The organism is Mesorhizobium sp. WSM4836, assembly GCF_055811815.1.
On record NZ_JBVVQF010000017.1, the window covers coordinates 1 to 115343 of the forward strand.

Here is a 115343-nt window from a genome sequence, read left to right on the forward strand (position 1 = left end):
GATGCACAGATCGCAGCGCTTCCGTCAGGTTCGTCCAACCTTCCCGCGGGGGCGGTGCTCGGGGCCACCGAACTGCTGAGCGACGCCCATATCCAGAGGGATTACGAATTCCTCCAGCAGCAGTTGCAGCAGGCCGATCCAGCGCTCGCCGCCCGAACGCGGCTGGTGGATCCCTTGGTCTCCCAGCAACTGCGCCGTCACGACCGGGACGCGCAACATACGGTGCTGTCCATCTATTATCAAAACGACGTCGCAGCCGACTTCGTGTTCCTGCCGGTGAACAGTGGCAATCCTATGGCTACGGCGGAGAATGAGGGACGCAACGAGCATTGGTCGCTGCTGCTCGTAGATCGCCGCGACCCGGAAAGAGCGGTCGCCTATCACTACGACTCCATCCATCAGAGCTATCGACGGGGACACAATGACGCGCCTGCACGAGAGCTCGCAGCAAGACTGGACGCGACCACCGTGGTGACACCCGTCATGGCGCAGCAGAACAACGGTGTTGATTGCGGCGTCTTCGTGGTGGATGGCACGCGCGAGCTGGTTCAGAGATTGGCGAACCAAGAGTGGCCGGAACGGCAGCGGCCGCTGCACCTCGACAACCTCGTCGCCGATCGGCAGGCGCTGCAAAACCGACTGAGGCAGGGCCGCTTGCCGCACGAGCTTGCCGCAATCCCCGCGGAAGCTTTTGGAGCAGCCGGGTCGCAGGTGCAACACGCCGTGTTGCAAGAGCAGCAAGCCCGACAAGTCGCGCCAGCGCCGTTTGACCAGCACTTGAGCAAGTCGCGCGAGGCCCATGACGAGCTGACGCGTACACTTGACAGGAGCAACACCGGGGGCGTCATCATCAGCACTGAACATTACACAGCGCTGTTGCGGCCAGCGGAGAGGCAGAGGGCCCTGAATACGCCGCAAGCCACCGCCATTCAGCAGCCGCTGAGCGAAATCGGCAATTCAGGCGGCCGCGTGCCGATGCAGCCCCCCATGCAGCAGTTGGGTGAATTGCCATTGGAAGGGGTACCTGTTCAAGGGACATGGTCCGAACACATCGGAAGGCTGCATGCGGAGGCAGCGCCCTTCGCAAGGTCTGAGGCACCCCCCGCTGCCATCGAGAACTCCATAAACGTCCCATTCGCCGTCCCCAAAGACTTCTCCCATGGGACTCAACCCGTCCCAGACGCGATGCTCTCTTCCTTGGACCGCCATGACCTCTTGCCGGTTGCGGGCCAGGCCCGGCAAGCGAGCTTTGAGCAGCACGTGGCCGAGCCGCGCCGAGCCGAACCTGTCGCGAGTGGCGCCCGTGCTACCCGCTATCCCCATCTGTCCGACGAACACCGGGACCTTATTGATCGGGCGATCACTCACGCTGCGGTTCAGCAAAAATATAGCGAGAGCACGGTCCGAATATACACGTCTGCACTTCGCCAATTGGCGAATGATCTCGGCGCTCGCGGCCAAGCGACTGATCTAAAAAATCACCAATCCCTGGTCGATCACGTCGATGCTTTCTTTCCGAAAAACGGTGATATAAAGACGGCATTGAACGTCCTGCGTGCGTATCATGAGCCGGGCTATTCGGCGCCTGGCCGGCGGCGAGTGCCGGTGCCCTCAAAGGCAGACGCGCAGGTCTTGGAACAAGTGGCCAGTGACAGCAGCTTGGCCTCAACCTCCCGTGTTGTCTATGGTCGTAGTCTTCGCAGACTTTCTGAAGCGCTGGAGAGTAAGGGCCTGACGATCTCTGGGCTGGATCATGATTCGCGGATCAAATTCGCCGAGACGTTGTTTCCAGGCAGCCGCAATCTCCGCTGGGCGTTGGGACGGGTTCGCGATATGGAGTCTGCGTCAGACAGAAGCGTGACGGACGCTTTCGCGGCGGCCGGCTCTGGGCACGCCGGAGTTGAGGCCGCCGCCCCGCCAGCGTTAGCTGCCAGCCAACACCGGCCCTGGTCGGATGCGCTTGACCGGGGCAACCTCCTGCCACCCGAGCGGTTCATCATCAACAATGAACATTCGACGGCGCTGTTGCGGCCAGCGGAGAGGCAGAGGGCCCTGAATACGCCGCAAGCCGCCGCCATTCAGCCGCCGCTGAGCGAAATCGGCAATTCAGCCGGCCGCGTGCCGATGCAGCCTCCCAGGCAGCAGTTGCCATTGGAAGGGCTATCGGTTCAAGGGACAAGGTCCGAATACATCGGAAGGCTGCATGCGGAGGCCGCGCCCTTCGCAAGGTCTGAGGCACCCCCCGCTACGATCGAGAACTCCATAAACGTCTCATTCACCGTCCCCAAAGGCTTTCCCCATGGGACTCAACACGCCCCAGACGCGATGCTCTCTTTCTTGGACCGCCATGACCTCGTGCCGGATGCGGAAAAGCCGCAATGGAACTACGAGATTAAAGGTCAGGGCTACGCCGCCGAGAGGCCAGAAGGGCGCAACGACTTTTGGCTCGTCGATCGCGGTCCGATGAGTGCATCTGCAGCGGCAGCAGTACCGGCAAGGGCTCCAGGACCCGTCTCGCCAGCGACCGCGAGGCTGTCAGACACCTATCGCGGTGTTCCGTTAGTCGATCTGACCACCTCTTCCGATGCACGGATCGGAACGCTTCCGTCAGGCTCGTCTAACCTCCCCCGGGGGGCGGTTCTCGGGGCCACCGACCTGCTGGACGACGTCCATATCCACAGGGATTACCAGTTGCTGGAGCAGTACCTGCAGGCGGCCCACCCAGCGCTCGCCGCCCGAACAAGGCTGGTGGATCCCTTGGTCTCCCAGCAACTGCGCCGTCACGACGGGGACGTGCAAGGTAGGTTGCTGTCGATCTACCATCAAAACGACGCCCCAGCCGACTTCGTGTTCCTGCCGGTGAACAGTGGCAATCCTATGGCTACGGCGGAGAACGAGGGACGCACTGAGCATTGGTCGCTGCTGCTCGTTGATCGCCGCGACCCGGAAAGAACGGTCGCCTATCACTACGACTCCATCCATCAGAGCTATGGACGGGGATACAACAACGCGCCTGCAATAGAGCTCGCAACAAGACTGGACGCGACCACCCTGGTGACACCCGTCATGGCGCAGCAGAACAACGGTGTTGATTGCGGCGTCTTCGTGGTGGATGGCACGCGCGAGCTGGTTCTTCGATTGGCGAATGAAGAACGGCCAGTCCCGCAGCTGCCGCTGCACCTCGACTACCTCGTCCCCGATCGGCAGGCGCTGCAAAACCGACTGAGGCACGGCCGCTTGCCGCACGAGCTTGCCGCAATCCCCGCCGATGCTTTTGCAGCAGCCGGGTCGCGGGTGCAACACGCCGTCTTGCAAGAGCAGCAAGCCCGACAAGTCGCGCCAGCGCCGTTTGAACGGCACTTGAGCAAGTCGCGCGAGGCGCAGGACGAGCTGACGAGTACACTTGACAGGAGCAACACCGGGGGCGTCATCATCAACACTGAACATTACACAGCGCTGTTGAGACCGGCGAAGAGGCAGAGGACTGATAATCCGCAAAGCCTCGCCATGGGGCGGCAGCCGAGCGAAGCAACCACGACGTCCATCAGCCCCTCCGATCAAGCCCGAGCGGACCTAATGGCTTCCTTCAGAAGCAGAGAGCGCTCCGACGCGGGGCGTTGAGCTCCATGGCTGGGGTGAAGCAGAACAGCTCTTTTGACGACAGAGGCGTTGATGCGCTCTCCGGACCGGTAGCTCTCGCCGTAATTGATCAGGCTGGCTTGTTGGAAGGCGATGTAGGCCTGGAACTCGCCGATGGCGGTCAGGAACTTGCGCATGTTCGGCTAGCCTGTTTCGAGACCTTCCGGGTCGAACTGCAGGTCGGCGATTTCGTCACGGGCACGATAGACGTTAAGATGCCAGAGATGCCATTTGATCCTGCGCACGTTTTCAAGCAGGTCCTGTCCGGCCTGCTCGTCGTGGTTTTCGAGCCCTTGCACGAACTGGCGAAGGACCGTGGTGCGCATGGTGATATGGAACCAGTCGAGGACATGCTCGCTCGCCGGTGCAATCATTTCCGCGATCGAGCGGACCGTCGGTGATGAAGGTAATATCCTAATTGGCCTGGACACCCTGCTTCTTGAGATGGTCGAGAATGCGCCGTTGCAGCTCGCGATCATCGCCGTGGCCGAAACCGATGTAGCGCGGAGCGCCGTCTTCAGGCCGCGAGCGGCCTGCGATCAGCTCGATTTTTCTTCCGGTCGTCACGGTGGCGGATGTACTCGGGAAACTCCAGAATAGCTCCCGGTCAAGCGGCCAAGGTGCCTCCGTAGCTGACATCTACGTCAGCGTTGAAGAAGTACCCTGCACCACGGCATGTTTTGACCAGGCGAGGATTGGCCGCATCAGCCTCCAGCTTTCGGCGCAAGCGCAAGATTAGGACATCGATACTTCGATCATAGACCTCTTCTCCACGCACACGGCTCGCGAGCAAAAGCCGTTCTCTGGATAACACGTTGCGTGGGTTCTCCAGAAACGCGATCAAGAGATTGAACTCACATGCGGTAAGCTTGACCTCGCCACGCTCCTCACAGATCAGTCGCCGCTGCTTGACGCTGAGCTTCCAGGCCCCAAAGCGAAATGAGCGCTGATCTCTGGTTCGCGGAATGCGCTGGCGTAACGCTACTCGAATGCGGGCCAAGAATTCGCGCATCCCGAAAGGCTTGGGAATGAAATCGGTTGCGCCGAGCTCCAGTGCAACCACTTTTTCCGCCTCATCAAGCCGGTCGCCGCTGATCACTATGATGGGAACATCCGATTTTGTCGCCAGATTGCGGACGATCGCAAGTCCATCCTCCCGGCCTAGGTTAAGATCAACAACCACCAGATCGACTGGCTCATGTGAAAGAACATGGTCAAACTGCTTGCTATCGTGGACTGCAGTTACCTTCAAGGCATGCATGGTGAGATACTCGGCGATGAGGCGCCGCATTGCGGCATCATCATCGATGACAAGAACATGTTTCAACGGCTCACCTTCAATCTCGAATCGCCCTATCTAAGCTGTTGCCGAGCAACCCTAGGAACCGATGTAGAACAGCTCCACCTTGGTCCCACTCGCCGCTGCGGGCGGCCAGTAACGAGGGCCTTGCTCGTCCAGAATTGGTAGAAAGCTGGCGCCTTATCGATCGCGAATTTGGCCGCATGCATTTAGCCGTGTCACCAGACAGGTTCAAGCGCCGACATGACCTGCCGTGAGGTCTTTCGCTTTTTCGCATCGAGCTTCCCGTTTTGTCAGTTTGGTGCAGGCCTGCTCATACCACTCCTTCGACGGCATGGATGCCGAGTTGCCTGCCATGTCCTGAATCTTCGTCACGTTATCTGGCGCTTGCGGACCTGAATCATCTCGACATCCTCCTGCTCGCGGGTCGGGCTCGGACGTGGTTGAGCAGCGGCGTTTGATTGATCCCCTGAGAGGCGGTCGGCGGAAGAACGAATGTGATTCGCCATTGATGGTTTGTGCCAAATAGTACGTCTCCTGCAAAGTCGGGTTCTTCCGAGGTGGCCAAGCGTCAATCCTGTTTCGGGCGACGGCTGGTCCGGTGACGGTTACCGTCCGACCCTACATTCTCATCTTATTCAAGACCTCCGCTTGGAGCCTATCACGTCACCGGGAAGACCACAAAAGTCGACAGCGCCAAATCGAACCTCGTGATCATCCTTGGCGATAGCCCAGTCGGATTCCGTTAATGGCGTGCGGTTTTCTGCCGATGGGACTGTACAGGCTTCTTCACCTAGCGCGGCGAAAAGCTGGACCAGGCTTTCAACACAATGCGCTGCGTGCTGGTCGCTACGCCTTCCCAGTTGACCCTCGCGCCCACGGGTTTGCGCCTTGGAGCCAGCACTTCGCGGGTGAGCTCGCGGTGTTGAATCAGTGACTTGAGTGTGTATGGCCGCGCATGGCTGTCTGTTCAACCAATGGCAGCATGCCGCATATGCGGCGGCTTGGCGCCTCCGTCGGTTTCTCCCGTTCGATCGACCCACGATGATCCGCAGCCAGAACGAACCCCCCAACCGTCTCGTTGTGTGCTTTGGCTTTGGCCCTGAGAGAAGATGCTATCCCTATTTGTCATGACGCCGAAGTCGCGGCTTACGATCTAGGAGCAACGGACGGCCCGGGGCGAGCAATCCCGCTCAGGAGTGATCGTACCAAGATGCTCCGGATTTGTCGGTGACTGATCGGGCCGGCGCCACGCCACGGCATGAGCAAGGTGCTTTCACGCACGCCCATGCCAACAAATGTCCTTTGCTACAGTTGAAACCGAAAAGCTGAACTTGAACATCACGCAGTAACAAACCTCCCCGATAAGCGCGTGCCGGAAAGGCCAAAATCGTCCGGCGGCTTAGAGAGGTAGGTGATAGGGAATGTTTATTGCAGCTTGGCCCCTGGCCCTCGTCCTGTTGACCTCCATGTCAGTCCCGGGCGAGCCTGCGCCACTTTCCCCCGGTGAGTTCGACAGCCTATCGCGCAAATGCGCTCCCTGGGTTGCGCCGTCCACGCTCGCCGCGATTGCCAAAATTGAAAGTGGCTTTGATACGCTCGTGGCTCACGACAATACCACAGGTGAGCAGCTTCGCTGGATAGATCACCTGGAAGCCACGCGGGGCGTCAAGAACCGCCTCGAAGCACAACATTCTGTGGACGTTGGATTGATGCAGATAAACAGCAAGAACTTTCCTATGCTCAATCTCACGCCGGAAAAGGCCTTCGAGCCCTGCGCCTCGCTTTCGGCTGCCGCCCACTTACTTGAAAGCCGGTATGCCGGCGGCACGACTGCTGTGGCGCAGCAACTGGCGCTTCGCCGTGCCATCTCGGCCTATAACACCGGCGACGTCTCGCGCGGCTTCGCCAACGGTTATGTGCGCAAGGTCGAGTCGGCCGCGAAGGATATCTCAAGGCTCCTTGAGCGGAGGCTGGAGCCGACTGCTCGAGACGTGCGACATCTTGAGGCACCCGGTCGGAAAGCCGTGCCGCCTCTGCTCGAACAAAGCGAGCAGACCAATGAAAAGCAGCCCACACAAGATTCGTGGGACATCTGGGGCTCGTATCAGCCGAACCGCTCGGGGGCAGACCCCTCCGGTCCCCAGGCTGCGGAAGAGCGGGAACCCTCGAACGCGAACAAACTCGTATTCGATTGAATCATGGAGATAAAATGATAAAGCCACTCAAAATACTTCGTGCGCTTAAAACGCGTGTTCCTTCGCCTTTTTCCATGCTGCGCATCGCGGCTGAATATGTACCGGCCGCTGCTGCAGGCGCGGCGTGGACGGTCTTCTCCAGCGGGCCAGCCGCGGCTCAGGTGACCGGAGGGGCGGATCCTGCCAAGATGGTCCAGAATATCTGCACCTTCATACTTGGCCCCTTCGGACAATCACTGGCTGTGCTCGGACTCGTGGCCATCGGTATCTCTTGGATGTTCGGTCGTGCTTCACTTGGCTTGGTTGCGGGTGTCGTTGGAGGGATCGTCATCATGTTCGGCGCCAGCTTCCTGGGCAAGGCGCTCATAGGCGGTGGCTGATGAGCGACCGGCTGGAAGTGAGCACCCTCTATGTGGCGGCAACACGCCCCGCACTGTTTCTGGGGGTGCCGCTGACGCTGGCCGGATTGCTCATGATGTTGGCTGGGCTCGTCATCATTATCCTTCAGAATCCACTCTACGAAATCGTGCTCGCGCCACTCTGGTTCGGAGCACGGCTGGTTGTTGAGCGTGACTATAACGCCGCAAGCGTCGCGCTCCTCTATTTGCAGACGGCCGGCAGAAGCGTGGACGGGCCGGTCTGGGGTGGCGCGAGCGTCAGCGCCAATCCGATCAGAGTGCCCAAACGCGGAAGAGGAATGGTGTAATGTTTGGCGCCAGTGGCCGGACCGAGAGATCTGGTGAGATCTATCTTCCGTATGTCGGTCATCTAAGCGATCAGGTTGTCCTTCTGGAAGACGGATCGATCATGGCCATGGCACACGTGAACGGGCTGCCGTTTGATTTGGAAGACGCTGAGATGCGCAATTCGCGCTGCCGCGCGTTCAACACTCTCTTGCGCAACATCGCCGATGACAATGTCTCGATATACGCTCATCTCGTGCGAAACAGCGATGTGCCGGAGCCGGCACCGCGTCAGTTTCAAAGTGCATTCGCTGGCAGTCTGAGCGAGGTCTACGAGAGCCGTGTGCTGTCGGGCAAGCTCTTTCGCAACGATCACTTCCTCACTGTCGTCGTGTTCCCCCGCACCGCAATCGGCAAGATCGGCTGGCGCATTGCCAAATCCCCCAGGCGGAATGACAATGATCTGGCCACACAAATGCGAAGCCTGGAGGACCTCTGGCAGATCATTGCTGGGTCACTCGGCGGTTACGGTCTGCGCCGGTTGGGTATTCGTGAGAAAGGCGACGTGCTCTTCACGGAAATCGGTGAGGCGCTTCGGCTGATAATGACTTGCCGGTTTCTTCCGGTTCCGATGGTTACCGGCTCACTCGGCGCCTCGATCTACACTGACCAGGTCATCTGCGGGAAGCGGGCGCTTGAGATTCGAAGACCCGGAGGTAGCTCCGTGGGATCATTATTTTCGTTCCGTGAATATCCGGCGACGACGCGGCCGGGCATGCTAAATCCCTTGCTGTCCGCCAACTTCCCGCTTGTCCTCAGCCAGAGCTTTTCCTTCCTCACTCGGCCACAAGCTCATGCGAAGCTTAGCCTTAAGTCCAGCCAGATGACGAGCGCCGGCGACAAGGCTCTCACCCAGATCAGTGAACTTGCCGAAGCAGAGGACGCACTGGCAAGCAACGAGTTCGTCATGGGTTCGCATCATTTGAGCCTGTGCGTCTATGCCGACAGCCTCAATACCCTTGCAGATCGCGCAGCAAATGCGCGCGCAAGGCTGGCCGACGCGGGCGCCGTCATCGTCCAAGAGGGTATCGGCATGGAGGCCGCGTACTGGTCCCAACTTCCGGGGAACAACAGGTGGCGCACACGCCCCGGGGCGATCACCTCGTACAATTTTGCCGGGCTTGTCTCATTTGAGAACTTCCCAAGCGGTTCCACTTCCGGCCACTGGGGCAAAGCTGTTGCGCGCTTTCGCACAAACGGGGGAACTTCTTTCGACTACATCCCCCATGAGAATGACGTCGGCATGACGGCGATATTCGGGCCCGTCGGCAAAGGCAAGACGACGCTGATGACCTTTATCCTCGCGATGCTTGAGCAAAGCCTGGTCGATCGTAATGGTGCGATCGTCTTTTTCGATAAAGACCGGGGTGGTGAACTCCTAGTGCGAGCCACGGGAGGGACATATCTTGCGTTGCGCAGAGGCGCTCCGAGCGGCTTGGCCCCTCTGCGGGGATTGGACAACACCTCCGCCTCGCTGGACTTTCTGCGCGAATGGTTGATGGCCCTAATCGAGAGTGACGGCCGTGGTCCGATCTCGCCGGAGGAAAGCCGTCGATTGGAACGTGGCATTGTTCGTCAACTTTCGTTCGAACCGGTCATGCGCTCACTTGCGGGCCTACGCGAATTCCTGCTGCACAGCCCCTCCGAGGGCGCAGGAGCACGGCTGCAGCGGTGGTGTAGAGGGAATGCGCTTGGATGGGCCTTTGACGGCGATGTCGACGAAGTAAGGCTGGATGCCTCCATTACGGGCTTCGACATGACACAGCTCCTGGAATTTGAGGAGGTCTGTGCGCCGGCCGCCGCATATCTTCTGCATCGCGTGGGTGCTGTTGTCGATGGCCGTCGATTCGTCATGAGCTGCGACGAATTTCGTTTCTATCTGCTCAACCCCCAGTTCTCGGCTGTTATCGACAAGTTCTTGCTCACCGTCCGCAAAAACAACGGAATGTTGATACTCGCAACGCAGCAGCCTGAACACGTGCTTGAATCGCCCCTCGGAGCTAGTCTCGTTGCACAATGTATGACGAAGATCTTCTACCCTTCACCGACGGCGGACCGGGCTGCGTATATCGATGGCTTGAAGTGCACCACGCAGGAGTTCGAGGCAATCCGCCAGGGAATGGCAATTGGCAGCCGCAAGTTTTTGCTCAAGCGCGACAGCGGGAGTGTTGTTTGCGAATTCGATCTCGGGCAGATGCGCGAGTATGTAGCCGTACTCTCAGGGCGGGCCAACACCGTGCGCTTTGCCGACCAGCTTCGTGACCAGCACGGAGATGCCCCAGGTGGGTGGCTCGACAAGTTCATGGCCCGTTACCATGAAGTTCAAGACTGACGGAGAAATATTCATGAGATTTGCCAAACTTGCAGCGACGACGCTTGCTGCTTCCTTTCTGCTTAGCACACAGGCGCGGTCGCAATTTGTCGTCAGCGACCCGGTAACAGAATCACAAGTGACCATAACAGCGCTTTCCAATGCGGCGATCCTTGAGAGGTCAATCGCGACGCTCGCTACCACGATCGAAATGGTGGATATGCTAAAGTCGTCATTCGGTGTCACGACACTGCTGGGCGCACTGAACCAAGGAAATCACTACCCGTCCAGCAATAAGCTCGAGGGGCAGATGTTTGATGCTCGGGCGCCAGTTTCGACTATGGCGCGTCACATTACGGAGGACTCAAACCGGATAATCACCGGCACCGATTCAGAAGCGAAACTGTTACAGGGACAAAGCGCTGGTGCCGCCAATGCCGCAGCTCTTGCAGCCGACACTCTGGCCGTAATGGACAAGCGCCTCAAGGCCAACGACAACACGCTTGGCCAGCTTTCCAGCTCGAGAAATATTGTGCAGGCCACCGTGACCAACGGTCTGGTCCTCAAGCAGATTCACGATGCGATGATCCAAAATGTCCAGGCCACGAGTCTGCTGACGATGGCCACTGCACAAGGCAGCCTTCACGCCGTGGAGGAGGCCGCCACGCAGCGTCGCGAACGCCAGGAAACCGCCAAGATGTTCCTCCCGTAAACCACGCAGAGTCTCATCCGGCTCAGCTGAGCTGATCAGGGACAAATCAGGCTCACGCCATGCCTTTCAAAATTCACGCGCCATTCACGGCTATACACACGATCTTTCACGGGGCCTTTAAGTCCGGTCTGCACAAAGTGCTTGAAAACATCCAAGAGGCGGTCAGTGCGCCTCTGGTTGCCTGTGTCACGCTTTGGATAATAATCCAAGGCTGCCTGGTCATGCGTGGTCAAGTCGATGCGCGCGGTGGTATATCGCGCGTAATCATGGTCTCGATTGTCGTTGCCCTCATCTTAGGGCAGGCCAACTACCAGCAGTACATTGAAGTGCTCTTCGACGACACGATTCCGAGGTTTGCTCACCACGTCAGTGGCAGCGACTTGCCCTTCATCGAAATCCCCCAGAAGCTCGATATCATGTTTGCTTTAACTCAGTATGTCCTTCAGGTGATTGCTTCCGAAATTGGGCCTATGAATGGACAGGACATACTTGCTTTTGAGGGAGCGCAATGGATTTTCTACGGCGCGCTGTGGACAGCGTTCGAGATCTACGATGCCGTTGGAATTCTGACGAAGGTGCTCTTGACGATCGGCCCCCTGGTCCTTGTAGGCTACCTTTTTGATCACACTCGAGACATAGCCACCAGATGGATCGGCCAACTGCTCTCGTACGGGCTGCTTCTTCTCCTCCTCAACATCGTTGCAACGATAGTTATCACTGCCGAAGCAGCCTCGCTGGTAGTCATGCTTGGGGTGATCAAATTCTCGGGCACGACAGCAGCCAAGATCATCGGGCTTTACGAGCTCGACATGCTTTTCCTGGCTGGCGACGCTCTGATCGTCGCGCTTCCGATGATCGCCAGCAGCATCGCCGGCGGCTCTTTGGCAGGTGCGAACCGAGCGCCTAACAGCCTCAGTCGCCACTTTGCCAAAACGGCGGGTGGTTAATCAATTAGCGCGGTGCCAACATGAAATATTGCCTAATTTTATCAATCCTAGCTTTGGCCGCCTGCAAGACAACCCATGGGCTTGCGACCTGCGCGGGTGCGCCATTCCAACTGAACGTGGGACAATGGGAAACCACCCCTGAGGATCTTCAGGTCGATTGCGCGGACGAGCCCAAGTGAAGTTTCCTGAACATGCCCTTCTGGTGGAGAGGGAAACGCTCGCCGCCCACTACAAAGAGGTGGAAGCGTTTCAAACTTCACGAGCGAAGTCTGCGCGGCGCCTGTCAAAGGCCCTTATAGCCTTTGCGGCGGCGGCGGTCCTAGGAAATGTTGCCCAGGCATTTACCATCGCTGCCATGGTCCCGTTGGCCAAGCTCGTACCTGTGTTCCTCTGGGTACGGCCAGACGGGACCGTTGATAGCGAAGTGTCAATCTCTCAACTGCCCGCAACCCAAGACCGAGCCGTCATAAATGCTTCGCTGTGGGAATATGTACGCCTGCGCGAAGGCTACACGGCAGATACAGCCCAATACGCCTATGACCTCGTATCCAGCTTCAGCGCACCGGCTGTGCGACAGCAATATCAAGATTTCTTCAACTATCCGAATCCCACCTCGCCGCAAGTCACAGTCGGCAAGCGCGGCAAGTTCGAGGTTGGGCATATTTCCTCAAACGACATCAGTCCGGACGTTCAACAGATCCGATACAAACGTACGCTTGTTGTCGATGGGCAGATGCCGATGGTGACCACCTGGACAGCAACCATCCGCTACGAGCGCCTGACAGGTCTGCCTGGCCAATCGAGGCTCACCAATCCGGGAGGTCTACTCGTCACGTCCTATCAAGCCTCGGAAGATACCGTGTCAAACCTGGGCATTGTGCAGCCATGACAAAAAGAGCGTTTCTCGCGCTGGCCTGTTCACTTTTCTTAACGATGGAGGTGTGCGCGGAAGACACGCCACTTGCCGGCAAGCATGATGCGCGGATGCGCTACCTGGCTTACCGTCCCGACGAAGTGGTGCGCCTATCGACTGCAGTGGGGGCAACGCTGGTTGTCACATTCGCGGCCAACGAGACCGTCGCAGCCGTGGCCGTTTCCAACAGCAAAGACCTAGCTGCGCTCCCACGTGCCAACTATCTCTTTTTTAAGGCTAGCCGGATGCTCCCGCCGCAGCCGGTCATCGTGCTGGCCGAGAGTGAGTCGGGTACACGGAGATACGTCTTCAGTATTTCAACGAGAGCGATGCCAAAACTCGATGAGCAGCAACCTGACCTATACTACAGTGTTCAGTTCACCTACCCCGATGATGAGGCTGCTGCCCAGAGAAAGGAAGCAGAAAGGCGCTCGATTCTTGGTCAGGCCCGGGCGAAAGTGCTGCAACAAGAGAGAGTTCAGGATTTGTTGAATCGGCCCGCCGCAACTGCCAGTCCGGACGAAAGCAATTTTCACTACGTCGCAAAGGGCGATCGATCGCTGGCGCCGCTGGAAGTTTTCGATAATGGCTTTACGACCGTATTTGGCTTCGCAAGCAATTCGCGCATACCCTCCCTCTACGTTATCAATCCCGACGGCAAGGAAGCCGCTGCCAATTACACGGTCAAAGGGGACTATGTTGAAGTATCCGCAGTCGCCCGGGAATGGCGTCTGAGAGATGGCAATACGGTCTTGTCCATTTTCAACAGGGCTTATGATCCTGTGGGACGAGCGCCAGGGACCGGTACAGTGAGACCCGACGTGTGGCGCCTTCTGAAAGGCTCGGGCCGATGAATGGAACCGGCCCACAGTCGGGACATGATGTCGATGCATCCGGATCGATGGTCTCGGAGCCGGCCCGCCGGCATCTATCGGGATCGCAGAAATTGGCCGTCGCTGGTCTTGTTCTTATCTCATCTCTATCGCTGATCTGGCTCGGAGGTCGTCCCAGTACACAGGACGAACCATCTGAGCCAAAACCGGCAATTTTCCCCAACGCCGAGCCATACCGCCCCGTGCCAATCGAGATTGCTCCCGAACCTCCAGCACCCGTACAGGCGGCGCAGGCGGCAGATCCTGCGCCATCCACGCCGCCCCCGGCTTCAGCTGATCCGCCGCCCGAGGAAACACCAATTTTCGCCTACAGTAGCAGCAGTCAGATGCACGGCGACGGTCAACGGAGCGAAGATAACCATAAGGATGCTCCCGCGACCGCAGATGAGATTTCAATCGAGGGCGATCTGTCAGGCCGATTGAAGCCAGATATACAGGAGCCGAGCCGGGCCACACTTTTGCCGCACCCCGATCTCGTGATTACTCAAGGAACGATCATTCCCTGCATTTTGCAGACGGCAGTCGACACAAATTTACCCGGCTATGTGAAGTGCGTCTTACCTAAAGACGTCCGCGGCACGACCAACAATGTCGTGCTCTTGGACCGCGGGACGACCGTGATTGGCGAAATCCAGCGCGGTCTCCAGCAGGGGGATGCGCGTGTCTTCGTGCTGTGGACGCGCATCGAAACACCTGACCATGCCCTCGTTTCGATAGCATCGCCGGGCGCTGACGAGCTCGGCCGCTCCGGAATGCCTGGCACGGTGGACAATCACTTCCGGGAACGCTTTGGCGGCGCGATTCTCATGAGCGTCATCCAAGGCGCGTTTCAGGCGGCCGGTCAATACGCGGCCAGCTCTGGCGGAGGAAGCGGCATCAACAGCTTCCAGAGCAATGGTGGACAAGCCGTCGAGACGACACTGAGAGCGACGGTCAACATTCCGCCAACCCTGAAGAAAAACCAGGGAGATGCTGTATCCATCTTTGTAGCTCGGGACCTCGATTTCTCAGATGTATACGATCTTAGAGCGACTGCCGCGGCGCCAAACCCCCAACATCGCGAACGCAGGAGAGACAACAATGCGATCGGAGGCTGATCCTCAATTGCGTTTGCTTCTCGAGCCCGTTCTAAAATGGCTTGAGGAGCCAAGAACCGAAGAGGTCGCTATCAACCGGCCTGGGGAAGCCTTTGTCCGACAGGCCGGCGTTTTCACGAAACATCGGCTACCGCTATCTTATGACGATCTGGAGGACATCGCGATACTCGCTGGAGCGCTGCGCAAGCAAGATGTCGGACCGCAAAGCCCCCTGTGTGCGACTGAGTTGCCGGACGGAGAGCGGCTGCAGATCTGTTTGCCGCCCGCTGTCCCCTCAGGAACAATAAGCCTGACGATACGGCGTCCTTCAAGTCGTGTGACCGAACTCAAGGAAGTTTCAACTCGCTACGAATACTCGCGTTGGAATCAATGGCGGTCACGAAAAGAGCGCCAAGCGCAGCAGGACGAAACGATTCTTCAGCACTACGACCATGGTGACTTGGAGCAATTTTTGCAAGCGTGCGTTTGGGGACGGCTCACGATGCTGCTTTGCGGACAGACTGGAAGCGGTAAAACTACAATGAGCAAGACTTTGATCAGCGCCATACCCCTGCAAGAAAGGCTGATAACTATCGAGGACACGCTCGAACTTGTAATCCCGCACGAGAACCATGTCCGGTTACTCTATCCAAAAGACCGGGCAGGCATAGCTGCGGTGACGGCAGAGCAACTGTTGCAAGCCAGCTTGCGCATGCGCCCTGATCGAATATTGCTCGGTGAGATGCGCGACGATGCTGCATGGGCCTACCTTAGCGAAGTCGTCTCCGGCCATGCGGGATCAATATCAACGATTCACGGGGCTGATCCTGTCCAAGGCTTTAAAAAGCTCTTTTCACTCGTCAAGAGCAGCCCGCAAGGAGCTGCTGTGGAAGACCGCACGCTTCTTGACATGCTGTCGGCTGCCATTGACGTCATTGTGCCGTTCCGCACCCAAGGGGACGTCTATGAGGTGGGAGAGGTATGGCTCGCCGCCGATGCCCGGCGACGCGGAGAGACAGTAGCCGACCTTCTTAACAAGCACTGAGGCTAGAGCAACGTCTCGGGATCGATAAGTCGGCCGGCACGATTGGAGTGGGTGTGTCGAGCGCCATCCGCTGGATTGCGCGGGCGAAGCTCGGCGAGTTGGTGCCGCGCCCGCAGGGCCATTGCAGCGCTTCCAGCCTCGTCGCGCAGGAAGCCTTCATCGAGCATGGCGGCAGGTTTGCGTGTTGGGGAGCCATTTCCTTGGGCAGACGCAGACCACAGCGCCTGACGAACTTGTATTGGCGAATTCCATCCTCCTCCTCAGATTGCCTCGGTAGCCTGAGCGCGACGGCGGCTATCATGCCATCATCATCGTACGAATCGCATGCTCCATTATCCTGGACGAGACCGGCTTGGCTAGCCAAAGGACGAAGCTCTGATTATCAGATGTGACCGGCATGGGGTCGATTCCACCAATGACTATGATAGGCACCGTCATGAGGGTGGGACATACGGCTTCGGCCTGTCCTCGCTCGAGGAACGGGGTTTTACCGATAATTAGCAGGTCAGCTGCCTTCCCGCTCTCGATCCAGTCGCAAAGACTTTCGAAGTTCGCGAAGCCGACCGGCTTATAACCCAGCGCGGCGATCTTGTCCTTGTAGATCTCCAACGTTGCTGGATCGGACTCCACGACTGCAATGATTTCTTCGTTGCCGAGTGATCCATCGTATTGGCCGAAAGCGATATCAGCTCTGACTGGCTCCTCCTCGGAGGCGGGTAAGTAGAGGTCGAAGCGAGTACCTCGGCCAATAGACGAGGTGACGTCAAGGCATCCCGCGAGCGCGCTCACATGGCTGTCCACTGCAGCAAGACCCAGTCCGGTCCCGCCGACGCGAGCGCGCGTGGTAAAAAAGGGCTCAAAGATATGCGGAAGTACCGAGCTTGCGATCCCTGGGCCATCGTCGCTGATGGAGAGGAGAACGTAATCTCCCGGTCTCAAGGTGCCCTGAGCCAGCGGCTTCGTGTGATGGACGTGGGCGCGAGAAACGCTAACCTCGACACGGCCCCCATTCAAGAGAGCCTCCGACGCGTTCTTGCACAGATTCATAAGAATCTGCTGTAGCTCGGTTGGGCTGCCCTCGATTACCGTTTGCGACTCGTTGATCTTGAAGTTCAACTGAACATCCGCACGAACTGTAACCCGCAGCAATGGCGCAAGATCCATGACAATTTCGGAGACATCGAAAGGCATTACCGCGCGCTTCCGGTTCCGGCTTAGTGACAAAATCTGGTCAACGATCAGCTTGGCTCGGTTACCGGCCAAGATGATTTGGCCGATGTGGCTCCGAATTCTCGAGGGGCCGCGCACAACACGTATGGCTATCTCTGCGTAGCCGATTATTGCTCCTAAAATATTGTTGAATTCATGTGCAGCGCCGCTTGCGATTGTGCCGACCGTCCTCAGCCTTTCCGCATGTTCCCATCGACTCACGAGAAGGTTGCGTTCCGCGTGTACACGTTGCATTTCAAGATGGTTGCTTAAACGCACAGTGGCGCTGCCAAGAAGCCGGAGGTCGTCTGCTGAGGGAAGTGAGCGGTCTCCTTCAAAAACAAGGATGCAAACCGCAGCCTGCTGATCGGAGGCCCTGCAACCAACAATTTGACAAACACCCGAAGTGCCTACGGCGGCCCGAACCACTTGCGGTGCCGGAACGACGCGAAACACTGGCTGTCCTGGCTGGATAAGTGAGACGACTTCGTCGATAAGCGCGGCGTTCCAGACGCGCATGCGCGTGTTCGTCACAAAGCACTCGGTATCCTTGGTGAGACTCGGATCCACCAGAGCAAGCGCGCATTGATCCGCATCGAAGACGCGTTGAACGAGTCTAAGCGCTGCTTCGGTGGAGAAGCGCCGCGAGGCCTCCGTTGCTTGACTGTCGTTGAAGCGAGCTTCGATCTCACTCATTGCCGCTTCAAGCTTCAACCGCCTTTCCAACCGTTTCGTCCGCACATGCAGCCTGGAGGCCCGAACGATCCCAAACAAGCAGAGGCATATGGACAACGAGCCAAAGAAAAGTCGCGTATGCTGCGCTTGCGCGCTGGCCAAGCTGTAGCCTTTCAGATGTTCTCGCTCCAGTTCAGCGGCCTTGGCGAACGTGTCGAAGGATGCGATCCGCTTGGCAGCGCGGTCCAACCTAGACATAGCCGACAGGACAGCGCGGCCCTTGCGGACAACATCCGCGGCGGCTTGGTCCTGGCTCGGAGCAAGTCGGTCGAGAGACCGATCGATCTGTGATGCGAGGCTGAGTGCCGGTCTGGCCGAAAACTGAAGGATTGGATTGGAAAGTTCAAGCCGGCTTGACGGTGCCCCCTCAAGGCTATTAACGGAGCGAGCAAAATCTGCGAGAGAGCTTTGCATAAGCTCATTTTGCGCGGCCAAGGCTGAGATGGCAGCCTCGGTGTGTTCGATGGATTTTTTGAGCTGTGCAAGCAATCTGGAGTGCCCTCCGGAGCTCTCATCGGGCGAAATCTCGAGATGGCCTTGCAAGCTTGTAAGATTTCTTTGCAATGCCTGGCCGGTAGAGGCAACCGAACGGTAGTCCAATACGATATCGGTCCGAGCGCGGGCGACGTCGCGCTGGAGCAATGCGGAGTTGATTTGAATCGTTCGCAGCTCGCTTAGGACCGCCTCGTTGATCCGGGGGGCCTGCCTCTGTGTCCCGACCAAGAGCACAAGCGAGGCCGCTAGCGCGAATACAAATACTTTGTCGGTACTGAGCCATTTTTCCCAATGAAACGGCGTTTGATCCGCGGTGCACGCCTTGCGAAGGTCCGATCTGAATTCTAGCTCCCCACCCCTTCGGTGTGCTGCCGGATGCTGTTGGAACAGGAAAGCCAGGTGTACCTCTCCCTCATAAAGACGGTTTAAGATCGTCGCCAAGTTGGTCTTGATCCGCTTCCACGACGAGGATTAGCTCCCAAGGGCCTCTGCGACGCGGAGCGCATCCTCACGATATTGGGAATCAGACGTCGATATAGCGCGCCAGCCTGGCCTCGCCCGTGACCGGGACCTCAGCCGAGGCCTAGGATGAAGCGCCGATTGGGTGAACGGATAGGTCGCGCGTTCAGGGGGTAGAGTGAGGTAAATCGCTCCATGTCTGCCGGGTCGACCTCAACCGGTTCCGTCGCCAGCATCCACTCGACGTTTTCGGTGCATGGCGGAGTCGTCAAGGATCCCGCATACGTCCAGTAGCCAAGTGAGGCCGGTAGAAGCCCATTGGGGTCGACCTCGTCGACCGCCGTCTCCTCGCCTGAGATTGCCGGAAATGCTGCGGCAAGGCTGGCGAAGCTGGCATTTGTCGCGCCTGGCGCCAGAAACACGCCCAGCACACCCAGAGTGTCGCTGTCGGTGTCCTTATGGACAAAATGCGCTTCCATCGGAAAATTCTTGCCTGCCACGTAGTGTTCGCTCGGCGCATGGAAATGGAACTGTACCAGTTCGTAGACACGATGCCCGCGGGTGAGGGTGCTGCCTTGCGGCAGGTTGACTTGGATGGTGTGGCCGTTGTTCACCATCCTGCCGCCGCCCTTGTGCCAACCTATGGCGATGTGCGGAATATCCGCCTTGACCGCGCCCTTGATATCGATCGGCGATTGCTGCGTGCCCGCCGAGCAGACGAAATTTCTCTTATCCAGATCGCCCCAGTGTTCGGGCCCGGCTGGGCCGGCATATCCCCAATGGGTGCCCGCCGCCCCCGCGGCATCAGCGCAAATGGGGCACGCGCCGAGTGCAACGAATCCTTTGATCAGACTACGACGATGCATATTGCTTTCGCTCCTGGACGTGAACTGAGTTTATCATTTGCGGCCGGTATGGCGGGAACTGTGGTCGCAACTGTGATGTGGCAACATCATCGCAACTACGCCGAACAACTCGGCATACGACCAGCGCATCACGCAGGGCTTCACGTCGGCGCATAGACGACATCCTCGTCAGGACCGCCGCTGAGCTTCGTTGTCCTCACCGACGGTATGCGGTTTGTAGCGGCCATTTTCACCGGGTAGATGGTCCGAGCTATCTGCGCCGAATACGTGGTTGTTGCCTCCACGACCACCGATTGCCTGGGTATCCCAGATCGCATCCTCGGCCTCGTGACGCCTTCATATTCATCATCCGTCGACTAGAGAAATCGATTGCTTCAATTAAGAACATTCACGTTTTGGATGCATTCACGCGCATCCGCGGTACTGCTGAGGACGCCTCACTTCGGCGGGCTTGCTATTGAACCGTTCGCCCTCCTCAAGCAGCTCAGGGCCGCCCCGTGTAGAAGCTGTTGCCGGCGAGTCTCGGTGCGGCAACCGTGACCGCATCAAGCGAGCACCCTGCCATCCTCGCCTCGGAGCATCTGGTCGACGCGGCAGCGTTTTGGGTGAAATCGGCCGAGGTGCGCTGCTGCCACAGCTTCCCACTTCAGCTGGCGTATCGAGCGCCTGTCGCAAACACCTCGCCTATTGCCAGCCAGTAGGACGGCACGACTAACTCAGCCAGCATAGGTGCGACATTGATCATACCCAAGCGATCCATAGCCTGGATGTATGGCATTCAACTAATCGATTTTACGAATTAGCGGGCATGCTCCATTAGAAGAACAACAATTGACCGAAAGCAAGTACGCCGACACCTGCTGCCGGCAACTTTCTTAGTTATGTTACGGGCGAGTGCGGCAGATCGGCCGAAATCGATCCAGCGGATGATTCTAGAACGGCACCATTTTCACATCGTTGGTGCGAGGCCTCAGTCCATCCAATTAAACCGGGAATTTCATCAGGTCTTCTATGCCGCGAGACTTTCGAGCCGATGTCCAGGCCTTGCGGGGTCTATCTGTCCTGCTGGTTGTCCTTTATCATACCCAAATCGCGCCGTTTGGTTATCTTGGCGTTGATATTTTCTTCGTAATTTCGGGCTTTCTGATCACCGGCCTCATCGCGACCCAGCTTGAGCAGTCACGGTTCAGCTATTGGGAATTCTATTATCGTCGTGCGAAGCGCCTGTTGCCGGCGGCCTATGTGGTCATTGCGCTCACGACGATCGCTGCACCCTTTTTCCTGTCAGATGCGGGCCTGCGGGACTTCCGAAGCCAGGTCCTCGGGGCGCTCACATTCACCGGCAACATCGTTCTCTGGTCTCAGGCGGACTATTTCGGCGAATCCGCCGAAACCAAGCCTCTCCTGCATTTCTGGTCGCTCGCTGTCGAAGAACAGTGTTATCTGCTGCTTCCTGCTTTCTTGGCCTTGGCTCCCAAGAGATGGCGGCTCACAGCGGTTAGTTTGCTCCTGGTTGCCAGCCTGGCACTGTGTCTCTACGTGGCCATTCGTCACCCATACGCTGCATTTTATCTTTTGCCGACCCGCTTTTGGGAAATAGCAATTGGTTCGCTCGGGGCATTGCTTCCCGCCAGCGCTCGCGTGGCGGCCAGGTTTGCGGCGCTGCGCCTCCCGGCGCTCGTGCTTATCCTCCTTATTCCGATTGGACTTGGTTCGCAGAACCCGATCGTGGATGCCGCTTTGGTTTGCTTGGCAACCCTGATCCTCCTGCTGTCGCCCAGCAGGGATAATGTGGCGGTTCGAAGCATGGCAAGGATCGGGGATATCTCGTACTCGCTCTATCTGGTCCATTGGCCGGTGCTTGTATATGTGCGGGCTGCTTGGCTGGCAGACCCTCCCGCGCTTGCGATCTATGCGGCAGTTGCCTTCTCAGTTGTAGCAAGCTTAGTTCTTCACCGTTTCGTGGAAAAGCCGTTCCGGCAGGGATTCTTCGCATCTCGTGGACGGATGGCCTCAGGACTCGTTGCCGCAACGGTTCTTCTCGGCTTCGCACTGTCAGTCGACATTGGCGCAGCCGAAAGTAGGGTTGGCTTTTCCGAGAGCCGACGCATCAATTACGGCCTGGCAAGGGCATGTGATCTCACATCTGGATCGCCTCCCCAGGCCATTCCGAAGGCCTGCCAGACGACGGACAGGCCCGAATTGCTGGTCTGGGGCGATTCATTTGCCATGGCACTGGTTCCCGGCTTGGCCAAGACGATCGGAGAGGCCGGCCTGGCTCAGCTCACGATGAGCGGGTGCTTCCCCGCCATCGGCGTTGCTGCCTTCAAGCGCGCAGCGTCTCCCTCCTTCGCTGAGGACTGTATTCGCTTCAATGACAGTGTTTTGGGTATCCTGAAAAATCGGCCGGAGATAAAGACCGTTGTCATTTCGAGCCCATTTGACGCCCCTGACTCCAAAGACTTCATGCTGCTTAAGAGGCGTGATGGGACATTCACGGAAGTTGACACTTCGGTAGATGGAGCCGTTGAGGGTATCAAGTCTCTCATCGAGGCCGTTCGCGCTTTGGGCAGGCGAGTGGTCGTAGTTGCTCCCCCACCAGTCGCAGGCTTCGATATCGGCGATTGCCTTGAGCGAAAGGTGAGAGGAAATATTATGCTCGGGCGGCACAGTGATTGCGAAATCTATGTCACCGATTACCGCCGGATGAGATCCCGCACTCTTGAGCTCTTGAACCAAGTGGCTGTGAAAGCTGACGTAGAGGTTGTCTCTTACCACGACTTTCTCTGCGACGACACAAAATGCAGAACCGAGATCGATGGCAAATTTCTCTACCGAGACAGCGGCCACCTTTCCTATGAAGGATCAGAGATCATCGCTCAGAAGACAAGGCTTGCTGAGAGGCTGATCAGGGCTGCTCGTTAGAGCATTTTCGAAATGAATACTGTTTCAAGACTATTTTTTGGGCTTCAGACATTGGAATGCTCCCAATAAGCCCGCAACTTGGGGTCGAATTGTTACCATACCTAAGTGTCCGCTCCAAAAAGAAGTGGGTGATTTCATCGGGTTACCGTCACTGGGTGGATTCGGCGGCTCGGCGGGCCGAGACAGGTTTGCGCGATCTCATTCATCCGCCCGACTCGACAAAGCTCCCGGCCCGTGGTTGTGCAACCGAGTCGGGCGATGGGTAAACGGAAGCTTCTCAAGGCTCAAAGCACCTACTGCAAAGGCCGGTGGTCAGACGATCTCGCTTCCTTAAGAGCTGGTGGCGTCTAACTCTGCAGATGTACTCCACCGATCCGAGCAGGGGCGTCCCCGGCTCTTGGCCGACGATCTGACGATAGGTTGCCACGCTCACCAGGAGCTGCTCACGGGCAGCGGCCAATTGCGCCGCGGCAGAGCCGCGCGAAGCGTCGGCCTGAGCGAGGTCAGTACGTGTAGCCCTCGCCGACCTTAAAGCGCGAACGCGCAGCTCGCGCCTGCTCCGTCAGGAACCGCACGTTTTGGTGCGTCAGCACCGCTACCTCCGGTCGCGAACGACGTTCATAGACCTGGGCCAGTGAGCCGCTGTCGCGGTGGCCGCCTTCTTCTGCAGCTTCTCGAAAACAAACCGCTTGCCTTCGCGCACGCTGTCTTCGAGCGGCTTCGCCTTCGCCAAATGCGCCGCAATCGCGCTGGCCAGCATGCAACCTGTTCCGCGCATCGATGCGGCAAGGCGCGGTGTATCGACGTAGATGGGTTCATGATCGGAGCGCAATAGAATATCGGTCGATCGGGGTCCCGAGGCATGCCCACCCTTGATCAGCAGGGCCTGAGGGCCGGCGGCCAACAGTCTTTGTCCCTGTTGGAGTGCACCGTCCTCATCCACTGCCAGTTCGGAGCCAATAAGGCGTGCCAGTTCGGGAAGGTTTGGCATGACAAGGCAGCAAAGCGGCATCAGATCGCGCTTCATCACGGCGATAGCGCCTGCCTCTAGGAGCGCCCGGCCTGAGGTGGAGGCCAGCACTGGGTCGAGTATTACCGGCACTTGCGGGTATTTGCGCAGCACAGCGGCAACGGCAACAACGATATCGGCATTCGCCAGCATGCCGATTTTGGTGGTCGCCACATTGTTGGCCCGCAGCGCGGCGCGCATCTGATCGGCGACCAGGCTCGGTGGAGAATGATGAATTTCCATCACGGCGTCGTGCGTTTGCACCGTTAGCGCAGTGACGGCCAGACAGGTGCGCACGCCAATGGATGCGATCGTTTCGATATCGCGTGCTATTCCAGCACCCCCGCTGGAATCCGACCCCCCAACGACAAGCACATGCGGTTCTCGTCTCATCGCCATCGGTCCGTCTTTTCGATCCACTCCCTGGTGCGCGCTTCGGGATCGGAGCTCAAAGTGATGTCGGTGACCACTGCGGCGCTGTCGGCGCCGGCTTCAAAGACGCCGTCGAGGCGGCCAGGGTTGAGGCCGCCGATAGTGACTAATGGAATTGGCGCCACCCGCCGCTTCCACTCGCTGATCCGCTCTAGCCCTTGCGGTGCCCACTTCATTTTCTTCAAGATGGTGGGATAGATCGGACCCAGCGCAACATAGTCGGGATCGGCAAAAATGGCGGTTGCCAGCTCGACATGATCATGCGTGCTCAACCCGAGCCTGACACCGGCTGACCGTATCCTTGAGAGGTCGGCGGTTTGCAGATCTTCCTGGCCGAGATGCACGAAGTCGCAGCCTTCCTCGATTGCCAGGCGCCAATGATCGTTGACGATGAGCTGGCATTTGTGTTGGGCACACAAGGCCTTCGATTTTCGGATTTCGGCGCGCAACCCGGTCTCATTCATGCTTTTGATGCGAAGCTGAACCAGCTTGACGCCGAGCGGCGCCAGCCGTTCGATCCAGGCAGCGCTGTCGACGATCAGGTAGAAGGGATCGAGCTTCATGAAAAAACCGCCCTGCCGATCGTCGGTGTCGATGGCACGGCGACGTCGCGCGGTTCGAGCATTCCGGAAAGGAAGGCTTCGCGGCCGGCTTCGACTGCTTTGCCGAATGCGCGCGCCATGCCGACTGGATCGGCTGCCCTGGCGACCGCCGTGTTCAGGAGCACGGCGTCAAAGCCGAGTTCCATGACGGTCGCCGCATGCGACGGCCGCCCCAGGCCAGCGTCCACAATCAGCGGGACGCCAGGGAGATGTCCGCGCATCAAGCGCAGCGCCGTTATGTTGGTCGGTCCGAGAGCGGAACCGATCGGTGCGCACCACGGCATCAAGACCTTGCAGCCCGCCTCCAGCAGCCGCTCGGCGACAATAAGGTCGTCGGTGGTATAGGGGAACACCGAAAAGCCGTCCTCGCACAGGATGCGGGCGGCTTCGACCAGGCCGAACACATCAGGCTGCAGCGTGTCGTGGTTGCCGATCACCTCGAGCTTGATCCAGGTCGTCCCGAACACCTCGCGCGCCATTCTCGCCGTCGTGACCGCTTCCTTGACGGAGTGGCAGCCGGCCGTGTTGGGCAGGATTCTTGTGCCAAGCGAGCGGATCAGCGACCAGAACTTTTCGCCGTCCCTGCCGCCGGCCATCTCACGCCGTAGGGATACGGTCACCACCGAGGTGCCCGATGCCTGGACCGCATCGGCAAGGATGGCGGGCGATGGATATTGAGCCGTGCCGAGAAACAGCCGAGAGGAAAGCGTCGTCCCGAGAAGCTCGAACATGCTAGCCTCCCTGCATCGGTGAGAGGATTTCGATCCGGTCGCCGTCGCTCAACTGGAACTCCGCCCGGTTGGCTTTGTGCACGAGGTCGCTGTTGACGGCCGTCGCCAGCCAATCGCCTGCATAGTCGAGCGCGGCAAGCAGTTCGGCCAGCGTTGAGGCGTCAATCTCAAGCGCTTGGCCGTTGACGATCAGTTTCATTGGCGAGCTCCAAGGTCTTGTCGTGACTGAAGACGAGTTCGGCCGCCTGGCGCGCCATGGCGGGCGCGAGAAGAAAGCCATGGCGATAAAGCCCGTTGATCGCGACGGTGTTTCCGCGTGCTTCGACACGCGGCAGATTGTCGGGAAAGGCTGGACGGACGCCGACACCGGTTTCAACGATCTCGGCCTCACCAAAGGCCGGATGGAGGGTATAGGTCGCGCTCAAAAGCTCCATCATGGAACGCGCCGTGACCCGTCCAGCGGACTGGGTCTCGATCATCGTCGCGCCGGCCATAAAATGGTGGTCAGTGCGCGGCACCAGATAGAGGGGAAAGCGCGGGTGAAGAAGCCGGACCGGGCGCGACAGTGACATATCGGGCGTGCGCAGGATCAGCATTTCGCCACGAACGCCACGCAGTCGGTCGTCTTCCGCCGCCATGCCCGTGCAGTCGATCCGGCGATCGAAACCGGAGCCAAGCCGGGCGTCGGCGCCGAAGCGGAACTCGACGCCCATCGCTGCCAGTCTGTCATGCAGTGCCGCCATCGCCTGGCGCGGGTCGAGATGGGCTTCGTCGGGGAAGAGCAATCCACGACGGAAGCGGCCGGCGAGGTCGGGCTCCAGCAACGCGATTTCATCTTCATCGACGCACCGATGGCCCGACGTGCGGCGGGCGAACCGGTCGAGCTCGCCCGCATCGCGTGGCGCGGCCACGACCAGTGTTCCGGCTCGTGTCACTTGACCGGGTGTTGCCGCATCCCACCAGTCGGCGGCGTCGCGTCCGAGATCGAGCACGGACTGCTCGGCGCTTTCACGCTCGCACCAGGGCGCCAGCATGCCGCCGGCGAACCATGACGCATTGCCGCCAAGGCTGTGCCTTGTCTCGGCAACCGTCACAGCCGCGCCGCGCGTAGCGAGCTCGAAAGCTGCGGTGAGGCCAGCGACGCCGGCCCCTTTGACCAACACCCTCATGATCGCTCATGCGCCTCCGAAGGCATAAGCGCTGCGCCGGTCTCTTCCGCCGGCACGTAGAGGTCACCGCCCTTGCGGTACTTCGCCGCCATCGCCGCCATGCCCTCCTTCTGCGCCTCGGCGCGGATGTCGTGGGAAATGCGCATCGAACAGAATTTCGGCCCGCACATCGAGCAGAAATGCGCCAGCTTGTGCGCCTCCTTGGGCAAGGTCTGGTCATGGAAGGACCGCGCGGTTTCCGGATCGAGCGACAGGTTGAACTGATCCTCCCAGCGGAACTCGAATCTGGCCCGCGACAGCGCGTCGTCGCGGAGGTTCGCCGCCGGGTGACCCTTCGCCAGGTCGGCGGCATGGGCGGCGATCTTGTAGGTGATCACGCCGGTCTTGACGTCGTTGCGATCGGGAAGGCCGAGATGTTCCTTCGGCGTGACATAGCAGAGCATGGCGGTGCCGAACCAGCCGATCATGGCGGCGCCGATACCGGAGGTGATGTGGTCATAGCCCGGCGCGATGTCGGTCGTCAGCGGTCCCAGCGTATAGAACGGCGCCTCGCCGCAGACAGCGAGCTGCTTGTCCATGTTCTGCTTGATTTTGTGCATCGGCACGTGGCCGGGCCCCTCGATCATCACCTGACAATCCTTCGCCCAGGCGATCTGCGTCAGCTCGCCAAGTGTTTCCAGTTCGGCGAATTGCGCCGCGTCATTGGCGTCGGCAATCGACCCGGGACGAAGGCCGTCGCCGAGCGAAAAGGACACATCGTAGGCGCGGCAGATGTCACAGATTTCCGCGAAATGCTCGTAAAGGAAGCTTTCCCGGTGATGGTGCAGGCACCATTTGGCCATGATCGACCCGCCTCGCGAGACGATGCCCGTGACCCGGTCAATGGTCAGCGGAATATAGTGCAGCCGCACGCCGGCGTGGATGGTGAAATAGTCGACGCCCTGTTCGGCCTGCTCGATCAGCGTGTCGCGATACACCTCCCAGGTCAGGTCCTCGGCAATGCCGTTGACCTTCTCCAGCGCCTGGTAGAGCGGCACCGTGCCGATCGGCACCGGCGCATTGCGCACGATCCATTCGCGGATGTTGTGGATGTTGCGGCCGGTCGACAGGTCCATCACCGTATCGGCGCCCCAGCGGATCGCCCAGACCATCTTTTCGACCTCTTCGGCCATCGAGGAGGTGACCGCCGAGTTGCCGATATTGGCGTTGATCTTGACCAGGAAATTGCGGCCGATGATCATCGGCTCGCTCTCGGGATGATTGATGTTGGCGGGAATGATCGCCCGTCCGCGCGCCACTTCCTCGCGCACGAATTCCGGTGTGACGAAGTCGGGGATAGCGGCGCCGAAGGCCTCGCCGTCCCGCTCAAGCTTGCCACGCAGGATGTCGCGGCCGAGGTTCTCGCGGATAGCGACGAACTCCATTTCAGGCGTGATGATGCCGGCGCGCGCATAGGCAAGCTGGGTCACCGCCTTGCCCTGCTTGGCCCTGAGTGGCCGGCTGCGAATGGGAAACTCCGGCGTCAGGCGCTCGCCCGCCGCAAATCCGTTGTCCTCCGGCCGGACGTGGCGGCCCTCATAGGCTTCGACATCGCCACGCGCCGTAATCCATTCGTGCCGAAGCCGTGCAAGGCCGTTTTCAATGCTGGTTTCGACAGTCGGGTCGGTATAGGGGCCGGACGGATCGTAAACGGTGACGGGCGGCTCACCGGCTGTCGGATGGACGGAGATTTCGCGCATCGGCACCCTGATCTGCGGGTGGATGGCACCGGGCTTGTGGATTTTCCGGGAGGCGGGCAACGGTCCCGTCGAGACGGCGGGAGTGAGGGCATTCATCTGAGGCTCCTTTGCTCAAGCATTGGAGATCCAGTTCTGTGCCGGAAGGATGAAAAGACGCTTCTGTTGACCTGCCGAAACAGGACCTCGGGCGTAAACTCCCGCAAAGCGCTTGCACCGTCCCTACGCCAGTATGAACTGGATCAGGTTCAACGGGTCACTGCGCCGCGAAAGCCAGCAGTATCTCAGCCCCTTGCCGGGACTCCCCTGGTGAATGCTTCAGGTTGAACGGGCCGGCGCCGATTTGTCAAGCGCATTCGGGCCGAGGCGATGATCGGTAGCCGGTCAGACCATATGTCGGCGACAAACCAGGCGTTGGAGACGAAGACAGGGATAAGGGGTCGCAAACGGTTGAACTAAAGATCGGTCCTTATGATGATTACGCCTTCAATCGGCACCGAAGGTTTGCGCGTAAATCGCCTTCGGGCGATCCGCTGGGGCGCCGACACCAGATGGAGTTGTTTAAAATGAGCTTTGGAATCGGAGTATGCCGCCGAGGCTGTTCTTTTTGCCGACGTGAGTCCAGTTCACGCGGGAATGGTCGACCGCGCCGGCGCCGAAGTTGCTGTAGTGGTCGTAGTCGACTTCGGCTGTGACTGTGAAACCTGGAACGACCAAGTAGGCGACGTTTGCAGCCACACCAGAGTTCCAGAACTGATCACCCGAGACCTGAAGGTTGAACGAAGTTTTCTCGTTGAGTGTGTAAGTGGAGCCGGCCCAGAAAGCCCAGTTGCCGCTCCAAGTTTTGTAGAAGCCGCGACCGTGAGCGGCGACTGCATTGGTTGGGTCATCATTGAGATTGCCAATGGAGCCATAGCCGAACATTCCGAATAGCGACAGGTCATCTGTGACATTGAAATCGACGCGGACCTTGCCGGCCAAAGCATCGTAGTTGCTGTCACGGGCGATTACGCCGGTGATCGCGCCCCAGCCCTGCGTCTGTTTTACGCCGAAGACGACGTGCGGAACATGGCTGTCGATAGTACCGACTACACCCGACCCTTGTTCAAGTGAAACCAGAGCCGAAAAGCCATTGCCGGCATCGAAGTAATACTGGGCCACGTTGGTATCGAAGTCGCCGTACGGAACGAGTACGTTATTGAGGACGTTCCCGGCGTAGCCTGTAAACGTGTCGAAGGCCGACTCGTCCTTACCAACTCGGAGGCCACCAAGCTGAATCCAGGCGGAAGCCAACTTGACGCCGCTGTTGAAGCCATAGTTCTGAGGGCTGTCCGGACCCGGATGAGCGTTGCGGTTGCCGAAGTTCACGCGGTTTTCAGTATAGGTCTTCAGTGCGCCGAGTTCGGTCTCCTGGCGCGTCCAAGTTTTGAACGTGAAACGCGTGTTGTTTCGCCAGGTGCCCCGAGCCTCGCCAGGGCTCCCATCGGTGGTTCTTGCCCCGTCATAGGATCGGACATCGCCGAGGCCGACGTCGTAACGGATGTAGCCGCCGATGCGCAGGCAGGTCTCGGTGTCGGGGATATGGAAGTAGCCCGAACCGTAGACGTCGCAGATCTTGACGTATTCGGTCGGGTCCGGCGCAGAGACTTGGTCCGCCGCGCGAGCGACGGAAACGGAGATCAGGGCCGCAACTGAGCTGAGAAGAAGGCTGCTTACGTTCATTCCGGATATCCATTCAAAGGTTAAAAGATAATCATCAAGATGAGTTCTCGTGAATGCTAAAAGTGCGCAATTGAACGTTTGAAACTTTTGTTGCACAAAAACGAACTGCTCAAACGACTGGAGATTTACGGAAGAACAACTATGCTTGGTCATGCATTGCCCGAAAAAGGTGGGATTCGACCTGTGTCAGGCTCAAAGAAAGGCAGGACGCCTATTGCTTTGCCCCGCTGCGCTTCCACACTGCTGTTCAGCCACTCAGTTAGATTCAGCACTTCTGAACAAATCGCCATTATTCATCTCTGCTATTTGTGGGTTGGGCGTCGGCGTTCGATGCAGAGCAGCAAGCGACGTGCCATACTGAAGAGGTAGCTCGCGCTGACACTTAAATGCCCGGCGAAACTTCGTCGTGCTCTCTTCTTTTTTGCTTTTGGGGGTCACGCTGAGCACGAAAAACAGATGTTTCGGACATGGTTCGTATGTTCGATATGTGACACTTTCGTTCGATACCGTCAGCATTTGTTCGCTGTCAGCCGACGAAGCGACGCCTCTGGGCACGTTGCGCTATGACCAGCAGGGCGCGCCCGAGTGCGCTGCGTTTGAATACGATGCAGGCTGGCTGACAGCAGCGGAAGGCTTCTCGATCGAACCGGGTCTGCCATCGTCACAGGCCCTCAATTCCATCGGAAGACCGGCGACGGATCCCATAGCGCGATCGCCGACACGGAGCCGGACGGATGGGGCCGGCGTGTTATCCAGCGCGACCACGCCAAGCCTCGCCAAGAGGCGAGCCGGGGGAAATGGCGCCGAAACGCGACCTCTGAACGCGATGGATTACCTAGGCAGTGGATGACATGAGCCGCATTGGTGCGCTTCCGCTTGCAGGGCGAAGAGAGGGTTACGAAAGAACGATCGAGGAGGGTCGACGCACCACGCCGCCGCTCATTGAAATCAGCCGAACTCCTCGCTGCGACGCATGCCGTCGAGACGAACACCGAGACGGCAACGGATCTCGCCTATTTGCGTGGACGTAGCACGTCCCTTGGCGGCCTTCGTCCGAAATGTTCTGTTGACGACGACGCCTCGCTATCGGCAAATTTCCGAAGGTTGCCGATGATCGCTCTGTCACGAAGGGCGAAGTGCTCTCGTCAGGCTGCAATTCGAAATGCTTGATCATGTCCTCGAACGGGCCTGGTTCTGGCTGGCCCAGCGCCAGCTGATAGCGGGTCAGATCCTCCTGCAGGTCTCTGAGCCGCAAAGCGCTGGCTGAAGCGCACGTCGAAGGTGATGCTGATCGGCTTGTGCGCAGGCCGCGCACCAGCGTTCGAGACCCATGCCCTCCTTCTTGCCGTCGAGCGCCGCCTCGAAGATGGCCCAGAACCGACCGTTCCTGCCCCCGCCCTCAAGGGCCCGCGGCGGCAGGGTATTCGCAAGAGAGCGCCGGACGCATTGCCTCGCCTACTGGCGATGCGGTCTTCGCGCTGCTCGAAGTCGACCGGCGCAGCAGATCCCAATGCACGATGCGATCGCCTTCGTGATCACGTCACCTGGGAGGACGAGAAACGATTGTTGAGGCACGGGTACGAGCTGCCTCAGTGGTTCGTTCGATCGAAAGCACTGTTTGCGGAGGACGCTCTCCATCATGCAGTGCCAGGAGACGCTGGCCGACTTCCTTATCCGCTGCCGTGAGCCGATGATTCAGGCGAAGAAAGTCCATCCAGGTTGGCGTGCGGAATGTCTCTGTCCAAATCGAAGGCGTTTGAAGATTGCGCTGGAGTGTCCAGTTTCGCGCACCGGCACGGCTCTGAACATGGCGCCTTGTGCGCATGTAGCCCAGAAAGGTCTCGATATTCTCTTCGGATATAAGATACTCGACCTTGACCACTATGGGGCCACTCCTGGGCTTCAACTCGAGTGCCAGCTCCGGCGGGTGAAAATCCGAACTCTCCTGATCCGTTTCTTCCCATGGACGGACCGGCAACAATATTCCCGCAGCTGCAACGAGCAAAAGAGCGCCTGCGGCACCCTCCAAAGCCCAGCCTAGCGAGTAGTTCTGTGCGACAGTACCCCAGATCCAGCTGCCGGCCGCCATCCCGCCTGCGCTCAAGGCGTAGTAGATCGACAGTGTGCGGCCAACGACCCACCTTGGGCTGGCCAGCTGCACCGACACGTCAATGCCCGTCCAGGTGATAAGCCAACCCGCGCCACCAAGTGCCAGCGAAATGGCCGCCACAGCGACTGACGATGTGAGTGCAAGGGAAAGGCAACATGCTGCACAAGCAACGGAGGCAAACGACACCAGCCTGTCTTGAGACGTGATCCGCCTTAGAAAGCTATTGCTCATGCCGGCGATGAAAGCACCCATGCCGAAGCCGGCCAGCAAGATGCCGTAGATGATTGGCCCGCTCTTCAGCTGATCCCGGACGACTAGCGGGAGCAGCGCAAGGATGGAGATGCTAGCCAACCCGAAAAGGGTTGCACGGGCAATCGCTGCCCTGATTTCCAAGGACATGACGGTGAAGCGCAGTCCGTCATGAATTGCCATCGTCATTCGCTCACGAGGGAGAGGTGACGTGCGAACATTCCATCTAGTGCGCCATATTGCGGTTAGCGGTGCCAGATCGCTCAGCGCTGCCAACGCGAAAGCGGCCAGCGGTCCAAAAAATGCCAAGACCACGCCCCCCAAAGCCGGACCAACGCTGCGCACAATGTTGTATCCGACAGACATAAGCGTCACCGCAGCCGGGATGTCGCGCTTGTGAAGGATATCGCCAACAGAAGCGTGCCAGGCCGGATCATTCAAGGCAAAGCCGCAGCCGGCCAGGAACCCTAATCCTAGAATTAGCCAGGGACCGGCAAATCCCAGACCCACGGAAATCATCAGCGTCGTTGATGCCAATGCGATCAGGCAGTGCCCCGCAAACATCACCCATCGGCGGCTGAAGTTGTCAGCGATGGCTCCGGCCAAGATCGAGAGGAAGAACACCGGTAAGGTCGATGCGGCCTGCACGAGTGCAACCATCAGATCCGAAGCGGAAATCGTGGCCATCAGCCAACTGATAGCGACCGTTTGCACGAGCCACCCGAGGCTGGATATTTGTGTGGCCGTCCAGATCGAGCGAAACACCTGGTTTCGAAATGGAGCGAGCGTTGTTGAGACAGGCAGATGAGTATTTTTTTCGGACTGCATGACGGTTGACGCCTTCGAGGGACCGCTTATTCAATTCAAGGCTGCCCTACTACCGTTAGATGTTGATCAATGGATCAGAAGGGCCGACATATCGATTAGGATGACTTCATCGCAATGAGGAGGGCGCGCATGAGCTCGGATACCTCCGCTCTCCTGAACTGGCGCTAACCCCTCCTCGCCCAGCAAGGTAGCCTCACCGATCGTCCTGCTCGACAAGAAATCGTCTGCAGGGTGATCGCTCTCGTTCACCGAGCCAGCGCCCATGTAACTTGCCGGCGCAATTTTTTCGTATTGGGCCGTGTTGGTAGTGTCATTCGTGACCAATCCTGTTCATGGCCGTCGTACCGCTAGATTCCTAGGATGAGGGCGCCTCCGGTGAGGCCGGCACCGGCCGCCGCAAGGAGAATCTTTTCGCCCGCCCGAAACGGCTGCGTCCGATGGGCGAGCGACAGCGAGAGCGGGATCGTCGCGGCGGAAGAGTTGCCGTACTCGGCGACCGTCTTGACGATTGCCTGATCCGCTATTCCGAGGTTCCTCCCGACCACATCGAAAATCCGAGCATTGGCCTGATGCGGCACGAAACGAACAATGTCTCGCGGCAGCATTCGGGCAGAAGTGAGCGCGTCCTGCGAGCAGGCCGTCATCATGTCCACGGCCTTGCTGAACACTGCGCGGCCGTCACTCATTGTCATCCGGGTCTGCGCCAGGTCTAGGTCGCCATGGAACGGCGTGTTGCTTCCGCCGGCGGGAATCTGGATCAGCCCGTAGCGCGAGCCATCCGAATTCACAGAGGCGCCGAGAATGCCCCGATCGGGGTCGTCGCACGGACCGATCACCACGGCGCCTGCGGCATCGGCAAACAGCACGGCGCTGGCGCGCTCCGCCGGATTGATGCGGCGGCTGAGGATGTTGGCGGCGATGACCAGGGTCGTTTTGCCTTGAACGCGGGTGAAGCCGTCGGCGAACATCAGCGCATAGATGAAGCCGGCGCAGGCGCCGGTCAGATCGATCGCGCCGGCACGGCCTAGTCCCAGGCGATGTGCGACCAGCGGCGCGCTTGGCGGCAAGAGGTGATCGGGTGTCGAGGTGGCAAGCAGCAAAAGACCGATGTCGCGGCGGTCGATGCCGGCATTCGCCAGCGCCATCTCGCCGGCATGCGCGGCAAGACCCGACAACGTGTCTTGGTCCGTTGCCCAGAAGCGCGAGCGTATCCCGGTCCGCTGCTCGATCCAGCCGGGCTCAAGCCCGAGACGGATTTCGATTTCCGGATTCTCGACCTTGCGCGACGGCGCATGATGACCCAAGCCGAGAATCGTCGACGATCTCATCATGGCCGGAAACCGAAGCGTTCGCCGGCCTCCTCGATGGCGTCATAGAGCCCGTCCAGCTCGTTGCCGGTGATGCAGTAGGGCGGCAGAACATAGAGCACATTGCCCAGCGGGCGCACGAGCAGGCCGCGGTCGAGGAAGAAAGCGCGCAGCCTTGGTCCGATCTCGGCCAGATAACCGGCCGAGCCGGCGCACAGATCGAGAGCTGCGATCGTGCCGGTTGCCCGGCAGTCTGTGAAGTTGGTATTGTTGCGAAAGCGTCGAAGTCCGGCGGCCTGCCCGGCGCTCAAGGCCGCAATCCGCTCCGCCACCGGCTCCTCCCGCCATATCTCGACATTGGCAAGTGCTGCCGCGCAGGCGATCGGGTTGGCGGTGTAGGAGCTCGAGTGGAAGAACGTCTTCTGCCGGTCCTCGGAATAGTGGGCCTGGAAGATCGGATCGGTCGCGAGTGTGGCCGCCAGTGGGATCGCGCCGCCGCTCAAGCCCTTCGAGGTGCAGAGTATATCCGGAGAGATCGACGCCTGCTCGCAGGCGAACATGGTTCCGGTGCGCCCCCAGCCGGTCATCACCTCATCGGCGATCAGCAGCGTGCCGGAGGCTTCGGCGACCTTTTTCAATTCGGCCAGAACCCAGGCCGGATACATCAGCATGCCGCCGGCGCCAAGCACTAGCGGCTCGACGATCAGCGCGGCGGCGCGGCGGTCGCGACAGAAAGCCTCGAACCGATCTAGCGTTTCCTGCTCGCGCCCTGCGGCCGGAAACGGAATGGTGTCGACCTCGAACAGCAGGGGTTCGTAGGCGGCGTTGAACACGCCGCGGGCTCCGACGCTCATCGTGCCGATCGTGTCGCCATGATAGCTGTGTTCCATGACGACGATGCGCGAACGCGGCGCGCCGATGTTGCGGTAATAGCCGAGCGCCATCTTCAGCGCGACTTCTACGGACGTCGATCCACTGTCGGAATAAAAGACCCAGTCGAGGCCTGCCGGCACTATTTCGATCAGCGCCGAGGCCAATTGCTCTGCCGGCTGATGGGTGAGGCCGGCGAAGATCACCTGGTCGAGCATCTCCGTCGCAATCCGGATTGCTTCCATGATCCGTGAATGGCGGTGGCCGTGGGTGACCACCCACCAGGAGGAGATTGCATCGAGGATACGCCTTCCGTCACTCGTCTGTAGCCAAGCCCCTTCCGTGCGGACAACGGACGGGATGGCCGGCTCGATCGCGTGCTGGGTGAATGGATGCCAGACCCGCGACCGCGACATCATTCGCCTCCGGCTATCTGGGCGAGGTCGAAGCCGGCAAACATGGCCTTCCGCAGAGTTTCGCGCGTCAGCGGAACGAGGTGTGGCAGCCTTCCGAGCTGACGCACCGAGCCGAATTCGGTGATTGTCCTTTGCGTATCGGCCACCTCTTCGCCGATAAACGCGATGCCGATTAGCGGGATCGAGCGAACCCGCAGGGCTTCGATCGACAGCAGGGTGTGGTTGATCGTGCCGAGCTCGGTGCGAGCGCACAGAATAACCGGCAGCCGCCATTCAGCGAAGATGTCAATAAAGCTTGTCTGTCGGTTGATCGGCACCATCAGTCCTCCAGCGCCTTCGATGACGAGCGGTGTCGGCAGGACCGGAAATGAAAGATCGGCAGCTTCGATGGAGACGCCGTCGATTTCGGCAGAACGATGCGGCGACAGCGGGCTCTTCAAACGGTGAGCTTCCGGCAGCACGCGCCCTGACGGCAGGCCGGCGAGCCGTTCAACCACCTCGCTGTCGGTCTCCTCATCGAGACCCGATTGCACCGGCTTCCAGTAGAAGCCGTCGAGCAGGCCGGCGAGTCCCGCCGAAAAGACCGTTTTGCCAATTCCGGTATCTGTTCCGGTGACGACGATACGCTTGATCATGCCGTGGCCAACACCGCGGCGAGCGTCTCGACCATGGCCGAAATGTCAGCGTGGCCGACATTCAGGGTCAGCGAAATGCGCAGCCGCGACGTGCCCTCCGGCACCGTCGGCGGACGAATGCCGCGTATGTCGAAGCCGCGGGCCTGCAGAGCCGCCGCGACCTCCATGGTGCGCGTCACATCGCCGATCACAAATGGCTGGATCTGCGAGCCGTTGAGCTTTGCGCCGCAACGCTCGGCCAGTTGCCGGCTTGCCAAGGCAACGTGCTCATGCAGCTGAACGCGGCGCATCGGCTCGTCGACCAGTATTGCGAGCGCTTCGCGCGCCGCCACCGCCATGAGCGGCGAGGGCGCCGTGGCGTAGATGAAGGGCCGGCAGCGGTTGACAATATAATCGCACAGCGTTCCTGGCCCGGTGAGGAGCGCGCCGGACGCGCCGAGCGCCTTGCCGCATGTATGCAGCGCGACGATGTTGTCGCGGCCCTCGAACGCGGTGGCAAGGCCGCGGCCGTGCGGTCCCCAGACCCCGGTGGCATGTGCCTCGTCGACCACTATGAATGCCTCGTGCCGATCGGCAAGGGCGACTAGGCTCTCCATCGGCGCGAAGTCGCCATCCATGCTATACAGGCTTTCGACCGCGATCCAGATATGCCCCATGCCACCTTCGGCGCGCCAGCGCCTGATAGTATCCTCGAAAGCATCAACGTCATTGTGCGTAGCCGACCTGAACTCGGCGCGTCCGGCTCGCGCCCCTTCGTGCATGCTGGCATGAGCGAGTTCGTCGAGGATCAGGAGGTCGCCCGTCTGCGGCAGGGCGGTCAGCAGGGCAAAGTTGGCGATGTAGCCGCTGCTGAAGAACAGCGCCCGCTCGGCCCCGAAGAACGACGCCGCATCTGCCTCCAAGGCCTCATGCTCCGGCGCGTTGCCGCGCAGAAGGCGCGATCCGGTTGCGCCGACCGGGGTGCCCCGCGCGATTGCCGCCCCCACTGCATCGCCAAGTCTCTTCGAGGCGGCAAGCCCGAGATAGTCGTTGGACGAGAAGTCGAAGCCGACGCGCGGCGCCAGTCTCCGCAGCCGGTCCTTGCGTGCCAGTCCCTGCAACGTTGCTTCATAGCGGGCTAGCTGTGGCCCGTTCATTTCGCCTCGCATTGCATCGACTCGATGCCGAGACGTCTAAATAGACGAATATCCTTGTCCTCGCTGGGATTGTCCGCTGTCAGCAGCGTGTCGCCGACAAAAATGGAATTGGCGCCGGCAAAGAAGCATAGCGCCTGGGTTTCGTCGCTCATCGCCGTCCGTCCGGCGGACAGCCTTACATAGGACTTCGGCATCATGATGCGGGCGAGCGCAATGGTACGGACGAAATCGATCGGATCGATGGGTTCGGCCTCGGCTAGCGGCGTGCCTTCGATAGGGATCAGCATGTTGATCGGCACGCTTTCCGGCGGCTCGGGCAGGTTCGCGAGCGTGACCAGCATGTCGATGCGATCGGCCTTTTCCTCTCCCATCCCGACAATGCCGCCGCAGCAGACCTTCATGCCAACTTCGCGCACGTGCCTAAGTGTTTCAAGCCGGTCGGCAAAGGTCCTGGTTGAAACAACCTCCCCGTAATAGCGCTCGGACGTGTCGATGTTGTGGTTGTAGTAGTCGAGACCGGCCGACTTCAGGCGCTGCGCCTGACTGAGGTCGAGCATGCCAAGCGTCATGCAGGTCTCCATGCCGAGTGCTTTCACGCCCTCGATCATGGCGACCACGGTGTCCATGTCGCGCTCCTTCGGACTGCGCCAGGCAGCCCCCATGCAATACCGGGTTGCGCCCGCATCTCGTGCCTTGGTCGCTTCGTCGATGACACGATTGACCTCCATAAGCTTCGACGCCTTCAGGCCGGTTTCGTAATGCGCAGACTGGCTGCAATAGCCGCAATCCTCCTGGCAGCCGCCGGTCTTGATGCTGAGCAGCCGCGACAGCTGCACCCGGTTGCGATCGAAGTTCTGCCGATGGACGGTGTGAGCCAGGAAGAGCAGATCGTTGAACGGCATGGCTTGGATAGCCTCGGCCTCTTTGCGGCTCCATCGGGCTGGGGCTCCATCGATCGTTTGCATGCCCTGGTTCACGTCACACTCCGAGTTCATTCCAGTCGTCATCGTCAAAGCCTCTGTTGCTGATCAGCGAGTGCGCTCAGGAGGTCCGTCGAGTCGCGAGCCCGTCCGATATGGCTCGTCGCGAGCGCAATACCGCAGGTTTAAAGGGTGAGCCGAATGGGGGCGCAGGCTCCTTCGAGCCTCTTGCGCCGCGTGCAGTCCGAGCCTGTTGCTCCTCATTCCGTTTCCGCTAGTTCAAGTGAGTGCAGATGTTCGCGTGGCCCGGCATGTCTAGACCGACGTCGAGGATCGGAGCGCTGTGTGTGAGCCATCCGACCGAGATGAGGTCGACACCCGTCGCAGCAATCGACGGAGCCGTTTCCAGTGTCACCCGACCAGAAGCCTCTGTGATGGCGCGGCCAGCGACCAGTGCCACGGCGCGGGCAATATCCTCAACCGACATGTTGTCGAGCAGCACTGCGTGGACGCCCAGCGCGAGCGCTATATCGAGCTGCTCCAGCGTGTCGACCTCGACCTCGATCTTCACCATGTGGCCCGCGGCGGCGCGCGCTCGCTCTATTGCCGTGCGAATGTCGCCGGCGATGGCGATGTGGTTGTCCTTGATCAGCACGGCGTCATCGAGCCCGAAGCGGTGGTTGGCGCCGCCGCCGACGCGCACGGCATATTTCTCCAACGCGCGCAGGCCGGGCGTCGTCTTTCGCGTACACACGATCTTCGCCTTGTGGCCACGCACGGCCTTGACCATCGTCGCTGTGGCAGTGGCGATGCCACTCAGGCGGCACAGAAAATTGAGCGCCGTGCGCTCGGCGGTGAGCAGACCTCGCGCCGGTCCGCACAGCTTGGCGATAGTCTCGCCGGCCGCGACATCGCTGCCGTCAGCTCGCCAGATGTGCATGTCGATTGCTGGATCGACGAGAGTGAAGGCGAAGGCGGCCAGATCGAGCCCGGCAACGATTCCCGTCTGTCGCGACTTGAGCACCAAGGTGGCCGTGCAATCATGCGGGATCACCGCATCGCTGGTCAGGTCGCCGCATCTGCCCAGATCTTCCAGAAGAGCAGCGCGCACGATCGGTTCGATCAGGGCGGAGGGAAGGGGTGAGAATGAAACCATGTCAGGTGCTCCGTTTCGGCGCTCGCCAGCTGAGTGCGACCGCGGCCTGCATTGCGATGCGCAGTGTCAGCCGTGACGGGCGCGCGTCTGCATCGCGCCCTGGGAAATCGGACCGGCAGTGCGAACCGCGGCTCTCTTCGCGCCGCAGGGCCGCAATGGCGATCATCAGCGCCACCAAGGCCGGGTCGGATGCGGCCTCGTGGCCAGCCGCGATCGGCAGCAAGTTCGCCACCGCCTCGCGTAGCGTCTCGCCGTCCCGGATGATGCCCAGTGCGGTGGAGACGACCGGGCGGATGCAGGAAGGATCTGGCGGCGGAGGCACAAACGTCGAACATACGCGCCGCCGTTTCGTGTGAGATGTGCCGGCAACGCTTTCAGCAACCCAGCTCGCGGTGACCACCGCTTCGGTGAGCGAATTGCTGGCGAGGCGGTTAGCGCCGTGCAGACCGGTACATGCGACCTCGCCGCATGCCCATAACCCCTCGACGGAGCTGCGGCCGGCCGCGTCAACAGCAACGCCGCCCATGTGATAATGAGCCGCCGGGCGTACTGGGATCGGGTCGACGGAGGGATCGACGTCTGCCTCTCGGCACAAATGGGCTATGGCTGGAAAGCGATTGCCAAATCTCGGGCCGAGGCATTGCCGGGCGTCCAGGAACACTCGGTGCCCGCCAGTTATCTGTTGCCACACCGCACGCGCGACCACGTCGCGAGGTGCAAGCTCGCCGCCCGGCGTTTCAGCCAGGAAGCGTTCCCCTGCTTCGTCGATGAGCACCGCGCCTTCGCCGCGAACCGCCTCGCTCACCAATGGCATCGGCCGGCGCGGACCATCGAGCGCGGTCGGGTGGAACTGTACGAATTCCAAGTCGGCGAACTCCGCCCCGGCCCAGGCGGCGAGCGCTAGCCCGTGCCCACATGAGCCAGGCGGATTCGTGGTATCGCAAAACAGGCCGCCGATGCCGCCGGTTGCCAGCACCGCCCGGCGTGTAGGCAAGACGATCGTTCCGGTGCGCGAAACTGCGAGCACGGCGATGATTCCCCCGTCTTGCAGGACGAGCCGGCGAGCCTCCACATTTTCCAGGACGGTGATCGAAGCTGTGCACCGCACCGCGGCGATGAGCGCGCGGACCAGCTCGCGACCCGTCGCGTCGCCGTCAGCATGAACGATCCGCCGATGCGCGTGCGCCGCCTCGAGCCCGAGCCGCAACCGCCCGTCAGGGTAGCGGTCGAAGACGAGGCCGAAGTCTTCGAGGCCCTTGATCGCTTTGGGCGCAGCTCGGACAACTCGCCACGCGGTCGCCTCGTCGCAGAGCCCATCACCGGCTTCAAGTGTGTCGCAAAAATGAAATTCCGGGCCGTCCTCGCCGCCGAGACTTGCCGCAAGACCGCCTTGGGCGAGCGCACTGCAGGCTCCGGTTCCGAGCGGCGCATTGGACAGAAGCACGACCGGCTCCGGCGCCAAATGAAGCGCCGTCATCAGGCCTGCCACGCCAGCGCCTATGATGATTGGCGCCCCGCCGATGTCGTGAATGTCGCAGCTCATATCGAAAGCATGCGCTCGACTGCCAGGCGCGCGCGGCTGGCGATCCCGGGCTCGATCCGGACCTCGTGCCGGTTCTCCTCTAGAGCGGAGCGAATATTGGCGAGCGTAATGCGCTTCATATGCGGGCAAAGATTGCAAGGGCGCACGAACTCGACGTCGGGATGCGCGACCGCGATATTGTCGCTCATCGAACATTCCGTCATCAGGACTACGCGTGCCGGCGTCTCTCGTCCGACATATTCCGACATGGCGGCGGTCGAGCCCGAGAAATCCGCCTCTAGGACAACTTCTGGCGGACATTCGGGATGGGCGAGCACGATGATCCCTGGATATGCATTGCGCAGTTCCCGGATGTCGGCAGGGGTGAAGCGCTCATGCACCTCGCAACGACCCTTCCAGGCGATGATCCCGACCTTCGTCTCGGCGGCGACGTTCTTGGCCAGATATTCATCGGGCAGCATGATCACACGCGGCGCGCCGAGCGATTCCACCACCGCCTTTGCGTTGCCCGAGGTGCAGCAGATGTCGGACTCGGCCTTCACGGCGGCGGAGGTGTTGACATAGGTGACGATGGGCACGCCGGGATAACTCTGTCGCATCAGCCGCACGTCTTGTGCCGTGATCGAGTCGGCCAGCGAGCAACCGGCGCCCATGTCCGGGATGAGCACGGTCTTGTTCGGGTTTAGCAGCTTGGCGGTCTCGGCCATGAAATGCACGCCCGCAAGCACGATGACTTGCGCCTCGACCGTCACAGCCTTGCGGGCCAGCGCCAAGCTGTCGCCGACAATGTCTGCGACGCAATGGTAAATCTCGGGCGTCTGATAGTTGTGCGCCAGGATGACGGCATTGCGCTCGCGCTTGAGTGCAAGGATGGCTTCGATATCCTCGACGAAAACCGGCCATTCAATCGGCGGGATCACGCGTCGGACGCGCTCATAGAGGAACGCGGCCGTAGGCAGCACGGCGCTCATTGATGCCCCCGCTTATACTCTAGTTGAAGATAACCGGCATATACTTGCCGTGAGTATAAGGGATGTCAACCCCGCGCCAGCGGCAATTTTGTCCCGGCGATGGCCCTCTCGTCGAGAACGGCGTGGCGAAAGCGGTAGAGCTTCGCCGGCCGACCTCCGGTCTCGGCGGTGGTCTCGCCAGTCTCCTCCACCAGTTCCTGCTGCTCGATCAGGCGCCGAAAATTCGGCTTGTGGATGAGCCTACCGGCGAGCGCCTCCACGGTTCGCTGGAGTTGCAGTAGCGTAAAGGTCGGTCGCATAAGCTCGAAGACGACTGGGCGGTATTTGATCTTGGAGCGCAGCCGCGCAATGCCCGTTGCCACGATACGGCGATGATCTGCGACCATGGACTTGCTCGGCACCAGGGGAAGTGGGGGCGTTTCCCCTCCGCTTGCGGCCTCTTGGACCAGGCCTGCCTCATAAAGTAATTCATATCGCTGAAGCACGAGCTCCTCGTTCCAATAGCGGTCATCGAAGCCAAAGGCGATCGCCGCCCGCTGTCGACGCTCGCGTCGCGTGGCCGCGTCGCTGGCTCCGTCTGCCCAACCGATCAAGCGCGGTCGCACAACATCCAGCACCACCGGCGGGATGCCGGAGCGGTGGTCCTCCCACGGAAAATAGTCGTACCAGCTTTGCCATCCGCACTTGGATGAGCCCGTCGCCTGTTCTTTGCTGGTCAAAGCGAGATAGCTGATGGAGATGACGCGCTGCTGGCGTTCGGCGCCGATCCGGTCCCGATCGGCGAAGGTGTAGAGTTGCTCGATGTACCCCAAGGGCTGACCGGTCTGCTGCTCAACCCACCCCCTCAACCCGGATTGCGGCGACCGGTGCTCAAGCGCAAATGGTCCGGAGGGCAGGGTGTCAGCCTGACCGATAGTGAGGAGGCAGGGTTCACTTTCATTTACGGCCACGACAACGGCGATCAGGTCCACTTTGACTTCCGCCTTGCGGGCTTTGTCTTTCCTCGTTCCTGTTGCCTGATCGTCCATGTTCGTGACCTGAGCTCGGACGCATTAATCGATTTAATTGTAAGCGTGGCTGTTCGCACGTCAACACCGCACAGCCGCAGCCCCTTTTTTTGCTCTTCGCACTTGCACAAAAATGTGCCAGACGCGACACCTTCAGCGAGTAACGCTACGGAAGGAGGGGATGGATTGAGCGCAGCTGGTGACCCAAAGGGAATTGCACCACCGGATATTCGGATGCGGAAAGGCAAGACGCCACTCGTCTGCCTGACGGCATATACCACGCCGATCGCCAGTTTGGCCGATCGACACTGCGACATCGTTCTCGTGGGCGACAGCGTCGGCATGGTACTGCACGGCCTCTCGTCGACGCTGGGCGTCAGCCTCGACATGATGATCATGCACGGCCAGGCGGTGCGTCGGGGTCTGGCGCGAGCGTTGATGGTCGTAGACATGCCATTCGGCTCCTATGAAGAAAGCCCCGAGCAGGCCTTCCGCAACGCTACGCGCCTGATGGTGGAGACCGGTTGTGCAGCGGTGAAGCTCGAGGGCGGCCAGACCATGGCCGAGACGATCCGCTTCCTCGCCGCCCGCGGCGTGCCTGTCATGGCCCATACCGGCTTGACGCCGCAGGCCGTCAATACTTTCGGAGGCTACCGGGTCCAGGGGCGGGGAGATGATGCCGAGCGCATCAGCCGCGACGCCGGTGCAGTCACGGAAGCTGGCGCTTTCTCGGTGGTGCTGGAGAAAGTGCCAGAGCCGCTCGCACGGCGCATCACTGCGGAGATCGCCGTCCCCACAATCGGCATCGGCGCCTCGCCCGCCTGCGACGGCCAGATTTTGGTCAGCGATGATATGCTCGGGCTTTTCGGCTCTTTTCGGCCGAAATTCGTCAAACGCTACGCCGAACTAGGCAACCAGGCCGATGCGGCGATTGCGGCTTATGCCGCCGACGTGAGGGAACGGCGCTTTCCGGCGGCCGAACATCTCTACGCCGACGAGACGAAGGCCGGAGGCGTCACATGAGCGTGCCGATCGTTCGAACCGTTGCCGAACTCCGCGCTGTTGCCGCGGGATGGCGTCGCTCAGGCGCCCGTGTCGCCGTTGTGCCGACCATGGGGGCCTTGCATGAAGGCCATCTGAGCCTCGTGCGTGCCGCGCTTCAGAAGGCCGATCGGGTGATCGTGACGCTGTTCGTCAATCCCAAGCAGTTCAACAGTGCCGCCGACCTTGCCGCCTATCCCCGGACGGAAAACGAAGACGCTGCAAAACTCACTCCGTTGGGCGCACACCTGCTCTATGTTCCGAACGCGACTGAGATGTATCCTGACGGCTTCACCACGACCGTGTCCGTGTCCGGCGTCAGCGAAGGCCTGTGCGGTGCGTTCCGGCCTGGCCATTTCGATGGGGTGGCGACCGTCGTTGCCAAGCTCTTTCTGCAGACCGGCGCTGATTTTGCCTTTTTCGGAGAGAAGGACTTCCAGCAGCTTCTGCTTATCAGGCGCATGGTCCGGGACCTGGACATTCCGATCACCGTCGTCCCCTGTCCGACAGTCCGGGAAGCCGATGGTCTCGCTTTGTCATCGCGCAATCTCCGGCTCTCGCCGGCAGAGCGCGCCGTTGCCCCAAGGCTCGCATCGGTCCTGCTCGATACAGCGGAGGAGCTCTCGAACGGCTCTCCCGTCCTGCCAACGCTTACCCAGGCGCGTGCAGCAATTCTGGCGGCAGGCTATCGCGAGGTCGAATACCTGGAACTCCGTGGGGAAACGGACCTGCAGCCGTTAGCAAAGGTTGACCGACCGGCACGCTTGCTTGTCGCGGCTTGGCTCGGCGACACACGGCTCATCGATAACGTCTCAACATCCCCGGTCGGTAAGTGGTCAGGTTCGCGGCGTTCGCTTCAAGTGGAAGCTGCAAAGTAATGCCGGTGATGATGGCCAAATCGGCCGCGCCGCATCGATGCGGGGTCGTTTAGACCCAGGTTTCCGCCTCGCATCGAGCAACATTCGGGAGGTTGCGCAAAGGGCAGATGTATCGCGTATTCGAAAACTTCGTCGAGCAACTCTCTGCAAGCGTCGATGCTGTCGATCTCCATGAGGCAATGGCGTCCGCCGCAGCCGGATTCGATTTTCCGCTCTTCGCCTATTTCAGTTACCGGTCCGCCTCCGACCAGACGCCGCGGTTGATTTCGAATTATCCATCATCCTGGACATCAAACTATCTGCAACTGCGCTACCACAGCCATGATCCGGTGATCCTGCGCGGGCTGCAAGGCTGGGATACTTTCGATTGGGGCGTGGATCGATCCCGCCAGTGTCTTCCGGCCTCGCAGCAGGAAATCCTCGAAAAGGCAGCTCACTTTGGCATTCGCGGCGGATTGACCATGTCAATGCATGACTATCGCGGCCGGTTTGCGTCGCTGACCTTCGCTTCCGACCAGTCCCGTCCGCCTCTTTTGCGGTCCCTGACACGTTACGAAAAGGCATTGCAGCTGGTCGCAATCAGCTTTCATATACATGCCCGGCGCAGGCTAGCCGAAGATTGCGTAGTGGATGGCATAACGCTGACCCCGCGGGAGTTCGAATCGCTGAAATGGGCGGCGCGCGGTAAGTCGGCCTGGGATATTAGCCAGATCCTCGGCGTTTCTAAACGCACCGTGACCTTCCATCTGGAAAACGCCAAGGCAAAGCTTGGAGTGCGAACCATCAACCAGGGCGTGGCGCGGCTGACTGCTTCCCGTCAGTGGAGATCCTGAGTCCTTTTGTCGGATAGCTGTAAAGGTCTACAGGCTGCATCAATGTCGGCTTTGCTCTTCGATGGCGGGAACACATCCTGCACGGAGGCGACAAATGATGCAGCTGATAACACCTGAACTCTACGGCGAGTTTCCAAACGAGCTCAAAGAAATGCACGGGCTCAGGCATCGGGTCTTCAAGGAAAGGCTGGATTGGGAAGTTCAGACCGAAAGCGAGATGGAAACAGACGCATTTGACAGCCTGAACCCCATCTATTTGCTTCTCAAGGGAGCCGACTGGCGAATTTGCGGTTGCGTCCGTCTTCTGCCGACTACCGGACCGACAATGTTGCGCGACACCTTTCCGATGCTGCTGGGCGAGACTACGGCGCCCGCGAGTGCCCGCATTTGGGAGAGCAGTCGTTTCGCACTCGATCTTCCTCCATCAGCGCCTAAGGCTGGTGGACTGGCGCAAGCAACCTACGAGCTCTTCGCGGGCATGATCGAATTCGGCTTGGCGAACAATCTCACTCGGATTGTGACAGTTACCGATACGCGCATGGAACGGATCCTGCGTCTCGCAACGTGGCCGTTGTCGCGCATCGGACAGCCGAAGCCGGTCGGTAACACGGAGGCCGTCGCCGGCTTTCTCGAGATTTCCCACGCTAGCCTCTTGCGCATCCGCTGGAAGGGACGTCTGAACGGACCGGTGTTATGGCAACCGGTTCTCGGCCTGTCGGCATAGCGCCTAACGATGCTCAGCCCTGACCAATGCACCTGCCCGCGGGCGCTACGAACAGTCGATGACCGGACTGGCGTAGTTGCGAAGGTTACGACCTTCCGGTCAATTTCCCCCACACGGCCTGGGCCTGGGAGTTCATCGGCGCAATCCGCAACCCAGCGTGACCACGCCGAATGGCGCCGCCCGGCGCAGACACCCGGGTTTTGGACGCCGTAAAAGCCCGGATTTCTTGACGCCGTTAAAAAGCAGCGGAACCTTGCACAGAGCAGCCAACGGCTGCAACGCTGGACCTCTCAGCGGTGCCATCTGATAACCCAAAAAAGCCCCGGCGCGGGATCGATGCGCCGGGGCTTGGGCACGTACGAGCTACACCAACATGTCCACTTATGAACGTGCGCTAATAAAGTGAATGAATGGTAAATCGCGCAATGGCTCGCCAACGCGGCTCGTATGCATGCTCCCATGTGAGAAGCGTTGCTGGCATGGATCAACGCTGCCGCAGGCCTAAGGGCGCACGCTCAAAGCTGGGCTGAAGCCCGCAGGATCGCGGTATCGGCGACAGGCCTGGACACGACAAGACGCGTCGCGGAGATGTCCGTCATGCCGCCCCCTTTCGCAACTCGAGGCCGCACAGTGTTCAGACTCGCCCGTATTCCCGCCAAGTTCCTTTTGCAGTCCGGGATGGTTTTGTGCACGTGCGAAGTCGCGAGGACATTATGGGGTGACCACGTTTTGTAGCCGGTCCCACCGAACGCCCGCGATGCGCACAGCTGCCCGGTCGCCCTCGTGCTATATTGACGACCGGTGAATGGTGGCTCCGACATGGCCAGGGAGCTGTCACGACGGCCATGGATCCAGCGCTCAGCAAGCATCGAGTTCCTGCTCAAGAAGTTCGGCGATGGGCAGCCGCCGGGCAGCGACTGGTACGGTACACCCTATCAGGCCATTTTAGGCAGGCAGGTTCTTCGGACTTGATCAGAACCAGTTCAACCGCCATATACCGGCCCGGCCGCCAGTCAGGTTGCCCATGGACGAGACCGAACCGGTCGAATTGACGTCCATTTATTCGACTAGCTACGAGCGCCAACTCAGGAGGAACTCTCCCGAGCTGTCAGGCGCCTTTGCTCTCCTTCGAGGTGGTATATGAAAGATTCGCGCATTCCCGAGCCAGTCTTGACGGCTATGTTGGAGGGAACCCACATCATCCGTGCTTACCGTGAGCACCTCGGATATTCCGTCGAGGACTTGGCGGTGGCGTGCGGGCTAGCCGCTGAGGAAATCCTGAATATTGAGTCCGGTCTGAGATACCACAAGGGTTATCGAGATCGGATCGCGAAATCGCTGTCCCTACCCGTGGGAATATTTGAGGCGGACATATTGGACGCGGCCTGACAGAGGAAGACTCGTTGCCCGTTGGGTCTGTCGGGGAGCAGGTCGCGTACGAATCAACTGAATTGGTGTTCCGCTGGCGACAGGATGAATGAAAGAACGGAACCACCGACAAGCGCATGATTCTCCCAAGCTATCATCGCTGATCTGTCGAGTTTAGACGACAGGGCAGCGACAGCGATGGCGCCGAAGCGCCGGCCTTGCCCCGAGGAGTTCCGCGAGCGCTCGAGCTCCAGCTCGATAATCAACGCGCCGCTCTAAAGCGGCGGCACGCGCGTTGAGGCGTGTCTCTGTGCAGAGTTCGGGCGGACGCCGATTGCGCTTTCCGGCTGGCGCGCAACTAACCGCCAAGCAGTCGCACCGGCGGAACATTTTCGCGCCAACCCCTGTAACGTGAAGTAGGTCACCGGGAAGCGCGGCTCGTGCGCCGGAACGTGATCGTCGCGCTCTTCCTGGTCGTGACACATCCGCGCGCTACAGAGCCTCGATGCCAGCTGCTCGGACGCCCAGGCGGATGTAAAAATCCACAGATGCATCCAGGTCATATACTAGCTGCCAAGCATATGACCCGCCTTTCGCAAGGCGCCTAGGAAGAGACCGGCATGGATGATGACGTCGATCTTGGCCTGCATTGAGAGGGGCATGCTGGTCCAGTTCTCCAACGGCGAAAGGAAATGTGAGAAAGTGCCATTGACCATACAAGAGCGGGTGACAAGGCCTTGTCTGTCTAACGCGACCACGCCCGTCTGGTCGCCTCGATATCGGATGCCTGCGATCCGCTGGACCTCCGAGTCACCATCGACCCGCACGTCGAAAACCAGGACACCCTGGCTCCTCGTGGCTATCTCTGCGGCTTTTTGGTTGAAGCTTAGGGAGAGTGAGCGGACGCTTTCGACCGCCATCTGGAAAATCGCCAAATCCAGTTCATCCAACGCCATGTAGGCTATTGCGCGCAATGTCAGGGTGATTGCAACGACGCACGCGGCTTGTTCACAGGTGTCGGCTCACGACCAATCCTTAGCTGGTTTGATAGCTCGGCCACCGACCGATTCGTGTTTCACTTCGAACTAATGCTGAAGCGGGGCGCGCGCACTGTCCTTGGACTTGGGCTTTGCACTATCGCCGTTGACGAACTCCTTTCCTTCCTCGTTGCTTCGCCAATTCGCGGGTGGCTTATTCAAGTCCGCTCTCGAACCCAGAGTTCGAAGGTCGGCTTTCCTAGCCGTCCCGCGAGGTCGCTTCGCATCTGTCCTTCTGAGCATATGCTTGGGCTTGGACATCCACGAACGAGGCTCAGCCCCGCTGTCGGGATCCTGCTGCATCACGGCACGTCAGCGCATCAGACTCCCACCGGGTTCACAAAGTAGACTCGCTGGGGTAGGGGGAGCGCAGAGAAATCTCCGGTCGCAGCCTTACCCGGTCAAAACAAGGATACCACAATGAAGACTCTCGTCATCTGCTCTGGCGGATTGGACTCCGTTTCCCTTGCTCACAGCGTGGCAGCGGAGCACGAGCTCGCCGGCCTGCTGTCTTTCGATTACGGCCAACGGCACAGGAAAGAATTGGGCTTCGCCGCTCTCTGCGCGGAGCGACTGAACACTATGCACCAGATCATCAACATCCCCGAAATCGGCCGCGGCCTTTCCGGCTCAGCGCTGACCGATAATGTCGACGTGCCGGACGGACACTACGCCGAAGACACGATGAAGATCACGGTGGTGCCGAACCGGAACGCCATCATGTTGGCAATTGCCTTCGGTCTCGCCGCCGCGCACAAGGCCGAAGCGGTGGCGATGGCCGTACATGGTGGGGACCATTTCATCTATCCAGATTGCCGTCCGGCCTTCATCGAAGCTTTCCAGATGATGCAAGACTGCGCGCTCGACGGCTACGCGGAGATTCGCCTTTATACACCTTACGTCAACCTCACGAAGGGCGACATCGTCGGGGATGGAGCAAGACACGGAACCCCATTTGCGGAGACCTGGTCGTGTTACAAAGGCGGCGAGCGTCACTGCGGACGGTGCGGGACCTGCGTGGAGCGGCGCGAGGCGTTTAATCTCGCGGGGCACACTGATCCAACCGACTACGAAGACGCCGACTTCTGGCTTGAGGCGCTGCGGAGGAGGAGCACCTGATGTTCCGCATCACCAAGGAATTCCACTTCTCGGCCTCGCACCAACTCACCTCCTTGCCACCTGATCATCAGTGTGCGCGCCTGCACGGGCATAACTACATCGTCGAAGTGGAGCTTTCGGCGAACGACCTGGACGAGCACGGCTTCGTGCGCGACTATCACGATCTGGCGCCGCTCAAACGCTATATCGACGAGAGCCTCGACCATCGGCACCTCAACGAAGTGCTGGAACATGAGCAAGTCACCGCGGAATACTTGGCCAGGCATTTCTATGAATGGTGCAAGGCACGTCTGCCGGAAACCGCGGCCGTGCGGGTGAGCGAAACCCCGAAAACCTGGGCGGAATACCGGCCGTGACGGACACGCGTCCCGCAATCCGTGTGAGCGAGATATTTGGGCCCACCATCCAGGGCGAGGGAGTGCTCATTGGTTTGCCTACAGTCTTCATCAGGACCGGCGGGTGTGACTACCGGTGTTCCTGGTGCGACAGCCTCCATGCGGTGGACAACCAATTCCGCCACAAATGGGAGATGATGCCAACCGAAACGGTGTGGCAAAGCGTCGTTGGGCTTTCCGGTGGCCGGCCAGTGATGGTGTCGCTGTCGGGCGGCAATCCGGCCATTCAGCCGTTCGGTGCGCTGATCGAGCTTGGCCATGGTGAAGGCTACCGTTTTGCGCTGGAAACCCAAGGTTCGGTGGTCAGGGACTGGTTTGCGGATCTTGACGTGCTGGTTCTCAGCCCAAAGCCGCCGTCAAGCGAGATGAGGACGGATTGGGCTGCATTCGAGGCGTGCATAGAAGCGGCGCAGGAGAAGCCGCAAATCGTGCTCAAGCTCGTTGTTTTCGACGAGAGTGACTACGCCTACGCCAAAGACGCCGCCGCGCGATTTCCTCGCCTTCCGGTCTATCTGCAACCCGGCAATCACACGCCACCGCGCCCTGGCAATGAAGACGCAACTGTCGACCTGGACGGAACAAACAAACGCATGGAGTGGCTTGTGGAAAAGGTTACACACGACAGGTGGTTCGAAGCGCGCGTGTTGCCGCAGCTGCACGTTATGCTCTGGGGAAACAAGAGAGGCGTCTAGTCTCGCCTGTGCGGGAATGCCGCCTGCGGACCTTCGGTTCGACGGGTTGGCCCCATCTGGCGGCGCTGCGGGGTACTTGCGGAGGTGCTTGAGGCCGAGATGGTGTTGGACGCTTCGAAATTGAGCGCACACCGGAGCGGCTAGGCTGCCACTCCGGTGCATGGTGGACGCAACGTTGGCAGCCATCTATCCAAGGCGTGGATGCGGTTCATCGAAACAAACGATTTTATCAACTTTCCGGAATGTCGCATTGACCCTGCACCGGACACGCATCGATCATCCGCTGCCTCTGTCGCGTGAAAAGGGACCCGAAAGGGGAAAATCTTTGCATGAGCTCAGACGTGCGCTGCAAACTGGCCTGGGAATGAGTTGCAGCAGGCCGACGATGTCAAACTCTCCGACTCTCTTTTACGCAGGTGCAGTTAGCGGAGAGTGTCCCTCTCACAAGGGTTGAACGGCTCATTCAGACCAGTCCGCAATGGCACGGCACTTGCTCCCGAGATGGCAGCAGCGTTCGACCGGAGCGCCGCCAGGGACAAGTCTTGAAACGAGCAAGAGGCCGCCCCAGTCCGTTCAGGGAGAGAGACGGTGTTAGCTCCACAAGCCCACGGCGTGAACGCTGGACCTGGTAAGCCCCATTTTGCCCGGCTTTATGTGCAGGTGCTTGCCGCAGTCGCCGTTGGCGTCGCAGTTGGCTGTTTGTATCCGGAGGTCCGCGAGAGCCTGAGGCCGCTCGGTGATGCTTTCATCAAGCTCGTGAAGATAATCATCGCGCCTGTCAGTTTCCTGACAATTGCGACCCGCACCGCCGGCATGAACGATCTCAAGAAGGTCGGCCGGGTCGCCGGCAAGGCGATGAATTATTTCCTCACCTTCTCGAGCCTCGCATCGATTGTCGGTCTCATTGTCGCAAATGTCGTCAGCCAGGTGCCGGCCTCAACATTGATCCAGCCTCGCTCGATGTTCAGGGGGTGAAGGGCTGTGCCGCCGAGGTTCACGAGCAATTCGTGACCGGCTTCCTGATGACATCGTCCCTTCAACCATCGTTGGTGCGTTCGCCGAAGGCGACATTCTCCAGGTCCTGATAATCTTCGGAATGGCTATGGGATATTTGACAAAGCACGACGGCAATCAAGTTATATACCGCAGCTGGGAAGAGCAGAAACAGTCAAGCGCCAAGATGAGAATTTTGGCGCTTAAGCTTGATCATGTCGGAGACTTTTGGATGTCTCTAGCGCCCCTGAAGGACCTGCGTCAGCGCTTTGCGCATGCCCACATTACGCTGGTGGTTGGAAGCTGGAACATCGACACTGCAAAACAGTTCGACCTCGCCGACGATTACGTTGCTTTTGATTTCTTTCCGCGCAACCCGAAGGTCGATAGGCGCAAGAAAGCGGCCGACATACGGCCGCTGCTGACCGGCGAGTTTGATCTTGCCATTGATATGCGTGTTCCGGATGAGACAAGGCCCATCTTGCTCGAAGTCCCCGCGAGGCATCGTGCGGCGATAGTTGATCCTTACGCCACGCATCAGATCGATATTGCGATAGCGCCATTCGATCTGAAATTACGCAGAAGCATCTTCTACAAGCTGACCCAAAAAATAGGGGTCGCCGACAAAGTCCCTCGCAGATGGCTTGATTGGTTCGTTGACCGTAAGCAGGTACGTCTTCAGCATGTGTCGGAAATTCTCCTCTTTCTGGTCGCAAAGGCAGGGGCCTATTTCGACGCCGAAAGTGAAGCGGGCCGCCGACAGAGTTCGACAGAAGGCAAGTCCCCGATCGTCGTGGCTCCGTTTTCGAATTCCAGCCTGCGGGATTGGCCGATTGAAAATTTTGGCAAACTTGTCGCTGCTCTTTCTACCCGCGGTGAGGTGATCCTCGTCGGCCGTGACGAAAGCCGGGAAGCGCTTGAGGAGGTCGCGATGATAGCTCGCGACGGTGGAGCCGCGGACATTCGAACGGCTGTCGACTTGTCAGAATTGGAATTCAATCATCTCGTCAAATCGGCCGCACTCGTGGTGTCGAACAATTCGGGCACTGGGCATGTCGCTGCCCAGCTTGGCCGCCCTACTGTCGGCATTTTCACCGCGTCACATCTGCCGGAAATCTGGGGGTTTCGTGGTCCCCTGGTCAGCATGCTTATGAGCGTTATTGAATGTCGCGGATGTGGTCTGGACAAAGTGCGGCGCTGTCCGGTCAAAGTCCGCTGCAAGTTCGACATCACGCCCGATCTGGTGATTGCCGAGGTAGACGCCTTGATGAATTATTGTAAGGGGCAGGACAAACTTATTGTGGCTCTGGGCGGTGCGGCCAGCACGAACATCGCGCGCGGGGAGGCAGCTTAGGGCGTGTGGACTCTCCAGACTCCCTTTTGGGCCGTAGCATGATTCAAGACTGCTTTTGGGGCGAGTGACGCGGCGTGGGATAGGACGTCGCCGCTGATCATCGGGCGTCTTGATCAGAAGGGATCGACGGGCCGCGATAATGGGATGTTCGTCGAGGCGGTCCTATCGATTGTGCGAACGGGCTCCCCCTGGCGCGGTCTTCCCAATGTATTCGGCGATTGGAACAGCGTATTCCGCCGCTTCAGTCGATGGAGCAGCAAGGATATCTGGTGGCGCATCTTCGAGGCGATGTCCGATGATCCGGACTTTGAATATCTAATCATCGATTCCACCATCGTCCGAGCCCACCAACATGCGGCTGGGGCCAAAAAAGGGGGTCTGTAGATCAGGCCCTTGGTCGCTCCCGCGGCGGCCTGAGCACCAAAGATACACATGGCCGTTCGCCGGTTGGGGTGCCCTGTGCGGTTCACGCTTACTGCAGGCAAAAGAGCGATGGCGCCGCAAGCCGCAGCCTTGATCGAAAGACTGTCCGCCGACGTGGTCATGGCCGATACCGCCTATGACGCCGACTATACGCCAAGCCATCGCCGGTTACGCCAAGCCATCGCCGCCATGAATGCAGTTGCTGTCCTACCCAACAACCCATCACGCTCACTCAAATATCCGCTCGACAGGCACCTCTATGCCCAGCGTCACACTCGTCGAGTGCTGCTTCTCCAAGCTCAAGCAGTTCCGCCGAGTCGCAACCCGCTCCGACATTCTCCAGGTCCTGTCCTTCCCGGCATCGCTCTGGCGATGTTCGGAGAGAGGGGCACGCCTGCCCTTTCTTTGCTTCAGGCGCTCGTCGCGCCGGTGTTCAAGCTGGTCGGCATTCTGGTGAGGGCCGCGCCTGTCGAAGGCGCGCGCGCCGGGCGTTCGGTCGTGGGCCTGATCATCCCGGCCGGACATTCATTCAAATTTAGATGGCACCGATATTTGTATAACGCTCGCCGCCTCTTGATGCGATCTATCGGATCAACCCTAGCATCCATATGTCGACGGACGGCAATCCAGGTGAACGATCAGCGTATTGTCTTCGGCTTCTGCCCGCGCCATCTCCACCACGCGTTCATAGACCTCGTCGATATCGCTGCCCTGAACGGTCGTAGGCCCATCCGGCATATTCTCGGACGCCCAAAGGCGTTTCTTGGTGGCTGGAATAGAAGGGCGGAGGGAAATGGGTGGATGGCCGCTTTGCGTCCCCATGGTGGTCGTTGTGATAGACTCTTCTGCATCGCATTGAAATGTATCTCTATCCACAGCGTGGATGCCTCTCATCGAAACAAACGATTTTATCAATCCTTCGGAATCTCGCATGACGACAGCACCTCACACACACTGACCACCCGCTACCACTATCGTGTGAGGACTGCGAAAAAAGAGCCCGAAAGGAGAAAATCTTTCCATGAGCTCAGACGTGCGATGGAAGTTTTGCTGGGAAAAAGAGTTGTAGCTGGCGACCATTTCGAGCTCTCCGGCTTCTTCCGAAAAACCTATGGACCGACTGGGGTCTTCAGCGCAAAGCCATTCGAAGGCGGCCGACACGTTTGACGGCGGTCCACTTTGCACTTCCGAAATGCTCGGTGTGCCGGCGCAAAATGGGTGCCGGCAACGTCCTTCGTCATCGACGCCTACGCCGCAGACCATCTCTATAATCCAATTGGTGTTGGTGAGTGCACAAGCGTGGTCAGGGACAATTTTCGCGACGCGGTTGGCAGAGGCATGGCGCCCCGCCCACGTCAAAAGGCATTATTAGGAAAGGAACAGAATGGCTGATCAACTCGCAACGGAAATCATTGCCACGATCAAGAACCGCCTCCAATCGGAGAGCGGCGAGGGAATGAGTGCGTCCATCATCGGCGAAATAACGACTGCCACGGAACTGACCTCGCTCGGAGTCGATTCGCTGGGTCTGGCGGATCTCCTCTGGGATGTGGAGCAGGCCTACGGCATCAAGATCGACATGAACGCGGCCGACGCCTGGTCGAATCTCCAAAATGTCGGCGACATGGTGGAAGCCGTCCGCGGTTTGCTCGCGAAGGAGGTCTGATTGGACAGGCGAGTCGTCATTACTGGGATGGGCGGACTTTGCGGCCTAGGCAACAACGCCGCCTCTATCTGGAAAGAGATGCGTGAAGGCCGCTCCGCCATCCGCCCGATGGTCACTTCCGAGCTTCATGAGATGAAGGGCACTGTCGGTACCGAGATCAAGGAGCTGCCCACGCACGACATCGGCCGCAACCAGCTCGTCTCCATGGATCGCCTCAGCTTGCTCGCTGTGCTTGCAGCGCGCGAAGCCGTGCAACACGCCGGAATTTCCTGCGACGAGGGAAATCCGTATCGCTTCGGCGCGACAGTGGGCGTCTGCGGCTGGGGCTGGGGAACGGTCGAAGAAACCTACCGCGCCCTCTATTTGGACGGCGCGAAGCGTACTGGCCTCTACGCTGCACCAAAGGGATTGCCGAGCGCCGCTGCCAGCCAGGTCAGCATGAGCCTCGGCCTGCGCGGCCCGGTCTTTGCCATCGCGTCTGCATGCGCATCAGCCAACCATGCAATGGCTTTGGCGGCGGATCAGATCAGGCTCGGCCGGGCCGACGTAATGCTTGCCGGAGGCGCCGAAGCGCCACTCGTATGCGTTCAGCTGAAGGCATGGGAAGCAATGCGCGCCCTCGCTCCGGATACTTGCCGGCCCTTCTCCGCCGACAGGAAGGGAGTGGTGATAGGTGAGGGTGCGGGCATGGCCGTGCTGGAAAGCTATGAGCATGCCGCGGCGCGCGGTGCCACAATGCTTGCCGAGATTGCAGGCATCGGCCTTTCCGGCGATGCCTTCCACATCGTCGCGCCGTCCATCGAGGGGCCGGAGGCCGCGATGCGCGCTTGCCTTGCCGACGCCGGGCTGAATGCCGAGGACGTGGATTACCTCAACGCCCACGGCACCGGCACCAAGGCCAACGACCGAACCGAGACGGCCGCGATCAAGCGCGTCTTCGAAGACTATGCCTATTCGATGTCTGTCTCGTCCACCAAGTCCATGCACGCGCATTGCCTCGGCGCGGCGAGCGCACTTGAAATGATCGCCTGCGTAATGGCGATTCAGGAGGGCATCGTGCCGCCGACCGCCAATTATCGCGAGCCAGACCCCGATTGCGATCTCGACGTCACGCCCAATGTGGCGCGCGAGCGCAAGGTGCGCGTGGCACTGAGCAACGCCTTCGCCATGGGCGGCATGAACGCAGTTCTGGCGTTCAAGCAGGTGTAGAAGCCATGCCAGATGCCTCCAGTAACTCTGTCTCTCAAATGCTTGCAACGATTGTGAAGGACGTGGCCTTGGACCGCCTCGGTGAATGCGCCAAGTGGCAGCGGAAGCTGGTCGAGCCGGGGCCCCGTTTTTACAAAATTCTCAACTGTTGAAGCGGCGTGGACGTACCGCTACCCGGAAGGTTAAGCGAGGCCCTTCGGTTCGGCTCGAGGGTTTGTCCAAAGCTTTACCCGACAATGTCTGGAGGCACGCAGGGCCGCCAGTGGCCGCTTCCATGCGAAGCCGGTCCTTAGAAAGGGAAATCGATAACAATGTTCGATCTGACCGGCCGCAAGGCGCTCGTCACCGGAGCAAGCGGTGGAATCGGCGAGGCCGTGGCGCGGGCGCTGCACGCGCAGGGCGCAACCGTCGGCCTGCACGGCACGCGTGTCGAAAAGCTCGAGGCGTTGGCTGCCGAACTTGGCGGGCGCACAAGACTGTTTCCGGCGAACCTCTCGAACCGCGACGAGGTCAAGGCGCTGGGCGCAAAGGCGGAAGCCGATCTCGAAGGCGTCGACATACTGGTCAACAATGCCGGCATCACCAAGGACGGGCTTTTTATCCGCATGTCGGACGCGGACTGGGACGCGGTCCTCGAGGTCAACCTGACCGCCATGTTCCGGCTCACACGCGAACTGACCCATTCGATGATGCGCCGCCGCAACGGCCGCATCATCAACATCACCTCCGTGTCCGGCGTAACCGGCAATCCCGGCCAGGCGAACTATTGCGCCTCAAAGGCTGGCATGATCGGCGTGTCGAAATCGCTGGCGCAGGAGATCGCGACACGCGGCGTGACGGTTAACTGCGTGGCGCCGGGCTTTATCGAATCGGCCATGACCGACAAGCTGAACGACAAGCAAAAAGAAGCGATCATGGCCGCCATTCCGGCCAGGCGCATGGGCACCGGCGTGGAAGTCGCCTCGGCTGTGGTCTACCTGGCCTCGAACGAGGCCGCCTACATCACCGGCCAGACCGTTCATGTGAACGGTGGTATGGCAATGATTTAGCGTGAAAAGTTCAGTACGCCCCGATGACGCGTATCAACAGTGGAGGAAGGTTCCCACCCAGATATTAGTCGGTTGGTTTGGCAACTGACGAGCGGGTCGGTCGGGCAACTGGCGGGGGTCCAAGCCTCGTGATCAAGGCCGCCTTGGGCGGAGGTTTAGATCAAGCTCTTTGACACGCATGTCTTTTCCTATCCATAGCGTGGATGCAATTCATCGAAACAAACGATTTTGCCTTCTGCAGAACGTCGCATAGCAAGATTTCAAAGATGTAAGCCAAAGGGTAATTATCGATGTTTGCATTGGCTCCGAGTAGTATTTTTCTGGTGTACGCCTTCCGGTGTGCTCCGAACACAACGGAGTCCCATGTTCTTTGCGGCTAGTTTCTTCGGTGATCTGCGCAAGCTACATCGACCCGGCCCGATGCGACAAGCGTCCCTATGGTAGGCGCTTCCCCAACAAAACAGCAACAAAGAAGAGGTCTTTCCATGTGCTCTGACGTGCGGTGGAGGTTGTGCTGGGAAAATGAGTTGCAACAGTCCGACCATGTCGAACTCTCCGAGTTTTTCCGAAAGACCTACGGATCGACTGGGGCCTTCAACTCAGAGCCATTCGAAGGCGGCCGTAGCTGGGCCGGTGCGAGGCCGGAGCTCCGCGCAATCAGCTACGACGCGCACGGCGTAGCGGCTCATATCGGTATACTACGCCGCTTCATCAAGGTTGACGAGGTCGAGCTCCTAGTGGCCGATCTGGGGTTGTACGGGGTGCGTGCGGATCTTGAGGGACAAGGGATCGGTCATTCAATGCGCGTTTTATATCCAATATTGCGGCAGCTTGGAGTGCCATTCGCTTTCGGCACCTTTCGGCACGCGATGCGGAACCATATGGAGAGGTTTTGCAGAGACGGCCTGGCGGCGATTGTGTCGGGCGTTCGCGTGCAGTCCACTCTTGCAGATGTGTGTCTCGACCTGCCGCCCACGCGCGTCGAGGACGTGCTCGTCGTGGTTGTGCCGATTGGACGCTCGATGAGCGATTGGCCATCCGGCACGCTGATCGTTCGGAACGGTCCGGAGCTATGAAACATCTTGAAGTGCCGGGTGATCGCGCAGAGGGCACCAAAGTCGCGGGTTTTTGCAGAGCTACTCTCGGACTGAATACGCGTTCCCATTCAAGTTTGCTGTGGATGATTAAGGCTGAATTATCATGCAAAATCTGAGCACCTGAATCGATCCGAGCGCGAGTTCCGCGCGCACGGACGTTCCGGACCTGAATCGCCGTCACCCTGAATCGAAAGGCATCGGCTATTCTAAAATCGGTGATTGAGGTTACGTAAGGCCCCGTGTTTTCCGATGTGCGGGAGCGACTCTCAGTCTCACCTTAACGCGACGAAATGAGGGGCAGCAATGGTGGCTGGCGAACTCAATGACGTGCGCGTCAAGCGTTGCGGTGGGGGATGGGTCGTTCATATTGTTGAGGACGGCAAGCTGACAGTTCTTCGGTTCAAGACACAGTCTCCCGCCGAAAATTGCGCCGATGGCCAACGAGGCAGGCTCGGCCTTGCTGCCAAACCCCCGATCGACGAACGCTGATATGTGACCGGATCAGGCGTTCGACGGCTGGTGAGCGCTTGACGCCAGCGCGAAACACTTTGCCGAAGGCCCACTTCAATGCTGCTTGCGCCCGTTCGGCTGGCCATATTCCCGATGATGGTTGGCACTGCTGCCGATGCGGAAGACGAGTATGTGGCCTGCTGATCGACACGGAGGCAAAGATCATGAAAAGCCAATCCGAGATCGAGGATGGGCGCTGTGGGTGAGCCAGCCGACGGAGATGAGATCCACCCCGGTCGGCGCGATCGCCGCGACCGTGCCGGCACCCGCGGGCCCACAGGTATCTCCCGCGCTCCGCTCCGCCGGCCGCGTGGAGGCGCTCCGCTACGCGCGGGTCCCTCCTGTGGACTCCGGGACCGAGCCACACTCCATCAACCAAGGGGGGCAGTTTTAAGTGTCGCCGAGGGGCGGAGGGGTCACTTTCGGATGTCGCTTGATACTGGATTGCGGCAAGCGCCGACAGGAAGGCTGCACCGCCTCACACCGACGCTTGATTTGTCCCAGCTATTCGCTTCGTGCGCTATGTCACGGCCCTGACACATCGGAAGTCCGACAGCCGGTTCAGAGACACTTGATCTCGATACCGTATTTCTTCAGCGCGTAGCCAATCTGGCGCGGCGTCAACCCAAGCAGGCGCGCTGCCTTTGCTTGTACCCAGCCGGATCTTTCCATGGCCGCGGTGAGACGCTCGCGATCGGTCATCTTCGCGTCGCCTACGAGGCCTACTCCAACAGGCACTGATAGTGCCTGCTCGCTGTCAACAGACGGGGCCGCGACGGCGGGCGAAGCAAAACCACCAGACGATTGCATGGCAGGGTTCAGTGGCGATGGTGCCATTGGCTCCGATTTCGGCGCTGTCTCCTTCGATGTATTCTTCCATAGCATCGCGGAAAGACATTGGCCGTGACAGCAGTCAAAGTCCTTTCTGACGATTGACGCTCCCGCTGCCAGGGTCGCTGTCCGCTGCACGCAATTTTCAAGCTCGCGGACATTTCCGGGAAAAGCACAGTTCATCAGAACTTCAGTCGCACTTGCATCGAAAGCCAGCGTACGGCCGTTCTCGTTGTTGAAATTCTTGAGAAACTCAGCGGCAAGAAGCGGAATATCACTGCGCCGTTCGCGCAACGGCGGCACCAGCAAGGGAACAACGCTGATGCGATAATAAAGGTCTGCGCGAAACTCGTTCCTTGCAACAGCGTCTTCCAGGTTCCTGTTCGTGGCGGCAATCACGCGGACGTCGACCTTAATCGTCTGGTTGCTGCCGACGCGCTCGAACTCCTGCTCCTGCAGCACGCGCAGCAGCTTTGCCTGGAACGAGGCCGAAATTTCACCGATCTCATCCAGAAACAACGTTCCCTTGTCGGCGAGCTCAAAGCGCCCCTTGCGCGAGTTGAATGCACTGGTAAAGGCACCCTTTTCGTGACCGAACAGTTCGGATTCCAGGACTGTCTCAGGGAGCGCTGCGCAATTGAGCTTGATGAACGGCCGCTTGACGCGCCCCGACAGCTCGTGAACGGCCTTGGCGACCAGCTCCTTGCCGGTCCCGGATTCGCCGCGCAGCAAAACGGTGCTGTTGGACCTGGCTACTAACGCGACCTTCTCAAGCAGCCCGCGCAGCGCCGGGCTGTCGCCAATGATGCCCTTGACGTGAGCCTTTTTTCGCTCCTGCCCAGGCTGTTTGAGCTCGCCGAATTGCGTTTGCAACCGGATTTTCTCAGCCATCAGTCGCTCGCGGTCGGACGCGAACAGGCGATGCAGCTTCACTGTCTGTCCAACCAGATTGGCGATTGTGGTAAGGAGGCGGAGGTCGTAATCGAGGAGGGAAGCTGATTTGTTGTCCAGGATGCGGTCGATGGTCAGCGTGCCCACGACGTTCGCATCGACGCGAATGGGTACGCCGATGAACGACACTTTGACGTTGTCGGACGCCCCGAGCACGTCCTTGTCGGCGGCGTTGAAGGCCGGATCCACCGCTATGTTCTCGGCGGCGAGCGCCATGCCCGTCGTTATGATCTGGTCGATCGCCGTCCGTGGCAGATGCTTCCGGTAGTGCTCATCGCTGCCTTCGCTCCACCCGGCGCCGACGGTCATGTCCGGTATGCCGGCACCGTCGAAGAGCGAGATGATGCCGTGCCGCACCTGCACCAACGATGGCAGGAGATCGACGACATTGGCCAACGTGGCTTCGAGCCCAGAGGGGGCGGTGAGTGCTTTCGATGTTTCGAAGATGTCTGGCGCCCTCTCGCGCAACGGCACTATATGGACCACGTGATTGGCCTCGCACTTTGAATTAGGCTTCTTCATTTTTGGAAGCGATATGCAGCGTGACGAGACCTGCCTGGCACTTTGCTCGGAGTTGCGGGTATCGTGTTAGATGTGATCATCCATCTCGCGCCATGCATTCGTGGGCGTCTTCGCTCCGAGGGCCGCTGCATAATCGACGAGTTTGCTCGCCTCGGCCTGGCACGCGGGGATTCATTGGAGCACGAAAAGGCGTTGATAAAGATAGTCGTGACGATTGATTCGCCAGCGAGACAGACGTCTGCAGCCGGCTTTTCGCCAGCAATGAGATTGCCGCCGAGATGATCGTTAATGTCGATGCCAGTCACGCCCGGGCCGCGGGCAAGTGCGGCCCTGGCAAGTTGGGGCGCCGTCATGCGGTCGATCGCAAAGCGGAGCGATGCTTGACGCATGGCTTTCCTTTCTTTTCCGTGAAGTGCGGGTCGTCGTTCTCGGCTGACTGGCTTCCGCCGCGCAGCAATCATTCGTTGTTAAACGAGAGCGGAATAGGGGAGGTGAGTCAACCAAACTCCCACTGCTTTTCTTTCATCGATGAAACGAAATTAGACTCTCATGATAGTATTTTATCAGTTCTCAGATGTTTTCCGGCAGATAGGTCTCAAACGGCAGAAAAGTCTGCCCAAGCGTCTCCGAAGTGCCGACAGTGATGGCCTCGGCCATCAGCGTCATCAGTTCCTGGCAAAGCCGGCGCTGGGGCGTGGCGACCGACATCGTGATCATGCCATCTGCGAGTGCTGCCCGTGACTCCGGCGTGATCTCGTTAACGATCGCGACGAGACCCCGGCGTTCGCCTTCTTCACGGAGCGCGGAGATCGCTCCCTCCATACCTCCGCCGGCCACATAGAAGCCGGTGAGTTCGGGTTCCCGTTGCATGAGATCCAGCGTGGCCTCGTAGGTGATCTGCCGTGCCTCAAGGTTCACGAGCGGATCGAGCAGCTCGAATGTCGGTGCATTCTCACGGAAATAGGAGCGAAAGCCGACCTCCCGCAGCTCCTGGCCCTGAAAACGGTGGCTGCCGACAAAAACCGCCACCTTGCCGGGCCGTCTTGCGACCTTTGAAAGCATCCACGCTGTCGTCCGCCCGACCTTGCGATTGTCGAGGCCGATGTAGCCCTCACGAACACCTTCGGCGAAATCGGAGAGCAGCGAGAAAACGGGGATGCCTTTTGCCTTGAGTTCTTGGACGGCTGCCGTGATCGCCGGATGGTCCGGCGCCACCATGGCGATCGCGTGGCAGCGCGCGCCGAATTTCTTGAGCAGTGGAATAAGGTCGCACGGCATGTGGGATGGCGCGAATTCGATGAGCGGAGTGCCATGGAAGCATGTCGCCGCGTTGACCGCTGTTTCGACCTCACGCGCGAAGCCCTGGTAGAAGTGGTGAGTCGGTTTTCTCAGGATGAAGCCAAGCCGATAGTGCGGTAGGTCCCGCTGCAGGCGCTGCTTGATAAGACCTGCGGCGTGATATCCGATGGCCTGTGCCGCCGCTAAGACCCGATGCGCAGTCTCCTCCCGCACCGGATGACGAGCATTCAGAACTCGGTCAACGGTGGCAACACCGACCCCGGCTTCCCGGGCGATATCAGCAATTGTGGGTCGCTTCGCCATTGTCGGAGTCTGATTAAAACGACATCAGGAAGAAACCCGGTAATGATAAGTTTCAGTAAAATCTATCATTCCTGCATCAATCCTGTTCGCTATCGGAATTCTTGTCGTGGCGCGGTGCGAGGTAGAAGCCGAAACGTGGACCACGCGCCTTCCGACCGTTTTCGACATCATCGATGCCCATAGATCATTGATTCCACTACGCCAACATCGCTTGGTTGCGTAGAACGTGGGCGAATTGTTCAGCCGGGCCGACGAGAGCTGATCGTGGTGGGGTCCGATCGTGCTCCGCGGTCGGTTCCACCAACCGTCGCAATCTTCGTAAGCATTAAGCGCATCATCGATGACTTGTGTGTCGTGACTGGTGCGAGACCTTCGCAAGGCGCACATGATTCTGTACTCACTACATTTCGGGATTTTATCTGCCCGCGAGAGGCCGTTTGGAGCCCGCGGCTCGATTGTCCGACGTCTGCGAGCAGCCGGGCGATTCAACCGGTAACGATGCTGCCGACTTGCTCGGCGCGGGCGCTATTGATGGCTGGCCGGTTGATGTCTCGGCAGGCTGGTGGCCGCAGAAGGCAGCTTCCAATTGCGCCTGATCCAATTCGCCTTCCCAGCGGGCGACGACGAGCGATGCCACCGCGTTACCGACTAAATTCGTCAGTGCCCTGCATTCCGACATGAAGCGATCGACGCCAAGGATCAGCGCCATTCCAGCAACCGGAACGGCCGGCACTACGGAGAGCGTAGCGGCCAACGTGATGAAGCCGGCACCTGTGACACCTGCTGCACCCTTTGAGGAAAGCATCGCGACGAGCAGCAGAAGGACCTGATCGCTAACTGACAAATCGGTATTCGTCGCCTGCGCGATGAAAAGGGCCGCGAGGGTCATGTAGATATTGGTGCCATCCAGATTGAAGGAATACCCGGTCGGGACGACGAGGCCCACGACCGAGCGCTTGGCGCCTGCCTTTTCCATTTTCTCCATCAGAGAGGGCAACGCGGCCTCGGAGGAGGACGTTCCGAGGACCAGCAGCAGCTCTTCCTTGATGTAGCGGATCAGAGAAAAGATCGAGAAGCCGTTGTAGCGACAGACTGCACCGAGAACCCCGAACACGAAGAGCAGGGCGGTGACATAGAAGGTCCCGACCAGCATCGCAAGGTTGGCCACCGAGCCGATGCCATATTTGCCAATCGTGAAGGCCATTGCTCCGAAAGCGCCTAACGGCGCGGCTTTCATCAGGATGCTGACCAATTTGAAAACGGGTGCAGTGAGGTCCTGAAGGAAGGAAACAACCGACTTGCCCCTTTCTCCTACCATCCCCAGCGCGATGCCGAAGAGGACGGAGAAGAACAACACCTGTAGAATGTCGCCTTCCACAAAGGCGCCGACGATCGTGGTCGGGATCATGTTCATCAGGAAGCCGGTCACGGACTGCTCGTGGGCCTTTGAGGCATAGCCATTGACGGCCTGGACGTCGAGCGAGGTCGGATCGATGTTGAGGCCGGCGCCAGGCTGAATAACATTACCGACGATGAGCCCGACGATAAGCGCGAGCGTCGAGAAGGTGAAGAAATAGACCATCGCCTTGCCGGCAACACGGCCGACCTTCTGAAGATCGCTCATGCCGGCAATCCCAGTCGCCACGGTCAGAAAAATAACGGGCGCGATGATCATCTTGACGAGCTTGATGAAGGCATCGCCGAGCGGCTTCAGGTTTTCTCCGATTTGCGGATAAAAATGGCCAACTGCAACTCCGAGAATGATTGCGACAAGCACCTGTACGTAAGGCTTGGCACAAAAGGTCTTGCGGCGTGCGCGGTTTGCGCTGGGGGCCAGCGGGGTCAACATGTAAGTTTCCTCTCCCTGACCGGTTTGGGGCGGGCTCTTCCTCTCTTCCCGCGGCTTCTCCCATCGCGGCGCTCCGGTCGAACGCTGCTGCGTTCTTGGCGCAAGAGCCGTGCCAAGCCAAGAAAACCTCGAAATCGCCGGGATCTCAGGTACTTTCTACAATTGCGCAGCAAGATTGTGTGGTTTTCCGCACGGATCGCTTTCCCTTCTGGCGGAATTCCGCACTATGGTTCGTTAATGGTCGGTCTGAAGAATGCGATGGCAGAAGAAGACATTGGCAAGGGCGCCTTCCAGCGCGCCCTCTCTGGCTTGCAATTCTTTGTGCGGTCGCTCTGCTCGTCGTCTTTGCAACGGGCCGCATCGCCGGCACCAGAGCGGATGCCCTGCGCGACCGTGCTCTTGCCGGGTTCCCGCTTGCAGCCGACCAGTTTGAAAGGGAAGGTCGAGAAGCAGGGAGTGATTCCGCTGGTCCTCCCACGCGACGATGCGGTTCAGGAGATGCTTCGCAGTCCGAGCACCTGCCAACGAAGCCGCGCTTGATGACAAGCTTCGCGCCATCGCGCGCCATGCCGGTTTCTTAAACGTTAGGGCATAGCGGCTGCTGCGAGCAATGCCGGCGAGCCGACCAGTTTCGTCGGCAGTGTTTACCGGTTTCGCCACCACTTCACCGAGGCGGTGGCGGATAGCGCGGCGATGCAACATACGCTCGGCACCGGTTAGCGCGGCCTGGGCCCTATCTGTCGAGCCGGTTCGATGGGCCGGAGGGGCCGCTCGGTGTGATTGTGGTGAAGGTGTAGCTCGACCGGGTCGAGTCGCGTTGGCTGGAGTGCGGCTCCGTGGTGTTCACGAGCGATGAGCGCGGCGTGGTTCTGGCCATGAGCGTGTCCCAATGGCGTTTTGGCGCTCTCTCACCGCTTTCCAAAAAAGGGGGACTCAAACCGCTCGCGATCATCTACAGTTACCGGGCGCAACTTTCCGAGGCGGTGCCACTTTTCCCGCCGCGGCGGCAACCTGGTGACCGCAAGTCCTGAGAGTCGATCAGCCGGTTTCGTTGCGGTTTCGGAGAACTCGGCAAAGCAGTTCCGGGCTGGCGCATGTCGTTCACGCCAACACCGAAATCTCCTCGACGGTCATGACAGCCCGCTGACTACGCTGCTTGCCCTCGTTCTCGTGGGATTCTTCGCTTTCATCATTGTCCGACGGCGGGCGATCCGGCAGCGGCGAAGTGCTTGTGCTCCTGAATGCGGAACTGGAGCATCGCCTTGAACTGCGCACGGCGGAGTTCCAGCGCTCGAACGAAGCGCTCGCCGGTGAGATCGGCGAGCGAGAGAACGCCGACGCAAGAGTGCGCCGCTTGCGCGATAAACTCTGCCGGGCGAACCGCTTGTCAATCCTGGGACGGATAACGGCGCGGTCGGCCGGCCTGCCGCCGAGCGCCAGCCCAAGTGGTGAACGGTCCGGCGAGTCTCTCCGCGACAGCCCCGTCCTTAAACCGTTCGGCAAATATCCGTTTTCGGCGGAGGGGTGTACTACAGACGAAGCGTCTTGGGACAAGCTCAATCTTCTTGGCCGCACACGGAGGACATCATCGGGATCGTCGTCGCGGCCGCGCTCATGGCCGGCTGACTTGGGTCATGCTGCGTGCTGCCGCCGTAAGGTTCCCCTGGGATTAGCAGTGACGCGCAACGTTCAGGTCAACGCGCTGGAACCCATGTCATTAACCATCCATGGCGTGGATGCGTTTCATCGAAACAGACGATTTTACGGATGTTGCGGCACGTTGCATAGAATGAATTCAAAGGATGTAAGCCGTTAGGGAAAGTCGTTGATGTTTGCGTTGGCTCCGAAGAGCATTTTCTGGTGTGCGCCGAATTCCAGCCTAGGCGCGCGTCCATCGCGGCCAGGCACTTCCTCGATCGACGCAAGCTACATCGCATCGGCGCAGCACGACAAGCTCCCCCGAATGCGCAGGCGCTTGCCTCAAAGGCAGCAGCAAAGCTGAGGTTTGTGGTGTTTTGGAAAAAGGCAATTTAGATGCTTGTTGATGGCTCAAGGATGGATCGGTTCGTTGTTTCTCGACGGCGCGAGGGTCTCGGTGATTGCCTGTGGTCTCTCGCGTCGGCATGGGAATACGCACATCGGACGGGACGGGCTTTAGCAATAGATTGGCGCGGCTCTTGTTACCTCGACAATCCGTTTGCGAATGCCTTTCCGGCTTTCTTCAAGCCAATTGAAGAGATCGGTGGTGTACGGGTCATTTGCGGTGACGAGATCAACCACGTCTCATTCCCCGGTCCCTTCTTCCCGTCGTGGTGGAACAAGCCATCCATCGACTGCGTGTACCGTCCGGATGAACAGATTTTCCAAGAACGCGACGAGCTTAAGGATCTTTTTCAGGGCCAAGATGATTGTGAAGCCAACACGGTAGTGTGTGATGCTTGCTTGATGTGGCGCTGCGATGAGCAAGCCGAGCGAATGATATTTCGGAGCATCAGACCGAGGGCCGAAATTGAGGATCGGATTGAAGCGCTCTACCAGGAACACTTTGCCGGGCACAGCATAATTGGGGTCCATGTCCGCCACGGCAACGGCGGAGAGATTATGGATCACGCACCTTACTGGGCTGATCCAAAGGTTGCCTTAGAGCAGGTATGCACTGCCATTCGCATGGCCAAAGCGCAACCGCATCCAAGGCCTGTAAGGGTGTTCTTGTGTACAGACAGCGCCCAGGTTGTTGATCACTTGTCGGGCGTATTTCCCGAACTTTTCACCGTCCCAAAACGCTTCAAAGCGGATCAGGCCGGCCCCTTAAACAGTGCAGCACTGGGCACTGACGGGGGTGTTTCCGCTCTCGTTGATATGTACCTCCTCGGTAGATGCGACACTGTAATTCGCTTTCCTCCGACTAGCGCCTTCTCCCGCTATGCCCGCCTCTTCGCGCCACGAATTATCGAATTCGATTTGAATGACCCGCGTCGTTTGATCTTGATTGATAACTCTTTCGACCGTTCCCCGACCCCATGAAGGGGTTGGCATCCGGCTCGAACTCTCCCTTGCCTTCGCGCAGAGGCCCCGTTCGCCCTGCCCAATGCGCCCCTTTCTCGCCACGCAATCCCGCCGCAGGCGAGCATTTTCTTCGGCGCGTCAAAATCAAAAGGATTCAAGCTTGTCAAAGAGAAAAGTCGCTTTAATCACCGGGGTCACGGGGCAAGATGGTTCCTACCTCGCAGAATTGCTTTTGGAAAAGGGCTATTCTGTGCATGGGATAAAAAGACGATCGTCTCTTTTCAATACGGGCCGTATAGACCATCTCTATCATGATCCTCATGAAAGTGGCGTTGATCTTACACTTCACCACGGGGACTTGACAGACTCGTCCAGCCTTACGCGCGTCATCCAACTGGTTCAGCCGGACGAAATTTACAATCTGGCAGCTCAGAGCCACGTTGCAGTTTCCTTTGAACAACCAGAATACACCGCGAACTCGGTCGCGTTGGGTGCGCTGCGTATCCTCGAGGCAATTCGGATCCTGGGGCTCGTCGAGCATACGCGCTACTACCAAGCCTCGACGTCTGAGCTCTACGGGCTGGTGCGGGAAACGCCACAGACCGAGACGACACCGTTCTACCCCCGATCACCCTACGCTGTTGCCAAATTGTATGCTCACTGGATCACCGTAAATTATCGAGAAGCTTACAATTTGTACGCATGTAACGGCATTTTATTTAATCATGAGTCACCCGTGCGCGGAGAAACATTTATAACGCGAAAAATCACGCGCGCCCTGGCTCGGATTAAGCTTGGAATGCAGCCGACTCTATTCTTGGGAAACCTTAATGCTCGGCGCGATTGGGGGCACGCTCGAGACTACGTCCAGATGCAGTGGTTGATGCTTCAGCAGGAGCAAGCTGAAGACTTTGTGATCGCTAGCGGTGAGCAACATTCGGTGCGCGAATTTGTCACCGTCGCGGCCGCTGAACTCGGCATTGGTGTTCGTTGGGTTGGGGAAGGGGTCGACGAAGAGGGGTACGATGCAAAGACGGGAGCTTTGATCGTAAAAGTAGATCCCCGTTATTTTCGTCCTGCAGAAGTCGAGACACTTCTCGGCGATGCCCGGAAGGCCAAAGAAAAACTTGGGTGGGAGCCAAAAATCTCCTTCATTGAATTGGTTAGGGAGATGGTTCGGGAAGATTTGCGCATGGCAGAGCGCGACGCATTGCTGATGGCGCAGGGTTATTATTCATACAGTCCACGAGAGTTATGATGACAACGGCGGCGCCATGCTGGCTTGTTGTCAGCGTTACGGTTGCGTTCTTAAGGAGCGTCCATAGCGTTATCACATGGGAAACAAAAAGATGAAGAAAGTCTATGTAGCAGGCCATCGCGGCCTTGTTGGATCCGCCACAATGAGTGCCCTCGAGGCGTTAGGATCCTATGAGATAATAACACGTACTCACGACCAACTGGATTTATTTGACCGGAGCGAGACGCGCAGGTTCTTCATGTCGCAGCGGCCTGATTACGTCGTTATGTGCGCCGCAAAGGTTGGTGGTATAGTGGCGAACGCTAGCTCCCCCGTCGATTTCCTTCATAACAACCTGGCGATTCAACTCAGTGTTTTTGATGCCGCTTACGCTTCCGGCGTCGAACGGATGATTTTTCTTGGCTCCTCGTGTATCTATCCACGCGACTGCCCGCAGCCGATACGGGAGGAATACCTTCTAACCGGTCCGCTTGAAGCGACGAATCGTCCCTACGCTTTGGCAAAAATCGCCGGAGTCGAAGCATGTTGGTCTTTTAACCGGCAGTACCAGACGCGCTATCTCGCGTTGATGTCGACCAGCTTATATGGTCCCGGCGATAATTATCAGCCCGAAAATTCCCACGTTCTGCCTGCTCTAATACGCCGTTTTCATCAAGCTAAAATAAACGGCGACTCCTCGGTTGAGGTCTGGGGATCCGGAAAGCCTCGGCGAGAGTTTATGTATTCGTCGGATGTAGGCGATGCCATTGCGTTCCTACTTGGCCTGCCAGATTCGGCTTTTGACGCCTTGACAGCCCCCGACACCGCGCCCCTGATTAATGTTGGCGTTGGCGAGGATGTCACAATTCGCGAGGTGGCGGAACTCGTCAAGGCGGCGGTCGGCTGGGAGGGCAATCTGGTATTCGACACGACGAAGCCAGACGGTACTCCGCGCAAGTTACTGGACGTAACGCGTTTGCATAAGCTTGGCTGGAAAGCCAAAACGTCTCTTGGTGCCGGGTTGCAAGCGATGTATGAGGATTTTCTTCGCCTTCATGGGGCTTGATGTGGATGCGCGCATCCTGGTTGGACTGCGTGTCCGACCGGATGCAAGTTTGTTCAGTCAGCCCAAACAGAAGAGAGGGACGCATACATGCGGCGTGCTGTGCCCCGAAGATGGAATTCGAGACGAGCTTGCCCTGATCCTCAATGCAAAGCAGGTCGTAGCCATAGGAACAGTGCGCGGCGGCGATGTCGAAATCCGCCCAATTTGGCCATAAGCTTGGGCAGGACGCTCAGAAAGGCCGCTTGCGTCGCGTGATTGCGTGGGCTGGCAGGCCGATGGAGGCAACCTCAGCCGCGATCAGTCGGCTGACCAGTTTCCCCAATGCGTAAATCTTGACCCGGCCGGAACGATCGGCGGGGGTGATCGGAAAAGCAGACAGGCCGTTTGCGAAAAATCATGGTTCAATTCCTCGATCGGTGGGGGCGAAACCCGGCCAGTAGTGGCCGTCAGGCGTCGGCCGCTTGCCGAAGATGGCCTGACCGACGCGCACGACAGTGGCGCCTTCCTCGATGGCTTCCTCGAAGTCTCCGGTCATGCCCATGGAGAGCCCGGTCAGCGCGGCGTTGTGCTTCACGGCTTTGTCCCGCAGCCGGCGCAGCAGAATGAAGCAAGGCCGCACCTTGGCCATGTCGGAGGAAAACAGCGCAAGCGTCATCAACCCGCATGGCCGGAGGCGGGGAAGCTGATCGAGCGTCTCCACGAAGGGCAGCAGTGCGTTCGGATGGAGGCCGAACTTGCTGTCTTCGCCAGACGTGTTGACCTGCACATAGACGTCGAGGAAGCGATCTTCGCGCTCCAGCCGCGTGTTCTGAAGGTCGGCGAGCCGCAGGCTGTCGAGCGCATGAAACTCACGCGCGAAGCGGGTCAGATATTTGGCGTTGTTGGTCTGCAGATGTCCGACGATGCTCCAGTCGATGGCGAGATCGTGAAGCGCCTCGCACTTTGACATTGCCTCCTGGATCTTGTTCTCGCCGAAGGTGCTGATGCCGACGTCGAAGGCATATCGCAGGATATGGGCCGGCACCGTCTTGGTGATCGGCAGCAACCGCACGGAGGCTCGGTGGCGCCCGGCCCGTGCGCAAGCAAGCGTGATGCGCTCTTCAACCGACGCCAGATTGGTGCGGAAGCGGGTAAGGGGATCAGGTCCGAAGCGTTCGACGTCCTCCGGCGAAAGCGGCGCATTGTTCGTGCCCATTGTGATCTGCCCCTTCACCGCACGGTGACCAGATAGCCGCCGGCTTGCGTGTCCGCTCGCGCGCTAAGGCCTAGGATTCGAAGGCGATCATAATGCGCTGCCGTCCGTAGGCGACCGACCAGTGTCATCATTGGTCAGTATCAAGCCACATTGAAAGACTGAGCACTCCTGCTGACTTTGTCATTTGGCGTTCTCAGCAGATGCGACAGGTTCCGACCAATTTATGTTTGCTTACCATTCCCAGCGTTTTGGGGGTGCTAAGAGCCTATGAATTTCTTTGAAGAATCTGTTGCAACGCCTGGACGCGGATAGGCGGAGTGCTGATCAGGCAGCGAGACTTGCGAACTGCTTGGGCCAGGAGGTATTCGGACTGGAAGCGTATCTCGCTTGTCGTTTGTCAAACCCCAGGATGCAGGGCTGCTGCCGCTCGTTCGCCCTTTGGTCGACGAGCACCACCTATGGCTATCGCCGCATCACCGCATTACCGCGCCAGCGCTCAGAATGCGCTTCCCGAGGGAGTTCATTCGGGCACAAACCCACTAGGAGCGTGTGGGCTGGTAGTCGGCAAGTGGTTTGTCGCCGCCAAGCTCTTCAGGTGCGCTCAATCCCGCCTCGGCACCCGCCGCCTCGGCAATGGACGCGGCGCGGTTGATTGACACCAGCCGCCCGTGGGGCAGGCGAGCGTCAGACGCTCCTCCAGACGCTGCCGACGCTCCCCGTTCGTGCATTTTAGGCGCTCTTCCACATCCGTGAAAAGCGATCAACCGTCGTAGCCTTGCGTCTGCAAAGCCCCAAGCTGTTGCGCAGCGCGTCATCCCTGACGCTCTGGAATGGCAGTGGCACGACCGCTTAATGCGGTGAGCACGCTTGGCCTAAGCTCAATTGGCATCGACCGCAACCCGGTCCTGATCATCGTGCCGCGCGCACGGCTTTTGCCCCCAAGTGAACCGATCAGCTGCGACCGCTCGCCGCGACAATACTTCAGTATGCGCGTTCCGCACCGCCGACCTTGGCGCCAGACGATGCTCTGCTCGGCTGGTTCGAGCTCGTCGCCGCCGTGTTTAGCCGCAGCATCGAACAGCATATCCGCTGCAGCTGGAATGAAACCGTCGCAGCTTTTTCAGCGCTGGCTCGAAACAGTAGCGCCTCTCGGAGTTCTTGAAAAACCCGGAAGTCAATTGCCCGTTTTACCTTTTCGGCAATTGCTGTTGAGACCCTGGGAATGGCTCAAACGATCGCCCTTTTGGCTTCATGCAATGTCTCGCCCAGTCCGACGAGACGGGCAACGGCTTGACCCGTCGGCATGTCAATGACCGTGATTGCGCTTTCCGCAAGGAAGCGACGCTCGTTCCTGGTCAGCGTTGCTGTATCGATTGCCGCAAAATGTGGGCCATTGGAGCGCTTCATGATCTGTCGGGCATAGGTGCGCAGCATCTGATCGTTGAAGCGGCAGCCGAGGAAGAAAAGACCACGGCTGGCTCGCCGTTCCTTCACCAGGTCAGGGATCGGCGTCTGGATGTCGATTTCGCTCAGCACTTCAACGTAGTCGGAATCTGCGACGAGGAAGTTTGCGGCCGGCCTGGCACCGCCGTGGGGGGCGTAAAGAACCGTCTTCGCCGCTGGTGCGGATTCGAGTAATATCCCGGACAAATCGTAGGCTTTCGTCCAAATTTCGCCGATCTCGAGCGCTCGAGAGACGCCCTGTATTTCGACGACGTCCGTTCGGCGGGTCTGTATTAAGGCCGCGCGCATGGCACCGTCGTACCAACTGTCGACGATCACCGAGAGCGGCAGCGTTGCTAGCCAGGCATGCAAGATGGTCGGCACCACCGGGGCCGCGAATATTTCGGCCATCCAAACTTGAAGCGTCCGGCGGTGCCGGCGCTGTTCGATATACTGCGCAACCGACCACATGTTGGTGCGAATTTTCGAAGGGGCCGGCGTCCGCTTGTTGAGCGCTGCGGCAACGGCTTCGGGGGTATGCGGTACAAGCGGTTCCGCGGAGCTGATCTCAAGCAGACCCGGGCCGAGATAGGGGATGACCTCATCGGCCGCGAGCGCTTTCTTCAAAAGGTCAAGCTGCCTTTCGGCAAAACTGTCCCGAATGACGACGAGATGGCCCGAGGTCATTGTGTTCATGCTCGTATCCCTTTGCCGCTCTCTTTGTGTCAACCCGAAGGTCAGCCCTCGTCGGAAATCTTCCTTGCGTCCACGGTAATCGGCAAAGGCGTATCCCGCGGAAGGTCGGGCAGGACTAACCGCCAGCCGTTCTTCAGCGTCACAGCTCCACCCCATAAGTGTTCGTTGTCGACCTTGATGATCGGCTCTTCGATATCCTTTTTGGGAATATATGCCGACAAGCCAGCACCGGTCCTGCGGATCATTACCTTCATCCGGCCGTTCCTTCGTCAAACCCAGCGCCGATTTCGGCAGTGCAAGCAATCCCAGCCGTCTCAAGGCTCATGAGTTCACGCGCACGCATGCCGACGACGGTGCCGCGATCGACCCATTCCACCGCGTAGATGTAGAACTGCTGGAGAAAGGTGCCGATGTCGCGCACATAGCCCTCGTCGCCCTTGCGCACCAGGTTTTCGCCGATCTCCTTGCCAGGATAGGTGCCGTCATTTTTTATGTGGCGTGTGGCACGGACCCGCTCACCCGGCATGAATCGCGGGGGTGAACGGATTTCGATCTCCTGTTCGCGTCCGAGGCTCATGGCCGTTCCTTTCTCGCGGCTGCAGCTTTTCAACAGCGGATCAATGGTCCGGGCGCAGGCGCCTCGACCGTGTCGGTGGCCGAAATGGAGGTTCAGGCGGGGACGCAAGTCTTCGACACCGGACATACCGAGGCGCATTGCTGCGTTTCGAAGGCCCCCTCGCATTCGGTGCACTTTTTCGGATCGATCACGTAGGCCTCGCCCTTGAACTTGATCGCTCCGGAAGGGCATTCAAACTCGCAAGCGCCGCACTGGGTACATTGGGAAGCGATGATCTTAAAGGCCATTTTCAACTCCGGTTCGGTTGGAATGAGACGGCTCAGGCCGTCGCCGCCAGTGGCTCGCCCCCAAATTCGGCGGCGTAAAGCGCGCCGATGGCGGTCTCGATGTAGTCATACCCGTAAGCATCCGTTGCTCGGATGCCGCCTTCCTTGAGTCGATCCTCTGGGCAATTTCCAATTCTCGCGCACAGCAAGACGTCTACGCCTTCGAGCGTAGAGATGAGGCCGTCGAGACTCTTGTCCTCGGCCCAGCCGCCGAGGCAATACTGCTCGACCTTGCGATGACCGACGAAGCTGATCCCTTTCGGCGAGGCCTCATAAACCTGGAATTCCTTCGCATGGCCGAAATGCACGTTGATGCGGCCGCCACCCTTGGTCGCTACCGCGACAAGAAGCGACTTGCCGGAGCTCGCGGTCTTCACCATCCCGAGCGCCTCGCTCTTGGCCGCCATGCGATCGCCCCGCTCGCGCGCGACCACCGCCCGATAGGTCTCGCGCTTGCTGGCGTTGTAGGTGACCTTGTCGGGAAGCCGGTCGAGCGTGAATTCCTGGCCGCGATCCTCGCCGAGCAGGCCGACAGCATCGGCCCGGCACTGCCGGCAGTGGCGCATCAGCTTGGCGCCGCCTTCGAGACGATCCTGAAGGGCCTTCAGCTCCATTGCCTTGGGCCCGCGCTGCCCGCTCAGGCCGTAATGCGTACCGTGTGCCGGGTCGGAAATCAGCGGCATGACATTGTGCAGGAACGCGCCGCGCTCCTTGACCCATTTATTCACCTCGATCAGGTTCTCGTCGTTTACCCCGGGGATCATTACCGAATTGATCTTGGTGAGGATGCCGCGCGCCGTCAGCATCTCCAGCCCCGACATCTGTCGTTCGTGCAGGATCGTGGCTGCCTCGACGCCGGTATAACGGCGGTGATCATAGAAGATCCACGGGTAGATCTTGGCACCGATCTGCGGGTCGACCATGTTGATGGTGATCGTCACGTGATCGACATTCATTTCGGCAAGCTCGGCGACGTGGTCTGGCAGCGCGAGCCCGTTGGTGGAGATGCACAGCTTGATATCGGGGATTTCCTTGGCGACCCGTTCAAATGTCGCCCTTGTGTTCTTCCAGTCGTAACAGGCATCGCCCGGTCCGGCGATGCCAAGTACGGAAAGCTGCGGCACTTCGTTGGCGACCTCGATCACCTTGCGCAGCGCCTGGTCGGGCGTCAGTCTTTCCGAGACGACCCCGGGCCGGCTTTCGTTGGCGCAGTCATATTTGCGATTGCAGTAGTTGCACTGGATATTGCACGCCGGGGCGACCGCCACATGCATTCGCGCGAAATAGTGGTGCGCTTCCTCTGAAAAGCAGGGATGATCCTTGATCTTCTCCCAGACAGCTGTGTCCATCTCGTGCGGTTTTGCGGAGGAGCCGCAGGATGAAGATGCGCAACCAGTGGATTTCGCTCTCGCCGGCGACTGATCGAAGAATGTCGTGCCGGAAAGGTCCTGTGGCGAAATCATCGGTGCGGACATCGACCGGCTCCGTGCGTGGTGTGAACATCGCACTTCAGAGCGCAAGAGATATGCCAACTCGAAAAGCGGTCTTTATCCGTTATGTTGGCTCTTACGTCGGCCTTTTGTGCCCAATTGTGTCAGTTTCCTGCGACACGGGTTTGTCAGGTCCCCGACAACAACAAAACGTGGTCGCGAAACGTACCGTGTTGTCTCAGTTACGTCCGTTGCGGGGAGCAACCGTACCCCAAATGTGATGTCATCAATGACGTTTAGAACTTCTTCACTGCGATACGATGCCGGCGCAAAGCATAGCCGACCTGGCGCGGCGTGAGACCGAGGACACGAGCCGCCCTGGCCTGAACCCAGCCGGCCTTCTCCATCGCATCGATCAGCCGGTCGCGTTCCGTCAGACGCGGGTTCATTGCAGGGCAGGCGGGATGGTTGGGGTCGCAGGTCTTGCCGGGCGATGCCTCATCCTGTGAGGCGCCGACTCGCGGGGCAGGCAGCGGCGATGCAACCGGCATCATATTGCCACGTGCGGACTCGTCGACGGCATAGCCGCCATGTGAACGGGCGACTCCTTTCCACAGAAGCGAAGAAAGGCACCGGCTGTTCTGGCAGGCGAAATCCGACGGAGTTATTGTCGTTGAACGCGCAAGTGTAGCCGTCCGTCGCACACAATTCTCCAACTCACGCACGTTGCCAGGGAAATAGCATTGCGAGATCAGGTCAAGCGCCGACGGCGTGAAGGCAAGATCGCGATGGTTCTCCTTGTTGAATCGGTCGAGGAGAGCTTTCGCAAGGCGTGGAATATCGCCCGGCCGTTCTCTGAGGGGAGGCAGGACTATTGGCACCACATTGATGCGGTAATAAAGGTCGGCCCTGAACTCTCCATTCCGGACAGCCGCCTCGAGGTCCTTATTGGTGGCGCATATGAGCCGCACATCAACCTTTAGGGTCCTGGTGCCGCCCACTCGCTCCAGTTCTCCTTCCTGCAAGACGCGCAACAGCTTGGCTTGAAAGGCAGGCGAAATCTCGCCGATTTCATCAAGCAGCAGGGTTCCGCCATTCGCCAATTCGAACCGGCCGGCGCGCTGCAGGATAGCCCCGGTGAAGGCGCCCTTCTCGTGCCCGAAGAGCTCCGATTCCAAAACACTTTCGGGCAGTGCGGCGCAGTTCAATTTGACGAAGGATTTCTCACTTCGATGTGAAAGCTTATGGATGGCCTGTGCAAAGAACTCCTTGCCGGTACCGCTTTCGCCTCGCAGAAGCACGGTGGAATTGGTCCTGGCCACGACCGAGACGATCTCGAGCACCTGCTTGAGTGCGGGACTTTCTCCAATGATTCCGTCGATCTTGACATGCGGACGCGGGGCCGAACGGGTCCTATCCTCGTCGAGCGACTCCTCTGGTCTCGGTTGCTCGATAAGTGGCTGACGAGCTGTGCTTAAAGTGCGATGGAGGCGGATGGTCCGGCCGACCAGATTGGCGACCATGGCCAGGAAGCGTAAGTCCTCCTCGTAGCAGAACCTGGTGGTACCGTTCCTGACGCGGTCAATCGACAGTGCCCCGAAGATCTTTTCCTCTGCCTTTAGCGGGACACCGATAAAGGCAGTTGCGGTCGTATCGCTGCTCGATTGAGGATCAGCCTGAAATAGCTCAGACGTGCGTGTGTCTTGTATGACGATCGGCACTCCGGTAGCGACGATCTTGTCTATTACGGCCTGGGGTACGACGCTGCCGGCGCCTGATTGAGGCACAGTGCCGCCGCTAGTTGCGCTAATCTGCGGCTGACCTTCAGCGTCCAGGACGACGATTGCACCACGACGCATTTGCACAAACGAGGAGAGGACATTCGCGACATTGGCAAGCGTAATCTCCAGCCGGGCCGGGGCAGTCAGAACCTTGGATATCTCGTAGATTCCCCTGAGCAAGCTGTCCGCATTGCGCACTGCTTCGACCGCAGGTTCAGGCGGGGTGTTCCGAGATGCAATTTCACCGACCTGATCTCGAAGCATGTGAGCCATGCAAACACCTCAAGGGTTGTCCAAGGTGCTCCTCCCGAGCCCTTTCTTGTATTTTGAGTAAAGAAACATAGTATTTTCAGCTTTTCGGTAATTGCGAACGATGTTGACGGATGTTGACCGCAATTGCGAACCTCTCATTCTCGCTCTTTGTGCCAGTCATCCGAACTTGAAGAGGACCCCGAAGCCGCCGCGCGGGTAATTCCACACGATCTCACCGCTGGCCTCGCACAGCACGCGACAGGTGCCGCATTCCATGCAGCCGTCGGGAGTGGTTTCCACCTGGCCCTTGTCGTTCAGCTCATAGCACTTAGCGGGGCAGATGTGTGTCAGCGCGAGCAGGTTCGCGCTCGGCCTCTCGTGGGGTTGCACTTTGATATGCGGGCGGCCCGGATCGACCAGATAGCGATTCTGGTAAAGCTTCTCTTCGACGCGTAGCTTCGTCACGGCGATGGTCATCCTGTTTCTCCTTCAGCGCCACGCAAGTGCCAGGCGGACCACATCGCTGATCAGCCCCCAGCGCGAACGCGCCTTGATGAAGGCAGCAGTGGTCGCCTTTTCCTTCTCGATCTTAGGGGTGCCGTCGACTCGCATGAAGTTCTGCGCGGCCTGCGACATCAACTGCGGGTAAGTCATGAAGAAATTGCGGGAATTGGTGTGTATCAGGGCCGGCATGTCCTTATATTTCATCAGGTCTTTGAGTACGAAGGACTTGTCCAGCATAGTCTTGTAGAGGGCAAGGTTCCTCCTGGTCATCGGCTGGTTGCGGCCCTTGATCTCGATGATTGCCTCGCCCGCGATGCGACCGGAAGTCATGGCAAGGTTCGAACCCTCGCGGTGAATAGCGTTGTTCAGTTGGGCGGCATCGCCGACCGCGACCCAACCGTCGCCGAAGAGCTGCGGAATTGCCTTGTAGCCACCTTCGGGAATGAGATGCGCGGAATACTCCTTGACTTCCGAGCCCGCGATCAGCGGCCGGATCGAAGGATGGTTTTTGAAGGCGTCGAGGAGGACGTAAGGGCTCTCCATAGTCTGGGCGAAATCGGAGACGAGGCAGCCGATGCCGAGAGAGATTGACTCCTTGTTGGTGTAGAGGAAGGCAAGTCCGGCCATGCTGCGGGAGATCGTACCTGCCGCTTCGATCACGCAGCCTTCGTCGCCCTGGAGGCCGAACCGCTGCTCAATGACCTCATCGGGTAGGAAGTGCATTTCCTTGACAGCGAGCGCCACGCTTTCTGGCTTCGGCATCTTGCGCAGGCCGGCCCGTGTACCGAGCAGTCCGTTGACACCTTCCGCGAGCACGACGACGTCCGCGTAGATCGGCCCGCCAGCCCGGTCGGTGCGCACGCCGATCACCTTACCTTGGGCATTGCGGACGAGTTCGGTCACCGTCGTCTCACACAGAACCGTCGCGCCGGCCGCGCGCACCTTGCGCGAAAACCACTTGTCGAATTGGGCGCGGATGATCGTGTAGCGATTGGGCTTCGCCTCGTTGAAATCATCCGACCGATACTGCATCCCGGTGTGGGAGGTGTCGTCCATCACCCAGAATCGCTGCTCGACCAGATGCCGCTCCAGAGGCGCATCATTCCGGAAATCCGGGATGATTTGCTCCAACATGTCGGCGTACATGATGGCGCCCTGCACATTCTTGGAGCCCGGATACTCGCCGCGCTCCAACTGCAGCACCGTCAGGCCCTGGCTTGCCATAGTGTAGGCAGCCGCGTTTCCCGACATACCGGCCCCGACGACGATCGCGTCGAATTCTTCCTCGATCATGGCCGTCTCCCTTAGCTCGCAAGCTTGTCGTGGCTGTGCGGCGACAGCCGCCGGGTGAAGGCTTCCGTCAATGCCGGCAGGAAACGGATCGCATCGGTGACGATGCCGAGGTGGGCAAAGTCGAAGATCGGGGCGTTCGGGTCGGTGTTGATGGCTACGATCAGATCAGCCCCCTCCACGCCAACCCGATGCTGAATGGCGCCGGAAATCCCGGCCGCTATGTAAAGCTTTGGCCGAATGGTCTTGCCCGTTTGGCCAACCTGCCGATCGGCCGGCATCCAGCCCTTCTGGACCAGCGGGCGCGAACAGCCATATTCGGCGCCGATTGCCCGCGCTAGATTCTTCACAAGCTGCAAATTCTCCGCTGAGCCGAGGCCGAGGCCTCCGGCAATCACGATGTCGGCGTAAGCGAGATTTGCCTTTGCCGATTGGCGATCGAGGTTGAAGCCAAGGACCTTGGTGATGATCTCTTCCTCGGTCATCGACAGCTTGTGCCGGATGACTCGTCCGACCGGCTTATCCGTCCGCGGTGGCATGGCCATAACCCGCGGTCGTACCGTAGCCATCTGCGGCCGGTAGTTGAGCGTATAGATCGTGCATAGCAAGGAACCGCCGAAAGTCGGACGGGTCGCGGCGAGCGAACCGTCGACATCCACATCGAGTTCGGTACAGTCGGCAGTGAGCCCTGTCAGCAAGGTCGTCGCTACTGAGCCAGCGAGATCCCTGCCGAGCGTGGTCGCACCGAGAAGCAGGATCTCCGGTTTGTGGGTATTGACCAGATCCGACATCGCCTTGGTGAAAGGCTCGTTGCGATAGTCGGCAAGCAGCGGTGCCTCGACGAGGTAGACAAGGTCGGCGCCGTAAGCGAAGGCCTCGGCAACGGCATGCTGGGTGGCCTCACCCGGCGGTCCGAGCACGATTCCCGCAAGCTGGATGCCAAGCTTGTCGGCGAGCTTGCGGCCTTCGCCAATCAGTTCAAAGGAGACGGGATGGACCTCGCCGCGTTCCAGTTCGATGAAAACCCAGACATGCCGATAGTCCCTAAAGTGCTCAGGCAATTCCTTCTTGATGCCGGCACGTCCGGCGGAAGGAGGGGCTTCGCGGTTCGCGTTCAACATCTCTCTCCTTGCCGTCACTGGCCGCCGTCGAAGGCGAGTTCGTGTTCCAGCGGTGGCTGGCGGGTGAAGATTGCGGCGATCAGTTCGTCAGCGAGGTCATGCTGCGACTTGTCGGTCATGTCGATCTGCGTCGCCTTTTCCGCCCGCGTGGTAGGGGCGAAAACGCGCTTGACGACCGTCGGCGAGCCGCGCAGGCCGCATTTGTTGAGGTCCTCAATGCCAGCTTCGGCCGCGCTCCACTTCACGATGTGGCTGCGCGCGGCGCGCATGGCATCGTCGAGCGAGCCCCTGCGGATTTCGTTGGTGCCTTCCAGCATTGTGATAAGGCAAGGCAGCCTGCTTCTCAGCATCTGTGTACCGCCTTCCGAACGGCGCTTGACAGTGATCTCGCGCGCATCAAGATCGATAGAGGCGATCTTGGCCACATAGGTGAACTGCACGAGGCCGAGGCGCTTGGCGATGCCGGGCCCGACTTGGGCGGTATCGCCGTCAATCGTCTGCTTGCCGGCGAAGACGATGTCCGGCGCGCCGAAGGTCTCGCTTATTCTCACGATTGCCCGAGAAAGCGCGAAGGAGGTCGCCAGCGTGTCGGAGCCGGCAAAACAGCGGTCGGTCAAGAGTACCGCGCGGTCGGCGCCATAGGTGAGCGCCTTGCGCAGCGAATCTTCTGCCATCGGCGGACCCATCGTAAGCACGGTGATCTCGCCGCCATGGGCGCCGCGCAATCTAAGTGCCTCTTCGAGGGCGAAAAGGTCGTAAGGGTTGATGATGGTCGGCACGCCCTGGCGCATGATCGTGTTCGTCACCGGGTGGACACGGATCTGCGCGGAGTCCGGCACCTGCTTGATACAGATTACAATGTGCATTGCGTCCTTCTCGGCTCCAACCCGCAAGCGGCCCTGGCGTTCATCTCCTTCGCAGCATCATTCGTGCCAACCGTTTTGCGTTGCTCTGTTCCCTTTGACATGTTGTTTTCTTCCGAAAAGTGCCGTCGTGATGACCGGATTTGTCGGCTTTTCGACATTGTCGCGTCGCAACCGTGTCGCGCTCATTCTGTCCCGAACCGCCTCAAGATCGAATCGAACGGGACAAAGGTGTGGTCCCGAGTGGCCGGTTTGTCCGGATCGTGCTCTTCGAGCACCTTGAAGACCCGGTGCGTGAGTGGCGAGGATGTCGCGAAATCCTCATAGGCGCGTTCCAACGTCGCACGCGCCCGCGCGGCGACCACCCCGTCGGGAAGACCGGCTAAATCCTCTTCAGCGAGGTATTGGCCCATGCGCTTCATGATATGGAGCCGTGAGACATTGAGCACCTTCGGATCATAAGAGATGCCAAGGACTGCGAAGAACTCCTCCGCAGCCGACAGACTCTTCAGCCGGGCGAGGATGTCGGTGACATCGATGGCACAGCTTTCAGCGAAACAACTGCGCATTGCATTTTCCTTGACCGGAAACGGCGGTCGGGGTTGCGTGGTCGCCCAGACCTGGAACCGATTGAAGTCCTCTGACCTAGCTCGCGAAGACGGGGAAAGGTCTCGCAGCTTCTTAACGATCCCGGGCATGACCTCGAGCACCCGGTCGACGTCCTCCTCGCCATTGTTGCGCGAAAAGGAGAAACGGATTGCGCCGTGTGCGGCGCTATTGGGGATATTCATCGCCACCAAGACGTGGCTCGGCTCCAGCGAGCCGGACGCGCAAGCAGAGCCGGAGGAGCAGGCGATGCCCTCGCGATTGAGGAAATGCAGTATGCCCTCACCTTCGATATGTTCAAAGGCGATGTTTGCGGTGTTCGGTAACCGCTTTAGTAAATCGCCGGCGACGAAGGTGTGTGGGATGCGCTGGAGAAGTTCTTTCTCCAGGCGGTCGCGCAACGCCTTTACCCGTGTGTTCGCGTCGTCCATGAATTTCAAGGCAAGATCGGCTGCCACGCCGAGGCCGACGATGCCTGGCGTATTCTCCGTGCCCGCGCGGCGGTTGCCCTCCTGGCGCCCCCCCTTGATCAGCGGAGAAAAGCGCACGCCGCGCTTTACATAAAGTGCGCCGACCCCTTTCGGTCCGTGTAATTTGTGACCGGAGAGAGACAGCATATCGATTGCCGCCGATTTCAAGTCGATCGCAAGCTTGCCGACCGCTTGCACCGCGTCGGTATGGAAAAGGGCGCCGACTTCCTTGGCCAACTCAGCAAGCTCGACCACCGGGAAGATCGTTCCGGTCTCGTTGTTCGCCGACATGATCGAGACGACCGCCACGCGCGAGGTGAGGGCGGCCTTATAGCTGTCGAGGTCGAGCCGGCCGTGGCGATCCACCGGGATCCTATGCACCTTGATGCCGCGCGTCTTCTCAAGGTGGGCGCAAAGCGTCAGCACGGCCGAATGCTCGACGGCGGAAGTCAGGATCTCAGTACGCTCAGGCATCACCTCGAGCGCCGAAAGTATCGCCGCGTTGTCGCTTTCCGTCCCGCCCGAGGTGAACGTGATCTCGTCGTCGAACTCCGCGCCGATCAGCGTTTGCACCTGCAGGCGCGTCTTTCTCACCGCCGCCCCGGCGGAAGCACCAAAATCGTGGCTCGACGAAGGGTTGCCGAATTGGTCCGTAAAAAACGGCAGCATTGCTTGAACGACTTCAGGATCGACCCGTGTCGTTGCGTTGTTGTCCAGATAAACGGGCCTCATGGATGTGATCCTTCTCCTGAGCGCAATCACGCAAAGCGCACGCGCGGTCTGTCATGATGATGGCTAGCCGAAGGAGTTGCCGCCGCCACACTCGGCCCGCTCGCTTCTTGGAGCCGGCGCGGCCGCCCGCCCCGACTTGATGCGCCAGCCTTGAGCCGGCCCGGGAAAGCGCGGTCTTTTGGCCACGGCGTTTTCGGTGTGCTGGATCATGGACTGTTTCTCCTTCAGGCCGGGACGCGTTCGCGAACAGCTACGCATGGACTGTGCCAAAGAAGGAAATCATTTCAAAACAGCATGATGGTCCAACACTGCTATGTCGCATGTCCGACATCCGCGGGAATTGTTCAACGCGCAACGCCATTGAATCGGGCGTGAATTCCGCTTCGCGTGAGGAGCAATTCTGTCGGCCGTTCGCCACGGATGCCCGCGCGACCAATGCGTCCTGTCGGGTTTGTCGGGTGCGCGACACGGCGCTGTTCCGCCCCGCTCCCTGCTGAGATCTCGTTTGTCATTGAAGAATATGCAGAAAATTCTTCTGAGCTTCTTTCCGAGCCTTTGGCACGGCTATTGCGGTTCTCGGCAGCGCGTGCCCGCGGCCGATATTCATCTCGCGGATGACATCGCGATCGATGGAACGAAGGAAAGAAAGCAGCATGTCAGGTCCAGATCAGCTACCCTCGTTCCGAGCGAAGTTTTCGTCCTCACACAAACCTTCCATTCCAGGTTTCTTGAGGCCGAGCGTCCTGGTGCGCTCGTATAAAGCCAGGCGTCGTTTTCACATCGATCTGCGCGGCGCCGCCTTTCGCGACGTTTTCGCCTTCACCATACGCCACTGGAGCAGGCAGCCGGTCCGGCTCGCGATCATTATGATCGCGGTGCTTGTCGCAACGCTCCTCGACGTCCTGACGCCGCTCTATTCCGGACGGCTCGTAGACGCGGTCGCCCAAGGAGCGGCAGCCGACGCCGTCGTGTGGGATGCGGCTCTTGCGGCCTTTTCAATGTTGATTGCGCTCACACTCGGCGCCGTCGTCATGCGCAACGTCGCATTCATTGCCATCAATGACTTCATTCTGAACATGATGTCCGACATCGCCAGCGACGCGTTCCATCGCGTCCAGCGCTTTTCAACCGATTGGCATGCGAAAACCTTCGCCGGCTCGACGGTGCGTAAGATCACGCGCGGCATGTGGGCGCTCTGCCTCTTCAATGACACGATCCTTCTCGCGTTGTTACCCTCGCTCATCATGCTCGTGGGCTCGAGCGTTCTGCTCGGCTGGTACTGGCCGATGATGGGGCTGATCATCGCCTGCGGCTCGGTTGGCTATGTGGCGCTGATTATTATCCTGTCGCTCGGCTATGTGGCGCCAGCGGCAAGCCTTGCCAACAACTGGGATACGAGGTTTGGCGGCTCCCTCGCGGACGCGATAAGCTGTAACGCGGTGGTCAAAGGCTTCGGCGCCGAGGTGCGGGAAGATTATCGGCTCGAGAAAGTCATCTCCAAGTGGCGGCACCGCACCCGCCGGACCTGGGTGCGCGGGACGGTCAGTGGTGCATTCCAGGGAATCATGCTTCTTGCGATGAGAGCGGCTTTGATCGGCTATGCTTTATTTGTGTGGTCACGCGGCCAAGCTACTCCAGGTGACATCGCCTTGGTGCTCGCGTCTTTCACGGTCCTGTATGGCTACTTGCGTGATGTTTCCAAACACGTGCGCAACATCCAGCACTCTGTAAATGAGATGGAGGAATTGGTCCAAACCTACAGCCAGCCGCCCGACGTGGCGGATGTTCCGGGCGCCAAGCCGATCCGGATCACGAAGGGTCACATCGATTTTGAGAGCGTCCATTTCCACTACGGCAATCATTGGTCGCCATTCTACAGCGACTTGTCGATTTCGATTGAGGCCGGCGCACGGGTCGGTCTGGTCGGCCCCTCTGGCTCCGGCAAGACCACCTTCGTCAAGCTCATCCAGCGGCTTTACGACCTGGATGCTGGACGAATCTTGATCGATGGGCAGGACATCTCGCGGGTGACGCAGGCCTCGCTGCGATCGCAGATCGCGATCGTACAGCAGGAGCCCCTTCTGTTCCACCGCTCGCTGGCCGAGAACATAGCCTATGGGCGGCCGGGTGCTTCTCGGTCCGACATTGAGCAGGCGGCGCGGCTCGCCAGCGCGCATGACTTCATTGCGCGCCTGCCGAACGGCTACGCTACGCTGGTCGGCGAACGCGGCGTGAAGCTTTCAGGCGGCGAGCGCCAGCGTGTGGCTATAGCCCGCGCCTTCCTCGCCGATGCCCCGATCCTGATTCTGGACGAGGCGACATCGAGCCTCGACTCGGAATCGGAAGTGCTGATCCAGAAGGCGATGGAGCGGCTCATGGTCGGGCGCACCACGCTCGTCATTGCGCACCGGCTCTCGACTGTGCGCGAACTCGACCGGCTGCTTGTCTTCGACCGTGGTTGCATCACCGAGCAGGGCGACCATGCCGCGCTGATCCGTCGCGACGGCATCTACCGCCGCCTCTTCGAGCGGCAGGCCTTGGAGCTGACAAAGGGGTGGGATGAGACCAATGTGCAACGCGGTTGAAGGCGGGGTGAATTCAGCTTGCCTCCCCAGCAATCCTGTCGGGCCGTTCCTGACGCGGCCGCAACCTTTCGTCGGATCTTTCGAATCCACGACACGCCTGGTGCCGACCTGTCTTCCTGCCGCGCTCTCGAGTAAACCGATGAACGGGATGGAGACAATTTTTTATGAGCTTCGTCCTGCGTTCCCGGCACGGCGCTTGAGGCTTCCTCCTGAGGCCACAGCCGCGCGATCATTTACATTCTGGTTGATGCGACCAATGGAGCGAAGGAAAGCAACGCGCCGGGTCCGCGGCAGATACGCGATCTCCGGCATAAAGGTGTCGCCAAAATCGACTCCCGCCCAGCATGCGCTAACCCCCCGGGTCGACGTCGGGCACAAGATCTTGATTGTCGCTGCGACCCACCGCTCTTATGCCGAACTCGAAGCTGCAACATACGGACCTTCGTCCCGCCGCGCGGGACTGCATAAGCTGGCTGTAGCGTCTCCCATGCACCATCGGCATCAACGGTTCGGCTCGAGACGTTTCGAAAACTCGCCGAGGTCAGTACGAAACCGGCGATGCGGTCGCGGTCTTCTAAGTGCGTCCCGACATGGCGCGAGCGTAAGAAAACCGGCTTGCGAGGAAGGGATCATGTCAGACCTTGAAATGTTGCAGAAGAAGGTCCGCAAGCTGCAGTCGCGCGCGGGAGCCGCCAAGATGGAATTGCACGGCCTTGCCGAGGACCTGCCGGTCAACTGGACCAAGATCAAGACGGTCGCCAGGAACGTCTTCGGGATTTTCGCCGAATTGAATGCGGCAAAGGAAGAGCTCGCGGCGTTGGATAATTCACAATGACGGGCGCTTTTGTCACCCGCGACGGCTCTCCATGGACGCCGCACTATCTGACGGCGATCGATCGCGCGACCTGCATCGGCTGCGGCCGCTGCTTCAAGGTCTGCTCGCGCGAGGTCATGCACCTTCATGGCGTCGATGGCGCAGGCGAAATCCTGGGCATCTGCGCGGGCGAGGACGACGACTTCGACGGCGAACTCAACCGCATGGTCATGATCGTCGACCATGCCGGCCGCTGCATCGGCTGCGGTGCCTGCGGCCGCGTCTGCCCGAAGAACTGCCAGACCCACCTTGCGGCCGACACGCTAGCTGCATGAGCCGGGGACAAGACCAGGAGAACGGCGCCACGTTCGCACATCACTATGGCTGTTTAAGCACCAGCCAATGGCCGCCGACCGACCAGGCGACGGCGTTCGACCAGCATGTGCTTGCATGTGTTATCTACCTCGCGCTGGAGGAGGTTGAGGCCGGCAAGGCGACCGTGACCGAAGCAACCGGCCTTTCGCGCGCCGACCTGCGAGATCTCGTTACACGCTGTTTCCCCGCTATGCCCGTCAACGCCTTCGCGCTGGAAAAGCTCACTGATCCCGAGCCGGATATGGAGGAAGGGCTTCTGCGCTGCCTGCTCATTGGGCATGCCAGGCCAGGCGATCCGGCGAGCACCCTCTTCGCCAAGATCATCGCCAGGCGTAGTTTGCGCAATGACCATCTGTGGCAGGACCTTGGCCTTTTGAATCGCGCCGAGCTCAGCCGCTTGATCGCCAGGCATTTCCCGGCGCTGGCGGCCGGCAACACCAACAACATGAAATGGAAGAAGTACTTCTATCGTAAGCTCTGCGAGGCTGAAGGCTTTTCGCTATGCACCGCGCCCAGTTGTCAGGAGTGCCGAGATTTCGAAAGCTGTTTTGGCCCGGAGGAAGGCCAAAGCCACTTGGCACGGGTCAAGAACGGGTTCGCATTGGATTAAGAGCCACTTTCGTGGGCGCCGCCGCCCGGGCTTGATTGGCATCGAAGCCACACGCGCTTTTCCCGGCGACGTCGCGAGGAGGACGGGATGTTCAGCGCCTCACGATATTTCGCAACCGTACGGCGAGCAATGTCAATCCCCGTTTCCTTGAGCCGGGTGGCGATGTCGTCGTCGGAAAGCACTTCGTCGGGCGATTCCAAGGTAACCATCGCCTTGATACGATGGCGGACAGCTTCGGCGGAGTGCGCATCGCCGCCTTCGAAGGAGGCGATCGCGACGGTGAAAAAATACTTCAGTTCGAACACGCCACGCGGGGTCAGCATGTATTTGTTCGACGTCACCCGGCTTACCGTCGACTGGTGTACGTTGACCGCATCCGCGACAGTCCTGAGACTGAGAGGCCGCAGGTGGTCCACGCCGTGTTCCAAAAAGGCGTCCTGCTGGCGGATGATTTCAGCCGCGACCTTGAGGATTGTCTTGGCGCGCTGATCAAGGCTGCGGATTAGCCAGTTCGCGTTTTGGAGGCATTCGTTGAGAAATGCCTGATCTTTCGAATTGTGCGTGCTTAGGCGCGAGACCTCGGCAAAATAGGTTTGGTTCATCAGCACTTTGGGCAGCGTGTCTGGATTGAGTTCGATTTGCCATCCGCCTGCGGGCGAGGGCAGGACCAAGACGTCGGGTATGATCGCTTCAGGCCCTCCGGATTGGAATCGGTTTCCAGGCTTGGGATCGAGCGCGCGGATTTCGTGCAACATATCGAGAAGGTCGTCTTCATCGACACCGCAGTGGCGCTTCAATGCCTGAAAATCGCGTCGCGCTAGCGCTTCAAGATTGGCGACCATCGCTGCCATCGCCGGGTCGAACCTGTCTAGCTGCCGCAATTGTATCTCAAGGCATTCGCTGAGAGTTCGCGCAAAAATCCCCGGTGGATCGAACTGCTGCAAGGTTCCGAGAACCCGTTCCACGTCAGCCTCCCGGACATTTAGGCTGCCGGCTAGTTCCGAAAGGTTCACCTGAATGTATCCGTTGTCTTCCAGATAACCGGCAAGCTCGCCAGCTATTCGCCGCTCCAGCGGCGCGAACGCGCTGAGAGCGATCTGACGAGCGACATGGTCGTGCAGTGTTTCGGTGGACGTGCAGGTATCTTCGAGAGCATTGTTTCCCCCCGTTGCGACATTGTTTTTGCCGCGGATTGATTTCCACTCCGAGGCCCGTTCCGATATTCCGCCCGTCGTCGGCCCGATGTGGGGGTTTTCGGCCGAAATGGACGGAGTATCCTTCGGCGCCCGGCCATCGTTTGATGCATGTTCCAGAAAGGGGTTCTTCTCGATTTCCTGCTCGACGAACTGATGCAGTTCGGGATGCGCCAGTTGCAGCAGCCGAATTGACTCCATCATTTGCGGCGTCAAAACGAACGATTGCTTCTGACGCTGAAGCAGGCTTGCTGAGGATTGCATGGTTAGCGTGAAACTCCTACCGAGCGACTCTTGGCCTTGTGCAGTGGGACCTTTCGAGACGTTGACTCTTCTGGATCATGCAGCCGTCACGGATTTGCCGGCCTTCAGCGTTTCAAGGACGTTCTGCGGCGACGAGACGCCATAGGGGTCGGTCTCGCAGTTGTCGGAAAAACCTTCCTCCTCGAACCACCGCTCCACCAAGCCATTGTTGATCAGAGCGGCGTAGCGCCAGGAGCGCATACCGAAGCCGAGATTATCCTTGGCGACCAGCATGCCCATCTTGCGCGTGAACTCGCCTGAGCCGTCCGGAAGGAGCTCGACCTTCTGCAGCCCCAAGGCCTTCCCCCACGCATTCATGACGAAGGCATCGTTGACGGAGACGCAGTAGATCGCTTCAATTCCCAGCTTCTCAAATTCGTCATAGAGCTCTTCGAAGTTGGGCAGTTGGTAGGTCGAGCAGGTCGGGGTGAAGGCGCCTGGCAGCGAGAACAGTATGACGCGCTTGCCGACAAAGTAGTCGTCGGATGTCTTTTCTTCCCAACGGTATGGATTTGGCCCTTGGACTGAATCATCGCGAACACGCGTTAGAAAGGTGACGAAAGGAACCTTTTTTTTGACGGTCATCGATGTTGCTCCTGGAGTAAAAAATGATGCGCTGCTTTTTCGGTTGAAACTGACACGGCATCGACCTCGGCCGGCAATTCGGCCGAGCGCCGCGCGTTTGCGTGTCGGCCTTGGATCAGCCATGGCAAAACCGCTCGCGACCACGGGCGTTTGAAGAAAACGAGGTCTCGATTTGCGGCGGCAACGAGAACGGTTTCACTACGCGCTTGTATGGGGCGTCGCGATGTCGGCAATGGTCTTGCTCCTGTCCACCTTGTGATGGGTTCTGCTGAGTACGACGCAAGCGCCATGCCATTCGATTCTAGGCAGGGGTTCACAGTGATTTTTGCAGCGACACACTTTGCCTTGAGCGGCCAGAAACCATGCCTTCGCCGAGACCGAGCGCGCCCATAATCACCTGATCGTGAGCTCTGGGCAGAGGGGATCCCTTTATGCGTATCAAGCCGCGAGCCTCTTTTGTCCGAAGCTGGACAACAATGTTGGAAATCGGACCAGACGGTCGCCGGATCGCCGGCGCGGAGAATAGGTGGCGCGTATTCGGAGCGCGAATCTGTGGCCCATACTCGGAACGAGTGACAGGAGTCGGAGGGTTAACCTGACGAAGGTCCCTATTGGCCTCAGTTCTCAGGATTGAGACGGCTGACTACGCGCTTCGCCCTATCGACGTTCGCCAGACAGCTTCGAAATCGGCAACGGGTACAAAAAGCCAGCACGTCCATTAGCAAGCTGGCCATGTGCATCTTCCTGAACTGCGCTTGCGTGAGGCGGTCACGGTCCCGAGGTGACGGGTAAACCGCCTTGCACTCGCGGAGCATTTTGAAGCTGCCGCGACTTTGCCGTCGGGTTTGTCAGGTCCGCGACACGGCTGTACTCCGCCAAGCTTGCGGCTGCGCATTCGTGCAAGCTCTTGAAGGCTATATATAAAATCTCCTGCAGGGCTTTTCCGCGCCGCTGGCACGACTTTTGAAGCTCTCTCGCCAGGCGGCAGGTACCGCCTAGCGTTCATGTGTGGGTGACACCGTGATCAATGCAACCAAGGAAGACAACATGTCGGGTACGCGTCGAGCCGATCTGTCCAAAGGCATCGCCTGTGAAAGCCCGACCGGCGTGACTGGCGTGGACACCCGCAGTTCGCCTGGCACCGGCCAAAGGCATCGATCGAGGAGCAGATGAGATTCGACCAGCATGTTTGCTCATGCCCTCATCGCCTGCGCTCGCGGAAATCGGCGAAGCGATGTCGACGGGTACCGCCTCTCGCGTGCCGCGCTACCGATGTCCTGGAAGAGATGACCGGCCTGAACCCGTTGTGGGAAAGAGCTTCATTTCCGACTCTCCATTCGAAGCTGGAAAACGCCGCGTCTCCGACGATTTCGCTCGTTGCTCTTTGGGGGGCAGGCAGCGGTCCGGCCAAGATGGCAACAAGCTTGCCGGATGGCCAAGATGCCATGCCGCGCGGCCTGGTTAATGGTTAGACGGCAGGAGAAATCCAATGGCGATCAACCCGGTTCCAGATCATGTCCCGCCCGAAATGGTGAGAGACTTCAGCCTGTTCACATCGCCAGGCATGCCACCAACGCCCAACGGGGATCCACACGCAGCCGTCGCCTGCGCCCATGACGGGCCTCCAATCTTCTATTCCCCCTACAACACGCAAGATGGCCGGGGCACCTGGGTCATCACCCGCGCCGCAGACCAGCGTAAGGTGTTGCAGGACGCTGAAACTTTTTCCAGCCATCGCAGCATCTTCTCCTCCATACTGGGCGAAACCTGGCCGACGATCCCGCTTGAGCTCGATCCACCGGCCCATGGCGTCTTTCGCTCGCTACTCAGTCCGCTGCTTTCGCCCAAGCGGGTGACGGCACTGGAACCGGCTGTCCGTGAGCGAGCGATAGCCCTGATCGACGGGATCACCGCATCGGGCACGAGCTGCGACGTCATGAAGGATTTTGCCTTTCCGTTCACTGTCAGCATCTTCCTTCGCTTTCTGGGGTTGCCGGATCAGGGACTCGATACATTTGTCGGCTGGGCGAAAGATCTGCTCCACGGCAACGATGTGGAACGACCTGTGGCTGCCCGCAAGATTGTGGCTTTCATCGACGAACTTGCAACCAATCGCCGCAAGGATCCGGTCGACGATCTCATGACCTTCATCGTGCAGGCACAGGTCGAGGGCCGCCGGCTAACCGACGAGGAGATCCGTGGCATCGGCGTGCTTGTCTTCGTCGCGGGACTTGACACCGTCGCAGCAGCTATAGGCTTTGACCTGGCTTATCTAGCGCGCAACCTCAAGGATCAGGAACTGCTGCGCAGCGAACCGGACCGCATCCTGCTCGCAACCGAAGAATTGCTGCGGGCCTATCCGCCCATTCAGTTGATCCGCGTGGCTACGAAAGATATCGACTTCGAAGGCGCGCCGATCCGAAAGGGGGACTATGTGTCCTGCGCCACGATGATTGCAAATCGCGACCCGGAGGAATTCGACTCCCCCAACACGGTCGATCTGGCGCGAGAGCACAACCGCCACGCCGCCTTTGGCTATGGTCCCCACCGTTGCCTTGGCTCACACCTTGCCCGGCGCGAGATTGTCATTGGCCTGGAGGAGTGGCTGGCGCGCATACCGACCTTCCGGATCAAGGAGGGTACAGCGCCCATCACCTCTGGCGGCCATGTGTTCGGGATCGAAAATCTGATCCTGGACTGGTCATGACCATTGCCGTCCCGAGCCATGCCAAGACAATGGAGGCAGCGCGATGCGCATTATCGTCCACAATGCCAAATGCCAGGGTCACGCGCGATGCTCGGCGCAAGCGCCGGACATATTCAAGCTTGATGACGAGGGCTACATCCTGCCGGGTGACATTGAGGTTGCGGAGGGGGAGCAACTGCGTGCGTCACAAGGCGCGCGATCCTGCCCCGAATGTGCGCTGGAAGTCGATCGCACATCGGCCGCGCGGTTCGAACCAGCCGCCATTCAACCAAGAGCTGGGGAAGATTAGGTGGAATCGACGAGACCTAGCCCCACACCGCAAAGCAAGGCGTCCGGCCCCTTCCCTGCCTACCTCCTCTCCCGCATCGAGACCTCCATGACACGCACGCGACACGTGAAGTTCGCCTCCGTTCTGGCTTCTTCAATTGCCGATGGGTTCGTCCTTGCACGCACCTAGAGGCGCGAAACGCCTTCCAATCTCAGAATTTGCGACAGAGCGATGGGCCAGGAAAAAATCACCGAATTACTCGACCGCGAGGCGATCCGCGACTGCCTTTATCGGTACTGCCGCGGCATAGACCGCGCGGATGAGGTTGCGCTGCGCAGTGCGTATTGGCCCGATGCGCATGACAATCACGGCGCCTATGGTGGCTCAGCCGAGGGCTTCATTGAGTTTGCGCTTGGTGTCTTCAAGACCGGACCGCGCTTAATCCACCAGATCACGAACGTATTGATTGAATTCATCGATCCGGCGGAGGCCGTGGTCGAGAGCTATTTCACCGCGCTGCAACGCGGACCAGACAACGACGGAGAAGCACGCCAGGTGCTCCTCTGCGGCCGTTACTGCGATCTGCTTCAGAAGAGGGAAGGGGCGTGGCGCATTGCCGAACGGACCGTGGTTTACGATTGGTTCGAAGAGCAGACCCCACCAGCGGTCCCCGAGGAAGAGCGGTTCGGCTTGCGGCAACCTATCGGAGCAGCGCATCCCAATGACCCGGTTTACGCGCTCAGGAAGCGCCGCAGCTCGTCATCAAAATGAAAATGCGATGCTTGCCACCCCAATGCTTTCCAACGTCCCAACTGGAGAGCCGCATCGCGGGAGCGGTCCCGGAACGCTACGCGATTATCGCGAGCACATCGATGTGCTGTGGCCCGGCGATGTCGTCTCCTACAAGGCGCATGTTCGCGGCAAAGGCTTGGGCAGCGCACGGATTGTCTATTTTCACGGCGTTCCGAAGCCGCCGGCAGTCGATGAATCTTGGGTGAGGGAGTATTGGAATTGACCTGCATTGTAGGCTTGGTTTCCGGCAAGGAAGTATTGATTGGCGGCGACAGTGCCGGAGTTTCGGGGCTTGACCTTATAGTAAGGTCTGACTCCAAGGTGTTCCGAAATGGCCCGTTTGTAATCGGCTTCACAACATCATTTCGGATGGGACAACTACTCGCCCACTCTTTCACTCCGCCAGTTCGCCGGACGGATCAGGATGTATATGCATTCATGGTAACTGACTTTGTAAATGAAGTCAGAGCCTGCCTAAAAAACGGCGGATATGCTGAGCGTGTAAACGAAGCAGAAAAGGGTGGGGATTTTCTGGTAGCTTACGAGGGACGTCTTTTTGTAATTAGTAGCGACTATCAGGTAGGAGAAAATATGGATGGAATCGCGGCTTGCGGTTGCGGCGCACGAATAGCCCTTGGCGCGATGTTCGCCACGCCGAAAGTAAACCCCAAAGAGAGAGTTATTTTGGCGCTTCAGGCGGCAGAAAACTTTAGCGGGGGCGTCAGGGGTCCATTTCTGATCGTCTCCAGCAAAGAATGATCGATCCGGGGAAGGTTTGCCTGTTCATTCCGGGCCACCTGAAAAAGTTCAAGCTCGATCTGTTTAATCGCATAGGCGACAGGATCAAAGCCGCCGGCGGGCAAATCGTCAGGGCGGAATTCGCGGCGCTCGATCGCTTGCCTGACGCGATCATTCCGATCGTCGGATGCACGCCCGAGCTCAAGCGGTTCATCGACAAATGGCGCAGGACGGGGCGCCGATGGATACTGGGATCGCGGCTATGCCCGACGCGTCTTCGCCACCGATCTGCCGACCGGCGACAATGGCGGCTACTATCGCTGGCATGTCGGCTCGTTCCAGATGCAGTCCATCCGGGATGTTCCCGGCGACCGCTGGAAGGCGCTGAAAACCGAAGTCTGGCCATGGGCAAGGACCGGCCGCCACATTGTCGTAGCCGAGCCGTCCGAGACCTATGAGCACTTTCACGGCATCGAAGGCTGGACGCGGCAGACGGTGGCGAGGCTGAACAAGCTGACCGACCGGCCGCTGCTGATCCGCAACAACGGAATGCAGCGCTTCGGCCGCAAACTGCATGAGGATCTGAAGGGCGCGCACTGCCTGGTCACGCAAGGCTCGAACGCCGCGGTCGAGGCGGTCATCATGGGCTGCCCGGTGTTCGTGCACCAGGACAGCGCCGCTGCGCTGGTCGGCCGCTGCGGCCTCAGCCGGATCGAAGAACCTTACTATCCCGACCGCCAGCCCTGGCTCAATTCGCTGGCCTGCTGCCAGTTTTCGGAACGGGAACTGGTCGATGGAACCCTGTGGAAGATGATCGAATGAGCTATCTGACACAGTCCGAGGCTTCACTGCTGGCCGACATCATCGCCGGCCTTGAAGATCGTGGCTTCGACTACAATCCGCTGACGACATCGCTGCCTCAATATCTGGCGACGTGCCTGGGTGACGCAACCGCCTATAAGCGAAAATCCGTCGCGCAGATGCTGGCCGAGCTGAACAGCATTTCGGCGGCAGCGTCCTTTCGCACCTCACGTCTTCAGTGGCGCAGCTGCGGGAGCGCTTGACGCATTGGTGGGGAGCGAGGGAGGGGCGCAGTCCTCGTTCAGCGCCATCGCCAATCTCATTGCGGCCGACAACCGCGACGTCAATATTTTGGTTATTGGGGATAGCACCAGTAACGAAACGTCTGAGTGGGTTTATCTCTTCTTTTCCGGTCTATCATCTGTGGGACGATGTTGCTGTAGCCTATGGCTCACCCGTCACACTGTCGACCGGATCCGGCGCTCATACGATCCATGTTTGGAATGCCTCCGTTTCTGGCGCGCGCGCCATGTTTCTTTTTGGGGGTAAATTTCAGCTTGCCATCGTAGATACCGACCCCGACCTGGTGATCTGGAACGTTGGGATCAACAATAGGACGGCCGGCAGCGATCCTTGTCCCTAGCGAAATCGTCTCGCCGCTCGAAGATGTTCGCCGCGCGTTTCCGACGATCCCCCACATTGCCATTTCGCCAGCAGCCGAATCGCGACGACAACTCCATGGAGGTCGTTAACGACGCTTGGCACTAGATAAAAGACAGATGGGAACGGCCTCGAATTGATCGAGCTCTACGCGGAGATGGTCGCGATAGGGAAGCCGGCAGATTACTACGCAGACGCCACGCACCTCAACAGCACTGGGCAAAACTTCGAAGTCGCGCTTATTCAGGCCGCTTGGAACGCCAGGCTTCCCACAACTGTAGCAGTCGATGCGCCATGGACTGCCACTGTCGCCGAAAGCATCGTGCTAAACGCAGATTTTGCCGCATTTTCGGGCGCGCTCCCCGATAATTGGGCATCGGTGGGCACCATAACGGCAGCCAAGGAACTCACCATCGTCGACGCTGGTGACCCATACTCAGTCAGGATCACCGGCGTTGGGTCCCAGCCCCGTTTGCGACAGGCTATGGCCGGTACAGAGCGAAACAAGGCGCGGGGCAACTCCGTGACCTTGTGGGTTCGGCAGTACCTGCCGGCCGCCCTCGCATCGACCGGGGGTCGCATTTCTTTTTCCTACAGCAGCGTGCTGGGAGGTGACCTTACCGTGACCTCAAGAGCGGCTGTTGATGCGCGGGATGGTTGGCATTCCTTGATGCTGGTTGGGATACCGGTCCCGGCCGATGCTCTTAGCCCGACCATACAACTGTATCACGATAGCGCGGCTTCGCCCGACACTGACCCTGCATATTTCGCTCACGCGGGCATGGCGGTCAGCGAAGTACCGCGCGGCATCTAGGGCAAACACCTGATGAACATACTCGGCTTCAACATTTCGCGCACCAAGGCCGCGCCGCCCGTTCCGGTGTCTGAGAATCGCGGGGGTGGTACAGCATACTGGAAAGTTTCACGGGTGCTTGGCAGACCAACACCGTCGTGGAGTTCAACAGCGTGCTGGCCAATCACGCCGTCTTCGCCTGCATGACGCTGATCGCCTCGGATATTCCAAGCTCCGCGTCAAGCTGGTCGAGCAAGACGCCAACGGCGTCTGGAAGGAGACCAAGAGCCCGGCGTTTTCGCCTGTGCTGAAAAAGCCGAACGGCTTCCAGAACCGCATCCAGTACTGGGAGAATTACTTTCTCTCCAAGCTGATGCGCGGCAACGTCTACGTCCTGAAAATCCGCGACGGCAGCAGGGTGGTTCGCTCGCAGATCGTGCTGGCGCCGGATCGCGTGACGCCGCTGGTCGCCGATGACGGCTCAGTGTTCTACCAGCTGCGCACCGACAATGTCAGCGGGATCAAAGAGGACATCATGGTCCCCGCCAGCGAGATCATCCACGACCGCTTCAACTGCCTGTTTCATCCGCTGGTCGGGCTGTCGCCGATCTACGCCGCCGGCGTGGCGGCAACGCAAGGTTTGAACATCCTCGACAGCTCGACGCAGTTTTTTGGCAACAGGAGCCGGCCCGGCGGCGTTCTGACCGCACCCGGGTCGATCAGCCAGGAAACCGCCGATCGTCTCAAGGCCGCGTTCGATACCAACTACAGCGGCGAGAACGCCGGCAAAATTGCCGTGCTTGGCGACGATTTGAAATTCGAGCCGATCGCGATGAACGCCACCGATCCGCAGCTGATCGAGCAACTGAAATGGACGGCCGAAGTGGTCTGCTCGACCTTCCACGTTCCGCCAAGGAACCCTCTTTAGCCCCTATGAGACCCGACTTTATGTGGCGGATACCGGATGAATGCGTGGATCCGACCCAAAACATTCTTTGTGTCTTTGACGTCGGCAAATTGTCTGAAGGAGAGGTATTTCACGCCGTCAGCCGGTATGACAGATTAAGACATGCCGGCCTATTGGACAAAAATCTTACCAAAAGTTCGGTTGGGGCTTGGCCGACACAACAGCGCTGGACTTTACAACTGGTGCGTCGCCTAAGAAAAGGCCCGCCTGTCGCTTGGCAGATGGGGTGGTTGCCGTCCTCCCCTAACGGTCAATAGCGGTCGCAAGTAACGCAATCCGACATCTCCTGTCGCCTATGTCGGGTTCGCCACACAAGTTTATTTAGCCAATTTAATGTTTTTGCCAAATGTTAAATAGCTGAAAAGTAATCATAAAATTCCTTTTCGATCCAGCCGGCCAAATTGGCACGAGTTTTGAAACGATCGGTGCGAGGCGCCGGGATCTGCCGACCGGACTTCAAGTCGCGGGTAGCCGCTATGGATGGAAAGAAGGAAGGAAAGCAACATGTCAGGTCTGCGTCAGATCGCATTCTACGGAAAGGGAGGCATCGGCAAATCCACCACCTCTCAAAATACGCTCGCTGCCCTGGTCGACCTCGGACAGAGAATCCTCATCGTCGGCTGCGACCCGAAAGCCGATTCCACCCGCCTGATCCTGAACGCAAAGGCGCAGGATACGGTTCTGCATCTCGCCGCCCAGGAAGGTTCTGTGGAAGACCTTGAACTCCAGGACGTGCTCAAGATCGGCTACAAAGACATCAAGTGCGTGGAGTCCGGCGGCCCCGAGCCGGGTGTCGGCTGCGCCGGCCGCGGCGTCATCACCTCGATCAACTTCCTCGAGGAGAACGGCGCCTATGACAATGTCGACTATGTGTCCTACGACGTGCTGGGCGACGTGGTGTGCGGCGGCTTCGCGATGCCGATCCGCGAAAACAAGGCCCAGGAAATCTACATCGTCATGTCCGGCGAGATGATGGCGCTCTATGCCGCCAACAACATCGCCAAGGGTATCCTGAAATACGCCCATTCGGGCGGCGTGCGGCTCGGCGGGCTGATCTGCAACGAGCGCCAGACCGACCGCGAACTCGACCTCTCCGAGGCGCTGGCCGCAAGGCTCAATTCCAAGCTCATCCACTTCGTGCCGCGGGACAACATCGTCCAGCACGCCGAACTGAGGAAGATGACGGTAATCCAGTATGCCCCGGACTCCAAACAGGCAGGGGAGTACCGCGCATTGGCCGAGAAGATCCATGTCAATTCGGGCCAGGGCACCATCCCGACCCCAATCACTATGGAGGAGCTCGAGGACATGCTGCTCGACTTCGGCATCATGAAGACGGACGAGCAAATGCTTGCCGAGCTTCAAGCCAAGGAAGCGAAATTGGCCGTCGCTCAGTAACCGCCGCTACCGACAGGGGGCGCCGACCGTGACTTGGCGCCCCTTTCTACGAAACAAGGCCTCGTTGGCGAGGCGTTACCCGAACCTTGAAAGGGGCAGGTCCCATGGGCCTCGACTATGAGAATGACGGCGCTTTGCATGCGAAGCTTATCGAGGACGTGCTGTCCCAATATCCAGACAAGGCGGCGAAGCGCCGCAAGAAGCACCTCAGTGTCGCGACGAGCAAGGACAAGCTCGGAGGGGAGGACAAGGGCCTTTCCGAATGCGACGTCAAATCGAACATCAAATCCATTCCGGGCGTGATGACAATCCGCGGCTGCGCCTATGCCGGCTCCAAGGGCGTGGTGTGGGGTCCAGTCAAGGATATGGTCCACATCTCGCACGGGCCGGTCGGCTGTGGGCAATATTCCTGGTCGCAACGCCGCAACTATTACGTCGGCACGACGGGCATCGACACGTTCGTGACAATGCAGTTCACCTCCGACTTCCAAGAGAAGGACATCGTTTTCGGCGGCGACAAGAAGCTGGAAAAGATCATCGACGAGATCGAGGACCTGTTTCCGCTCAGTGGGGGCATCTCGGTGCAGTCCGAATGCCCGATCGGCCTGATCGGGGACGATATCGAGGCAGTGTCGCGCAAGAAAGCCAAGGAGCACGAAAAGACGATTGTACCGGTGCGCTGCGAAGGTTTCCGCGGCGTTTCACAATCGCTCGGCCACCACATTGCAAATGATGCGATCCGCGATTGGGTGTTCGACAAGGAGGATGTCGAGTTCGAGTCCGGCCCATACGACGTCAACGTCGTCGGCGACTACAACATTGGCGGCGATGCCTGGGCTTCGCGAATCCTGCTCGAGGAGATTGGGCTTCGTGTGGTCGGCAACTGGTCGGGCGACGCCACGCTCGCCGAGATAGAGCGCGCGCCCAAGGCCAAGCTCAACCTGATCCACTGCTACCGGTCGATGAACTACATCTGCCGGCACATGGAGGAAAAGTACGGCATCGCCTGGATGGAATACAATTTCTTCGGCCCCTCCCAGATCGAGGTCTCCCTGCGCAACATCGCCAAGCATTTCGGCCCGGAAATCGAGGAGAAGACCGAAAACGTCATCGCCAAGTACCGGCCCTTGGTCGATGCCGTCATCGCCAAGTACCGACCGCGCCTCGAAGGCTGCACGGTGATGCTCTATGTCGGCGGCCTGCGCCCCCGTCACGTCATCACTGCCTACGAGGACCTCGGTATGGTGATCGTTGGCACCGGCTACGAGTTCGCCCACAACGACGACTATCAGCGCACCGGCCATTACGTGAAGAATGGCACGCTCGTCTATGACGACGTCACGAGTTTTGAACTGGAGAAGTTCATCGAAGGCATCCGCCCTGATCTCGTTGGCTCCGGTATCAAGGAGAAGTACCCGGTGCAGAAGATGGGCATCCCGTTCCGGCAGATGCACTCCTGGGACTATTCCGGCCCGTATCACGGCTATGACGGCTTCGCCATTTTCGCCCGCGACATGGATCTGGCCATCAACAACCCTGTCTGGGGTCTCTACCGCGCGCCGTGGAAGAAGATGAACGACACGTCGCTGACGGCGGTCGCCGCCGAATGAGGACTGGCCTCCCTGCCAGGCAGGGAGGCCGATAAATGCTCGGGGCACTCGATCCGCGGGAGGCCCTTTAACGTCTTGATGTCCCTGTGCTGCCGCTTGGCGCGGCCAGATGGAAAAGGTGACCACCATGCCGCAATCGGCCGAAAAAGTTCTCGACCATGCTCCCCTGTTCCGCGAGCCTGAATACAGACAAATGCTTGCCGAGAAGAAACTGAATTTCGAATGTCCGCAGCCTGATCAGATCATCACCGACCAACGCGAATTCACCAAGACTTGGGAATACCGCGAAAAGAACCTCGCTCGCGAGGCGCTTGTCATAAACCCTGCCAAGGCCTGCCAGCCGCTCGGCGCGGTGTTCGCAGCCGCGGGCTTCGAGCGGACCATGTCTTTCGTCCACGGTAGCCAGGGCTGCGTTGCCTACTACCGCTCGCATCTGTCGCGACATTTCAAGGAGCCTTCGTCAGCGGTATCCTCCTCGATGACCGAGGACGCGGCAGTGTTTGGCGGCCTGAAGAATATGGTCGACGGGCTCGCCAATACCTACAAGCTCTACGACCCCAAGATGATCGCCGTCTCGACCACCTGCATGGCCGAAGTCATAGGCGACGACCTGCGTAGCTTCATAGAGAACGCCAAGAACGAAGGCTCGGTCCCCTGCGACTTCGACGTGCCTTTTGCTCATACGCCTGCCTTCGTCGGCAGCCATGTCGATGGATATGACGGCATGGTGAAGGGCGTGCTGGAGCATTTCTGGAAGGGCAGCGAGCGCTCGCAAGCCGCTGGGGCCATCAACATCATTCCAGGCTTCGACGGATTCTGCGTCGGCAACAACCGGGAACTCAAGCGCCTCCTCGACCTGATGGCTGTCACCTATACCTTCATTCAGGACGCCTCAGACCAGTTCGACACGCCGTCGGACGGCGAATACCGCATGTATGACGGAGGCACAAAGATCGAAGACGTGAAAGGGGCACTCAACGCGGAGGCGACACTGTCGCTGCAGCACTACAACACCCGCAAGACGCTGGAATATTGCAATGAGGTCGGGCAAGCGACGGCATCCTTCCACTATCCGCTAGGTGTCCAGGCGACCGACGAGTTCCTGATGAAGGTCTCGGCCATTTCCGGCAAGGAGATCCCCGAGACAATCCGGATGGAGCGCGGCCGACTCGTTGACGCCATGGCGGACAGCCAGTCATGGCTGCACGGCAAGAAATACGCAATCTACGGCGATCCGGACTTCGTCTACGCCATGGCCCGCTTTGTCATGGAAACTGGTGGCGAGCCGACCCACTGCCTCGCCACCAACGGCACCAGTGCCTGGCAAGCCGAGATCAAGGAACTGCTCGCCTCCTCGTCCTTCGGCCAGGATGCCCAGGTCTGGGCGGGCAAGGATCTCTGGGCAATGCGCTCGCTGCTCTTTACAGAGCCGGTGGACCTGTTGATCGGCAATTCCTATGGCAAGTATCTGGAGCGCGACACCGGCACGCCGCTGATCCGGCTGATGTTTCCAATCTTCGACCGGCACCATCACCATCGCTTTGCGCTCATGGGCTACCAGGGCGGTTTACGCGTGCTGACGACCATCCTCGACAAGATATTCGACAAGCTCGATCGCGAGACGAGCGAGACGGGCGTGACGGATTATTCCTATGACCTCACCCGCTAAGAGCCGGTGCCGGCTTTTCGCCGTGACCGCCCATCGCCCAATTGACTTCGGAGACTGACGCCATGACCTCGCTCGGTGCCAAGATCCGGGACGTTTTCGACGAGCCCGCCTGCGATAACAACCGCGGCAAGGATGCCAAGGCGCGCAAGGAGGGCTGCTCGAAGCCGCTGACCCCCGGGGCGGCAGCCGGCGGCTGCGCCTTTGACGGCGCCAAGATCGTCCTGCAGCCGATCACCGACGTTGCGCACCTGGTCCATGCGCCGCTCGCCTGCGAGGGCAATTCCTGGGACAACAGAGGCGCAGCTTCGTCCGGGCCAACCCTGTGGCGGACAAGCTTCACAACCGACCTCACCGAACTCGACGTCGTAATGGGGCAGGGCGAGCGGAAGCTCTTCAAGGCGATCCGCGAAATCAAGGAAACATATGCGCCGCCGGCAGTCTTCGTCTATTCGACTTGCGTGACGGCGCTGATCGGCGACGACATCGAGGCCGTGTGCAAACGCGCGGCCGAAAAATTCGGCTTGGCCGTTGTGCCGATCAATGCGCCGGGCTTCGCCGGCTCCAAGAACCTCGGCAACAAACTCGCCGCCGAAGCGTTGCTCGATCATGTCATCGGCACGGTGGAACCCCACGACGCCGGGCCATGCGACATCAACATCCTTGGCGAATTCAACCTCTCCGGCGAATTCTGGCTGGTGAAGCCGCTGCTTGATCGGCTCGGCATCCGGGTGCGCGCCTGCATTCCGGGCGATGCGCGTTACATCGACGTTGCATCCGCGCACTGCGCCCGGGCGGCTATGATGGTGTGCTCGAGCGCACTCATCAATCTGGCCCGCAAGATGGAGGAGCGCTGGGACATCCCGTTCTTCGAGGGCTCCTTCTACGGGATCTCGGACACCTCGGAAGCCCTCCGAAACATTGCCGAGCTGCTGGTGAGGAAGGGCGCCGATGCGGAGATCCTCGATCGCACAGAGACGCTGATTGCTGAGCAGGAGGCGATTGCGTGGAAGAAGCTCGAGGCATACCGCCGGCGGCTTCAAGGCAAGCGCGTGCTGCTCAATACAGGCGGTGTGAAGTCCTGGTCAGTGGTCCACGCGCTGATGGAGATCGGCATGGAGATCGTCGGCACCTCGGTCAAGAAATCCACAGTCGAAGACAAGGAACGCATCAAACAGATCGTCAAGGACGAAAACCACATGTTCGAGCAGATGGCAGCGCGCGACCTTTACGCCATGCTCTCAGAAGGCAAGGCCGACATCATGCTGTCGGGCGGGCGCACGCAATTCGTCGCGCTCAAGGCCAAGACGCCCTGGCTCGACATCAACCAGGAGCGCCAACACCCTTACGCCGGTTATGACGGCATGGTGGAACTCGTACGCCAGATCGACCTCGCCATTCATAACCCGATCTGGGGCCAGGTGCGGGAGCCGGCGCCGTGGGATTGCCAGCCTGCCGTGGAGGACGATCTGGCGAGCACGAAGGACGGAACCGCGGCTGTGAACTCTTTCAATGAATTCGCCGGCGCGACGGCTCACCGCTTCGGCGAGCGTTGAGGAAATCGATGGTTCGTATCCTTCGCAATACCAAATCAGCGGCGGTCAACCCGCTGAAGTCGTCGCAGCCGCTGGGTGCCGCCTTCGCTTTTCTTGGAGTCGATGGTGCGATGCCCCTGTTCCACGGCAGCCAAGGCTGCACCAGCTTCGCCCTCGTGCTCTTTGTGCGGCATTTCAAGGAAGCGATCCCCTTGCAGACAACGGCGATGGACGAGGTGGCAACCATACTCGGCGGAGCGGAACATCTGGAAGAGGCGATCCTCAACCTCAAAACCCGCACAAAGCCAAAGCTGATCGGGGTGTGCACGACCGCGCTCGTGGAGACCCGTGGCGAAGATTGCGCGAGCGATATCGCCAACGTGAAGCTGAAGCACGTGGAAGAGCTCGCGGGTACGGAGGTCGTGCTGGCCAACACGCCTGATTTTGACGGCGCGATCGAGGAAGGCTGGGCCAAGGCTGTCGCGGCTATGATCGAAGGGATTACACGGTCGGGCGCACGGAAGCGGCAGCCGAAGAAGATCGCGATCCTGCCCGGATGCAACCTCACTGTCGCCGACGTCGAGCATTTGCGTGACATGGTTGAAAGTTTTGGGCTCAAGCCGGTTATCCTGCCGGACATCTCCGGCTCACTCGACGGTATGGTCCCTGACCACTGGGTAACGACTACCTATGGCGGCACTAGCGTCGAGGAAATTCGCGAGCTTGGCACGGCCGCGCAATGCATCGTTATCGGCGAGCACATGCGCCGCCCGGCGAAAATGCTGCACGGTTTGACCGGCGTGCCGTTCGTGATGTTCCAGTCGCTGACCGGATTGAAGGCTGTCGACCGGTTCGTCTCGCTGCTGTCGGCGGTTTCGGGCGCGGCGGTGCCGGCCCGAGTCCGGCGTCGCCGGGCGCAATTGCAGGATGCGTTGCTCGACGGACATTTTCATTTCGGAGGCAAGAAAATTGCTATCGCTGCTGAACCAGACCAACTCTATCAATTCGCAACCTTCTTCACGGGCATGGGCTCCGAAATCGCGGCGGCGGTCACGACGACCGATGTGTCGAAAATTCTGGAAAGGGTACCGGCGGAGTCGATTCAGATCGGCGATCTCGGCGATTTGGAAGCGCTTGCGGGCGACGCTGATCTTCTGGTCACCCATTCACATGGACGCCAGGCGTCGCAACGTCTTGGCATTCCCCTTATGCGCGTCGGCTTCCCCGTCTTCGACCGGCTCGGCAGCCAGCACAAGCTCTCAATCCTCTATCAAGGGACCCGTGATCTGGTTTTCGAGGTCGCCAACATATTCCAAGCCAACCGGCATACGCCGACGTTTGAGGAACTTGATCCATTCCGCAACCGGGAAACGCAAGGTGGGCCCCGTTCGTCGCCTCTCGCTAGTCACTGACGAGGTTCAAGCTCCAATGCGTGAACGACAAGCAGGCGCTTTGCGCGTGGCAATCGCAACCCAAGACATGAAGGAGCTCAATGCGCATTTCGGGTCGGCGAGGCGCTTTGCTGTCTACGACGTGACGCGCGAGGAGTGGCATCTCGTGGAAGCCGTCGCCTTCGATGAGGTTTCCGATGAGAGCGGGAAGCATCGGACCGAGGGCGATGACCGCATCACGCCGAAGGTGGAGGCGCTGAAGGGCTGCCAGCTGCTGTTTTGTCTGGCCATCGGCGGACCTTCGGCAGCGAAGGTTGTTGCGGCAAAAATCCATCCAATCAAGGTGCCGCAGCCACAAACCATCCAAGAGGTACTGTTGCGCACGCAGACGATGCTCAGGACATGTCCTCCGCCCTGGCTACGCAAGGTGCTGGCCGAAGCTGGTGTCGCCGAAAAGAAACCGTCCTTCGATGACGAGGACTGAAACGAGGAAAGAGCGAAATGTTTGAAGTCGCGAGCCCTGCTGCCAACGAGGACGAGACGGCCCTTGCCAGCCCGTTCGTCAAATGTCTCGTGCGGCTGATCCGTGCTCAGGATTCCCACGGGTCATGGAACGGCAAAGCGGACGCTGAGTTGCTGGCCGACTTCATAGTCAGCAAGGAACAGCGCCGTACGATTCCAATCATCGGCGATCCCGATCCGGACGTGCTGTGGAGGCTCGACAAGTTCTACACTGCCGTCGCCCTTGCGATCGAGGAGCGCTCCGGCCTGATGGCATCGCCGATGATCGAAATGAGCCATGAGGGCTTCGGGCGCGTGCTTTTCACCGCCGGGCGGCTGGTCGTGCTGTCCAAGACCCTGCGCGACGTCCATCGGTTCGGATTCGAGACGTTCTGCAAACTCGCCGCGGCTGGTACGAAACTGGTCGACGATGCCCTTGCAGCGATCGAGGCCTATCCCGAGGTGGCACGCGCATGAAACCGATTTTCGAGCAAGAGGATCATGTCAGGCCTTGAGGAGCCGCGATGGCCAGCGCACGAGGCCGACGCGGTCGAGGCCAATTTGGTTCTCGGGGTAGCGATAATGAAGCCACTCGTCCTGATCTGTTCGCAAGATGCGGAGTTCTATCTGTTTCTCAGCCACATACTGGAGGTGGATGGCTTCGCCAGTGAGCCGGCAGGCGGCGCGAAGGAAGCACTTGCAATGGCCGACGAACGGGAATTCCAGGCGGTGGTGCTAGACTGCGGGCCAGCCAGCATAAGCGGGTCTGCAATCTGCGCCCGGCTCAAGCGCGAGCCCCGGACCGGCGGGCTGCCGATTATTGCCCTGGTCGCGCCCGGCGCCGAGAACCAGCACCTCGATCTCCTGAAGGCTGGCATTGACGAGAGCTTTGTGCGGCCGATCGCCCCGGCCAAGCTGCTCGACTGTCTACGGGAGAGGCTGGCGCTGACGAAGCGGGGCGCAAATGGTCTTGAAAACGGCGGCTGGCTCTCTTGTGGCGGCCTCGAGATGAAGCTCGACGCCCACCGGGTTCGCGGCAATGGCCACGACATCCACCTCGGACCCATCGAGTTCAACGTGCTGCGGCTTATGATTGAAGCTCCCGGGAAGGTCTTCAGCCGGGACGAACTTATCGGCGCGGCCTGGCCGCCCAATATCCATGTCGGTGCACGCACCGTCGATGTCCATATCAGCCGGATCAGAAAAGCCCTGAAAACGGCTTCGCCCGGCAGCGTCATTCGCACCGTCAGGTCGGCCGGCTACTCGCTCGAGAAGCCGGACGACTGAATCAAGTGCCGGGTGTGGTGCTACCCCCCTCGCGCGGTGAGCCGGTCTTGCGGCCTGAAACGCCCCTAGACGAATACTCAGGAGAAGCAGGCAAATGGCTTTTAAAAGCGTACTCTGTGTGACCGGCGCTGAAAATTCCGATCAGGACGTCAGAACTGCCGCCGGCTTGTGTGCCGAAGTTGGCGCGCACCTTTCCGTACTGATTATACCGCCTCCGGTGCTCCTCATGTCGCATCCGTCGATCGGAGATGGTGTTCCCGAGTGGCCGATAGGACGTGGACAGGCAATTGCCAGGTTGAACGACCGGTTTCGGCAAATCGATCGATTTACACAGGACGTGGCCAGACTGGAAAAACGCTCCAAAGACATCCAGAAACTGCTGGAATCTATGTCGCTCGCCTATGACGTTGACACCGACTGTTGCGATCCGGCCAGCCTCGGTGAATTGGCACGACAGCGGGCGCTCTGCGCCGACCTCACGATCATCGGACCGGGGCTCCTCAACGACGAGAATCTCGGACCTCCTGTTGTCAACGGCTGCTTGTTCGATACGGGAAGGCCGGTGCTCGTTGTGCCGAAGGGCTCTGAGGCGAGCCTATGGCCACGGCGCGTCCTGGTCGGTTGGGATTCGCGAGTCGAGGCGTCCCGTGCGGTTCGGGAAGCGCTGGGTCTCCTATGCGTTGCGGAGGAAGTTCGTGTCGCCCTGGTCGATCCGAAGGCGAACTACAATGGGAACGGTGCGGAGCCTGGAGCCGACATCGCTGCCTATCTCACTCGGCACGGTGCTCGGGTGTCGGTTGACCTCCTGCCAAGTGCCGGCAAATCGGCGGCCACTGTGCTTGCGCAGCACGCAATCGACACGTCTGCCGATATGATAGTCATGGGCGCTTATGGCAGCCGTGGGCTGCGTGAGCGGCTCTTTGGCGGCGTGACGAGATGGATCTTTGAGAAGCCGACATTGCCGCTGTTTTTGGCGCGCTGACTCGTTCCGGAGTTTCACTCATGCTGTTCGAAGCTCTACTCCCTGGGTGGACCTATTCTGATGCCTTTGGGAGAAACATCGCGACGGCGCAAAGCTCCTCGGAGCCAATCTGCACGCGGCGCGGCCGGGACTATGCCCCCACTTCTTCAGTGCTGGGGTTCTGCTCGCGGGAGATTCGGCGGAGATCAAGGGCCCGCAGGGACGCTGCTCGACGCGATCAAAGCACGGCTTCGTAGGTTGGCGCAAGTCGAGAAAGAGAGGCGTGTCAGCGCGGCAGCCCGAGTTCGGAGCCGTTGCCGCCGGCCAGCACCCGCCGTGGCGGACCATCCCCTGCCGCTGTTCCACCGGCTGGCCCAGTTGTCAGGGGCAATACCGCCGCTGCGTGCTCCACATAGCTCAATGCGGGTGAGTTCGAGCAGCTGAAGGTGGACTCGACCCGTTGGGGCGGCATTGTCGTCCGCGCCCACTTTCTGCGCGCGCACGGGAAGGCCGAACCATACCGCCCTGCGTCCACAGAATGCTGCTGGTAATTGGGCATGGATGGGTGCGGCGATGACGGTGCTGTCGAGCCGCATAACTCTGCCGGTTGGACCCCAATCAATTAGGCTCAAGGTCGTGGCTGCAGAATTGAGCACTGACGGGAGATACCATGACGGATACTTCGCTGCAGTCCTTGCTGAGGGTTAGCCCGCGCTGCACCGCGGCCATGCGCGCGATCCTTCCCCCCGGAGAAGCCTGCCTTAGTCCAGATCCATGGCTGGCGAAGAGATGACCTTAGCGAAAATGGGGGCGAGGATATGCCGGCTCGCTCGCGAAAGGTGGATCGCGTCAAGATAGAAGACGTCTTCACCTGATTTCAGCGGGCACTTTTCCTGCCCACACAACGCTGGGACTATGGGGACGAATTGTACGGTTCGTGGCAGCAGATCCGCGAGGATTTGATTGTTCTGCCAAGATCTCTCGGCCGGCATGGTGGAGCACGGCGCATCGCCATTCATGAAGTCCGCACGGATAAGGCAAGTCAGCACATCGGTGGGCGGTTCTGGGGCTGGTCCAACCACGGCGGTCTTGATGCCACGGGTCGCCAGTGCGGCCGCGGTCTCTTTAATGGCGGACGTGAAGTTCGCTTTGGAAGCCTCCTGCGAAGGCCAGCTTCCATCCTTCGAAAGGAAGCCGCCTCCACGCCCCGAGTAGGTGTTCCAGCGGCCTGCCAGGATCACGAGTGTGACGTTGCGATCGGCAAGCACCGATTGGAGCGCGGAGGAATTGAAGGCCGGGCAATCCGCTGTCAATGGACTGGCGGGAAGCATCGTCATGTTGGGGAAAGGAGCGCACCCCGCTTTTGTAATCTGTCTGAGGCGCACGCCTGTGGTCCGGGCGGCCTCGCTTAAAGAAGGGGCAAGATGGGCAGCCTGAGAATCGCCCCACAAAACGATCGTCGGAGCGATATTGCCGGAGCCGAGGAGGCATTCGCCCGTTTTGGGGATGAGCCCGCCACGCTCGAGGCAGGAAGATGCTTCGAACTTGGCCCTTTCCGCTCTAAGTGCTTGAACAGACGGGCCGCCATCAGGGCCCCGACTGGGGAAGCCGGAGCTGTTGATGATAGCAAGGGACAGACAGCACACCGCAGCCGTTGCGCCGGCGGTCGGTACCAGCCACGTCCAACCTGTAGCTCTCCGGCGGAACGGGCGCTCGACAAAGCGCCATGAGAGCGCTGAGACGAGCAGCCCGGCCATTACGACAGCGACACGTTCAGAGACGAGCAATTCGCGATTTTGATAGATGCCAGCAAAGACCAGCAACGGCCAGTGCCAGAGGTAGAGCGAGTAGGAAGTCAGGCCGATGAAGCCGGCAGGGCCGATCGACAGCGCTTTTGAGACCATTGTTTCGCGGTGGAAGCCGGCGGCGATGATGAGCGCCGCTCCAATGCAGGGAGCAAGCGCGTGGAGGCAAGGAAATGGCGTATCTTGATCGATCAGGAAAAGTGAAGCGGTGATGAGCGCCAGACCCGAGGCAGCGAGGAGTTCCGCAATCGTTTGGTTTGGCTTCATTGCCTTAGCCACAGGCAGCGCGATCAGCCCGCCCGCGAGCAGTTCCCAAGCGCGCGTCGGAAGCATGTAGAATACAAAGGGCGGGTCGCTCTGGAGCCAGTGCTGAGCGGCGTAGATGGAGATGACGAATAGCGCTGCGACGATGATTGACGCCCACGGTCTCAGCCATCGCATCATGAGTATGACTGCCAAAGGCCACAGCAAGTAAAACTGCTCCTCGACGGCTAGCGACCATGTGTGCAGGAGCGGGAGCGAGTTCGCGGCTTCAGTGAAATAGTTGGTGTTGCGGTAAAAAAAGAAGTTGCTGGAGGAAATCGCGGCGGCGATGGCGCTGTGGCCGAACCCAATGAACTCTCCCGGCGGCAACACAAACCACGCCATCGCAAAACAGGCGGCGAGCATCGCGAACAGGGCGGGGAAAATCCGTCGAACGCGGCGGTGATAGAAGTCCAGCAGCGAGAATTCGCCTCTCTCTGTCCGCTCGATGATGTCGGACGTTATCAGGAAGCCGGAGATCACAAAGAAGATGTCGACCCCAACGAACCCGCCGCTGACGGCTGAAAAGCCAGCATGGTACAGGACAACAGGAACAACGGCGACGGCCCGTAGACCGCTGATGTCCGCTCTGTACTTCATGCCGCTGATCGTCCTCAAAACGTCCTGAGCAACGCTTTTTCATGTTCGTTACTCTTCGTAAAATCGATCGTTTCGATGAAGTGATCTACGGTATGAATGCGGACCATCAAATGCGATTAGGAACCGAACCAGGCCCATGCAAAATCGCGCAACGCGGAATCACGCTCGATCAAACTGACAGATAGTGGTTTCGCTGGAGGGCAAACGCATCTTGTCCCCGGCCACCGCTGGGTGTTGGGTGCGAAGTGGTGCGGCGGATAGGCCGCGTTCAAGGGATAGAGTGAGGTCAATCGCCGATTTCTGCTGGATCGACCTCAACAGGTTCCGTCGCCACCATCCACTCCACCTTTCGGTTGCTTGGCGGCGTCGTCAATGATCCCTCATATGTCCAGTAGCCAAGTGAGGCCGGTAAAAGCCCGTTGGGGTCGACCTCGTCGACCGCTGTGTCCCCGCCTAATGCTGCAGCAAGCCTGGCAAAGCTGGCATTTGTCGCGCCTGGCGTCAGAAACACGCCCAGCACACCCACAGTATCGCTGTTGCGCGGTCCTTATGGATAAAATGCGCTTCCATCGGGAAGCTCTTGCCTGCGGCGTGGTGCTCGCTCGGCGCATGGAAATGGAACTGTACCAGTTCGTAGACACGATCCCCGCGGGTGAGGGTGCTGCCTTGCGGCAGGTTGATCTGGATGGTGTGGCCGTTGCTCACCATCCTGCCGCCACCCTTGTGCCAACCTATGGCAATGTGCGGAATATCCGCTTTGACCGCGCCCTTGATATCGATCGGCGATTGCTGCGTGCCCCCCGAGCAGACGAACTCGACAAGCGCAGCTGGACCGCCAGATCAGAACGAGCACGCTGCCGAATAGACCACCCGGAGCAGCAGCTACCCAGGCCAGCAACCTCTCAAGCCCGACCTGATCTCTTCCGGACAATCAGCTCATCTCGCCCCTGCCTCGTCGGGCAATTCCGATGGGGCGATCGCATCGCCGGCCGTCCAGTTACTCTTAAGCAGGTTGGGGGTCGGGTGCAGGCGTGTTGCGCGATTTGTATGGGGTCTGGGTTCGGTTCTTAAATCGGCTTCGACGTCCCGCATTCATACCGTAGATGCGCTCATCGAAACAATCGATTTTACGGAGAATAACGAACCTGAAAAAGTGTTGCTCGGGAGGCGACGCCCACCGGAAATCTTTCCAGTCATGCGTAAGGCGGAAGGGTGGAGCGGAGTCCTCCCAGTTCTGATGTCTCTGGTACACAAATTTAATCGCTCGCTTTCCTGGCCCATCCTGCACCATGACGCGCCTCACGACTTTGTGCTCGCGACCGGCAAGACGCATTCGGTCCGCAGCTTTGTCGAGGTTGCCTTCAGGCGTCGGGAAGGAGATCGTCTGAAAAGGGGAGGCATTGACGACGTAGCCGCGAACGCGGGAGTAACCAGGCGCGGATCCGGATAGACAAGCGCTATTGCAATCCGACCGAGCTGAATTGCCGATTGGCGACACCTCTCAGGCGGCCATCAAGCACGGTTGAAGCCAAACACCACTTGGATGAGCTCGGCTAACGTCGAGGCCGATTCGCGCTTACGGAATCCCGCTCGATTAACGTGAACACAACAATTTCGCTATAGGGCAAGCATGCGGTCTTCAGCCACGCCGGCTTGATTGGCGCGCGCAGTGGTGCGTCGGCCGTCTTGGCCGGAGGCGAAGGCCTTAACGGCGGACATCGTGGTCGAAAACATTCCCGGCAGCGTTGAAACACCCAGCGCACTTCGCGAGTGCCTATGGGATTAGACACGATTGCCCCATAGCGCCGGATGACCAAGAGGGTAGGGGGATCAATGGTCTCGAAAAAGCTAATCGCCAATGCCGAATCAGCGGCCGCGTTTCTGACACTGATGGGCGACGAGAAACGACTGTTGATCATGAACTATCTGGCCGACGGTGAAATGTCGGTCGGCGCTCTCGCCGAGAAGAGTCTGCTCAGGCAATCCGCCCTGTCACACTATCTAGCCAAACTACGGGCGCTCGATCTCGTCCAGACCCGGCGCGACCGGCAGACGATCTACTATTCCTGCAAATCCGATGCCGTGCGCGAACTCCTCAACACTCTGGACGGGATTTTCGGCGAAGCTGAGCTATCGCAGATAGTAGACTGTCCGCGTCGCTCCGGCACTTAAGGGGTGAATGCATGTCGCCCAAAAGCCTGCCCTGGGGCTTGAGCGAGGGTGTGCAGGGGTTTTGGGCGCAGGCTTGTCCGCCCGCTTGAAAGCGTCGATACGTGGATGTCGACTCAGCACTGACGCAGCCATACGGCAGACAAGGGGACGTCAAGCAGGTTCCGACGCTTACGTTCTCGGCAATGCTGAGGCAATGACGTCATCGGGTATTGCCACCGGTGACGAGGTCGATCGCGTCACAACCGAGCGCAGGCTTCTGCTGCGCGGGCTGATACTACAATCTCTTGCCCACGCATCTTCCAGGCGTTGGGTCGAAGGCCCATGGGCGCTCAGTTCCGACCCAAGAGCGCGGCATACCTGAGGGATCATAGTTGACAGCTCTCCGCGATGAGCCCAGCCGGAGCGGCGAGCTGCCTCCGCATACGCGAGACGGCCACGCGGCCGCCTCAGAATGCTGGCACCCTCTGAGCCAGAGAGCCGGCTAAATGACTCGACGAACTTGAGCATCGCCGGCACCACAGTGGCGAAACTGTCGAGCGTCAGCCGTTGCGAAAGGTGTAGCCATAACCGTTGAGCGCCGGCGCGCCGCCGAGATGCGCGTAGAGGATCCTCGAGCCCTCTGGAAAGAAGCCTTTTTGGACGAGGTCTATCATCCCTTGCATTGATTTGCCCTCGTAGACGGGATCCGTAATCATGCCCTCGAGCCGCGCGCACAGACGGATCGCCTCCTTGGTTTCCTCGGATGGAATGCCATAGCGCGGGTACGCGTAGTCCTCGAGCAACACCACGTCATCCTCGGCAAGTTCCGATCCGAGCTCGACGAGGGTCGCTGTACGTCGGGCAATGCTTAGCACCTGCGCCTTGGTCTTGGCCGGGGTAGCAGAGGCATCGATACCGATCACGTTGCGCTGTCGGCCGTCCTCGGCGAATCCGACGAGCATGCCGGCATGCGTTGAACCGGTCACAGTGCAAACGACAATGTAGTCGAAGGTAAACCCAAGCTGTTTCTCCTGGGCGCGCACCTCCTCGGCAAACCCCACATATCCAAGGCCACCGTATTTGTGGACCGAGGCCCCGGCAGGTATCGCATAGGGTCTGCCGCCCCTTGCCTTGACATCATAGAGCGCTTTTTCCCAACTGTGGCGGATGCCGATGTCAAAGCCATCGTCGACCAGACGCACCTCCGCGCCCATGATGCGGCTCAAGAGAATGTTGCCGACCCGGTCGTAGACGGCATCCTCATGTAGAACCCAGCTCTCCTGAACCAGGAGACATTTCATGCCGATCTTGGCTGCAACGGCGGCGACCATCCGCGTATGGTTGGACTGTACCCCGCCGACGGTGACGAGCGTATCGGCATCCGACGCGATCGCGTCGGGAACGATGTATTCGAGCTTGCGCAGCTTGTTGCCGCCCAACGCCAGACCAGAGTTGCAGTCTTCGCGTTTGGCGAAGATTTCCACCTTGCCGCCCAGATGCCTGCCGAGGCGGTCAAGCTTCTCAATGGCGGTTGGACCAAAGGTGAGCGGGTAGCGTTCGAACTTTTTCAGCATGCTTTCTCCGGGAAAAGGTGATTCAGCCTGAACCAGCTCTGGCCTCGGTCACGGGCGTCTTTCAATCCAAGCTGCGTTCGAAGACGTTGCAGAAGAGCATCGTCGTCGCTGCCAGAGTCTCATTCAATCGACATGCAACCGGCGTGCCGGCCGTCTGCGACGGCTCCTATGTACCTGCCCTCGGTTGCACCGCCCCGCCATTGGACCGTCCAGGGATGCGCCTGGGCTCAGTTCAAGCGCATCTTGGACGGTGAGCTCGATATCCCTGCTTGGTCAAAGTGGCGCGGCTGCGAGTTCTGATGAATCTGAGTTCTGATCCTGTCACTGCGCATCAACGGAGCAGCGATGTACCGCCCCACATGGATGCGCTGACGCACATCTAAGCATTCATTCCTGTCATCTTGCGATCTGCTAATTAGTTCAAAGAAGCCTTACCGTTGTAAAACCAGCTCGGCGGGCAGCCGGACAATACGCTGACGTAGTCGACGGAGTTCGCGCCAAAACCGTCCTTATAGTACCCGACCGTATGAAAGATGAAGGTATCACGTTCAATATCGACCAGAGTGATGATGTGGGGCTTCCACCCCAACCTTGGGTCGAAGCCGCACATCGGATCG

The 115343-nt window shown here is 59.5% G+C and carries 99 protein-coding genes, 9 pseudogenes and 1 riboswitch (1 of these 109 running past the window's edge); of the genes and pseudogenes, 59 read left to right on the plus strand and 49 right to left on the minus strand.

The window, feature by feature from the left end; translation table 11 throughout:
• Nucleotides 1-54 precede the first annotated feature (54 nt).
• The gene (locus AC0L2P_RS19790; protein ID WP_473503205.1) at nucleotides 55-3621 is read left to right on the plus strand and encodes a Ulp1 family isopeptidase; all 3567 of its coding nucleotides are present in this window, start codon (nucleotides 55-57) and stop codon (nucleotides 3619-3621) included.
• Nucleotides 3622-3644: 23 nt separating this feature from the next.
• Here the strand turns inward: AC0L2P_RS19790 and AC0L2P_RS19795 are convergent.
• Nucleotides 3645-4219, minus strand: a pseudogene (locus AC0L2P_RS19795) (ISKra4 family transposase); the annotation flags it as partial.
• Between the two features lie 27 nt (nucleotides 4220-4246).
• Entirely contained in the window at nucleotides 4247-4966 is a 720-nt protein-coding gene (gene virG, locus AC0L2P_RS19800) for a two-component system response regulator VirG (protein ID WP_473503207.1), read from the minus strand.
• A 1397-nt stretch (nucleotides 4967-6363) separates the two neighbouring features.
• On the opposite strand from virG, the gene AC0L2P_RS19805 reads away from it, so the two are divergent.
• The 12 genes and pseudogenes from AC0L2P_RS19805 to AC0L2P_RS19860 form a co-directional block, all read left to right on the plus strand.
• A complete protein-coding gene (locus AC0L2P_RS19805) occupies nucleotides 6364-7137 on the plus strand; it encodes a type IV secretion system lytic transglycosylase VirB1 (RefSeq protein WP_473503209.1) in 774 nt (257 codons plus the stop codon).
• A 74-nt stretch (nucleotides 7138-7211) separates the two neighbouring features.
• The gene (gene virB2 / locus AC0L2P_RS19810) at nucleotides 7212-7517 is read left to right on the plus strand and encodes a pilin major subunit VirB2 (RefSeq protein ID WP_473503402.1); all 306 of its coding nucleotides are present in this window, start codon (nucleotides 7212-7214) and stop codon (nucleotides 7515-7517) included.
• Nucleotides 7517-7843 carry a type IV secretion system protein VirB3 gene (locus AC0L2P_RS19815; RefSeq protein ID WP_473503211.1) on the plus strand — a complete coding sequence of 109 codons (327 nt, stop codon included), beginning with the start codon at nucleotides 7517-7519 and terminating at the stop codon, nucleotides 7841-7843. Before virB2 ends, AC0L2P_RS19815 begins: the two co-directional genes overlap by 1 nt.
• Nucleotides 7843-10212: a type IV secretion/conjugal transfer ATPase VirB4 gene (gene virB4, locus AC0L2P_RS19820; RefSeq protein ID WP_473503213.1), complete on the plus strand. Its 2370-nt coding sequence runs from the start codon at nucleotides 7843-7845 to the stop codon at nucleotides 10210-10212. Before AC0L2P_RS19815 ends, virB4 begins: the two co-directional genes overlap by 1 nt.
• 13 nt (nucleotides 10213-10225) lie before the next feature.
• Nucleotides 10226-10903 (plus strand): TrbJ/VirB5 family protein, encoded by a 678-nt coding sequence (locus tag AC0L2P_RS19825; RefSeq protein WP_473503404.1) that lies wholly within the window; start codon nucleotides 10226-10228, stop codon nucleotides 10901-10903.
• A 59-nt stretch (nucleotides 10904-10962) separates the two neighbouring features.
• Nucleotides 10963-11850 carry a type IV secretion system protein gene (locus AC0L2P_RS19830; protein ID WP_473503215.1) on the plus strand — a complete coding sequence of 296 codons (888 nt, stop codon included), beginning with the start codon at nucleotides 10963-10965 and terminating at the stop codon, nucleotides 11848-11850.
• Nucleotides 11851-11870: 20 nt separating this feature from the next.
• Nucleotides 11871-12029 carry a type IV secretion system lipoprotein VirB7 gene (locus AC0L2P_RS19835; protein ID WP_473503217.1) on the plus strand — a complete coding sequence of 53 codons (159 nt, stop codon included), beginning with the start codon at nucleotides 11871-11873 and terminating at the stop codon, nucleotides 12027-12029.
• On the plus strand, nucleotides 12026-12739 hold the full coding sequence (locus AC0L2P_RS19840; RefSeq protein ID WP_473503219.1) for a type IV secretion system protein VirB8: 714 nt from the start codon (nucleotides 12026-12028) through the stop codon (nucleotides 12737-12739). The genes AC0L2P_RS19835 and AC0L2P_RS19840 overlap by 4 nt, the downstream gene beginning before the upstream one ends.
• Nucleotides 12736-13617, plus strand: coding sequence for a P-type conjugative transfer protein VirB9 (locus tag AC0L2P_RS19845; RefSeq protein WP_473503221.1), 882 nt, complete (start codon nucleotides 12736-12738; stop codon nucleotides 13615-13617). Before AC0L2P_RS19840 ends, AC0L2P_RS19845 begins: the two co-directional genes overlap by 4 nt.
• Nucleotides 13614-14753, plus strand: a complete 1140-nt coding sequence (gene virB10, locus AC0L2P_RS19850; RefSeq protein WP_473503223.1) for a type IV secretion system protein VirB10 — start codon at nucleotides 13614-13616, stop codon at nucleotides 14751-14753. The genes AC0L2P_RS19845 and virB10 overlap by 4 nt, the downstream gene beginning before the upstream one ends.
• The gene (gene virB11 / locus AC0L2P_RS19855; protein ID WP_473503225.1) at nucleotides 14737-15777 is read left to right on the plus strand and encodes a P-type DNA transfer ATPase VirB11; all 1041 of its coding nucleotides are present in this window, start codon (nucleotides 14737-14739) and stop codon (nucleotides 15775-15777) included. The genes virB10 and virB11 overlap by 17 nt, the downstream gene beginning before the upstream one ends.
• 38 nt (nucleotides 15778-15815) lie before the next feature.
• A pseudogene (locus AC0L2P_RS19860) lies at nucleotides 15816-15938 on the plus strand (IS630 family transposase); the annotation flags it as partial.
• 136 nt (nucleotides 15939-16074) lie between these two features.
• On the opposite strand, the gene AC0L2P_RS19865 reads toward AC0L2P_RS19860, so the two are convergent.
• Nucleotides 16075-18657, minus strand: coding sequence for a two-component system VirA-like sensor kinase (locus tag AC0L2P_RS19865; protein ID WP_473503227.1), 2583 nt, complete (start codon nucleotides 18655-18657; stop codon nucleotides 16075-16077).
• A 131-nt stretch (nucleotides 18658-18788) separates the two neighbouring features.
• Nucleotides 18789-19541 (minus strand): carbonic anhydrase, encoded by a 753-nt coding sequence (locus tag AC0L2P_RS19870; protein ID WP_473503229.1) that lies wholly within the window; start codon nucleotides 19539-19541, stop codon nucleotides 18789-18791.
• 1011 nt (nucleotides 19542-20552) lie between these two features.
• Between AC0L2P_RS19870 and AC0L2P_RS19875 the strand changes: the two genes are divergently transcribed.
• On the plus strand, nucleotides 20553-22466 hold the full coding sequence (locus AC0L2P_RS19875) for an acyltransferase family protein (protein WP_473503231.1): 1914 nt from the start codon (nucleotides 20553-20555) through the stop codon (nucleotides 22464-22466).
• A 595-nt stretch (nucleotides 22467-23061) separates the two neighbouring features.
• Here the strand turns inward: AC0L2P_RS19875 and AC0L2P_RS19880 are convergent.
• The 17 genes from AC0L2P_RS19880 to AC0L2P_RS19960 all read right to left on the minus strand — a co-directional run bounded on the left by AC0L2P_RS19880 (nucleotide 23062) and on the right by AC0L2P_RS19960 (nucleotide 43036).
• A complete protein-coding gene (locus AC0L2P_RS19880) occupies nucleotides 23062-23874 on the minus strand; it encodes a hydroxymethylpyrimidine/phosphomethylpyrimidine kinase (protein WP_473503406.1) in 813 nt (270 codons plus the stop codon).
• Complete coding sequence (locus AC0L2P_RS19885) at nucleotides 23865-24470, minus strand: thiamine phosphate synthase (RefSeq protein WP_473503232.1); 606 nt, start codon at nucleotides 24468-24470, stop codon at nucleotides 23865-23867. Before AC0L2P_RS19885 ends, AC0L2P_RS19880 begins: the two co-directional genes overlap by 10 nt.
• A complete protein-coding gene (locus tag AC0L2P_RS19890) occupies nucleotides 24467-25240 on the minus strand; it encodes a thiazole synthase (RefSeq protein ID WP_473503234.1) in 774 nt (257 codons plus the stop codon). The genes AC0L2P_RS19885 and AC0L2P_RS19890 overlap by 4 nt, the downstream gene beginning before the upstream one ends.
• Nucleotide 25241: 1 nt before the next feature.
• On the minus strand, nucleotides 25242-25439 hold the full coding sequence (gene thiS, locus AC0L2P_RS19895; RefSeq protein WP_473503236.1) for a sulfur carrier protein ThiS: 198 nt from the start codon (nucleotides 25437-25439) through the stop codon (nucleotides 25242-25244).
• On the minus strand, nucleotides 25408-26409 hold the full coding sequence (gene thiO, locus AC0L2P_RS19900; protein WP_473503238.1) for a glycine oxidase ThiO: 1002 nt from the start codon (nucleotides 26407-26409) through the stop codon (nucleotides 25408-25410). The genes thiS and thiO overlap by 32 nt, the downstream gene beginning before the upstream one ends.
• Nucleotides 26406-28244 carry a phosphomethylpyrimidine synthase ThiC gene (thiC, locus tag AC0L2P_RS19905; RefSeq protein WP_473503240.1) on the minus strand — a complete coding sequence of 613 codons (1839 nt, stop codon included), beginning with the start codon at nucleotides 28242-28244 and terminating at the stop codon, nucleotides 26406-26408. Before thiC ends, thiO begins: the two co-directional genes overlap by 4 nt.
• 102 nt (nucleotides 28245-28346) lie before the next feature.
• A riboswitch (TPP riboswitch) is annotated at nucleotides 28347-28463 on the minus strand.
• Nucleotides 28464-28706: 243 nt separating this feature from the next.
• Complete coding sequence (locus tag AC0L2P_RS19910) at nucleotides 28707-29867, minus strand: porin (RefSeq protein WP_473503242.1); 1161 nt, start codon at nucleotides 29865-29867, stop codon at nucleotides 28707-28709.
• A gap of 1540 nt (nucleotides 29868-31407) precedes the next feature.
• On the minus strand, nucleotides 31408-33054 hold the full coding sequence (locus AC0L2P_RS19915; RefSeq protein WP_473503244.1) for an MFS transporter: 1647 nt from the start codon (nucleotides 33052-33054) through the stop codon (nucleotides 31408-31410).
• A 347-nt stretch (nucleotides 33055-33401) separates the two neighbouring features.
• A complete protein-coding gene (locus AC0L2P_RS19920; protein ID WP_473503246.1) occupies nucleotides 33402-34385 on the minus strand; it encodes a beta-ketoacyl-ACP synthase III in 984 nt (327 codons plus the stop codon).
• Nucleotides 34382-35647, minus strand: a complete 1266-nt coding sequence (locus AC0L2P_RS19925) for an adenosylmethionine--8-amino-7-oxononanoate transaminase (protein ID WP_473503248.1) — start codon at nucleotides 35645-35647, stop codon at nucleotides 34382-34384. The genes AC0L2P_RS19920 and AC0L2P_RS19925 overlap by 4 nt, the downstream gene beginning before the upstream one ends.
• Complete coding sequence (bioD, locus tag AC0L2P_RS19930) at nucleotides 35647-36282, minus strand: dethiobiotin synthase (RefSeq protein WP_473503250.1); 636 nt, start codon at nucleotides 36280-36282, stop codon at nucleotides 35647-35649. The genes AC0L2P_RS19925 and bioD overlap by 1 nt, the downstream gene beginning before the upstream one ends.
• Nucleotides 36279-37418: an 8-amino-7-oxononanoate synthase gene (locus tag AC0L2P_RS19935; protein ID WP_473503252.1), complete on the minus strand. Its 1140-nt coding sequence runs from the start codon at nucleotides 37416-37418 to the stop codon at nucleotides 36279-36281. Before AC0L2P_RS19935 ends, bioD begins: the two co-directional genes overlap by 4 nt.
• Nucleotides 37415-38383: a biotin synthase BioB gene (bioB, locus tag AC0L2P_RS19940; RefSeq protein ID WP_473503408.1), complete on the minus strand. Its 969-nt coding sequence runs from the start codon at nucleotides 38381-38383 to the stop codon at nucleotides 37415-37417. The genes AC0L2P_RS19935 and bioB overlap by 4 nt, the downstream gene beginning before the upstream one ends.
• Before the next feature lie 229 nt (nucleotides 38384-38612).
• Complete coding sequence (nadC, locus tag AC0L2P_RS19945) at nucleotides 38613-39494, minus strand: carboxylating nicotinate-nucleotide diphosphorylase (RefSeq protein WP_473503254.1); 882 nt, start codon at nucleotides 39492-39494, stop codon at nucleotides 38613-38615.
• A 1-nt stretch (nucleotide 39495) separates the two neighbouring features.
• Nucleotides 39496-41037: an L-aspartate oxidase gene (locus AC0L2P_RS19950; protein WP_473503256.1), complete on the minus strand. Its 1542-nt coding sequence runs from the start codon at nucleotides 41035-41037 to the stop codon at nucleotides 39496-39498.
• Nucleotides 41034-42008: a quinolinate synthase NadA gene (nadA, locus tag AC0L2P_RS19955; RefSeq protein ID WP_473503258.1), complete on the minus strand. Its 975-nt coding sequence runs from the start codon at nucleotides 42006-42008 to the stop codon at nucleotides 41034-41036. Before nadA ends, AC0L2P_RS19950 begins: the two co-directional genes overlap by 4 nt.
• 65 nt (nucleotides 42009-42073) lie before the next feature.
• Entirely contained in the window at nucleotides 42074-43036 is a 963-nt protein-coding gene (locus AC0L2P_RS19960; RefSeq protein WP_473503260.1) for an NUDIX hydrolase, read from the minus strand.
• 213 nt (nucleotides 43037-43249) lie between these two features.
• On the opposite strand from AC0L2P_RS19960, the gene panB reads away from it, so the two are divergent.
• The 4 genes from panB (at nucleotide 43250) to AC0L2P_RS19980 (ending at nucleotide 46491) form a co-directional block, all read left to right on the plus strand.
• Nucleotides 43250-44038 carry a 3-methyl-2-oxobutanoate hydroxymethyltransferase gene (gene panB, locus AC0L2P_RS19965; RefSeq protein WP_473503261.1) on the plus strand — a complete coding sequence of 263 codons (789 nt, stop codon included), beginning with the start codon at nucleotides 43250-43252 and terminating at the stop codon, nucleotides 44036-44038.
• Nucleotides 44035-44934, plus strand: a complete 900-nt coding sequence (panC, locus tag AC0L2P_RS19970) for a pantoate--beta-alanine ligase (protein ID WP_473503263.1) — start codon at nucleotides 44035-44037, stop codon at nucleotides 44932-44934. Before panB ends, panC begins: the two co-directional genes overlap by 4 nt.
• A gap of 107 nt (nucleotides 44935-45041) precedes the next feature.
• Nucleotides 45042-45767 carry a LuxR family transcriptional regulator gene (locus AC0L2P_RS19975; RefSeq protein ID WP_473503265.1) on the plus strand — a complete coding sequence of 242 codons (726 nt, stop codon included), beginning with the start codon at nucleotides 45042-45044 and terminating at the stop codon, nucleotides 45765-45767.
• Nucleotides 45768-45861: 94 nt separating this feature from the next.
• Complete coding sequence (locus AC0L2P_RS19980; protein WP_473503267.1) at nucleotides 45862-46491, plus strand: acyl-homoserine-lactone synthase; 630 nt, start codon at nucleotides 45862-45864, stop codon at nucleotides 46489-46491.
• Between the two features lie 1934 nt (nucleotides 46492-48425).
• On the opposite strand, the gene AC0L2P_RS19985 is transcribed toward AC0L2P_RS19980, so the two are convergent.
• Nucleotides 48426-48815 carry a hypothetical protein gene (locus AC0L2P_RS19985; RefSeq protein ID WP_473503269.1) on the minus strand — a complete coding sequence of 130 codons (390 nt, stop codon included), beginning with the start codon at nucleotides 48813-48815 and terminating at the stop codon, nucleotides 48426-48428.
• A gap of 501 nt (nucleotides 48816-49316) precedes the next feature.
• On the opposite strand from AC0L2P_RS19985, the gene queC reads away from it, so the two are divergent.
• From queC to AC0L2P_RS20015, 6 genes and pseudogenes are all read left to right on the plus strand, one after another.
• Nucleotides 49317-50015: a 7-cyano-7-deazaguanine synthase QueC gene (gene queC / locus AC0L2P_RS19990; protein ID WP_473503271.1), complete on the plus strand. Its 699-nt coding sequence runs from the start codon at nucleotides 49317-49319 to the stop codon at nucleotides 50013-50015.
• On the plus strand, nucleotides 50015-50371 hold the full coding sequence (gene queD, locus AC0L2P_RS19995; protein ID WP_473503273.1) for a 6-carboxytetrahydropterin synthase QueD: 357 nt from the start codon (nucleotides 50015-50017) through the stop codon (nucleotides 50369-50371). Before queC ends, queD begins: the two co-directional genes overlap by 1 nt.
• Nucleotides 50368-51102 (plus strand): 7-carboxy-7-deazaguanine synthase QueE, encoded by a 735-nt coding sequence (queE, locus tag AC0L2P_RS20000; protein ID WP_473503275.1) that lies wholly within the window; start codon nucleotides 50368-50370, stop codon nucleotides 51100-51102. Before queD ends, queE begins: the two co-directional genes overlap by 4 nt.
• Nucleotides 51103-51690: 588 nt before the next feature.
• Nucleotides 51691-52207, plus strand: a pseudogene (locus AC0L2P_RS20005) (cation:dicarboxylate symporter family transporter); the annotation flags it as partial.
• 6 nt (nucleotides 52208-52213) lie between these two features.
• Entirely contained in the window at nucleotides 52214-53449 is a 1236-nt protein-coding gene (locus AC0L2P_RS20010) for a glycosyltransferase family 9 protein (protein WP_473503410.1), read from the plus strand.
• A gap of 93 nt (nucleotides 53450-53542) precedes the next feature.
• Nucleotides 53543-54200: pseudogene (locus tag AC0L2P_RS20015) on the plus strand (IS5 family transposase); the annotation flags it as partial.
• A 269-nt stretch (nucleotides 54201-54469) separates the two neighbouring features.
• Here AC0L2P_RS20015 and AC0L2P_RS20020 read toward each other — a convergent pair.
• Nucleotides 54470-54805, minus strand: a complete 336-nt coding sequence (locus AC0L2P_RS20020; RefSeq protein WP_473503277.1) for a hypothetical protein — start codon at nucleotides 54803-54805, stop codon at nucleotides 54470-54472.
• Between the two features lie 88 nt (nucleotides 54806-54893).
• Here AC0L2P_RS20020 and AC0L2P_RS20025 point away from each other — a divergent pair.
• The 6 genes and pseudogenes from AC0L2P_RS20025 to AC0L2P_RS20050 all read left to right on the plus strand — a co-directional run.
• Nucleotides 54894-55030, plus strand: a pseudogene (locus AC0L2P_RS20025) (acyltransferase); the annotation flags it as partial.
• 226 nt (nucleotides 55031-55256) lie between these two features.
• The gene (locus tag AC0L2P_RS20030; protein WP_473503279.1) at nucleotides 55257-55538 is read left to right on the plus strand and encodes an acyl carrier protein; all 282 of its coding nucleotides are present in this window, start codon (nucleotides 55257-55259) and stop codon (nucleotides 55536-55538) included.
• Entirely contained in the window at nucleotides 55539-56747 is a 1209-nt protein-coding gene (locus AC0L2P_RS20035) for a beta-ketoacyl-[acyl-carrier-protein] synthase family protein (protein ID WP_473503281.1), read from the plus strand.
• A 311-nt stretch (nucleotides 56748-57058) separates the two neighbouring features.
• Entirely contained in the window at nucleotides 57059-57796 is a 738-nt protein-coding gene (gene fabG, locus AC0L2P_RS20040) for a 3-oxoacyl-[acyl-carrier-protein] reductase (RefSeq protein ID WP_473503283.1), read from the plus strand.
• Between the two features lie 485 nt (nucleotides 57797-58281).
• On the plus strand, nucleotides 58282-58872 hold the full coding sequence (locus AC0L2P_RS20045; RefSeq protein WP_473503285.1) for a NodA family N-acyltransferase: 591 nt from the start codon (nucleotides 58282-58284) through the stop codon (nucleotides 58870-58872).
• Nucleotides 58873-59196: 324 nt separating this feature from the next.
• On the plus strand, nucleotides 59197-59382 hold the full coding sequence (locus AC0L2P_RS20050) for a hypothetical protein (RefSeq protein ID WP_473503287.1): 186 nt from the start codon (nucleotides 59197-59199) through the stop codon (nucleotides 59380-59382).
• A gap of 188 nt (nucleotides 59383-59570) precedes the next feature.
• On the opposite strand, the pseudogene AC0L2P_RS20055 reads toward AC0L2P_RS20050, so the two are convergent.
• The 4 genes and pseudogenes from AC0L2P_RS20055 to AC0L2P_RS20070 all read right to left on the minus strand — a co-directional run.
• Nucleotides 59571-59661 (minus strand): annotated as a pseudogene (locus tag AC0L2P_RS20055) (carboxylating nicotinate-nucleotide diphosphorylase); the annotation flags it as partial.
• 303 nt (nucleotides 59662-59964) lie between these two features.
• The gene (gene nifA / locus AC0L2P_RS20060) at nucleotides 59965-61707 is read right to left on the minus strand and encodes a nif-specific transcriptional activator NifA (protein ID WP_473503289.1); all 1743 of its coding nucleotides are present in this window, start codon (nucleotides 61705-61707) and stop codon (nucleotides 59965-59967) included.
• Nucleotides 61708-62277: 570 nt separating this feature from the next.
• Nucleotides 62278-63309 (minus strand): LacI family DNA-binding transcriptional regulator, encoded by a 1032-nt coding sequence (locus AC0L2P_RS20065; protein ID WP_473503291.1) that lies wholly within the window; start codon nucleotides 63307-63309, stop codon nucleotides 62278-62280.
• Between the two features lie 415 nt (nucleotides 63310-63724).
• A complete protein-coding gene (locus AC0L2P_RS20070) occupies nucleotides 63725-65158 on the minus strand; it encodes a dicarboxylate/amino acid:cation symporter (protein WP_473503293.1) in 1434 nt (477 codons plus the stop codon).
• A 162-nt stretch (nucleotides 65159-65320) separates the two neighbouring features.
• Here AC0L2P_RS20070 and AC0L2P_RS20075 point away from each other — a divergent pair, with 162 nt between their 5' ends.
• The 6 genes from AC0L2P_RS20075 (at nucleotide 65321) to AC0L2P_RS20100 (ending at nucleotide 70467) form a co-directional block, all read left to right on the plus strand.
• Nucleotides 65321-65698: a hypothetical protein gene (locus tag AC0L2P_RS20075; RefSeq protein ID WP_473503295.1), complete on the plus strand. Its 378-nt coding sequence runs from the start codon at nucleotides 65321-65323 to the stop codon at nucleotides 65696-65698.
• 296 nt (nucleotides 65699-65994) lie between these two features.
• Nucleotides 65995-66189: a hypothetical protein gene (locus AC0L2P_RS20080; RefSeq protein WP_473503297.1), complete on the plus strand. Its 195-nt coding sequence runs from the start codon at nucleotides 65995-65997 to the stop codon at nucleotides 66187-66189.
• A gap of 194 nt (nucleotides 66190-66383) precedes the next feature.
• Nucleotides 66384-66974: a hypothetical protein gene (locus tag AC0L2P_RS20085; protein WP_473503299.1), complete on the plus strand. Its 591-nt coding sequence runs from the start codon at nucleotides 66384-66386 to the stop codon at nucleotides 66972-66974.
• 218 nt (nucleotides 66975-67192) lie between these two features.
• A complete protein-coding gene (locus AC0L2P_RS20090; RefSeq protein ID WP_473503300.1) occupies nucleotides 67193-68182 on the plus strand; it encodes a nodulation protein NodZ in 990 nt (329 codons plus the stop codon).
• 142 nt (nucleotides 68183-68324) lie between these two features.
• Complete coding sequence (gmd, locus tag AC0L2P_RS20095; protein ID WP_473503302.1) at nucleotides 68325-69422, plus strand: GDP-mannose 4,6-dehydratase; 1098 nt, start codon at nucleotides 68325-68327, stop codon at nucleotides 69420-69422.
• Nucleotides 69423-69513: 91 nt separating this feature from the next.
• Nucleotides 69514-70467, plus strand: coding sequence for a GDP-L-fucose synthase family protein (locus tag AC0L2P_RS20100; RefSeq protein WP_473503304.1), 954 nt, complete (start codon nucleotides 69514-69516; stop codon nucleotides 70465-70467).
• 268 nt (nucleotides 70468-70735) lie between these two features.
• Here the strand turns inward: AC0L2P_RS20100 and AC0L2P_RS20105 are convergent.
• From AC0L2P_RS20105 to AC0L2P_RS20180, 16 genes and pseudogenes are all read right to left on the minus strand, one after another.
• Nucleotides 70736-70846, minus strand: a pseudogene (locus tag AC0L2P_RS20105) (dihydrodipicolinate synthase family protein); the annotation flags it as partial.
• 15 nt (nucleotides 70847-70861) lie between these two features.
• Complete coding sequence (locus tag AC0L2P_RS20110) at nucleotides 70862-71662, minus strand: YggS family pyridoxal phosphate-dependent enzyme (RefSeq protein ID WP_473503306.1); 801 nt, start codon at nucleotides 71660-71662, stop codon at nucleotides 70862-70864.
• 1227 nt (nucleotides 71663-72889) lie between these two features.
• Nucleotides 72890-73801, minus strand: coding sequence for an SIR2 family protein (locus AC0L2P_RS20115; protein ID WP_473503308.1), 912 nt, complete (start codon nucleotides 73799-73801; stop codon nucleotides 72890-72892).
• 41 nt (nucleotides 73802-73842) lie between these two features.
• Entirely contained in the window at nucleotides 73843-74055 is a 213-nt protein-coding gene (gene nifT / locus AC0L2P_RS20120; RefSeq protein WP_473503310.1) for a putative nitrogen fixation protein NifT, read from the minus strand.
• Nucleotides 74052-74378 (minus strand): nitrogen fixation protein NifZ, encoded by a 327-nt coding sequence (locus tag AC0L2P_RS20125; RefSeq protein WP_473503412.1) that lies wholly within the window; start codon nucleotides 74376-74378, stop codon nucleotides 74052-74054. The genes nifT and AC0L2P_RS20125 overlap by 4 nt, the downstream gene beginning before the upstream one ends.
• Before the next feature lie 92 nt (nucleotides 74379-74470).
• On the minus strand, nucleotides 74471-74665 hold the full coding sequence (locus tag AC0L2P_RS20130) for a 4Fe-4S binding protein (protein WP_066993254.1): 195 nt from the start codon (nucleotides 74663-74665) through the stop codon (nucleotides 74471-74473).
• A gap of 32 nt (nucleotides 74666-74697) precedes the next feature.
• Nucleotides 74698-76179, minus strand: coding sequence for a nitrogenase cofactor biosynthesis protein NifB (gene nifB, locus AC0L2P_RS20135; RefSeq protein ID WP_473503312.1), 1482 nt, complete (start codon nucleotides 76177-76179; stop codon nucleotides 74698-74700).
• A gap of 251 nt (nucleotides 76180-76430) precedes the next feature.
• The gene (nifA, locus tag AC0L2P_RS20140; RefSeq protein ID WP_473503314.1) at nucleotides 76431-78188 is read right to left on the minus strand and encodes a nif-specific transcriptional activator NifA; all 1758 of its coding nucleotides are present in this window, start codon (nucleotides 78186-78188) and stop codon (nucleotides 76431-76433) included.
• A gap of 156 nt (nucleotides 78189-78344) precedes the next feature.
• Nucleotides 78345-78644 (minus strand): ferredoxin family protein, encoded by a 300-nt coding sequence (locus AC0L2P_RS20145; RefSeq protein ID WP_126079051.1) that lies wholly within the window; start codon nucleotides 78642-78644, stop codon nucleotides 78345-78347.
• 12 nt (nucleotides 78645-78656) lie between these two features.
• Complete coding sequence (locus AC0L2P_RS20150) at nucleotides 78657-79964, minus strand: FAD-dependent oxidoreductase (protein ID WP_473503316.1); 1308 nt, start codon at nucleotides 79962-79964, stop codon at nucleotides 78657-78659.
• 11 nt (nucleotides 79965-79975) lie between these two features.
• Entirely contained in the window at nucleotides 79976-81082 is a 1107-nt protein-coding gene (locus tag AC0L2P_RS20155; protein WP_473503318.1) for an electron transfer flavoprotein subunit alpha/FixB family protein, read from the minus strand.
• 14 nt (nucleotides 81083-81096) lie between these two features.
• Nucleotides 81097-81948 carry an electron transfer flavoprotein subunit beta/FixA family protein gene (locus AC0L2P_RS20160; RefSeq protein WP_473503320.1) on the minus strand — a complete coding sequence of 284 codons (852 nt, stop codon included), beginning with the start codon at nucleotides 81946-81948 and terminating at the stop codon, nucleotides 81097-81099.
• 182 nt (nucleotides 81949-82130) lie between these two features.
• A complete protein-coding gene (nifW, locus tag AC0L2P_RS20165; RefSeq protein ID WP_473503414.1) occupies nucleotides 82131-82514 on the minus strand; it encodes a nitrogenase stabilizing/protective protein NifW in 384 nt (127 codons plus the stop codon).
• 72 nt (nucleotides 82515-82586) lie between these two features.
• Nucleotides 82587-83753 (minus strand): annotated as a pseudogene (gene nifS, locus AC0L2P_RS20170) (cysteine desulfurase NifS); the annotation flags it as partial.
• Nucleotides 83754-83816: 63 nt separating this feature from the next.
• Nucleotides 83817-83963: a hypothetical protein gene (locus AC0L2P_RS20175; RefSeq protein WP_473503322.1), complete on the minus strand. Its 147-nt coding sequence runs from the start codon at nucleotides 83961-83963 to the stop codon at nucleotides 83817-83819.
• 298 nt (nucleotides 83964-84261) lie between these two features.
• Nucleotides 84262-84408, minus strand: a complete 147-nt coding sequence (locus tag AC0L2P_RS20180; protein ID WP_473503430.1) for a hypothetical protein — start codon at nucleotides 84406-84408, stop codon at nucleotides 84262-84264.
• A 73-nt stretch (nucleotides 84409-84481) separates the two neighbouring features.
• On the opposite strand from AC0L2P_RS20180, the gene AC0L2P_RS20185 reads away from it, so the two are divergent.
• From AC0L2P_RS20185 to AC0L2P_RS20200, 4 genes are all read left to right on the plus strand, one after another.
• Nucleotides 84482-86338 (plus strand): ABC transporter ATP-binding protein, encoded by a 1857-nt coding sequence (locus AC0L2P_RS20185; RefSeq protein WP_473503416.1) that lies wholly within the window; start codon nucleotides 84482-84484, stop codon nucleotides 86336-86338.
• 631 nt (nucleotides 86339-86969) lie between these two features.
• Nucleotides 86970-87173, plus strand: coding sequence for a CCE_0567 family metalloprotein (locus AC0L2P_RS20190; RefSeq protein ID WP_473503324.1), 204 nt, complete (start codon nucleotides 86970-86972; stop codon nucleotides 87171-87173).
• Nucleotides 87170-87487 (plus strand): ferredoxin III, nif-specific, encoded by a 318-nt coding sequence (fdxB, locus tag AC0L2P_RS20195; protein WP_473503326.1) that lies wholly within the window; start codon nucleotides 87170-87172, stop codon nucleotides 87485-87487. The genes AC0L2P_RS20190 and fdxB overlap by 4 nt, the downstream gene beginning before the upstream one ends.
• On the plus strand, nucleotides 87484-88137 hold the full coding sequence (locus AC0L2P_RS20200) for a nitrogen fixation protein NifQ (RefSeq protein ID WP_473503328.1): 654 nt from the start codon (nucleotides 87484-87486) through the stop codon (nucleotides 88135-88137). Before fdxB ends, AC0L2P_RS20200 begins: the two co-directional genes overlap by 4 nt.
• On the opposite strand, the gene rpoN is transcribed toward AC0L2P_RS20200, so the two are convergent.
• Nucleotides 88134-89594, minus strand: a complete 1461-nt coding sequence (gene rpoN / locus AC0L2P_RS20205; protein WP_473503330.1) for an RNA polymerase factor sigma-54 — start codon at nucleotides 89592-89594, stop codon at nucleotides 88134-88136. The genes AC0L2P_RS20200 and rpoN overlap by 4 nt on opposite strands.
• 75 nt (nucleotides 89595-89669) lie before the next feature.
• Complete coding sequence (locus tag AC0L2P_RS20210) at nucleotides 89670-90218, minus strand: redoxin family protein (RefSeq protein ID WP_473503332.1); 549 nt, start codon at nucleotides 90216-90218, stop codon at nucleotides 89670-89672.
• Nucleotides 90219-91707: 1489 nt separating this feature from the next.
• Here AC0L2P_RS20210 and AC0L2P_RS20215 point away from each other — a divergent pair.
• From AC0L2P_RS20215 to AC0L2P_RS20300, 18 genes are all read left to right on the plus strand, one after another.
• Nucleotides 91708-92925, plus strand: a complete 1218-nt coding sequence (locus AC0L2P_RS20215) for a cytochrome P450 (protein WP_473503333.1) — start codon at nucleotides 91708-91710, stop codon at nucleotides 92923-92925.
• A gap of 43 nt (nucleotides 92926-92968) precedes the next feature.
• Nucleotides 92969-93214 carry a ferredoxin gene (locus tag AC0L2P_RS20220; RefSeq protein ID WP_473503335.1) on the plus strand — a complete coding sequence of 82 codons (246 nt, stop codon included), beginning with the start codon at nucleotides 92969-92971 and terminating at the stop codon, nucleotides 93212-93214.
• A 210-nt stretch (nucleotides 93215-93424) separates the two neighbouring features.
• Nucleotides 93425-93964 (plus strand): nuclear transport factor 2 family protein, encoded by a 540-nt coding sequence (locus tag AC0L2P_RS20225; RefSeq protein ID WP_473503337.1) that lies wholly within the window; start codon nucleotides 93425-93427, stop codon nucleotides 93962-93964.
• A 7-nt stretch (nucleotides 93965-93971) separates the two neighbouring features.
• The gene (locus AC0L2P_RS20230) at nucleotides 93972-94208 is read left to right on the plus strand and encodes a hypothetical protein (RefSeq protein WP_473503339.1); all 237 of its coding nucleotides are present in this window, start codon (nucleotides 93972-93974) and stop codon (nucleotides 94206-94208) included.
• Nucleotides 94205-94744, plus strand: coding sequence for a hypothetical protein (locus tag AC0L2P_RS20235; RefSeq protein ID WP_473503341.1), 540 nt, complete (start codon nucleotides 94205-94207; stop codon nucleotides 94742-94744). Before AC0L2P_RS20230 ends, AC0L2P_RS20235 begins: the two co-directional genes overlap by 4 nt.
• A gap of 321 nt (nucleotides 94745-95065) precedes the next feature.
• A complete protein-coding gene (locus AC0L2P_RS20240) occupies nucleotides 95066-95545 on the plus strand; it encodes a hypothetical protein (RefSeq protein ID WP_473503343.1) in 480 nt (159 codons plus the stop codon).
• Nucleotides 95542-95787, plus strand: coding sequence for a hypothetical protein (locus AC0L2P_RS20245; RefSeq protein ID WP_126079035.1), 246 nt, complete (start codon nucleotides 95542-95544; stop codon nucleotides 95785-95787). The genes AC0L2P_RS20240 and AC0L2P_RS20245 overlap by 4 nt, the downstream gene beginning before the upstream one ends.
• Nucleotides 95788-96320: 533 nt before the next feature.
• Nucleotides 96321-96998, plus strand: a complete 678-nt coding sequence (locus AC0L2P_RS20250) for a hypothetical protein (RefSeq protein WP_473503345.1) — start codon at nucleotides 96321-96323, stop codon at nucleotides 96996-96998.
• A gap of 118 nt (nucleotides 96999-97116) precedes the next feature.
• Nucleotides 97117-97905 carry a phage portal protein gene (locus tag AC0L2P_RS20255; RefSeq protein ID WP_473503347.1) on the plus strand — a complete coding sequence of 263 codons (789 nt, stop codon included), beginning with the start codon at nucleotides 97117-97119 and terminating at the stop codon, nucleotides 97903-97905.
• 543 nt (nucleotides 97906-98448) lie between these two features.
• Entirely contained in the window at nucleotides 98449-99342 is an 894-nt protein-coding gene (gene nifH / locus AC0L2P_RS20260) for a nitrogenase iron protein (RefSeq protein ID WP_069091073.1), read from the plus strand.
• Between the two features lie 104 nt (nucleotides 99343-99446).
• Nucleotides 99447-100952, plus strand: a complete 1506-nt coding sequence (gene nifD / locus AC0L2P_RS20265; protein WP_473503349.1) for a nitrogenase molybdenum-iron protein alpha chain — start codon at nucleotides 99447-99449, stop codon at nucleotides 100950-100952.
• A 127-nt stretch (nucleotides 100953-101079) separates the two neighbouring features.
• Complete coding sequence (gene nifK, locus AC0L2P_RS20270) at nucleotides 101080-102621, plus strand: nitrogenase molybdenum-iron protein subunit beta (protein ID WP_473503418.1); 1542 nt, start codon at nucleotides 101080-101082, stop codon at nucleotides 102619-102621.
• A gap of 62 nt (nucleotides 102622-102683) precedes the next feature.
• Nucleotides 102684-104174, plus strand: coding sequence for a nitrogenase iron-molybdenum cofactor biosynthesis protein NifE (gene nifE / locus AC0L2P_RS20275; protein ID WP_473503351.1), 1491 nt, complete (start codon nucleotides 102684-102686; stop codon nucleotides 104172-104174).
• An 8-nt stretch (nucleotides 104175-104182) separates the two neighbouring features.
• On the plus strand, nucleotides 104183-105565 hold the full coding sequence (gene nifN, locus AC0L2P_RS20280) for a nitrogenase iron-molybdenum cofactor biosynthesis protein NifN (RefSeq protein ID WP_473503353.1): 1383 nt from the start codon (nucleotides 104183-104185) through the stop codon (nucleotides 105563-105565).
• Complete coding sequence (gene nifX, locus AC0L2P_RS20285) at nucleotides 105531-106028, plus strand: nitrogen fixation protein NifX (protein ID WP_473503420.1); 498 nt, start codon at nucleotides 105531-105533, stop codon at nucleotides 106026-106028. Before nifN ends, nifX begins: the two co-directional genes overlap by 35 nt.
• Before the next feature lie 17 nt (nucleotides 106029-106045).
• Complete coding sequence (locus AC0L2P_RS20290; RefSeq protein ID WP_473503355.1) at nucleotides 106046-106522, plus strand: NifX-associated nitrogen fixation protein; 477 nt, start codon at nucleotides 106046-106048, stop codon at nucleotides 106520-106522.
• A 105-nt stretch (nucleotides 106523-106627) separates the two neighbouring features.
• Nucleotides 106628-107332, plus strand: a complete 705-nt coding sequence (locus AC0L2P_RS20295) for a response regulator transcription factor (protein ID WP_473503357.1) — start codon at nucleotides 106628-106630, stop codon at nucleotides 107330-107332.
• Between the two features lie 94 nt (nucleotides 107333-107426).
• Nucleotides 107427-108314, plus strand: a complete 888-nt coding sequence (locus AC0L2P_RS20300; RefSeq protein WP_473503359.1) for a universal stress protein — start codon at nucleotides 107427-107429, stop codon at nucleotides 108312-108314.
• 740 nt (nucleotides 108315-109054) lie between these two features.
• Here the strand turns inward: AC0L2P_RS20300 and AC0L2P_RS20305 are convergent.
• The gene (locus tag AC0L2P_RS20305) at nucleotides 109055-111001 is read right to left on the minus strand and encodes an acyltransferase family protein (protein WP_473503361.1); all 1947 of its coding nucleotides are present in this window, start codon (nucleotides 110999-111001) and stop codon (nucleotides 109055-109057) included.
• Nucleotides 111002-111264: 263 nt separating this feature from the next.
• Nucleotides 111265-111811: pseudogene (locus AC0L2P_RS20310) on the minus strand (carbonic anhydrase); the annotation flags it as partial.
• 1023 nt (nucleotides 111812-112834) lie between these two features.
• Between AC0L2P_RS20310 and AC0L2P_RS20315 the strand changes: the two are divergent.
• Complete coding sequence (locus AC0L2P_RS20315; RefSeq protein ID WP_473503363.1) at nucleotides 112835-113173, plus strand: ArsR/SmtB family transcription factor; 339 nt, start codon at nucleotides 112835-112837, stop codon at nucleotides 113171-113173.
• 539 nt (nucleotides 113174-113712) lie between these two features.
• Here AC0L2P_RS20315 and AC0L2P_RS20320 read toward each other — a convergent pair.
• The gene (locus tag AC0L2P_RS20320; RefSeq protein WP_473503365.1) at nucleotides 113713-114726 is read right to left on the minus strand and encodes a 1-aminocyclopropane-1-carboxylate deaminase; all 1014 of its coding nucleotides are present in this window, start codon (nucleotides 114724-114726) and stop codon (nucleotides 113713-113715) included.
• A 415-nt stretch (nucleotides 114727-115141) separates the two neighbouring features.
• Nucleotides 115142-115343, minus strand: partial view of a hypothetical protein gene (locus AC0L2P_RS20325; RefSeq protein ID WP_473503367.1) — the final stretch only. The gene runs 326 nt beyond the window's last position; the window shows 202 of its 528 coding nt (coding positions 327-528); the start codon falls outside the window, past its right edge — the gene reads right to left on this strand; it ends in the stop codon at nucleotides 115142-115144.

Bases quoted from the DNA above. Each gene is read 5' to 3' on its own strand.
- AC0L2P_RS20230 (WP_473503339.1), top strand. From the start codon at position 93,972: ATGCTTGCCACCCCAATGCTTTCCAACGTCCCAACTGGAGAGCCGCAT.
- AC0L2P_RS20030 (WP_473503279.1), top strand. From the start codon at position 55,257: ATGGCTGATCAACTCGCAACGGAAATCATTGCCACGATCAAGAACCGC.
- virB2 (WP_473503402.1), top strand. From the start codon at position 7,212: ATGCTGCGCATCGCGGCTGAATATGTACCGGCCGCTGCTGCAGGCGCG.
- bioD (WP_473503250.1), bottom strand. From the start codon at position 36,282: ATGATCAAGCGTATCGTCGTCACCGGAACAGATACCGGAATTGGCAAA.
- nifB (WP_473503312.1), bottom strand. From the start codon at position 76,179: ATGTCCGCACCGATGATTTCGCCACAGGACCTTTCCGGCACGACATTC.
- AC0L2P_RS20045 (WP_473503285.1), top strand. From the start codon at position 58,282: ATGTGCTCTGACGTGCGGTGGAGGTTGTGCTGGGAAAATGAGTTGCAA.
- AC0L2P_RS20125 (WP_473503412.1), bottom strand. From the start codon at position 74,378: ATGAGCCTCGGACGCGAACAGGAGATCGAAATCCGTTCACCCCCGCGA.
- AC0L2P_RS20290 (WP_473503355.1), top strand. From the start codon at position 106,046: ATGTTTGAAGTCGCGAGCCCTGCTGCCAACGAGGACGAGACGGCCCTT.
- AC0L2P_RS20180 (WP_473503430.1), bottom strand. From the start codon at position 84,408: ATGCTGCTTTCTTTCCTTCGTTCCATCGATCGCGATGTCATCCGCGAG.
- fdxB (WP_473503326.1), top strand. From the start codon at position 87,170: ATGACGGGCGCTTTTGTCACCCGCGACGGCTCTCCATGGACGCCGCAC.
- nadC (WP_473503254.1), bottom strand. From the start codon at position 39,494: ATGGTTTCATTCTCACCCCTTCCCTCCGCCCTGATCGAACCGATCGTG.
- AC0L2P_RS20210 (WP_473503332.1), bottom strand. From the start codon at position 90,218: ATGACCGTCAAAAAAAAGGTTCCTTTCGTCACCTTTCTAACGCGTGTT.
- AC0L2P_RS19985 (WP_473503269.1), bottom strand. From the start codon at position 48,815: ATGGCGTTGGATGAACTGGATTTGGCGATTTTCCAGATGGCGGTCGAA.
- AC0L2P_RS19835 (WP_473503217.1), top strand. From the start codon at position 11,871: ATGAAATATTGCCTAATTTTATCAATCCTAGCTTTGGCCGCCTGCAAG.
- AC0L2P_RS20220 (WP_473503335.1), top strand. From the start codon at position 92,969: ATGCGCATTATCGTCCACAATGCCAAATGCCAGGGTCACGCGCGATGC.
- nifH (WP_069091073.1), top strand. From the start codon at position 98,449: ATGTCAGGTCTGCGTCAGATCGCATTCTACGGAAAGGGAGGCATCGGC.
- AC0L2P_RS19960 (WP_473503260.1), bottom strand. From the start codon at position 43,036: ATGGACGATCAGGCAACAGGAACGAGGAAAGACAAAGCCCGCAAGGCG.
- panB (WP_473503261.1), top strand. From the start codon at position 43,250: ATGCGGAAAGGCAAGACGCCACTCGTCTGCCTGACGGCATATACCACG.
- AC0L2P_RS19870 (WP_473503229.1), bottom strand. From the start codon at position 19,541: ATGCATCGTCGTAGTCTGATCAAAGGATTCGTTGCACTCGGCGCGTGC.
- AC0L2P_RS20050 (WP_473503287.1), top strand. From the start codon at position 59,197: ATGGTGGCTGGCGAACTCAATGACGTGCGCGTCAAGCGTTGCGGTGGG.
- AC0L2P_RS19910 (WP_473503242.1), bottom strand. From the start codon at position 29,867: ATGAACGTAAGCAGCCTTCTTCTCAGCTCAGTTGCGGCCCTGATCTCC.
- virB11 (WP_473503225.1), top strand. From the start codon at position 14,737: ATGCGATCGGAGGCTGATCCTCAATTGCGTTTGCTTCTCGAGCCCGTT.
- AC0L2P_RS19815 (WP_473503211.1), top strand. From the start codon at position 7,517: ATGAGCGACCGGCTGGAAGTGAGCACCCTCTATGTGGCGGCAACACGC.
- thiS (WP_473503236.1), bottom strand. From the start codon at position 25,439: ATGAAACTGATCGTCAACGGCCAAGCGCTTGAGATTGACGCCTCAACG.
- AC0L2P_RS20215 (WP_473503333.1), top strand. From the start codon at position 91,708: ATGGCGATCAACCCGGTTCCAGATCATGTCCCGCCCGAAATGGTGAGA.
- nifD (WP_473503349.1), top strand. From the start codon at position 99,447: ATGGGCCTCGACTATGAGAATGACGGCGCTTTGCATGCGAAGCTTATC.
- nifK (WP_473503418.1), top strand. From the start codon at position 101,080: ATGCCGCAATCGGCCGAAAAAGTTCTCGACCATGCTCCCCTGTTCCGC.
- nifA (WP_473503289.1), bottom strand. From the start codon at position 61,707: ATGAAGAAGCCTAATTCAAAGTGCGAGGCCAATCACGTGGTCCATATA.
- AC0L2P_RS20200 (WP_473503328.1), top strand. From the start codon at position 87,484: ATGAGCCGGGGACAAGACCAGGAGAACGGCGCCACGTTCGCACATCAC.
- AC0L2P_RS20145 (WP_126079051.1), bottom strand. From the start codon at position 78,644: ATGACCATCGCCGTGACGAAGCTACGCGTCGAAGAGAAGCTTTACCAG.
- AC0L2P_RS20160 (WP_473503320.1), bottom strand. From the start codon at position 81,948: ATGCACATTGTAATCTGTATCAAGCAGGTGCCGGACTCCGCGCAGATC.
- AC0L2P_RS19825 (WP_473503404.1), top strand. From the start codon at position 10,226: ATGAGATTTGCCAAACTTGCAGCGACGACGCTTGCTGCTTCCTTTCTG.
- nifA (WP_473503314.1), bottom strand. From the start codon at position 78,188: ATGGCTCACATGCTTCGAGATCAGGTCGGTGAAATTGCATCTCGGAAC.
- AC0L2P_RS20315 (WP_473503363.1), top strand. From the start codon at position 112,835: ATGGTCTCGAAAAAGCTAATCGCCAATGCCGAATCAGCGGCCGCGTTT.
- AC0L2P_RS20150 (WP_473503316.1), bottom strand. From the start codon at position 79,964: ATGATCGAGGAAGAATTCGACGCGATCGTCGTCGGGGCCGGTATGTCG.
- queD (WP_473503273.1), top strand. From the start codon at position 50,015: ATGTTCCGCATCACCAAGGAATTCCACTTCTCGGCCTCGCACCAACTC.
- AC0L2P_RS20305 (WP_473503361.1), bottom strand. From the start codon at position 111,001: ATGAAGTACAGAGCGGACATCAGCGGTCTACGGGCCGTCGCCGTTGTT.
- AC0L2P_RS19980 (WP_473503267.1), top strand. From the start codon at position 45,862: ATGATGCAGCTGATAACACCTGAACTCTACGGCGAGTTTCCAAACGAG.
- AC0L2P_RS20320 (WP_473503365.1), bottom strand. From the start codon at position 114,726: ATGCTGAAAAAGTTCGAACGCTACCCGCTCACCTTTGGTCCAACCGCC.
- thiC (WP_473503240.1), bottom strand. From the start codon at position 28,244: ATGAATGCCCTCACTCCCGCCGTCTCGACGGGACCGTTGCCCGCCTCC.
- AC0L2P_RS19830 (WP_473503215.1), top strand. From the start codon at position 10,963: ATGCCTTTCAAAATTCACGCGCCATTCACGGCTATACACACGATCTTT.
- AC0L2P_RS19880 (WP_473503406.1), bottom strand. From the start codon at position 23,874: ATGGCGATGAGACGAGAACCGCATGTGCTTGTCGTTGGGGGGTCGGAT.
- AC0L2P_RS19845 (WP_473503221.1), top strand. From the start codon at position 12,736: ATGACAAAAAGAGCGTTTCTCGCGCTGGCCTGTTCACTTTTCTTAACG.
- AC0L2P_RS20295 (WP_473503357.1), top strand. From the start codon at position 106,628: ATGAAGCCACTCGTCCTGATCTGTTCGCAAGATGCGGAGTTCTATCTG.
- AC0L2P_RS20090 (WP_473503300.1), top strand. From the start codon at position 67,193: ATGCTTGTTGATGGCTCAAGGATGGATCGGTTCGTTGTTTCTCGACGG.
- AC0L2P_RS19975 (WP_473503265.1), top strand. From the start codon at position 45,042: ATGTATCGCGTATTCGAAAACTTCGTCGAGCAACTCTCTGCAAGCGTC.
- thiO (WP_473503238.1), bottom strand. From the start codon at position 26,409: ATGAGGGTGTTGGTCAAAGGGGCCGGCGTCGCTGGCCTCACCGCAGCT.
- AC0L2P_RS19915 (WP_473503244.1), bottom strand. From the start codon at position 33,054: ATGCAGTCCGAAAAAAATACTCATCTGCCTGTCTCAACAACGCTCGCT.
- AC0L2P_RS20300 (WP_473503359.1), top strand. From the start codon at position 107,427: ATGGCTTTTAAAAGCGTACTCTGTGTGACCGGCGCTGAAAATTCCGAT.
- virB4 (WP_473503213.1), top strand. From the start codon at position 7,843: ATGTTTGGCGCCAGTGGCCGGACCGAGAGATCTGGTGAGATCTATCTT.
- AC0L2P_RS20245 (WP_126079035.1), top strand. From the start codon at position 95,542: ATGAGCTATCTGACACAGTCCGAGGCTTCACTGCTGGCCGACATCATC.
- AC0L2P_RS20175 (WP_473503322.1), bottom strand. From the start codon at position 83,963: ATGATCCAGCACACCGAAAACGCCGTGGCCAAAAGACCGCGCTTTCCC.
- bioB (WP_473503408.1), bottom strand. From the start codon at position 38,383: ATGCAAACGATCGATGGAGCCCCAGCCCGATGGAGCCGCAAAGAGGCC.
- AC0L2P_RS19920 (WP_473503246.1), bottom strand. From the start codon at position 34,385: ATGATGAGATCGTCGACGATTCTCGGCTTGGGTCATCATGCGCCGTCG.
- nifT (WP_473503310.1), bottom strand. From the start codon at position 74,055: ATGAAGGTAATGATCCGCAGGACCGGTGCTGGCTTGTCGGCATATATT.
- queC (WP_473503271.1), top strand. From the start codon at position 49,317: ATGAAGACTCTCGTCATCTGCTCTGGCGGATTGGACTCCGTTTCCCTT.
- AC0L2P_RS20065 (WP_473503291.1), bottom strand. From the start codon at position 63,309: ATGGCGAAGCGACCCACAATTGCTGATATCGCCCGGGAAGCCGGGGTC.
- panC (WP_473503263.1), top strand. From the start codon at position 44,035: ATGAGCGTGCCGATCGTTCGAACCGTTGCCGAACTCCGCGCTGTTGCC.
- AC0L2P_RS20130 (WP_066993254.1), bottom strand. From the start codon at position 74,665: ATGGCCTTTAAGATCATCGCTTCCCAATGTACCCAGTGCGGCGCTTGC.
- AC0L2P_RS20155 (WP_473503318.1), bottom strand. From the start codon at position 81,082: ATGTTGAACGCGAACCGCGAAGCCCCTCCTTCCGCCGGACGTGCCGGC.
- AC0L2P_RS20110 (WP_473503306.1), bottom strand. From the start codon at position 71,662: ATGGGCACGAACAATGCGCCGCTTTCGCCGGAGGACGTCGAACGCTTC.
- nadA (WP_473503258.1), bottom strand. From the start codon at position 42,008: ATGAGCGCCGTGCTGCCTACGGCCGCGTTCCTCTATGAGCGCGTCCGA.
- AC0L2P_RS19875 (WP_473503231.1), top strand. From the start codon at position 20,553: ATGCCGCGAGACTTTCGAGCCGATGTCCAGGCCTTGCGGGGTCTATCT.
- AC0L2P_RS19885 (WP_473503232.1), bottom strand. From the start codon at position 24,470: ATGAAGCTCGATCCCTTCTACCTGATCGTCGACAGCGCTGCCTGGATC.
- rpoN (WP_473503330.1), bottom strand. From the start codon at position 89,594: ATGCAATCCTCAGCAAGCCTGCTTCAGCGTCAGAAGCAATCGTTCGTT.
- AC0L2P_RS20020 (WP_473503277.1), bottom strand. From the start codon at position 54,805: ATGCGAGATTCCGAAGGATTGATAAAATCGTTTGTTTCGATGAGAGGC.
- AC0L2P_RS19925 (WP_473503248.1), bottom strand. From the start codon at position 35,647: ATGTCGCGGTCGCGGGTCTGGCATCCATTCACCCAGCACGCGATCGAG.
- AC0L2P_RS20100 (WP_473503304.1), top strand. From the start codon at position 69,514: ATGAAGAAAGTCTATGTAGCAGGCCATCGCGGCCTTGTTGGATCCGCC.
- AC0L2P_RS20240 (WP_473503343.1), top strand. From the start codon at position 95,066: ATGCAGTCCATCCGGGATGTTCCCGGCGACCGCTGGAAGGCGCTGAAA.
- nifE (WP_473503351.1), top strand. From the start codon at position 102,684: ATGACCTCGCTCGGTGCCAAGATCCGGGACGTTTTCGACGAGCCCGCC.
- AC0L2P_RS19890 (WP_473503234.1), bottom strand. From the start codon at position 25,240: ATGTTCGAGCTTCTCGGGACGACGCTTTCCTCTCGGCTGTTTCTCGGC.
- AC0L2P_RS19935 (WP_473503252.1), bottom strand. From the start codon at position 37,418: ATGAACGGGCCACAGCTAGCCCGCTATGAAGCAACGTTGCAGGGACTG.
- fabG (WP_473503283.1), top strand. From the start codon at position 57,059: ATGTTCGATCTGACCGGCCGCAAGGCGCTCGTCACCGGAGCAAGCGGT.
- nifN (WP_473503353.1), top strand. From the start codon at position 104,183: ATGGTTCGTATCCTTCGCAATACCAAATCAGCGGCGGTCAACCCGCTG.
- AC0L2P_RS19805 (WP_473503209.1), top strand. From the start codon at position 6,364: ATGTTTATTGCAGCTTGGCCCCTGGCCCTCGTCCTGTTGACCTCCATG.
- AC0L2P_RS20070 (WP_473503293.1), bottom strand. From the start codon at position 65,158: ATGTTGACCCCGCTGGCCCCCAGCGCAAACCGCGCACGCCGCAAGACC.
- AC0L2P_RS20225 (WP_473503337.1), top strand. From the start codon at position 93,425: ATGGGCCAGGAAAAAATCACCGAATTACTCGACCGCGAGGCGATCCGC.
- AC0L2P_RS19950 (WP_473503256.1), bottom strand. From the start codon at position 41,037: ATGAGCTGCGACATTCACGACATCGGCGGGGCGCCAATCATCATAGGC.
- AC0L2P_RS20190 (WP_473503324.1), top strand. From the start codon at position 86,970: ATGTCAGACCTTGAAATGTTGCAGAAGAAGGTCCGCAAGCTGCAGTCG.
- virB10 (WP_473503223.1), top strand. From the start codon at position 13,614: ATGAATGGAACCGGCCCACAGTCGGGACATGATGTCGATGCATCCGGA.
- AC0L2P_RS20115 (WP_473503308.1), bottom strand. From the start codon at position 73,801: ATGAACACAATGACCTCGGGCCATCTCGTCGTCATTCGGGACAGTTTT.
- nifW (WP_473503414.1), bottom strand. From the start codon at position 82,514: ATGCGCAGTTGTTTCGCTGAAAGCTGTGCCATCGATGTCACCGACATC.